The organism is Kribbella aluminosa (assembly GCF_017876295.1).
Lineage (GTDB): Bacteria > Actinomycetota > Actinomycetes > Propionibacteriales > Kribbellaceae > Kribbella > Kribbella aluminosa.
Map to the genome: position 1 here is coordinate 1 of NZ_JAGINT010000001.1, position 111,943 is coordinate 111,943.

At 67.9% G+C, this 111,943-nt stretch carries 123 protein-coding genes and 5 pseudogenes (1 of these 128 cut by a window edge); 75 read left to right on the forward strand and 53 right to left on the reverse strand.

Annotation, left to right across the window (positions count from 1 at the left end; all coding sequences use genetic code 11):
- Positions 1-1,429: 1,429 nt before the first annotated feature.
- The 4 genes from JOF29_RS00005 to JOF29_RS00020 are packed head-to-tail and all read left to right on the forward strand — an operon-like array spanning position 1,430 to position 6,017.
- Positions 1,430-2,389, forward strand: a complete 960-nt coding sequence (locus JOF29_RS00005; RefSeq protein WP_209692172.1) for a rhodanese-like domain-containing protein — start codon at positions 1,430-1,432, stop codon at positions 2,387-2,389.
- Positions 2,386-3,633: an MFS transporter gene (locus JOF29_RS00010; RefSeq protein WP_209692173.1), complete on the forward strand. Its 1,248-nt coding sequence runs from the start codon at positions 2,386-2,388 to the stop codon at positions 3,631-3,633. Before JOF29_RS00005 ends, JOF29_RS00010 begins: the two co-directional genes overlap by 4 nt.
- Positions 3,630-4,811, forward strand: coding sequence for a cysteine desulfurase family protein (locus JOF29_RS00015; RefSeq protein ID WP_209692174.1), 1,182 nt, complete (start codon positions 3,630-3,632; stop codon positions 4,809-4,811). Before JOF29_RS00010 ends, JOF29_RS00015 begins: the two co-directional genes overlap by 4 nt.
- Positions 4,812-4,832: 21 nt before the next feature.
- On the forward strand, positions 4,833-6,017 hold the full coding sequence (locus tag JOF29_RS00020) for a trans-sulfuration enzyme family protein (RefSeq protein ID WP_209692175.1): 1,185 nt from the start codon (positions 4,833-4,835) through the stop codon (positions 6,015-6,017).
- A gap of 89 nt (positions 6,018-6,106) precedes the next feature.
- Here JOF29_RS00020 and JOF29_RS00025 read toward each other — a convergent pair whose 3' ends face one another.
- The 3 genes from JOF29_RS00025 to JOF29_RS42535 form a co-directional block, all read right to left on the reverse strand.
- Positions 6,107-6,550: an SRPBCC family protein gene (locus JOF29_RS00025; RefSeq protein WP_209692176.1), complete on the reverse strand. Its 444-nt coding sequence runs from the start codon at positions 6,548-6,550 to the stop codon at positions 6,107-6,109.
- 427 nt (positions 6,551-6,977) lie between these two features.
- Positions 6,978-7,577, reverse strand: coding sequence for a TSUP family transporter (locus tag JOF29_RS00030; protein WP_307863534.1), 600 nt, complete (start codon positions 7,575-7,577; stop codon positions 6,978-6,980).
- On the reverse strand, positions 7,523-7,759 hold the full coding sequence (locus JOF29_RS42535) for a hypothetical protein (protein WP_245357377.1): 237 nt from the start codon (positions 7,757-7,759) through the stop codon (positions 7,523-7,525). Before JOF29_RS42535 ends, JOF29_RS00030 begins: the two co-directional genes overlap by 55 nt.
- A 245-nt stretch (positions 7,760-8,004) precedes the next feature.
- Between JOF29_RS42535 and JOF29_RS00035 the strand changes: the two genes are divergently transcribed.
- From JOF29_RS00035 to JOF29_RS00060, 6 genes are all read left to right on the forward strand, one after another.
- Positions 8,005-8,412, forward strand: a complete 408-nt coding sequence (locus tag JOF29_RS00035; RefSeq protein WP_209692177.1) for a MerR family transcriptional regulator — start codon at positions 8,005-8,007, stop codon at positions 8,410-8,412.
- Positions 8,409-9,362, forward strand: a complete 954-nt coding sequence (locus tag JOF29_RS00040; RefSeq protein ID WP_209692178.1) for an alkylmercury lyase family protein — start codon at positions 8,409-8,411, stop codon at positions 9,360-9,362. The genes JOF29_RS00035 and JOF29_RS00040 overlap by 4 nt, the downstream gene beginning before the upstream one ends.
- A gap of 209 nt (positions 9,363-9,571) precedes the next feature.
- Positions 9,572-9,919 carry an ArsR/SmtB family transcription factor gene (locus JOF29_RS00045; RefSeq protein WP_209692179.1) on the forward strand — a complete coding sequence of 116 codons (348 nt, stop codon included), beginning with the start codon at positions 9,572-9,574 and terminating at the stop codon, positions 9,917-9,919.
- 62 nt (positions 9,920-9,981) lie between these two features.
- Positions 9,982-10,338 (forward strand): rhodanese-like domain-containing protein, encoded by a 357-nt coding sequence (locus JOF29_RS00050; RefSeq protein WP_209692180.1) that lies wholly within the window; start codon positions 9,982-9,984, stop codon positions 10,336-10,338.
- A 38-nt stretch (positions 10,339-10,376) separates the two neighbouring features.
- Positions 10,377-10,685, forward strand: coding sequence for an ArsR/SmtB family transcription factor (locus JOF29_RS00055; RefSeq protein ID WP_245357378.1), 309 nt, complete (start codon positions 10,377-10,379; stop codon positions 10,683-10,685).
- A complete protein-coding gene (locus JOF29_RS00060; protein WP_307863074.1) occupies positions 10,682-11,707 on the forward strand; it encodes a permease in 1,026 nt (341 codons plus the stop codon). The genes JOF29_RS00055 and JOF29_RS00060 overlap by 4 nt, the downstream gene beginning before the upstream one ends.
- Positions 11,708-11,734: 27 nt before the next feature.
- Here JOF29_RS00060 and JOF29_RS00065 read toward each other — a convergent pair whose 3' ends face one another.
- The 3 genes and pseudogenes from JOF29_RS00065 to JOF29_RS00075 form a co-directional block, all read right to left on the reverse strand.
- Positions 11,735-12,136: an ABC transporter permease gene (locus JOF29_RS00065; protein WP_209692182.1), complete on the reverse strand. Its 402-nt coding sequence runs from the start codon at positions 12,134-12,136 to the stop codon at positions 11,735-11,737.
- Between the two features lie 22 nt (positions 12,137-12,158).
- A pseudogene (locus JOF29_RS45795) lies at positions 12,159-12,581 on the reverse strand (ABC transporter permease); the annotation flags it as partial.
- Positions 12,581-13,564, reverse strand: a complete 984-nt coding sequence (locus tag JOF29_RS00075; protein WP_209692183.1) for an ATP-binding cassette domain-containing protein — start codon at positions 13,562-13,564, stop codon at positions 12,581-12,583. The gene JOF29_RS00075 and the pseudogene JOF29_RS45795, both read right to left, overlap by 1 nt.
- 59 nt (positions 13,565-13,623) lie before the next feature.
- Between JOF29_RS00075 and JOF29_RS00080 the strand changes: the two genes are divergently transcribed.
- Together JOF29_RS00080 and JOF29_RS00085 are read left to right on the forward strand one after the other, a co-directional pair.
- Positions 13,624-13,968, forward strand: coding sequence for a PadR family transcriptional regulator (locus JOF29_RS00080; RefSeq protein ID WP_209692184.1), 345 nt, complete (start codon positions 13,624-13,626; stop codon positions 13,966-13,968).
- Positions 13,950-14,516, forward strand: coding sequence for a permease prefix domain 1-containing protein (locus JOF29_RS00085; RefSeq protein ID WP_209692185.1), 567 nt, complete (start codon positions 13,950-13,952; stop codon positions 14,514-14,516). Before JOF29_RS00080 ends, JOF29_RS00085 begins: the two co-directional genes overlap by 19 nt.
- Before the next feature lie 43 nt (positions 14,517-14,559).
- Here JOF29_RS00085 and JOF29_RS00090 read toward each other — a convergent pair whose 3' ends face one another.
- The gene (locus JOF29_RS00090; RefSeq protein ID WP_209692186.1) at positions 14,560-14,904 is read right to left on the reverse strand and encodes a hypothetical protein; all 345 of its coding nucleotides are present in this window, start codon (positions 14,902-14,904) and stop codon (positions 14,560-14,562) included.
- A 165-nt stretch (positions 14,905-15,069) separates the two neighbouring features.
- Here JOF29_RS00090 and JOF29_RS00095 point away from each other — a divergent pair, with 165 nt between their 5' ends.
- Positions 15,070-15,588: an NUDIX hydrolase gene (locus JOF29_RS00095; RefSeq protein ID WP_209692187.1), complete on the forward strand. Its 519-nt coding sequence runs from the start codon at positions 15,070-15,072 to the stop codon at positions 15,586-15,588.
- A gap of 313 nt (positions 15,589-15,901) precedes the next feature.
- Here the strand turns inward: JOF29_RS00095 and JOF29_RS42540 are convergent, their stop codons facing one another.
- Positions 15,902-16,396 carry an NUDIX hydrolase gene (locus JOF29_RS42540; protein ID WP_307863075.1) on the reverse strand — a complete coding sequence of 165 codons (495 nt, stop codon included), beginning with the start codon at positions 16,394-16,396 and terminating at the stop codon, positions 15,902-15,904.
- Positions 16,393-17,133 (reverse strand): DUF5919 domain-containing protein, encoded by a 741-nt coding sequence (locus JOF29_RS42545; RefSeq protein ID WP_245357379.1) that lies wholly within the window; start codon positions 17,131-17,133, stop codon positions 16,393-16,395. The genes JOF29_RS42540 and JOF29_RS42545 overlap by 4 nt, the downstream gene beginning before the upstream one ends.
- A gap of 254 nt (positions 17,134-17,387) precedes the next feature.
- On the opposite strand from JOF29_RS42545, the gene JOF29_RS00105 reads away from it, so the two are divergent.
- The 7 genes and pseudogenes from JOF29_RS00105 to JOF29_RS00135 all read left to right on the forward strand — a co-directional run.
- Positions 17,388-17,537 (forward strand): hypothetical protein, encoded by a 150-nt coding sequence (locus tag JOF29_RS00105; protein ID WP_209692188.1) that lies wholly within the window; start codon positions 17,388-17,390, stop codon positions 17,535-17,537.
- A gap of 1 nt (position 17,538) precedes the next feature.
- Positions 17,539-17,865 (forward strand): P-loop NTPase family protein, encoded by a 327-nt coding sequence (locus JOF29_RS00110; RefSeq protein WP_209692189.1) that lies wholly within the window; start codon positions 17,539-17,541, stop codon positions 17,863-17,865.
- 365 nt (positions 17,866-18,230) lie between these two features.
- A complete protein-coding gene (tgmA, locus tag JOF29_RS00115; RefSeq protein ID WP_209692190.1) occupies positions 18,231-18,503 on the forward strand; it encodes a putative ATP-grasp-modified RiPP in 273 nt (90 codons plus the stop codon).
- A gap of 2 nt (positions 18,504-18,505) precedes the next feature.
- Positions 18,506-19,483, forward strand: coding sequence for an ATP-grasp ribosomal peptide maturase (gene tgmB / locus JOF29_RS00120; RefSeq protein WP_209692191.1), 978 nt, complete (start codon positions 18,506-18,508; stop codon positions 19,481-19,483).
- A complete protein-coding gene (tgmC, locus tag JOF29_RS00125; protein ID WP_209692192.1) occupies positions 19,480-20,685 on the forward strand; it encodes an ATP-grasp peptide maturase system methyltransferase in 1,206 nt (401 codons plus the stop codon). The genes tgmB and tgmC overlap by 4 nt, the downstream gene beginning before the upstream one ends.
- Before the next feature lie 396 nt (positions 20,686-21,081).
- Positions 21,082-22,380 carry a tyrosine-type recombinase/integrase gene (locus tag JOF29_RS00130; protein ID WP_209692193.1) on the forward strand — a complete coding sequence of 433 codons (1,299 nt, stop codon included), beginning with the start codon at positions 21,082-21,084 and terminating at the stop codon, positions 22,378-22,380.
- A 2-nt stretch (positions 22,381-22,382) separates the two neighbouring features.
- Positions 22,383-23,122, forward strand: a pseudogene (locus JOF29_RS00135) (Tn3 family transposase); the annotation flags it as partial.
- Between the two features lie 250 nt (positions 23,123-23,372).
- Here the strand turns inward: JOF29_RS00135 and JOF29_RS00145 are convergent.
- From JOF29_RS00145 to JOF29_RS00175, 8 genes are all read right to left on the reverse strand, one after another.
- On the reverse strand, positions 23,373-24,743 hold the full coding sequence (locus JOF29_RS00145) for a dihydrolipoyl dehydrogenase family protein (RefSeq protein WP_209692196.1): 1,371 nt from the start codon (positions 24,741-24,743) through the stop codon (positions 23,373-23,375).
- Between the two features lie 53 nt (positions 24,744-24,796).
- A complete protein-coding gene (locus JOF29_RS44275) occupies positions 24,797-24,919 on the reverse strand; it encodes a hypothetical protein (protein WP_281067203.1) in 123 nt (40 codons plus the stop codon).
- Positions 24,916-25,320, reverse strand: a complete 405-nt coding sequence (locus JOF29_RS00150) for a MerR family transcriptional regulator (protein ID WP_209692197.1) — start codon at positions 25,318-25,320, stop codon at positions 24,916-24,918. Before JOF29_RS00150 ends, JOF29_RS44275 begins: the two co-directional genes overlap by 4 nt.
- A gap of 434 nt (positions 25,321-25,754) precedes the next feature.
- The gene (locus JOF29_RS00155) at positions 25,755-26,495 is read right to left on the reverse strand and encodes a hypothetical protein (RefSeq protein WP_209692198.1); all 741 of its coding nucleotides are present in this window, start codon (positions 26,493-26,495) and stop codon (positions 25,755-25,757) included.
- 95 nt (positions 26,496-26,590) lie between these two features.
- Positions 26,591-27,556 (reverse strand): cytochrome c biogenesis CcdA family protein, encoded by a 966-nt coding sequence (locus JOF29_RS00160; protein WP_209692199.1) that lies wholly within the window; start codon positions 27,554-27,556, stop codon positions 26,591-26,593.
- Complete coding sequence (locus JOF29_RS00165; RefSeq protein WP_209692200.1) at positions 27,553-28,098, reverse strand: TlpA family protein disulfide reductase; 546 nt, start codon at positions 28,096-28,098, stop codon at positions 27,553-27,555. The genes JOF29_RS00160 and JOF29_RS00165 overlap by 4 nt, the downstream gene beginning before the upstream one ends.
- Positions 28,095-28,421: a mercuric ion transporter MerT gene (gene merT / locus JOF29_RS00170; RefSeq protein ID WP_209692201.1), complete on the reverse strand. Its 327-nt coding sequence runs from the start codon at positions 28,419-28,421 to the stop codon at positions 28,095-28,097. The genes JOF29_RS00165 and merT overlap by 4 nt, the downstream gene beginning before the upstream one ends.
- A gap of 23 nt (positions 28,422-28,444) precedes the next feature.
- On the reverse strand, positions 28,445-28,819 hold the full coding sequence (locus JOF29_RS00175; protein WP_209692202.1) for an ArsR/SmtB family transcription factor: 375 nt from the start codon (positions 28,817-28,819) through the stop codon (positions 28,445-28,447).
- Positions 28,820-28,954: 135 nt separating this feature from the next.
- Between JOF29_RS00175 and merA the strand changes: the two genes are divergently transcribed.
- The 4 genes from merA to JOF29_RS00190 all read left to right on the forward strand — a co-directional run bounded on the left by merA (position 28,955) and on the right by JOF29_RS00190 (position 31,626).
- On the forward strand, positions 28,955-30,385 hold the full coding sequence (gene merA, locus JOF29_RS00180; protein ID WP_209695894.1) for a mercury(II) reductase: 1,431 nt from the start codon (positions 28,955-28,957) through the stop codon (positions 30,383-30,385).
- Positions 30,386-30,398: 13 nt separating this feature from the next.
- Positions 30,399-30,611, forward strand: a complete 213-nt coding sequence (locus JOF29_RS42550; protein ID WP_245357381.1) for a MerR family DNA-binding transcriptional regulator — start codon at positions 30,399-30,401, stop codon at positions 30,609-30,611.
- Positions 30,575-30,868 (forward strand): MerR family DNA-binding protein, encoded by a 294-nt coding sequence (locus JOF29_RS42555; protein ID WP_307863076.1) that lies wholly within the window; start codon positions 30,575-30,577, stop codon positions 30,866-30,868. The genes JOF29_RS42550 and JOF29_RS42555 overlap by 37 nt, the downstream gene beginning before the upstream one ends.
- Before the next feature lie 62 nt (positions 30,869-30,930).
- A complete protein-coding gene (locus JOF29_RS00190) occupies positions 30,931-31,626 on the forward strand; it encodes an alkylmercury lyase family protein (RefSeq protein WP_209692203.1) in 696 nt (231 codons plus the stop codon).
- Positions 31,627-32,492: 866 nt separating this feature from the next.
- On the opposite strand, the gene JOF29_RS00195 is transcribed toward JOF29_RS00190, so the two are convergent.
- Both JOF29_RS00195 and JOF29_RS00200 read right to left on the reverse strand, forming a co-directional pair.
- Positions 32,493-32,684: a hypothetical protein gene (locus JOF29_RS00195; protein ID WP_209692204.1), complete on the reverse strand. Its 192-nt coding sequence runs from the start codon at positions 32,682-32,684 to the stop codon at positions 32,493-32,495.
- Between the two features lie 571 nt (positions 32,685-33,255).
- Positions 33,256-33,567, reverse strand: a complete 312-nt coding sequence (locus JOF29_RS00200; RefSeq protein ID WP_209692205.1) for a hypothetical protein — start codon at positions 33,565-33,567, stop codon at positions 33,256-33,258.
- A gap of 90 nt (positions 33,568-33,657) precedes the next feature.
- On the opposite strand from JOF29_RS00200, the gene JOF29_RS00205 reads away from it, so the two are divergent.
- From JOF29_RS00205 to JOF29_RS45800, 9 genes are all read left to right on the forward strand, one after another.
- Positions 33,658-34,230 carry a hypothetical protein gene (locus JOF29_RS00205; protein WP_209692206.1) on the forward strand — a complete coding sequence of 191 codons (573 nt, stop codon included), beginning with the start codon at positions 33,658-33,660 and terminating at the stop codon, positions 34,228-34,230.
- Between the two features lie 394 nt (positions 34,231-34,624).
- Positions 34,625-34,930, forward strand: a complete 306-nt coding sequence (locus tag JOF29_RS00210) for a hypothetical protein (protein WP_209692207.1) — start codon at positions 34,625-34,627, stop codon at positions 34,928-34,930.
- Between the two features lie 138 nt (positions 34,931-35,068).
- Positions 35,069-35,641, forward strand: a complete 573-nt coding sequence (locus JOF29_RS42560) for a recombinase family protein (RefSeq protein WP_209692208.1) — start codon at positions 35,069-35,071, stop codon at positions 35,639-35,641.
- Between the two features lie 990 nt (positions 35,642-36,631).
- Positions 36,632-37,147: a tyrosine-type recombinase/integrase gene (locus tag JOF29_RS00220; RefSeq protein ID WP_372446218.1), complete on the forward strand. Its 516-nt coding sequence runs from the start codon at positions 36,632-36,634 to the stop codon at positions 37,145-37,147.
- Positions 37,144-37,482 carry a helix-turn-helix domain-containing protein gene (locus tag JOF29_RS00225; RefSeq protein ID WP_209692209.1) on the forward strand — a complete coding sequence of 113 codons (339 nt, stop codon included), beginning with the start codon at positions 37,144-37,146 and terminating at the stop codon, positions 37,480-37,482. The genes JOF29_RS00220 and JOF29_RS00225 overlap by 4 nt, the downstream gene beginning before the upstream one ends.
- 119 nt (positions 37,483-37,601) lie before the next feature.
- On the forward strand, positions 37,602-39,014 hold the full coding sequence (locus JOF29_RS00230; protein ID WP_209692210.1) for a site-specific integrase: 1,413 nt from the start codon (positions 37,602-37,604) through the stop codon (positions 39,012-39,014).
- Between the two features lie 309 nt (positions 39,015-39,323).
- On the forward strand, positions 39,324-39,776 hold the full coding sequence (locus JOF29_RS00235) for a heavy metal-responsive transcriptional regulator (protein ID WP_307863077.1): 453 nt from the start codon (positions 39,324-39,326) through the stop codon (positions 39,774-39,776).
- A 191-nt stretch (positions 39,777-39,967) separates the two neighbouring features.
- On the forward strand, positions 39,968-40,147 hold the full coding sequence (locus tag JOF29_RS42570) for a MerR family DNA-binding transcriptional regulator (protein WP_245357382.1): 180 nt from the start codon (positions 39,968-39,970) through the stop codon (positions 40,145-40,147).
- A gap of 14 nt (positions 40,148-40,161) precedes the next feature.
- Positions 40,162-40,383 (forward strand): MerR family DNA-binding protein, encoded by a 222-nt coding sequence (locus JOF29_RS45800; protein ID WP_372446323.1) that lies wholly within the window; start codon positions 40,162-40,164, stop codon positions 40,381-40,383.
- A 16-nt stretch (positions 40,384-40,399) separates the two neighbouring features.
- Here the strand turns inward: JOF29_RS45800 and JOF29_RS00245 are convergent.
- From JOF29_RS00245 to JOF29_RS00275, 7 genes and pseudogenes are all read right to left on the reverse strand, one after another.
- Positions 40,400-40,690, reverse strand: a pseudogene (locus tag JOF29_RS00245) (DUF2784 domain-containing protein); the annotation flags it as partial.
- 470 nt (positions 40,691-41,160) lie between these two features.
- On the reverse strand, positions 41,161-43,092 hold the full coding sequence (locus tag JOF29_RS00250; RefSeq protein ID WP_209692211.1) for a copper resistance protein CopC: 1,932 nt from the start codon (positions 43,090-43,092) through the stop codon (positions 41,161-41,163).
- A complete protein-coding gene (locus JOF29_RS00255; RefSeq protein ID WP_209692212.1) occupies positions 43,089-44,033 on the reverse strand; it encodes a M56 family metallopeptidase in 945 nt (314 codons plus the stop codon). The genes JOF29_RS00250 and JOF29_RS00255 overlap by 4 nt, the downstream gene beginning before the upstream one ends.
- Positions 44,030-44,407 carry a BlaI/MecI/CopY family transcriptional regulator gene (locus JOF29_RS00260; RefSeq protein WP_209692213.1) on the reverse strand — a complete coding sequence of 126 codons (378 nt, stop codon included), beginning with the start codon at positions 44,405-44,407 and terminating at the stop codon, positions 44,030-44,032. The genes JOF29_RS00255 and JOF29_RS00260 overlap by 4 nt, the downstream gene beginning before the upstream one ends.
- Before the next feature lie 286 nt (positions 44,408-44,693).
- Positions 44,694-44,915 (reverse strand): P-loop NTPase family protein, encoded by a 222-nt coding sequence (locus JOF29_RS00265; protein WP_209692214.1) that lies wholly within the window; start codon positions 44,913-44,915, stop codon positions 44,694-44,696.
- Positions 44,906-45,067, reverse strand: coding sequence for a hypothetical protein (locus JOF29_RS00270; RefSeq protein WP_209692215.1), 162 nt, complete (start codon positions 45,065-45,067; stop codon positions 44,906-44,908). Before JOF29_RS00270 ends, JOF29_RS00265 begins: the two co-directional genes overlap by 10 nt.
- Before the next feature lie 56 nt (positions 45,068-45,123).
- Positions 45,124-45,957, reverse strand: coding sequence for an ABC transporter permease (locus tag JOF29_RS00275; protein WP_245357383.1), 834 nt, complete (start codon positions 45,955-45,957; stop codon positions 45,124-45,126).
- Positions 45,958-46,304: 347 nt separating this feature from the next.
- Here JOF29_RS00275 and JOF29_RS00280 point away from each other — a divergent pair, with 347 nt between their 5' ends.
- From JOF29_RS00280 to JOF29_RS00350, 15 genes are all read left to right on the forward strand, one after another.
- Positions 46,305-46,904 (forward strand): TlpA family protein disulfide reductase, encoded by a 600-nt coding sequence (locus tag JOF29_RS00280; RefSeq protein ID WP_307863078.1) that lies wholly within the window; start codon positions 46,305-46,307, stop codon positions 46,902-46,904.
- On the forward strand, positions 46,901-47,755 hold the full coding sequence (locus JOF29_RS00285) for a cytochrome c biogenesis CcdA family protein (protein ID WP_209692217.1): 855 nt from the start codon (positions 46,901-46,903) through the stop codon (positions 47,753-47,755). Before JOF29_RS00280 ends, JOF29_RS00285 begins: the two co-directional genes overlap by 4 nt.
- 112 nt (positions 47,756-47,867) lie before the next feature.
- Positions 47,868-48,836, forward strand: a complete 969-nt coding sequence (locus JOF29_RS00290; protein ID WP_209692218.1) for a cytochrome c biogenesis CcdA family protein — start codon at positions 47,868-47,870, stop codon at positions 48,834-48,836.
- Positions 48,833-49,522: a peroxiredoxin family protein gene (locus JOF29_RS00295; RefSeq protein ID WP_209692219.1), complete on the forward strand. Its 690-nt coding sequence runs from the start codon at positions 48,833-48,835 to the stop codon at positions 49,520-49,522. The genes JOF29_RS00290 and JOF29_RS00295 overlap by 4 nt, the downstream gene beginning before the upstream one ends.
- Entirely contained in the window at positions 49,519-49,824 is a 306-nt protein-coding gene (locus JOF29_RS00300) for a glutaredoxin family protein (protein ID WP_209692220.1), read from the forward strand. Before JOF29_RS00295 ends, JOF29_RS00300 begins: the two co-directional genes overlap by 4 nt.
- Before the next feature lie 41 nt (positions 49,825-49,865).
- Positions 49,866-50,018 (forward strand): hypothetical protein, encoded by a 153-nt coding sequence (locus JOF29_RS00305; protein WP_209692221.1) that lies wholly within the window; start codon positions 49,866-49,868, stop codon positions 50,016-50,018.
- A gap of 110 nt (positions 50,019-50,128) precedes the next feature.
- Complete coding sequence (locus JOF29_RS00310) at positions 50,129-50,515, forward strand: DUF2752 domain-containing protein (protein WP_209692222.1); 387 nt, start codon at positions 50,129-50,131, stop codon at positions 50,513-50,515.
- A complete protein-coding gene (locus JOF29_RS00315) occupies positions 50,512-51,156 on the forward strand; it encodes a class I SAM-dependent methyltransferase (protein ID WP_307863079.1) in 645 nt (214 codons plus the stop codon). The genes JOF29_RS00310 and JOF29_RS00315 overlap by 4 nt, the downstream gene beginning before the upstream one ends.
- A gap of 104 nt (positions 51,157-51,260) precedes the next feature.
- A complete protein-coding gene (locus JOF29_RS00320; RefSeq protein WP_209692223.1) occupies positions 51,261-51,512 on the forward strand; it encodes a DUF2933 domain-containing protein in 252 nt (83 codons plus the stop codon).
- Entirely contained in the window at positions 51,512-51,748 is a 237-nt protein-coding gene (locus tag JOF29_RS00325; protein WP_209692224.1) for a hypothetical protein, read from the forward strand. Before JOF29_RS00320 ends, JOF29_RS00325 begins: the two co-directional genes overlap by 1 nt.
- A 125-nt stretch (positions 51,749-51,873) precedes the next feature.
- Positions 51,874-52,806 (forward strand): F510_1955 family glycosylhydrolase, encoded by a 933-nt coding sequence (locus tag JOF29_RS00330; protein WP_245357384.1) that lies wholly within the window; start codon positions 51,874-51,876, stop codon positions 52,804-52,806.
- A 61-nt stretch (positions 52,807-52,867) separates the two neighbouring features.
- Positions 52,868-53,599 carry a cytochrome c biogenesis CcdA family protein gene (locus JOF29_RS00335; RefSeq protein ID WP_209692225.1) on the forward strand — a complete coding sequence of 244 codons (732 nt, stop codon included), beginning with the start codon at positions 52,868-52,870 and terminating at the stop codon, positions 53,597-53,599.
- A 612-nt stretch (positions 53,600-54,211) separates the two neighbouring features.
- Complete coding sequence (locus JOF29_RS00340) at positions 54,212-54,586, forward strand: DUF2933 domain-containing protein (protein WP_209692226.1); 375 nt, start codon at positions 54,212-54,214, stop codon at positions 54,584-54,586.
- A gap of 336 nt (positions 54,587-54,922) precedes the next feature.
- Positions 54,923-55,213: a hypothetical protein gene (locus tag JOF29_RS00345; protein ID WP_209692227.1), complete on the forward strand. Its 291-nt coding sequence runs from the start codon at positions 54,923-54,925 to the stop codon at positions 55,211-55,213.
- Positions 55,214-55,390: 177 nt separating this feature from the next.
- On the forward strand, positions 55,391-55,801 hold the full coding sequence (locus tag JOF29_RS00350; RefSeq protein ID WP_209692228.1) for a recombinase family protein: 411 nt from the start codon (positions 55,391-55,393) through the stop codon (positions 55,799-55,801).
- 122 nt (positions 55,802-55,923) lie between these two features.
- On the opposite strand, the gene JOF29_RS00355 is transcribed toward JOF29_RS00350, so the two are convergent.
- The 10 genes from JOF29_RS00355 to JOF29_RS00395 all read right to left on the reverse strand — a co-directional run bounded on the left by JOF29_RS00355 (position 55,924) and on the right by JOF29_RS00395 (position 63,707).
- Positions 55,924-56,478: a TlpA family protein disulfide reductase gene (locus JOF29_RS00355; RefSeq protein ID WP_209692229.1), complete on the reverse strand. Its 555-nt coding sequence runs from the start codon at positions 56,476-56,478 to the stop codon at positions 55,924-55,926.
- Positions 56,479-56,567: 89 nt separating this feature from the next.
- Positions 56,568-57,419 (reverse strand): tetratricopeptide repeat protein, encoded by an 852-nt coding sequence (locus tag JOF29_RS45085; protein ID WP_209692230.1) that lies wholly within the window; start codon positions 57,417-57,419, stop codon positions 56,568-56,570.
- Entirely contained in the window at positions 57,416-57,898 is a 483-nt protein-coding gene (locus JOF29_RS00365; RefSeq protein ID WP_209692231.1) for a cytochrome c-type biogenesis protein, read from the reverse strand. Before JOF29_RS00365 ends, JOF29_RS45085 begins: the two co-directional genes overlap by 4 nt.
- Positions 57,891-59,876: a heme lyase CcmF/NrfE family subunit gene (locus tag JOF29_RS00370; RefSeq protein ID WP_209692232.1), complete on the reverse strand. Its 1,986-nt coding sequence runs from the start codon at positions 59,874-59,876 to the stop codon at positions 57,891-57,893. Before JOF29_RS00370 ends, JOF29_RS00365 begins: the two co-directional genes overlap by 8 nt.
- Positions 59,873-60,307 carry a cytochrome c maturation protein CcmE gene (locus JOF29_RS00375; RefSeq protein ID WP_209692233.1) on the reverse strand — a complete coding sequence of 145 codons (435 nt, stop codon included), beginning with the start codon at positions 60,305-60,307 and terminating at the stop codon, positions 59,873-59,875. Before JOF29_RS00375 ends, JOF29_RS00370 begins: the two co-directional genes overlap by 4 nt.
- Positions 60,304-60,426, reverse strand: a complete 123-nt coding sequence (locus JOF29_RS44280) for a hypothetical protein (RefSeq protein WP_281067204.1) — start codon at positions 60,424-60,426, stop codon at positions 60,304-60,306. The genes JOF29_RS00375 and JOF29_RS44280 overlap by 4 nt, the downstream gene beginning before the upstream one ends.
- A gap of 5 nt (positions 60,427-60,431) precedes the next feature.
- The gene (gene ccsA, locus JOF29_RS00380) at positions 60,432-61,151 is read right to left on the reverse strand and encodes a cytochrome c biogenesis protein CcsA (RefSeq protein WP_209692234.1); all 720 of its coding nucleotides are present in this window, start codon (positions 61,149-61,151) and stop codon (positions 60,432-60,434) included.
- A complete protein-coding gene (locus JOF29_RS00385; protein WP_209692235.1) occupies positions 61,148-61,816 on the reverse strand; it encodes a heme exporter protein CcmB in 669 nt (222 codons plus the stop codon). The genes ccsA and JOF29_RS00385 overlap by 4 nt, the downstream gene beginning before the upstream one ends.
- The gene (locus JOF29_RS00390) at positions 61,813-62,436 is read right to left on the reverse strand and encodes an ABC transporter ATP-binding protein (RefSeq protein ID WP_209692236.1); all 624 of its coding nucleotides are present in this window, start codon (positions 62,434-62,436) and stop codon (positions 61,813-61,815) included. The genes JOF29_RS00385 and JOF29_RS00390 overlap by 4 nt, the downstream gene beginning before the upstream one ends.
- Positions 62,437-63,470: 1,034 nt before the next feature.
- Positions 63,471-63,707, reverse strand: coding sequence for a DUF4158 domain-containing protein (locus JOF29_RS00395; RefSeq protein ID WP_209692237.1), 237 nt, complete (start codon positions 63,705-63,707; stop codon positions 63,471-63,473).
- Positions 63,708-64,071: 364 nt separating this feature from the next.
- Between JOF29_RS00395 and JOF29_RS00400 the strand changes: the two genes are divergently transcribed.
- The 5 genes and pseudogenes from JOF29_RS00400 to JOF29_RS00420 all read left to right on the forward strand — a co-directional run.
- The gene (locus tag JOF29_RS00400) at positions 64,072-64,362 is read left to right on the forward strand and encodes a hypothetical protein (protein ID WP_209692238.1); all 291 of its coding nucleotides are present in this window, start codon (positions 64,072-64,074) and stop codon (positions 64,360-64,362) included.
- On the forward strand, positions 64,359-64,937 hold the full coding sequence (locus JOF29_RS42580; protein ID WP_245357386.1) for a YgaP-like transmembrane domain: 579 nt from the start codon (positions 64,359-64,361) through the stop codon (positions 64,935-64,937). The genes JOF29_RS00400 and JOF29_RS42580 overlap by 4 nt, the downstream gene beginning before the upstream one ends.
- Positions 64,934-66,622 carry an AMP-binding protein gene (locus JOF29_RS00410; protein WP_209692239.1) on the forward strand — a complete coding sequence of 563 codons (1,689 nt, stop codon included), beginning with the start codon at positions 64,934-64,936 and terminating at the stop codon, positions 66,620-66,622. The genes JOF29_RS42580 and JOF29_RS00410 overlap by 4 nt, the downstream gene beginning before the upstream one ends.
- A 292-nt stretch (positions 66,623-66,914) precedes the next feature.
- Positions 66,915-67,709 carry an aa3-type cytochrome oxidase subunit II gene (gene ctaC / locus JOF29_RS00415; protein WP_307863080.1) on the forward strand — a complete coding sequence of 265 codons (795 nt, stop codon included), beginning with the start codon at positions 66,915-66,917 and terminating at the stop codon, positions 67,707-67,709.
- 37 nt (positions 67,710-67,746) lie between these two features.
- Positions 67,747-68,495, forward strand: a pseudogene (locus JOF29_RS00420) (cytochrome c oxidase subunit I); the annotation flags it as partial.
- A 271-nt stretch (positions 68,496-68,766) separates the two neighbouring features.
- On the opposite strand, the gene JOF29_RS00425 reads toward JOF29_RS00420, so the two are convergent.
- Positions 68,767-68,982: an SHOCT domain-containing protein gene (locus JOF29_RS00425; RefSeq protein WP_209692240.1), complete on the reverse strand. Its 216-nt coding sequence runs from the start codon at positions 68,980-68,982 to the stop codon at positions 68,767-68,769.
- Between the two features lie 380 nt (positions 68,983-69,362).
- Between JOF29_RS00425 and JOF29_RS00430 the strand changes: the two genes are divergently transcribed.
- From JOF29_RS00430 to JOF29_RS00460, 6 genes are all read left to right on the forward strand, one after another.
- Positions 69,363-69,548 carry a hypothetical protein gene (locus tag JOF29_RS00430; RefSeq protein ID WP_209692241.1) on the forward strand — a complete coding sequence of 62 codons (186 nt, stop codon included), beginning with the start codon at positions 69,363-69,365 and terminating at the stop codon, positions 69,546-69,548.
- A 135-nt stretch (positions 69,549-69,683) separates the two neighbouring features.
- Positions 69,684-71,042 carry an urease accessory protein UreH domain-containing protein gene (locus JOF29_RS00435; RefSeq protein ID WP_245357387.1) on the forward strand — a complete coding sequence of 453 codons (1,359 nt, stop codon included), beginning with the start codon at positions 69,684-69,686 and terminating at the stop codon, positions 71,040-71,042.
- A 283-nt stretch (positions 71,043-71,325) separates the two neighbouring features.
- Positions 71,326-71,661 (forward strand): metal-sensitive transcriptional regulator, encoded by a 336-nt coding sequence (locus JOF29_RS00445; RefSeq protein ID WP_209692243.1) that lies wholly within the window; start codon positions 71,326-71,328, stop codon positions 71,659-71,661.
- Positions 71,654-74,170: a heavy metal translocating P-type ATPase gene (locus JOF29_RS00450; protein WP_209692244.1), complete on the forward strand. Its 2,517-nt coding sequence runs from the start codon at positions 71,654-71,656 to the stop codon at positions 74,168-74,170. Before JOF29_RS00445 ends, JOF29_RS00450 begins: the two co-directional genes overlap by 8 nt.
- Position 74,171: 1 nt before the next feature.
- Positions 74,172-74,852 (forward strand): DivIVA domain-containing protein, encoded by a 681-nt coding sequence (locus tag JOF29_RS00455; RefSeq protein ID WP_209692245.1) that lies wholly within the window; start codon positions 74,172-74,174, stop codon positions 74,850-74,852.
- A 104-nt stretch (positions 74,853-74,956) separates the two neighbouring features.
- Positions 74,957-75,163: a heavy-metal-associated domain-containing protein gene (locus JOF29_RS00460; protein WP_209692246.1), complete on the forward strand. Its 207-nt coding sequence runs from the start codon at positions 74,957-74,959 to the stop codon at positions 75,161-75,163.
- A gap of 331 nt (positions 75,164-75,494) precedes the next feature.
- Here the strand turns inward: JOF29_RS00460 and JOF29_RS00465 are convergent, their stop codons facing one another.
- From JOF29_RS00465 to JOF29_RS00490, 5 genes are all read right to left on the reverse strand, one after another.
- On the reverse strand, positions 75,495-76,274 hold the full coding sequence (locus tag JOF29_RS00465) for a hypothetical protein (protein WP_245357388.1): 780 nt from the start codon (positions 76,272-76,274) through the stop codon (positions 75,495-75,497).
- 157 nt (positions 76,275-76,431) lie between these two features.
- A complete protein-coding gene (locus tag JOF29_RS00475) occupies positions 76,432-77,808 on the reverse strand; it encodes a sensor histidine kinase (RefSeq protein WP_245357720.1) in 1,377 nt (458 codons plus the stop codon).
- Positions 77,789-78,499, reverse strand: a complete 711-nt coding sequence (locus JOF29_RS00480) for a response regulator transcription factor (protein WP_209692248.1) — start codon at positions 78,497-78,499, stop codon at positions 77,789-77,791. The genes JOF29_RS00475 and JOF29_RS00480 overlap by 20 nt, the downstream gene beginning before the upstream one ends.
- A complete protein-coding gene (locus tag JOF29_RS00485) occupies positions 78,496-81,156 on the reverse strand; it encodes a heavy metal translocating P-type ATPase (protein ID WP_307863081.1) in 2,661 nt (886 codons plus the stop codon). The genes JOF29_RS00480 and JOF29_RS00485 overlap by 4 nt, the downstream gene beginning before the upstream one ends.
- A 112-nt stretch (positions 81,157-81,268) precedes the next feature.
- Positions 81,269-81,568 carry a metal-sensitive transcriptional regulator gene (locus tag JOF29_RS00490; RefSeq protein WP_209692249.1) on the reverse strand — a complete coding sequence of 100 codons (300 nt, stop codon included), beginning with the start codon at positions 81,566-81,568 and terminating at the stop codon, positions 81,269-81,271.
- Between the two features lie 180 nt (positions 81,569-81,748).
- On the opposite strand from JOF29_RS00490, the gene JOF29_RS00495 reads away from it, so the two are divergent.
- From JOF29_RS00495 to JOF29_RS00515, 5 genes are all read left to right on the forward strand, one after another.
- Positions 81,749-82,066, forward strand: coding sequence for a hypothetical protein (locus JOF29_RS00495; protein ID WP_209692250.1), 318 nt, complete (start codon positions 81,749-81,751; stop codon positions 82,064-82,066).
- Positions 82,067-82,070: 4 nt separating this feature from the next.
- Positions 82,071-83,021, forward strand: coding sequence for a prolipoprotein diacylglyceryl transferase (gene lgt / locus JOF29_RS00500; RefSeq protein WP_209692251.1), 951 nt, complete (start codon positions 82,071-82,073; stop codon positions 83,019-83,021).
- A 274-nt stretch (positions 83,022-83,295) separates the two neighbouring features.
- Positions 83,296-83,667 (forward strand): DUF2933 domain-containing protein, encoded by a 372-nt coding sequence (locus JOF29_RS00505; protein ID WP_209692252.1) that lies wholly within the window; start codon positions 83,296-83,298, stop codon positions 83,665-83,667.
- 44 nt (positions 83,668-83,711) lie between these two features.
- A complete protein-coding gene (locus JOF29_RS45805) occupies positions 83,712-83,969 on the forward strand; it encodes an anti-sigma factor family protein (RefSeq protein ID WP_209692253.1) in 258 nt (85 codons plus the stop codon).
- Complete coding sequence (locus JOF29_RS00515; RefSeq protein ID WP_209692254.1) at positions 83,969-84,196, forward strand: SHOCT domain-containing protein; 228 nt, start codon at positions 83,969-83,971, stop codon at positions 84,194-84,196. The genes JOF29_RS45805 and JOF29_RS00515 overlap by 1 nt, the downstream gene beginning before the upstream one ends.
- A 404-nt stretch (positions 84,197-84,600) precedes the next feature.
- Here JOF29_RS00515 and JOF29_RS00520 read toward each other — a convergent pair whose 3' ends face one another.
- On the reverse strand, positions 84,601-84,792 hold the full coding sequence (locus JOF29_RS00520; protein WP_209692255.1) for a hypothetical protein: 192 nt from the start codon (positions 84,790-84,792) through the stop codon (positions 84,601-84,603).
- 12 nt (positions 84,793-84,804) lie between these two features.
- On the opposite strand from JOF29_RS00520, the gene JOF29_RS45810 reads away from it, so the two are divergent.
- The 3 genes from JOF29_RS45810 to JOF29_RS00535 all read left to right on the forward strand — a co-directional run bounded on the left by JOF29_RS45810 (position 84,805) and on the right by JOF29_RS00535 (position 86,313).
- Positions 84,805-84,951: a sigma-70 family RNA polymerase sigma factor gene (locus JOF29_RS45810; RefSeq protein ID WP_209692256.1), complete on the forward strand. Its 147-nt coding sequence runs from the start codon at positions 84,805-84,807 to the stop codon at positions 84,949-84,951.
- Complete coding sequence (locus JOF29_RS00530) at positions 84,948-85,730, forward strand: anti-sigma factor family protein (RefSeq protein WP_209692257.1); 783 nt, start codon at positions 84,948-84,950, stop codon at positions 85,728-85,730. The genes JOF29_RS45810 and JOF29_RS00530 overlap by 4 nt, the downstream gene beginning before the upstream one ends.
- 337 nt (positions 85,731-86,067) lie before the next feature.
- Complete coding sequence (locus JOF29_RS00535) at positions 86,068-86,313, forward strand: hypothetical protein (protein WP_307863082.1); 246 nt, start codon at positions 86,068-86,070, stop codon at positions 86,311-86,313.
- Between the two features lie 836 nt (positions 86,314-87,149).
- On the opposite strand, the gene JOF29_RS00540 is transcribed toward JOF29_RS00535, so the two are convergent.
- The 4 genes from JOF29_RS00540 to JOF29_RS42585 all read right to left on the reverse strand — a co-directional run bounded on the left by JOF29_RS00540 (position 87,150) and on the right by JOF29_RS42585 (position 92,873).
- Entirely contained in the window at positions 87,150-87,572 is a 423-nt protein-coding gene (locus JOF29_RS00540; protein ID WP_209692258.1) for a hypothetical protein, read from the reverse strand.
- Entirely contained in the window at positions 87,572-89,689 is a 2,118-nt protein-coding gene (locus JOF29_RS00545; protein ID WP_245357389.1) for a site-specific integrase, read from the reverse strand. The genes JOF29_RS00540 and JOF29_RS00545 overlap by 1 nt, the downstream gene beginning before the upstream one ends.
- On the reverse strand, positions 89,686-91,362 hold the full coding sequence (locus JOF29_RS00550) for a hypothetical protein (RefSeq protein WP_209692259.1): 1,677 nt from the start codon (positions 91,360-91,362) through the stop codon (positions 89,686-89,688). Before JOF29_RS00550 ends, JOF29_RS00545 begins: the two co-directional genes overlap by 4 nt.
- A gap of 173 nt (positions 91,363-91,535) precedes the next feature.
- On the reverse strand, positions 91,536-92,873 hold the full coding sequence (locus tag JOF29_RS42585; protein WP_245357390.1) for a site-specific integrase: 1,338 nt from the start codon (positions 92,871-92,873) through the stop codon (positions 91,536-91,538).
- 316 nt (positions 92,874-93,189) lie between these two features.
- Between JOF29_RS42585 and JOF29_RS00560 the strand changes: the two are divergent.
- Positions 93,190-93,495 (forward strand): annotated as a pseudogene (locus JOF29_RS00560) (NUDIX domain-containing protein); the annotation flags it as partial.
- Positions 93,496-93,593: 98 nt separating this feature from the next.
- On the opposite strand, the gene fxlM reads toward JOF29_RS00560, so the two are convergent.
- Positions 93,594-94,853, reverse strand: a complete 1,260-nt coding sequence (fxlM, locus tag JOF29_RS00565; RefSeq protein WP_209692260.1) for a methyltransferase, FxLD system — start codon at positions 94,851-94,853, stop codon at positions 93,594-93,596.
- An 855-nt stretch (positions 94,854-95,708) separates the two neighbouring features.
- On the opposite strand from fxlM, the gene JOF29_RS00570 reads away from it, so the two are divergent.
- The 7 genes from JOF29_RS00570 to JOF29_RS00600 all read left to right on the forward strand — a co-directional run bounded on the left by JOF29_RS00570 (position 95,709) and on the right by JOF29_RS00600 (position 105,965).
- Complete coding sequence (locus JOF29_RS00570) at positions 95,709-96,968, forward strand: MFS transporter (protein ID WP_307863083.1); 1,260 nt, start codon at positions 95,709-95,711, stop codon at positions 96,966-96,968.
- 476 nt (positions 96,969-97,444) lie between these two features.
- Positions 97,445-98,692 (forward strand): GGDEF domain-containing protein, encoded by a 1,248-nt coding sequence (locus JOF29_RS00575; protein ID WP_209692261.1) that lies wholly within the window; start codon positions 97,445-97,447, stop codon positions 98,690-98,692.
- Positions 98,693-98,819: 127 nt separating this feature from the next.
- On the forward strand, positions 98,820-101,099 hold the full coding sequence (locus JOF29_RS00580; protein ID WP_209692262.1) for a sigma factor-like helix-turn-helix DNA-binding protein: 2,280 nt from the start codon (positions 98,820-98,822) through the stop codon (positions 101,097-101,099).
- Entirely contained in the window at positions 101,096-103,231 is a 2,136-nt protein-coding gene (locus JOF29_RS45090) for a DEAD/DEAH box helicase family protein (RefSeq protein WP_209692263.1), read from the forward strand. Before JOF29_RS00580 ends, JOF29_RS45090 begins: the two co-directional genes overlap by 4 nt.
- Positions 103,232-103,272: 41 nt before the next feature.
- On the forward strand, positions 103,273-103,434 hold the full coding sequence (locus JOF29_RS00590; RefSeq protein WP_209692264.1) for a hypothetical protein: 162 nt from the start codon (positions 103,273-103,275) through the stop codon (positions 103,432-103,434).
- The gene (locus JOF29_RS00595) at positions 103,431-104,861 is read left to right on the forward strand and encodes an AAA family ATPase (protein ID WP_209692265.1); all 1,431 of its coding nucleotides are present in this window, start codon (positions 103,431-103,433) and stop codon (positions 104,859-104,861) included. Before JOF29_RS00590 ends, JOF29_RS00595 begins: the two co-directional genes overlap by 4 nt.
- 630 nt (positions 104,862-105,491) lie before the next feature.
- Positions 105,492-105,965, forward strand: a complete 474-nt coding sequence (locus JOF29_RS00600; protein WP_307863084.1) for a DNA phosphorothioation-associated protein 4 — start codon at positions 105,492-105,494, stop codon at positions 105,963-105,965.
- 25 nt (positions 105,966-105,990) lie between these two features.
- Here JOF29_RS00600 and JOF29_RS00605 read toward each other — a convergent pair whose 3' ends face one another.
- The 5 genes in view from JOF29_RS00605 to dndB are tightly spaced (each overlapping or abutting the next) and all read right to left on the reverse strand, a layout consistent with a single transcriptional unit that may run on beyond the window.
- Positions 105,991-107,433 (reverse strand): DNA phosphorothioation-associated putative methyltransferase, encoded by a 1,443-nt coding sequence (locus JOF29_RS00605; RefSeq protein ID WP_307863085.1) that lies wholly within the window; start codon positions 107,431-107,433, stop codon positions 105,991-105,993.
- Positions 107,433-107,822: a DNA sulfur modification protein DndE gene (dndE, locus tag JOF29_RS00610; RefSeq protein ID WP_209692268.1), complete on the reverse strand. Its 390-nt coding sequence runs from the start codon at positions 107,820-107,822 to the stop codon at positions 107,433-107,435. Before dndE ends, JOF29_RS00605 begins: the two co-directional genes overlap by 1 nt.
- Entirely contained in the window at positions 107,822-109,801 is a 1,980-nt protein-coding gene (gene dndD, locus JOF29_RS00615; protein ID WP_209692269.1) for a DNA sulfur modification protein DndD, read from the reverse strand. The genes dndE and dndD overlap by 1 nt, the downstream gene beginning before the upstream one ends.
- Complete coding sequence (gene dndC / locus JOF29_RS00620; protein WP_209692270.1) at positions 109,798-111,336, reverse strand: DNA phosphorothioation system sulfurtransferase DndC; 1,539 nt, start codon at positions 111,334-111,336, stop codon at positions 109,798-109,800. The genes dndD and dndC overlap by 4 nt, the downstream gene beginning before the upstream one ends.
- Positions 111,333-111,943, reverse strand: partial view of a DNA sulfur modification protein DndB gene (gene dndB, locus JOF29_RS00625; RefSeq protein ID WP_209692271.1) — the 3' portion only. The gene runs 610 nt beyond the window's last position; only the last 611 of its 1,221 coding nucleotides appear in the window; its start codon lies beyond the right edge, outside the window — the gene reads right to left on this strand; the stop codon is at positions 111,333-111,335. The genes dndC and dndB overlap by 4 nt, the downstream gene beginning before the upstream one ends.

The window sequence follows — 111,943 nt, forward strand, 5'->3', positions numbered from 1 at the left end:
AGGCTGGAGGAGTACCCGCCTTCCACAGGACGATCAACGATATGCCCGTGTGCGCGCGGCTTCGGGGATCGCGCGTCCACTGCTCAGGGTCCTGCCGCCATTCGAGGTATTGCGCTCGATGCGATTCGCCCGGCGATTTAGCCGGCATTCTCGCGCTGGACTCCGGATTCGCGTGACGACGAGGTAAGTGTCTTCGTCCTTGCTGGCCGCGTAGACATCAGCGGGGTCTCAGCCGGGGGAGGCGTGAGCGACTGGGCTCAGGGTCTCATTCGATCCCCACGCTGCCTCCAGCAATGTCGGGGTGCGCTCAGCTGGCGCCGGGAGATCGGCCAGCCGCCATGCGAGAATCCCGTCGTGAGGCCGAACGCCTGCAGTCCTTCGGCGTTGAGGGTCCGCACGGCCTCGTGGGCCAATAAGCAGTACGAGCCGCGGCAGTACGCCACGATGGTCGTACCGGGGGCTGTCGGCCCAGCGGTCGGCGAGCTCCGTCGACCGGGATAGACAACCGCGCCCGGTTATGGCCCCACGCTGTTTCTACCAGGGCGGACATCGACGACCGTCACATCCACCGGCCTGTAACTGCGCAGCAACGCTCGTCAGGGGTGTCCTCGGGCGATGTCATCGTTCGACCAGGTTAGGGAGCGGCGCGGCCGATCCGACCTCAGGACCACATGCTCCGAGGCGACCGTCGCGCAACTGCGCCCTACAGCGCAGCCACATCGCTTATGTGAGCCGGTAGTAGGACTCGTGCCGTCTTGCGAGCAGTCACCAGCCCGGCGCGCGCAGCAGTTGCAGATTGGTTGCGAGGCAAGTGTCAACACCAGGTCGCGCGGCGGCGAGCACCTCGACGAACGCTCGCCCTGGGCCAGCAGGTCAGCAACTCCAGCCTCTTGGCGCTGCCTCAGACGCGTTTTGCCGACCTGGCGAACTGATCGAACAGCTGCTGCATGGCAACGGGTCACCCATTGACATTCCTCCAATGATTCATGAATAGTGTAGGTGTGAATGGATGAACTGGCAAGTGAATCAGACGCGGTGTGTCGACGAAGGGCTGGGCAACTCGTCCTACCTGGTCGAACCTGGGCGGTATGGACGCGCGCTGGCCGTCGGACCCGTCGCTGGAATTTCTACGGGCGCTCGCCTGTGCGGTATGAGCGCGGGCGGCGGTCGATCTGACGGCTGGCGTTCGCGGCCGATACCTCCAGTTGCATGCCGACCTTTCTGTCCGGTGCGGTCCATGCTCGCTGCGGTGGACGGAGCGCGGCTGTCTGGCATCCGCCGCGGTGCGGCCGTGCAGTTCCCGGCACGTAGGCCTGGCGATGGTGTGACGAGATCGACCTGGGTGGCCTGACCGTGCGGCACCCTCCGCGACGCCGGGGCCTAACACGGCGAGCAGCTGTCACTTCGAGCTCCGCGACGGGACGGCGCAGTGGGGGTGTTCACCGGCGGGTCAGTGATCGTCGGCGGCGCTCGCTCGCACCGATCTGGCCGTGCCACTGATCAGACCGAGCAGCTGACCCGGTTGCAGTACCGGTCGCTGCAACGGCTGGCCGCGTTGCCGGACGCAACAGCAGTCCTACCGACTCATGGTGCGGGATCGTTCTGCTCAGCTCCTCAAGGCGGTGAACGAGTCTCCACCATCGGCCAGGAGAAGCGAGCGAACCCGCTGCTGCAGGTGCGAGACGAGGACGAGTTCGTCGGGCGCTTGCTCGCTGGGCTGGGGACCTTCCCGCCCTACTTCCTGCAGTTGCCGGAAGCCAATCGCCGGGGTCCTGCCCTGATCGAGGAAGACCAGCAGGTGCCGGCGCTTCCCGCCGAAAGCTTCACAGCTGCGGTCTCGTCGGGCGCCGTGGTGATCGATGTGCGCCCGGTCCGCGACTTCGCCGCCGGCCACGTCGCCGGTGCGATCTCCATCCCGCTACGGGCACAGTTCGCTTCCTGGCTCGGGTGGTTGCTGCAGGCCACCACGCCCTACCTGGTGATCCGCAACCGCGACCAAGACCTCGGCGACCTGGCCTGGCAGGCGGCAAAGATCGGCTTCCGACTTCCCCTCGGCGAACTCGCCGGTGGAATGCCCGGATGGAACGGCGCGACCGCCACCACGCCCTTGCTGAAACCCGACCAGGTCGGCGACAGCCACGTCCTCGACGTCCGCCAGGACAGCGAGTTCCATGCCGGGCATCTCCCGGGAGCCGAGCACCTCGAACTCGGCGCGTTACGTGACCGCGCAGGGGATGTCGATGCCGGGCCGGTGGTGGTGATGTGCGGGCACGGCGAGCGAGCAATGACCGGCGCCAGCATCCTGCAACGCGCGGGCCACCGCGGCGTACAGGTGCTAGACGGCGGCCCGGACGATTGGTCCGTCGCCACCGGCCGGACCCTGAAATGACTACCGAAGCCAAAGCCCCGCGACTGGGGCTGCGCGCCAACCTTGCCCAGTTCGTGTTACTGGTCGCGGTCAACGCCCTGGTCGGCGGGATGCTCGGCCAGGAACGCATCGTGTTGCCGCTGCTGGCCGACCAGACGTTCGGACTCACCAAGTACACCGGGGCATTGACCTTCATCCTCGCCTTCGGTGCCGTGAAGGCCGCCACCAACTTCTTCGCCGGCACCTGGTCCGACCGCTACGGCCGCAAACCGGTTCTGGTCGCCGGGTGGCTGATCGGGCTACCCGTGCCGCTGTTGCTGATCTGGGCCCCGAACTGGGGTTGGGTGATCGCCGCCAACGTGCTCCTCGGGATCAACCAGGGACTGACCTGGTCGACGACCGTGATCATGAAGATCGACCTCGTCGGCCCAGCCCGGCGGGGCCTGGCGATGGGGCTCAACGAAGCCGCCGGCTACCTCGCCGTCGCGGCCACCGCGATGGCCACCGGCTACCTGGCCGACGCCTACGGTCTGCGACCCGCGCCGTTCCTTCTCGGCGCCGCGTTCGCCGCGCTCGGCCTCGGCCTGTCCACCCTGGCCGTGCGTGAGACCCGCGGCCACGCGCACCACGAAGCGGCACGCGGCACTCCGACCCCGGGTGGCGATCTGACGACCGCGCAGGTCTTCACGCTGACCAGCTTCAAGGAACCAGCGCTGTCCTCGGCGTCGCAGGCCGGGCTGGTGAACAACCTGAACGACGGCATGGCCTGGGGTCTGTTCCCGATCCTGTTCGCCGCCCATCACCTGTCACTGGCCCGGATCGGTCTGCTCGGTGCGCTCTACCCGGCCGTTTGGGGGTTCGGGCAACTTGCGACCGGCGCACTGTCCGACCGGTGGGGGCGCAAAGGGCTGATCACGGCCGGGATGCTGCTGCAGGCGGGCGCGCTGGCCCTCGTCGCAGCAGGCGACACCTTCGGGCAATGGCTCGTCGCGGTCACATTCCTTGGTCTTGGTACGGCGATGGTCTATCCCACGCTGCTGGCCACGATCGGCGACGTCGCGCACCCCGCCTGGCGGGCACGTGCCGTCGGTGTGTACCGGTTGTGGCGCGACGGAGGCTTCGCCGTCGGTGCGCTGCTCGCCGGCATCATCGCCGACCTGTGGGGCATCCCCGCGGCCGTGTGGACCGTGGCCGCCCTGACCGCACTGTCCGGCCTCGTCGTGGCAGCGCGCATGTACGAAACCCACCCGAGGAGAAACCGGTGACTCATCCGGCTCTAGCCGACGGTCCGATCTACCTGGACTACAACGCCACCACCCCCGTCGACCCGCGGGTGACCGAGGCGATGACGCCGTACCTGACCACCTTCTTCGGCAACCCCTCCAGTAGCCACGCGTACGGTGCTGATCCCCAGGCCGCACTGGCCGCCGCCCGCGCGCAAGTCGCCGCCCTGATCGGCGCCCGACCCAGCGAGGTCGTGTTCACCGGCTCAGGGTCCGAAGCGAACCTCCTGGCGCTGCGCGGAGTCGTTCTCGCCTCCGGGCGGCCGCGGCCTCATGTGATCACCCAGGCCACCGAACACCCAGCGATCCTCGAGACCTGCCGAGCACTCCAGCGGCTGCACGGCGTACGGGTAACCGTGCTGCCGGTCGACGCCGACGGCCTGGTCGACCCCGCCGCACTGGTCGACGCTCTGGACGACGACACCGTCCTGGTCTCGATCATGGCCGCGAACAACGAAACCGGCGCGCTGCAGCCGATCGCCGAACTCACCGAACTCGCTCACCGGCACGGTGCCTTGTTTCACAGCGATGCCGCCCAAGCCGCCGGCAAGGTCCCGGTCGCCGTCGATCAACTCGGGGTGGATCTGCTCACTGTCGTCGGCCACAAGATGTACGCACCGAAAAGCACCGCGGCCCTGTACGTGCGTGGCGGCGTTCAACTGGAACCGGTCGTCTACGGCGGCGGCCAAGAACGCGGCCTCCGGGCCGGCACCGAGAACGTCGCCCTCGCCGTGGCCCTCGGCACCGCCGCCGAACTGGCCGTGGACGAACTCGCCGGCGGCCGCGCCGATGAACTGGCACAGCTACGCGACCTCCTGCGCGAGCGCCTCTCCGACGCCCTGCCCGGACGGGTGCACCTCAACGGCCCCGAAAGCGCAAGGTTGCCCAACACCCTCAACGTCAGCATCGATCGGACCCGGGGGCATGAGCTCCTCGCTGCCGCGACCGGCGTCGCCGCCTCCAACGGCTCGGCCTGCCACAGCGGCACCCACACCCCATCGCCCGTACTGAGCGCCATGGGCCTCGACCACGAACGTGCTCTCGCCGCCGTCCGGCTCTCGCTGGGCCGGTGGAGCAGACGCGAGGAAATCGAGACAGCGGCAGCTGCAATCACCAAAGCGGCCACCGCGCTGCAGCGGCCGCACAACGCCCAACCGTGATCGACGAAAACCAGGAGAGGCATGACCGACACCAACGAGCAGGGACTGTCCACCCGAAGCGTGCACGCCGGCGAAACCCGCGATCCGCAAGGAGCCATCCACACCCCGCTCTACACGCATTCCACGTTCGCGTTCGACTCCACCGCCGACCTCCTCGACGTCGTCGAAGGCCGCAAACCGGGCAACCTCTACACCCGCTACGGCCTCAACCCCACCATCCGCTCAGTCGAAGCCAAACTCGCCGACCTCGAAGGCGGCGAACAAGCTCTAGGCTTCTCCTCCGGTATGGCCGCCGAAGCCGCGACATTCCTCGCCCACACCCGCACCGGCGAACACATCGTGTGCATCGGAGACGTCTACGGAGGCACCTTCGAACTCCTCGGGGACAACCTGCCCCAGCTCGGCATCACCACCACGTTCCTGCGCGCCGACGAAGTCGACCGACTGCCCGACGTACTGACCGCCAGCACCCGGATCGTGTTCTTCGAGACACCGTCCAACCCCACCCTGGACCTCTTCGACATCGCCGCGATCACCACCCACGCCCATGCAGCCGGTGCGCTGACCGTTGTCGACAACACCTTCGCCACTCCCGTCAACCAGAACCCGCTCCACCACGGCGCAGACCTCGTCATCCACTCCGCCACCAAGTACCTCGGCGGCCACTCAGACCTGACCGCCGGCGCACTCATCGGACCAGCGGAACTGCTGGCGCCGGTCGCCATGTGGCGCAAGAACCTCGGCCAAATGATCGCGGCCGAAACCGCCTCCCTCCTCGCCCGCTCCGTCCGCTCGCTGCCTGTTCGGGTCCGCGCACAAAACGACACCGCCGCAGCCGTCGCCGCGTTCCTCGCGACCCACCCGCGCGTGAGCCGAGTCAACTACCCAGGACTGGCCACGGGCGACGCCAAACAGATCTACGACACGCAGATGCGCGGCGGCGGTGGAATGCTCAGCGCCGTCCTCGACGCCACGGCCGATGAAACCGCCGCCGTCGTAGACCGGCTCCGGCTGTTCGCCATCGCCCCAAGCCTTGGCGGGGTAGAAAGCCTCATCACTCAACCGATCACCACCACCCACCACGGCCTGGCCCCGGACGAACGCGCCAAACGCGGCATCGCCGACAGCATGATCCGCCTATCCGTCGGCCTCGAAGACGCCGACGACCTCATCCAAGACCTGACCCACGCACTCGCTGACAACTAACCCACTACCGCCTGGTCGTGCACCAGTCCGGTGAACGGCCAGGCTCACGGCCCAGATGGCCACGATCGGCCCGAGTAGGTGCCGGCCGGTCAGGTGCTCGGCTCGAGGCGCGCCTTCAGCCGGGCCATGTTGCGCACCATCTCTTTGCGGGACTGCGGCCGCACAAGCAGCGGTACAAGAATCTTCCCGATGCCGTGTCCCTCGAAGTCCAGATCGATCGTGACCCGCGAGGCGTTCCGGCCGGCCAGTGGCTCGACAGTGACGTGCACCCTCGAACGGATCGGACCGTCGACACCGTGCACCGCCCACGCGCCAGGCGGATCGAGCACGGTGACCTCGGACGTCACCTTCCGCTCACCGCCACCGATCTTGCGGGTGGTGACACATATCGATCCGACGGATGTCGGGCCGCCGTCCATGTACCCGTCGACCAAGTTCTCCTGCCACTCGGCGAACCGAGCCGGGTCGGTGACATAGGCGAACACCTCCTCCGGCGCACCGGCGACCTCCACTTGCGACACGATCGATCCCATTTTCATCCTCACTTCTGTTCGGGTCGGCTGCGGGCGGAAGGGCCATTGCTTGTATGACGAACGGCGGGCCTTCGATATCGACACCGTGCCCCCAACCGCTGCCGCTGGTCTACAAGCGCTGTCATGCCTGGTCGGTCGCCCCAGCCCTCATCGCGGTACGGCCGCATCGACCAGACCCCCTCGACCACCGGCTCCTGACCGCCAGCCACAGCTTGACGAGTTCAGCGAAGAAACCCGTCCCCACTTCAACTCGTATCTAGCTCCGCCGCGCCTGCCGTGCTGGCCGGGCAGCTGTTCGACAGCCCGGGACAGCTCCAACCCGACCGGCCGGAGCAGCTCGGGCGCCACCTTGCCCACTCCGCCAGTGTTGCCCTAGGCAACGCTGTACGCCAGCCCAGTCAGGCCGCAAGTACGTTGCTGGATCGCCTCAACTGAACAGCTGAACGGCATACAGGCCGCCGAGCACCATCGCGAGACCACCCGGCAACAGACGCAGAATCGTTTCGGGCAGGCGGGGCCGGAAGTGGGCGCCGAGGTAGCCGCCGATCAGGCCACCGAGTCCGCACGCCAGACCGAGAGTCCAGATCGGCGCAATGTTCCCGCTGGTGGTGAGCGCCAGCAGCGAGTAGGTGACCGCGCCCACGGCCGAGGTCAGGAACGTCGAGGCGAGAGCGGCTGGTGCGACTTTCGCGATCGGTACGCCGCGGCCGACCAGGAGCGGACCGAGCAGTGATCCGCCACCGATGCCGTAGATGCCACCGACCACTCCGACAGCTAGGGCGAGGAGGGTGACCGAGCGCGGTGACGGCTCGGCACCTGACCGCTCGGGCGAAGGGCGCACAGCGCGGATACAAAGCCAACTGCCCAGCGGCAAGAGCAAGGCGGCGACCAAGAGCCGGAACGCCCCGGGGCCGGGGATGGCGAAGACCCTGATGATCGCGCCGACCACCACGCCTGGCAGTGTTCCGAGGATCAGCCGCCGCGTGAGCGTTCCGCCGAGCTCCCCGCGTCGGCGGTATCGCAGCAGGGCGCCCGGGCCGGCACAACGTTGAACAACAGATTGGTCGGTGTCACCGCCGGGCTGGGTACCCCCAGGACGCTGAGCTGCACCGGCAGCAGGAAGACCGCACCCGACACTCCAACCGGGGCGGTGACGACCGCGATCAGCAGACCCATCGCGAAGCCGAGCAGGCCCGTGGACCAGGTCACTACCCGTTCCCCAGCGTCATCGGGCCAGTATCGAGCTCGCGGCGGCCAAGCCGCGGACCGTCCGCCAATTGGCACAGACCGACGAGAGGACTTGCATCTGGTACGTAGGTACGGATTTACCGTCGAAGCATGAGCACCGAACCTCGAGTAGGGCAGCGGCCAGCTGGGAGCGACCGGCACGCTCGACGGCTCTCGCAGCTGGGAACCTTGACTCTGTAGCTGGGTCCAGGGTTGAGGATGAAGATATGCGAACCAGCGAGCTGGCCGGCCGGGCTGGAGTGAATACGGAGACGTTGCGCTACTACGAGCGCCGCGGGCTGCTCACCGAGCCGCCGAGGACTCCCGGCGGCTACCGCGACTACCCACCAAGCACGGTCGAACTGCTGCGGTTCATCAAACGCGCCCAAGAACTCGGCTTCACTTTGGACGCGGTCGAGGAACTACTCCACCTCGACAACGGCGGCCCGGAGGCCTGCGACGGGGCCCGCGCCCTGGCCGAACACCGACGCGCGGATCTGGCGGTGCGGATCCGCGACCTGCAACGGATGCACGACTCGCTCGCCCGGCTGGTCGCGACCTGTGACCTGCCCCGCGCCGACCGCAGTTGCGCGCTGCTGGAAGCGATCGACCACCGCCCGGAGGCGACCAGATGAAACTCGAAGTGCTGCACGTCCGCGACTGCCCCAACCTGCCGCTGATGCTGCAACGGCTCGCCGAGGTCACCGACCTGCCGGTCACGACCAGGCTGATCGAGTCCGACGACGACGCCGCCCGATTCGGCATGGCCGGCTCGCCGACCCTGCTGATCGACGGCACCGACCCCTTCACCACAGCCGACGACTGCGCATGCGGAGTGTCGTGCCGCCTCTACCGCGACGAGCACGGCCGGATCGTTCCCGCCCTGTCGATCGACCAGCTACGTGCGGCGATCACGGCAGCCGGCCGCATAGACGACTCAGCGCCCAGGGAGGTACTGAGCGCCTGGCGCACCCGCGCGCTCCCGCTGGATCCAGTCGAGAAGGCGGTACACCAGACGATCCTGCGCGCCTTCGCTACCAACGGCGCCCCACCCACGGCCGCAGACCTGGCCCTGGTCGCGGCCGACGGCGCCAAGACCACGGCCGAAGTGCTGACCGCGCTGCACGAGGCCGACGCCATCCGGCTCGCTCCCGACGGCCAGGTCGCAGTCGCCTACCCGTTCTCCGCCACGCCGACCCGGCACCGCGTCCGCATCGTCGACCCCGGCGGCGGCGGGGTCGACGTCTACGCGATGTGCGCGATCGATGCCCTCGGCATGGCACCCATGCTTGGCCGAGACACCCGGATCGAGTCCGTCGACGTAATCACCGGCCAGCCGATCACGGTCACCACCACCGACGGGCGCACCACCTGGCAGCCCGCGGCGGCGGTCGTGTTCATCGGCGCCGATGCCGGCGGCGGCCCGTCAGCTGACTGCTGCTGCGACTACCTCAACTTCTTCGCAGACCACAGCGCAGCACAGGCCTGGACCAGCAGCCACCCCGGCATCCCCGGACAGATCCTCAACCAGCCCGACGCCGAAGAACTCGCAGTCCGCCTTTTCCAGCCGCTCCTCGCGACCTGACACGGCCCCGGCTAGGGCAGGTGACGGTCGATGCGCCGCAGCAGCACCAACACACCGGCGCCGACGGCTGAAACGTCTCCTCCGCAACGGTCATACCGCCATCATCAGTCCAACCACGCCCAGCAACACTGGAACATGGCCGGAGTCCTCGCCGGTGCGACTCCTCGCAAGCACTTCACCATTACACTGATTCGTGTAATAGTGGTGTCATGAGTGATCAAGTGGCGGCGGCCGTGCGGCGGCCGGTGTTGGCTGAGCGTGCGTTGATCGACCCGGTGGATGCGTCGCGGTTGGAGGGTCTGTTCAAGGTGTTGGCCAATGACACTCGTCTGCGCTTGCTGCATGCGCTGGTCCGCGATGGGGAGTTGTCGGTGAGTCAGCTGGCCGAGGCTGTGGAGTTGAAGCCGCAAGCGGTGTCCAACCAGCTGCAGCGTCTGGTCGACAAGGGAATTTTGGCGTCGCGCCGCGACGGTAACCGGATCTGGTACCGCATCGATGACCGGTGCGTGGTGGGCCTGATCGATCTCGCTTGGTGCCTCACCGACTCGACCGCTTGACCCCGCGCGGCACCCGGGGTCACCGCATTTCAACCACACCAGCGACATCGAAGGGTTCCGTCATGCCTGTTTCAGAAATTCACCAAGCCGAGGTCGCCGAACTGATCGCTGCCGGCGACGCCGTCCTGGTCGAGGCGCTACCTGAAGATGTCTACGCGCAGGGTCATCTGCCGGGAGCGGTGAACATCCGGCCCCGGCGTGTTGTCGAGCTGGCCAAGACACTGCTGCCCGACCTGGACCGACGCGTCGTTGTCTACTGCGGCAGCGCCGACTGCGACGCGTCGCTGCGGGTCGCCCAGCGGCTGGCGGAGCTCGGTTACCGCGACGTGCACCGCTACACCGGCGGAAAACAGGACTGGATCGACGCCGGCCTGCCGATCGAGAAGCCCGCCCGGCGATCGCTCGACCAATGCTGCTGACTACTTCCGCACCCGGGCGGCCTCTCATCGCTGAGCCGATGGGCGAGATCGAGGCGGCCGGGGCGGCGGCCTCGTTCAGGGCACTTGGCGACCCGGTACGGCTGCGGCTGCTGTCGGTGATCGCCTCGTGTGAGACCGACCCGCTGTGCGTGTGCGAGCTGGCCAGCGGGTTCACCGTCACCGGCCCCACCATCAGTCACCACCTGAAGGTCCTTCGCCAAGGCGGACTGATCCACAGCGACCGTCACGGCAACCGGATCAACTACCGTGCCGATCTGATCGCGCTGAACCGCCTCGGCGCCCTCCTCACGACCTGCGACGAACAGCACGAGGGTGAGGCATCGTGATCGAGTCCGCGCTGGACCTACTGGGCCGTGTCATCGGCGACGTGTGGACAACCTTCACCAACGTGTGGCCGTTCCTGGCCGCGAGCATCATCGTTGCCTCGGTCCTGGTCGTGTATGTCGGCACCGACCGGCTGGCGACCTGGCTGCGCAAAAGCACCCCAATCGCCGTTGTCGGCGCGGTGGCGCTGGCGACACTGACACCGTTTTGTTCGTGCGGAACCACCGCAGTCGTGCTCGGCGCGATGGCCTCCCACGTTCCATGGGCACCGGTGGTCGCGTTCATGGTGTCCTCGCCGCTGACCAGCCCCGAAGAACTCGTTCTGTCGACCGGCCTGTTCGGGGCGCCGTTCGCGCTGACGTTCTTCGTCGCCGCCATCGCTCTCGGCCTCGTCGCCGGCGTCGTCACCTTCCTCATCGAGCGCACCGGCTGGCTTGCCGGCCAGGCCCGGATGAGCAGCGGGCAGAGCGACACAGCCTGCAACAGCAGGTGCGAAGCCCCGTCGCAGGAAGCCGGCCCGGAGCCGTCATGCTGTGCAGTCGAGGCACCAGCGGGTGAGGCTGGACCGGTGCAGACGCTGGCGACTCCAGTCCGGCGTGCCCCGGCACTTGCCCGGTACAAGATCGACGTGCTGGTACGGGAAATTCTCATCACGGGCCGGCGTCTCGCCTTGTTCTTCTTCGGTTTCGCGACCTTGGGCTACCTCCTGATCGAAGCCATCCCAACCCGGTGGCTCACCGACTACCTGGGCGGAGACTCCGTCCTGGCCGTTCCGCTGGCTGCGCTGATCGGCATCCCGGTCTACCTGAACACCGACGGATCCCTCCCGCTGGTGGCGACCCTGATGGACGGCGGCATGGGCGCCGGCCCAGCGCTGGCGTTCCTGATCACCGGTGCCGGCACCAGCATCGGCGCGATCAGCGGCATGCTCCTCATCGCCCGCCGCCGCGTCGTCGCCCTGGTCGTCGGACTCCTCTACCTCGGCGCCGTCACGCTGGGCTGGCTGGCGCCCCTGTGGCTCTGAACCAGCCGCCCGCGTTAACGAAGCCGGTCAACCGGCGTTGGTACGACGGTAGCGGAGCACCGCGGCCGGAACGGTGACCACCAGCAGCACGGCGATCCAGGCCAGCGCCCGCCACACATGCTCAGCCGTCGGGCCACCAAGCACCAGGGCGCGCAACGCGTCGACCGTGACGGTGATCGGGTTGACGTCGGCGAAGGCCTGCAGCCAGCCCGGCATCGTGGCGACCGGGACGAACGTGGAACTGGTGAACACCAACACGATGACCGGCATCAGCCCAGCCAGCCCCGCCGTCTCCGCGTCGTGAACCAGCAAACCCACCAGCGCGTTGATCCACGAGAAGGCGACACCGATCAGCAGCGCCAGGCCGATCGCGCCCGCCGCGGGCCGCGGCTCCGGCGTGGAAGCGGAACCCGATCGCGTATCCCACACCGGTCATCAGCAGCAGCACGAACAGGTTGCGCACTGCGTCGGCCACCGTCCGCCCGGCCAGCACCGCCGACCGGGTCATCGGCAGCGCACGGAACCGGTCGATCATTCCGGTGGCCAGATCGTCCGCGATCGCGACCCCGGTCTGGGAGGCACCGAACGCGATTGCTAGCACGAAGATCCCCGGCAGCAGGAAGTCGACGTAGTTCTCGACACCGGGCGGGTGGATCGCGCCGCCGAACACGTAGGTGAACAGCAACACGAACAGCACCGGCTGCACGGTGGCGAACGCGATCAACGTCGGCACCCGCATCAGCCGCCGCAGGTTCCGGCCCGTGATCACCGACACGTCGCCCAGAAACCACCGCAGCCCCCGTGCTCTCGCGGCGTCTGTGGCAGTTGCGGGATCAACTGATTGCGGGACAGGCGTCGCCGCGTCGGTCGTCATCACAGGCTCCGGGTCTCGGCAAGATCCGTGGCTGGTCCAGCTGTGGCTGACTGGCCGGTCAAGGCCAGGAAGACATCATCGAGTGACGGCCGGCGCAACGCCACGTCGGTTACCCGCAACTCGGCCGCCGCCAGCCGGGCCACCGCGTCGCCGAGCACACCTGGGCCGTCGGCAACCGGAAGCACCACCGTGCCTTCGCCGCAGTCGACGGCCGGTGGGCCGGAACCGAGGTCCGCGACGGTCGCCGCCAAGGCGGCCGGCTCGACGCCCGGTGCCGCCCGCAGCTCGAGCCGGTCGCCACCCACCTGCGCTTTCAGTTCGTTCGAAGTTCCGGTGGCGATCACCCGGCCGGTGTCAATGACCGCGATGGTGTCAGCGAGGTGGTCGGCCTCCTCCATGTACTGGGTGGTGAGCAGGACCGTCGTGCCCTGTGCGGTCAGTGCGGCGATCGTGTGCCACAACCCGATCCGGCCACGCGGATCCAGGCCGGTTGTCGGCTCGTCCAGGAACAACACCGACGGCCTGGCCACCAGGCTGGCCGCGACATCCAGCCGCCGGCGCATCCCGCCGGAATAGCTACGAAGGACCCGATCCGCCGCCGCGCCAAGGTCGAACGTGTCGAGCAGTTCGTCGGCCCGTCTGCGGGCACTGGCGCGGGTAAGGCCTGACAGCCGGCCGATCATCTGCAGGTTCTCCCGGCCGGTCAGATACGGATCGACCGCCGCGTACTGACCCGCCAACCCGATCCGCCGCCGCACCGCAGCGGCCTGCCTGACCACGTCCAATCCCGCGACCCGCGCGCGACCGGCATCGGGGCGCAGCAGCGTCGCGAGAACCCGGACTGCGGTGGTCTTTCCTGCCCCGTTCGGTCCGAGCAGCCCCAGGATCGACCCGGTCGGCACCTGCAGATCGACACCCGAAAGCGCCTCGACGGCCCCGAACTGTTTCACCAAGCCTTCGGCCACGATCGCCAGCTCGCCCATCACGCCCACCACCCATAGCTAGGATTACTACCTATCCGCTTGTTGTAGGATAACTACTCATGAGGGCGGATGCGCAAGCCTTGAAAGGTCACCTCGATGTCCTCCTGCTCGCCACCTTGAGCGACGGGCCTCAGCACGGCTACGCGATCAAGGAGGCGCTGCGAGACGGCAGCGGCGGCCGGTTCGACCTGCCCACCGGCACCGTCTACCCGGCACTGCACCGGCTCGAACGAGCCGGGCTGATCGCCGGATCCTGGTCCGTGGTCGACGGGCGTCGACGGCGCAGCTACCAGCTGACCGACGACGGCCATAAGAAGCTGGCGGGCGACCGCGCCAACTGGCGCGAGTTCGCCACCGCGGTCACGACACTGCTGGAGCCAGGCCCATGGCCGACCGCGACCTGATCCACAACTACCTGAACGAACTCGCTCAACGCCTCCCGGCCGGGACCGTCGAGGAACTCGCCGACGGCCTCGAAGAGACCTTCCAACACCACCTGCGAAGCGGCCTGTCCCCAGCCGACGCCGCGCACGCGGCTATCGCCGAGTTCGGCCCGCCAGCACAGGTCACAACCGCGTTCGCCCTCCAATCCCCAGGCCGACGCACCGCGATCGCCCTCCTAGCCACCGCCCCTGTGTTCGCGGCTCTGTGGGGAACGACGCTGATCACTACACAGGCCTGGCACTGGCCGGTTCCTCCTGCTGCGGCAGCCGTGTTCGGCACGACTCTGCTCATCGTCGCTGTCACGCTCCTGTCCGTTGCCAGAAGCAAAGACCCAAGGACAGCCCGGCTCGCCGGCCCTGCCAGCGTCGCCTTGATCCTGCTCGACCTCGGCATGCTCGCGATCGCAACCGCTACCCCAGCCGTCACATGGCCCATGGCCCTCGCCATCGCAGCCAGCCTGGCCCGGACCGCGCTGGCCGCGCGCAATCTCCCACGCGTTTTCGCATAGCCGCCTGCCCACCGCATCAGGTGTGCCGCCGTGGGCAGGTTGGCTAGTTCAGTGAAGTCGGCCTCAGCTGTACGGGACGCAATTCATTGATCGCGGTGAGGGTCTCGAAGTGCAGCCGATCGAGGATCATGAAGGTCTTGCAGCACGGCGGGCGGCAATGGAGATGGAGCCGTTCGAGGAGAACGAGGCAAGGATGCACGCGATGTGGAAGCACGAGGGCGAGGCAGGTCCGGCTGAGCCGCCTGCGGGTGGCTGAATCATGCATTCGGACCGATTTCGGACCATCGTCGATGTTCATTTGCTTCTGATCCGTGACGGCCAGATCCTTCTCGCTCAGCGGAAGAACACGGGATACGCCGATGGGCTTTGGCACATGCCGTCCGTTCATTTGGCAAGTCGGTTGTCGGAATAGGATTTGTCGGTTTCGTTGGTCATGTGTCCACTCTGGCGCAAGCCGGGTGGGCGGCACCCGAGCGCTGCTACATGTATGTCGTCGTGCACGTGATCGCCCGCTGACCCAAAGGTCGTCAACCAGCCAGCCAGGGAGAACTTCGTGAACCAGCGGTACCGCAGCATCGTCGACGTCTACGTGCTTATGCGCCGCCCCGACGGGCAGGTCCTGCTGCTGGAGCGCGCCAACACCGGCTATGCCGACCACCAGCTCTGTCCGCCCAGCGGTCACCTTGAAGAATTTGAGTCGGTCGTCGACGGCGCTATCCGGGAGGCCAACGAGGAAGTCGGCGTCATCATCGACCCGAGCGATCTCCAGTTCGTCCACGTTGTCCACCATCGCGCGCCGGGCTGCGAAGGTCGGGTCGGTTTGTTCTTCCTGACCGAGAAGTGGGCAGGTCAGCCCTGGAATCGGGAGCCGCATATGTGTGCCGGTCTGTTCTGGATCGACCCAACGCAACCGCCCTCGACAACCGTGGCCTATACCGCTGCCGCCCTTCAGCAAATCACTCTTGGGCGGCCCTTCTCCCTCGACGGCTGGACACCAGCCCATCTGGACAATGTGTCGTATGGCGCTCACAGACATGCCGTGACTGGCCACGACAGTCATGACCCGCGATAACCCAAGAGGAAGACCAGCGTTCGGCCACCGCTGACCGGCCGGCAGGGCCGGTGCCCTGCGTCCGTTGCTGGACCCGGACGCGGTCGGGCTCGACGACGACGAGGACGGCGCGGAGGGCTGACGGCACTCGACGGCGAGCAGGGCGCCGATCAGTTTTGCGGGCCGCCTCTTTGGTCAGCAGGACTCACGATGACCACCACTGAAACGGGCGCGCGGCCGACCAGTCCGTGCCCACGAGACACACAGCTGAGGCTGGCCTGTCGACGACCCGGCCGCTTTGTCTGGATCGGTCACATCAGGCTCTCGAGCGTGTTCACCCGATCCATGGCTGGTCGGATTGCAGGGCGTGGTCGATGCGTTGCTGGAGGGCGGGGTGGATCGGGTAGTCGCCGAGCTCATCGAGGGGTACCCAGCGGACTTGCTGTGCTTCGTCGGGTGCCGGGGTGATCTGGCCGCCGGTGACGGCGGCGTGCAGGCAGATGTTGATCGGCTGGCGGACTTCGTCGATCTTGTTGCCGTGGTAGTAGACGATCACGTGCCGCGGGTCGGAGAAGACACCGACGAGGCCGGTGATCTCGACGTCGAGTCCTGTTTCTTCGCGGCATTCACGCACGGCTGCCTGCGCGACGGTCTCGCCTTTTTTGACGCCGCCGGTCGGGATGGTCCACAGATTGTTGTCGACTCGCTGCAGGAGCAGTAGCCGTCCGGCGTCGCGTACGACGACGCTGGCCGATGCCTTGCGGCTCGTGGGTTTCGGGGCGTCGGGGTCGTCCCAGTGGTCGACGCGGCGGGTGCGGCCCGGGGTCACGGCTGTGGCACCTGCCGGAACTCGCGAGCCGACCCCCAGACGCGTTCGAAGCTTTCCAGGTAGGTGTTGACGTAGGCGCCGTCGATCCGCCGCAGGTGCGTGGTCGGGGTGAAGGCCGCGAGGATGCCGTAGACGTGGTGGTTGATGATCAGGTCGTCGTCGAAGCGGTAGATGCTGTTGTAGAGCGGGGTGTCGTGGAGTCGGATCTCTACCGATCCGGGGAGCTGCTCGGTGTAGTGCCCGAGCACGGAAATGACCCGGCCGGCGACGCCGCCGTTGATCTTGTACTCGAGGTCTCTGGCCGCGAGCTGGCTGCCTTGTGGGTCACCCAGCAGTAGACGCACCCTGACCCCGGCCTCGGCTTTGGCAGCGAGGGTCGGCAGCCAGTCGCTGTGTTCTTCGGCCAGGAACAGGCCGGCGAACGCCAGTACGTCGACGTTGCGCTGCGATGCGCGCAGAAGCTCGGTCCACAGATGCCTCGGCACGTCGTTGCGGCGGGGGTAGGTCGCGACCAGTTCGGCCCCGGCCAGTGATGCTCCGTTGACCGCTTCGGGCCACAGATAGCCCTCGTCCTCACCGAGGACCGCCGCGACCCGGTAGCGAGTACGTGGGTAGGGGATCGAGTCGCCGGCGATCCAGCGTTCGACGCTCTTGGTCGATACCTCGGCCGCGGCCGCGAGGCTGCTCAGGTCGTGACCGCTGCGATGCATGGCCCGGCGGAACCGTTCGTTCACCATCACCCCAGTGTGGCCATCTCCAGACAACTTGTCGACGCGACGAAGACCAGAGATGTCGATAGATGTCGCGCCGTGGTGATGCGCTGTCCGTAGCTACTCAGGGACGCTGGGTGTTACCAGCAGTAGGACGCTGTTCTTCTTCGGGCAGGAAATCGTCAACGGGGAGTTGGCATGATGAACGTGGGATTCGAGGTGCTGTACGGCATCGCCGGTGCACTTTGGCTGTACCTCGGCGCGACCCAGAAGGCCGACCGGTGAACGCTACCGCCACGGTGGAATCGGCCGAATTGTGCCGCGTCCAGGTGAAACTGGGCAGCCACGAGGCTGCTGCGCGGCGACGGTACGCCGAGTGGTTCAAGACGCTCAACGACCGTTTCCGGCGCTGGACAGACGAGGACCGCTGACGTGACCGGCAGCCAGCTCGCAGCGGTGGGGTATCTGCGGCAGTACCGGTCCATGACCCGCTACCAGCTGTCCGCGGCGCAGGAACAGCTCGCGGCATACGCCGGACAGGAAGGGTTCCTGCTGCGCAAGGTGTTCGTGGAGCAATTGGACTCCGACCCGGCCGCCTTCGACGCGCTGATCAAGTCGGTGAAGCGGCGCAAGATCACCGTCGTGATCGTGCCGACTACAGCCCACCTGAGTGCCGTCGGCGACGGTGAGACGAAGTTGCAGCGCCTGCAGCGCGAGACCGGTGCTCGGGCCCTGGCCGCGACCGGACCGCCTCCCTGATCCGGCGGGCCTGCGCCGCTTGTCCTGTCCGGATGGAACTCCTCACCGCCCGGACGGCTTTTCTGGTGGATTCGTCACCCGCCCGGCGCAGGGCCCCGCCCCGTACTGGAGTCCTCAGCTCAGCTGCGCCGCAGGCGCGGCGAAGCGCTTCCCCGGGGAGCTGAGGACTCCACTCCCTGCCCGGTGGGCGGGCGTAACGATCCCTGCATCTGCGCCCGCCCACCGCTCCACATCCACCCCACCTCCCGTCTGCAGGCGGGGCCGACATCCCGGCTCGACACCCAACAGACGGCCGCACACGACGTCACCACAGGCCAGACTGACAGTGAGCATCAACTCACCAGCCGTAGCCGAAGGAGAACTTGATGAGTGATCCGAATCGCCAGGTCCAGCCATGGGGTATCGGCCGGATGGGCCTGTACCAGGCTGCTGACCCGCTGCCGTATGTGCGGGTCGAGCTGGACCCGGTGACCCAGACGGCCACGCGGTACGCCGTCGATGGCACCGTGATCGAGATGAAGCACGGCACCAGCAGGCCGGTGAGACAGCCCACCCAGACTCCCGGCCCTGATGGTGGCGACCCGAGGAAGCCGCCGGACCCGGACACCGACCAGATCACCGCCTACGAGCCCGACTGAGCATGCCCGGCGTTTCCCTTGCGGCGCGGCCGGTGCTGGTCGTCACGCATCTGGATGACGTGACCGCCGACCTGGTCGTTGCCCAGTTGCACGATCGAGCTGTACCGGTTGTCCGGCTCGACCCGGCCGACTGCCCCGACGAGATGGGCATGGATGCCTACCTGGATGGCTCCGGCCTGACGGGAACTGTCACAACGTCGAGCCGGGAACTGCGCCTGGACCAGGTGCGGGCGGTGTACTGGCGGCGCCCATCACCGTGGCGGGCCGCGGCAGGCCTCGAGGGCGAGTCGGCGGAGTGGGCCTTGGAGCAGACCCGGTGGGGACTGGGCGGGGTCCTGGCGTCGCTGCCCGGCGCGCTGTACGTGAACCATCCCTGGCGGATCCGCGACGCCGAAGCCAAGGTCGCCCAGCTCGCGACCGCCGGGGCATGCGGGTTCAACGTGCCGGCCACCGTGATCACCACCGATCCGGCCGTGGCGGCCAAGTTCATCGCCCGCCACGGCCCGATCGTCTACAAGCCACTGTGGAACACACCCTGGACCGGACCGGACGGCCGGGCCCGCACAGTGTGGGTCCGGCACGTCGAACCAGGCGAGCTGGACGACACCATCGGCACCTGCCCTCACCTGCTTCAGGCAGCCGTCGACAAGGTCGCCGACCTCCGCATCACCGCCGTCGGCCGGCAGCTGATCGCGGTCCGGATCGACGGCGCGGCAGGGCTGGACTGGCGCGAAAACTACGACCAGTTGCGCTACACCCAGATCGACACCCCACCCCAGATCGCCGCCGCGATCAGCGCATACCTCGAGCGTTTCGGGCTGACCTACGCTGCGTTCGACCTCGGCCTGGACCGGCACGGGGCAGTCTGGTGGTACGAGGCGAACGCCAACGGGCAATGGGCGTTCTACGACGACCCGATCAACGACCAGATCGCACAAGCTCTGGCCGCCGTACTGGAGAAGGGGACAATCAGCCGGTGAGCACCACCCCGCACCTCGACGCGACAGGCAGCCAGTTGCGCCGCGAGCTCGCCGACGACCTGGAAGCCCGCGGCGCACTACACAGCCCAGCCTGGCGGGCCGCGGTCGAGACCGTGCCGCGGGAAGCGTTCCTCGGCGAACGGGTCTACCAGCGCATCGACGGACCCGGCCCGACCCAGTGGCGGCCCCGCACCCCAGACACCATGCGCCCGGACCAGTGGCTGACGCTGGCCTACCGCGACGAAACCCTCGTCACCCAGCTCGACCACACCGACACCCCGAACGCCCCCGCCACCGGCATAGACGGCGTACCGGTTCCCGGGGAACCGACCTCGTCGTCCACGCTCCCGAGTGTTGTCGTGCGGATGCTGGAGGACCTGCAGATCGACGACGGCGCCCGGGTGCTGGAGATCGGCACCGGCACCGGCTACTCCACCGCGCTGATGTGCGAGCGGCTCGGCTCGGGGAACGTCACCTCGATCGAGGTCGATCCCGGCATCGCAGGCCGTGCCCGCCAATCCCTGGCCACCGCCGGGTACACCCCGACGTTGATCTGCGGCGACGGCCTGGCCGGCGACCCCACCGGCGCCCTGTACGACGCGGTGATCGCGACATGTTCTGTCCGGTCGTTCCCGGCCCCGTGGATGGACCAGGTCCGGATCGGCGGGACCGTGCTGGCCACCTTGTCAGGATGGCTGCTCGGATCCGCGCTGGCCCGGATCCACATCACCGGACCCAACACCGGCCAAGGCCGTATCCTGCCCGGCTTCACCCAGTTCATGCCCGCCCGGCCACACGCCGCCCCACCGCTGCACCACCTGCCCAGCCCCGACGGGTACACCGAACGCGATACGCCATTGGGGCCCGACCGGCTGACCGATCCGACCGGGCGATTCCTCGCACAACTTGCCGCACCTGCCGCGCAGTACCTGCCGCCCTACACTGATGCCGAGATCGCGATGCACCTGCTATACGACCGAGCCGCCAATGCATGGGCCCGGCTCTACCAAACCCCCACCGGTACATGGAAAGTACGCCAGGCTGGCCCCGTCAACCTGTGGGACGACATCGAATCCAGTTGGACCGCCTGGATCCAAGCAGGCCGTCCCGCCCATCACGAACTGACCATCGACATCACCCCTGCCAGCCAGACAGTCACCCTGCCCACACCACACGGCCAACGGACCTGGCGACTGCCCTGACAGGGTCCCCTCATGCCTGAGAGGCGCGATGAAGGGCGCGTTGCAGCGGGTCGAGGACGGTCAGCCGGATCGCCCTTCACGCCGGCCTTTCGCGGGCCGATCACATCGCTGAGGAGCACATCATCGGAGCCCTCGAAGCTGTCCGGCTGTTCAGCGAGCGCGAGGACCTGCACCGCTTCTACCCATCGGTGCAGAACTACCGGGACAACGCCTCCAAGCAGTGGGTGACCCACCTGCACCCGTTGCAGGTGGTCCTGTTCCACCGGGGCCAAGTGGGCCACCCAGCCACGGAAGTTGATGCCATCGTGGAAGCCGCCGATGGTACTGCCGCCGCGGATGCTGGCTGTCGCCCAGAAGTGGCTGGCGGCCCGCAAACTGACCGACGCCCCGTCGACAGTGGACAAGCTGGAACTCGCGGTGCGCGTGTTCGGCAACTGGCTCGGCGAGAACCACCCCGAGATCACCACCTTCGCCGACGTCACACGGGATCACTGCCTCGGCTGGATCGCCCACATCGCCGAAGCGCCGACCGAGAGGACCGGCAAACCGCTCGGCGTGATGTCGCGGATCCAGCGGATCTCCGGCCTCTCCCAGTTCTTCCGGGACACCGCGATCTGGCAGTACGCCGATATGCCCGGCTACACCCTCATCGGCGCGGGCGACGCACCCAAGTTCCCCCAGAAGGTGCCCCGGTTCATCCCCGACCACGAGCTCGACAAGTTGATGCCGGCTATCGAGGCCATCGCCTGCCCGTTTCAACGTGCCGCACTGCTGGTGGCTCGCTGGTCCGGGGCCCGCCGCTCCGAGATCCAGCGCCTCCCCATCGACTGCCTGGACCGCTACCCCGACGGGACTTCACGGCTGCGATTGTCCGGTCGCAAGACCTACAAAGAGCGGGTCGTCCCACTGCACGAGGACGCCGCACAGGCCCTGCAGAAGGTCATTGACTTGCGCAAGAACGCTCCCGAGAGACCCTTTACCGACGAGCGCACCGGTGAGGAGATCCGCTACCTGTTCATGAGCCACGGCAAGCTGCTGTCGACCTACTACCTGTTCGAGACCTCGATCCAGGACGCGTGCAAGGCCGTCGGTCTGGTCCGCCCGGGCGGCCGAGACGGCACTGGCCGCGGCACCGTCTCGGCCCACCGATTCCGCCACACCGTCGGCACCCAGCTCGCCGAACGCGGCGCGAAGCTGCACACCATCATGAAGGTGCTCGGGCACACTTCCGTGAGCATGGCACTCGTCTACGCGCAGGTCAGCGACCAGGAAGTACTGCGCGACTACCGCGCCGTCCTCGGGCCCGGAGCAACGATCGCCGGCCCGGCCGCCGACGAACTACGCAACGGCGCGCTGCCGGACGCATCGGTCGATTGGCTCAAGATGAACTTCTTCAAGACCGAACTCGAACTCGGCCGATGCCTGCGACTGCCCGCCGAGGGGCCGTGCGAGTGCGACCTCTACCTGACCTGTGCCAAGTTCGTCACCACACCTGAGTACGCGCCACGGCTACGGGCACGTCGTCAGGTCGAGCAGACGCTCGCCCTGGACGCTGCCGATCGCGGCTGGGACCGCGAGGTCGAACGACACCGCTGCACCAGCCAGCGCATCGAAAAGCTGCTGGCCGACCTCAACGAGCCCTTCGACGACCCGAACGACACACCGGAGGATGATCAACTTGAACTGTCCACATAAATTCCGACATGGTCTTCGGCATCTTCAAGATGCTCGGCTACCGCTTCTCCCCGCGCTTCAAGGACCTCGAAGACCAGCGGTTCTGGAAGGCCCAGATGCCCGGCGCCGAGGCGCAGGGCGGGTACGGGCCGCTGGAGGCGCTGGCCCGCAACAGGGTCAACGTGAAGAAGGTCCTCACGGCCTGGCCGGACATGCTGCACCTGGCCGGCTCCCTGGTCACCAACCAGGCGCGCGCCTACGACCTGCTGCGGATGTTCGGCCGCGAGGGCCGCCCCACCCCGCTGGGTCAGGCGTTCGCCGAGTACGGGCGGATCGCCAAAACGCTGCACCTGCTCGCCGTCGTCGACCCGGTCGACGACACCTACCGGCGCCAGCTGCACAAGCAGCTCACCGTTCAGGAGTCGCGCCACAAGCTCGCCCGCGACATCTGCCATGGCAAGAAGGGCACCATCCACCAGGCGTATCGGGACGGGATGGAAGACCAGCTCGGCTCGGCCTGGTCCTGAACGCCGTGGTGCTCTGGACGACCCGGTACATCGACGCCGCCGTCGCCCAGCTCCGCGCGGAGGGCCACGAGATCCGCGACGAGGACGTGGCCCGGCTTTCCCCGCTCAAGCACAAAAACCTCAACGTCCTGGGCCGCTACAGCTTCACCGCCACCCAGCCGGCGGGCGGCACCCTGCGCCCGCTGCGGGACCCGGACGCGGCCGAGCTCGACGACGAGGACGGCGCGGAGGATTGACGGCGTCAGGAGGCCACCAGGGCGCCGATCAGCTTGTGGGCCGCCGCCTTGATCAGCCGTTTCGCGGCCGTCGTCGTCCCAGTCGACGCCGGGGTGCCGGGCCAGTTCGGCACGGCTGGTCGACAGACCAGCCGCCCGCGGCGGCGGCCTCCTCGACGGTGACGGGGCGCCCGGCGGCAAGCCGAGGTGCAGGATCAGGTCGGGCAGTCCGAACTGGGGCTCGTACGAGCGTCACGAGTCGTTGGGCTGGTTAGGTGCCGACCTCGCGGTGGACGCCGCCGGCGGCGGTGTTGACGCCTTCGGCGAGGGTGGGGTGGATGTGGATGGCGTCGGCGATGTCGGTGTAGCGGGCGCCGGTGTGCATGGCGATGACGGCTTCGTGGACGAGTTCGGCGGCGTGGGGTCCGGCGATGTGGCAGCCGAGGATCTTGTCGGTGGCGGCGTCGACGACGAACTTGACCAGGCCGCGGGTGTTGCCGATGGCGCGGGCGCGGACGACGCCGGTGAAGTCTTGCCGGCCGATGATCACGTTGTGGCCGGCGGCGCGGGCCTGGGGTTCGGTGAGGCCGACGGCGCCGACTTCGGGGTCGAGGAACACGCCGTGCGGGACGACCCGGCCGGTGGTGCTGCGGGCCTGGCCGCGGTACACGGTGCGGTAGGCGACGTCGGCGTCGTGGCGGGCGGTGTGGGTGAACATCGGGCCGCCGCGAATGTCGCCGATCGCCCACACGTCCTCGGCTCCGGTGTGGAGGGTGTCGTCGACGGTGAGGAAGCCGTGTTGGCCGGGTTCGAGGCCGAGGTGTTCCAGGCCGAGGTTGTCGGTGTTGGGGGTGCGGCCGGTGGCGATCAGCAGGTGGCTGCCGGTGAGTTTCGTGCCGTCGTCGCAGTGGACGCGGACGTCGCCGGCCGTGCCTTCGACCGCGACGCAGGCGGTGCCGGTCAGGACATCGATCCCGTCGCCGGCGAAGCCGTCCGCGACGGCCGCGGAGATGTCGGGGTCCTCGGCGGGCAGCAGCCGCTGCGCGCGCTGCACAACGGTGACGCGGGACCCGAAGCGGCGGAACATCTGGGCGAACTCGCAGCCGATGTACCCGCCGCCGATGACGATGAGGTGGTCGGGCAGGTCGCGCTGGTCCAGCAGTGTGCGCGAGGTCAGGTAGGGGACGGTGTCGAGGCCGTCGATCGCGGGGATGGCGGTCCGTAGCCCGGTGGCGAGGAAGATCCGGTCGGCCTCGAGGTCGGTGCCGTCGATCCGGAGCCGATGGGATCCGGTGAAGCGACCTTCCGCTGGGTAGAGGTCGACAGTCGCAGCGCGGTCGACCGTTCGGTAGGAGCCTGTGCGGATCGTGTTGACGATCTTGTCCTTGCGGTCGACGACCGCGGCCAGGTCGACCTCGGGGTCACCGACCCGGACACCGAACTCGCCGGCCTGGCGGATCCGGCTGGCGAGTTCTGCGGACGCGATCATAGTCTTGGTGGGGATGCAGCCCCGGTTCAGGCAGGTGCCGCCGAGTTTCTCTTTCTCGACGAACGCGACCCGGCCGTGCCGTCCGGCGCGTAGCGCGAGCGGCAGCCCGGACATGCCGCCACCGAGTACCAACGTGTCGTATCGCTCCACCATTGTTCGTTCGACCTTCCTGGATGTGCTGGGTTCCTGGTTGTGGCGGGCGGCTGTCAGGCGGCGGGGAGGTGTTGCGCGAGCAGCCGGTGCGGATGGGGAGGTGCGGGTGTGTTGGTCCAGGCCTGCGCGGCGGCCAGGTTCGGGCGGTCCGGGACGTGCAGGGGTTCGAGCTTCATCGGGTCGTCTCCGGGTGGTCGGTCGCTGTGAGCAGGGTGTGGCTGCGGTCGGTGTGGGGCAGGCGGTCGGTTGCGGCCAGGTCGGTGAGCCAGTCGTGTATGAGTTGCAGGTCGCGGATCCGGTGTTCCAGGTCGGCGCGGCGGTGTTCGGCCAGCGCGCGGGCCTGGTCGCTGTTGTCCGGGCCACCGCTGTTGAGGTGCAGCAGCTCTTCCACCTCGGCCAGGGTGAAGCCGAGCTCCCGGGCGCGTTTGATGAACCGCAACAGCTCCACCGCGCCGGCCGGGTAGTCGCGGTAACCGCCCGGTGTCCGCGGCGGTCTGGTCAACAGCCCGCGGCGCTCGTAGTAGCGCAATGTCTCGGTGTTCACCCCGGTCTTGCCGGCCAGCTCGCTGGTTCGCATGCCCTCATCGTCAACCCTGGCCCTGGCTCCAGAGTCAAGTCCAGGCTCGGATCGACCCTGCTCCACCATCAACTGGCTCCTCATCGTGCTCTTCGGTTTCCCGAATCCACCTGCTGCCGCCAGTGCGTGCCGCGTCCGCCGCCGGGCGTGGGCTGTCGGGGCCGTTCAGGTGATGCCGGACAGCGTCGGGCGGTGCGCTGGTAGAGGAGCCACGCGGTGGTGAACAGCACCGCCGTCGCGGTGAAGAACGGCCACACCGCTGGGCCGTCGACGGCGGCTCCGTCGGTGGCGGCGGTCAGTGCCGGGGCGGCGCAGCACATGCCGATCATGGTCAGCCCGGTGCCGAGCAGGGCCGGCCAGGCCGCCGAGCCCGGCGAGGACGGCCGCCAGCAGCCGGCCGAGGATGCGCCGGGCGCGGGGCATCGGGGCGGGTGTCATGGGGCTGGCTGGGTGGTCGGGCGGCGGGTGAGCAGCGCGGGCAGCAGGCCGCGGTGGCGGGCCATACAGCCGATGTCGGCCGCGAGGGCTAGGCCCATCGCGAGGTGGGCGAGCAGGGTGATCAGGTAGTAGCCGTTGAAGATGGTGCCGTACTTGTCCAGGCCGAAGGGGCCGAACTGCGGTTCCATCGGGGGCAGGGTCATCATGGCGGTCTCGACGAACAGCACCGCGTACAGCACCGGCCCCCACCAGCGGGTGCGGCCGAAGAGGATGGAGTAGACCAGGGCGAAGGAGATGCCGTTGAACAGGTGGTAGACCGCGCCGAGGGTGTAGCTGGCCGGGGTGGGACCGGCCATGGGCTGGGCGCCGGTGATCAGGTTGCCGAACATGGTGATGGAGTCCGGCAGGTAGCCCAGGTGCACGCCGGCGCCCCGGACCAGGTCCAGGGCGAGGGTGAGGGTGATGCCGCCGGTGACGCCGACTGCGATGCGGTTCTGCAACCGTTCCAGGCCGGCGGCGCGGGCATACAGGTAGACGGCGGCCACGATGGCCATGCCGGGCAGACCGAGGGCCCAGAACAGCACCTGCAGGGAGAACGAACTGTTGGCGGTGGCGGCCACGACCAGCAGCGGGGAGATCCCGCCCGTGGCCAGGACCAGCAGGGTCAGCGTGGTCTCGGTCCCGGTCGCGATTGGAGCGGACGGCTGGACCGTGACGGTTGCAGAGGCAGTTGGCATGGCAGATCCTCCGGACATGTAGGGGAGTCGGGTGCCGCGCGAGCAGGGTTGCGCGGCTGGGTGCCGCCCGCGGGAGGGGTTCCGCGGGCGGCGGCTCAGCAGCAGTGACTGCCAGGGCGGTCCTGGTCGAGCGCGGCGGGGACCGGCTGGGGCGCTGTCTCGGGGGCGCGGCAGTCCGGATCGCGCCCCGGGGTGTCGCCGTCGCCGGCCGCGGCGGCACGTCTGCCGCTGTTGCGGAGGTGGTAGTGGAGGGCCAGTGTGGCGACGAGGAGGACGGCGGCGGCCGCGAGCCAGGCGATGAGGGTGGTGTGGGCCTGGACCCAGGTGGAGATGGTGGCGGAGAAGCGGGCCAGGCCGCCCGAGCGGCTGGCAGTGGTGGCGCCGTTGGTGGCGGCGGGGTACCAGTACCAGGCCAGGTAGATGCCGGTGGCGACCAGGATGGTGGCGGTGACGCGGGGGCCGTAGCGGGCCAGGGCCGTGATGCGCCGGGTCAGGGCGGTCCCGGCCGCCGCGGTGGTGACCGCGACGAGCAGCAGGACGGCGGCGGATCCGGCGGCGTACGCGGCGAACACGGCGAGCAGCCCGGCGTAGCTGGCGGTGGCCTGGGCCTGGGCGATGACGGCGAGCAGGACACCGAAGGTGCACGACAGGGACGCGGCCGCGTAGCCGATGCCGAAGACCAGCATGCGGCGGGCGGTCGGTGGACCTTCGGCTGCCCGGCTGGGGACACCGGGCAGCCGAAGGGTCAGGGTGCGGCCGGCGAGCATCGCCAGGCCGAGCAGCAGCAGCACGATCCCGGTGGCCAGCCCGAGCCACGGGGCGGCGGAGATGAGGGTGCGGGCGCCGGCGCTGACGACCAGCCCGGCGGCCGCGAGGGTGCCGGCGAAGCCGATCGTCAGCGCGGCACCGGAGCGCAGGGCGCGGCCGAGGCGGACCGGCAGGGGCGAGGTGTCGGTGTCGCCGAGCGCGTAGCTGATCCAGGCCGGCAGCAGCGCGAACCCGCAGGGGTTGACCGGGGCGATCATCCCGGCGGCGAAGGCGAGGGCGAGCAGGCCGGTCACCGGGCGCCCGCCGTCTCCAGGGCCGTCCGGATCTTGTCCGGGCCGGGGTCGGTGGCCCGGTAGGTGACCTGGCCGGCCGGGTCGACGACGATCAGCGTGGACAGCGCCGCGACCTTGTACCGCTGGGACAGCACGGCCCCGGTGTCGATGGCCGCGGGCAGATCGGGAGCCTTGATGTAGTCCAGGAACCCCCGGATGGTCTCGGGCGATTCACTCGGGTCCATGTCCACCACGAGGACATTGGCCTTACCGCTCAGTCCCCGGCCGGCCTCGGCCAGCGACTTGGCCCCGCCCACACATGCGCCGCAGCCGACGGAGAAGAAGAACAGCGCGGTCGGCTTGTCGCCCGGCACCTTCATCTTCTCGCCGCCGATCGTGGTCACCTCGGTGCTCTGCTGCGCCCCGGAGCCGGCGGCCGCCCCGGCGGGGCTGCTCTGCGAGGTCGCGGGGTCCTGGGTGCCGCAGGCGGCGGCGCCCGCCACGACCAGGGCGGTCACGGCGAGGGCGAGAACAGCGCGGCGGCGGGACAGGAGTGTCGTCATCGGAAGCGGGGGCCTTCCTGGTCGGTCGAGTTGTGCCGGCGTTCCCGGCCGGTGCGGTTCTTGTCCGCCTCGGTGGGCGGACAGCACTCGTCGCGTCCTGCGCGGCGGCGCCGGACGACGGCGGTGACGGCGGCCACCACGAGGAAACCCGCGGCGGCGATCACCCACGGGTTGCCCAGGAGGCCGCCGACCCCGGCGAGCGCGCCCGCGGCGATCAGGACGGGCCCGGCGCAGCAGACGATCATCAGCACGGCGGCGCCGATCCCGGCAGCCGCCGAGCCGGAGGACTCCTGGTCACCGCGCGGCGGCCTGTGAGTGGTCATGACGGAACGCTCCTTCTCGTGGGTCAGATGCCGGGGATGCGGGTGCAGCAGGTCAGCGCGCTGGCGTTGTCCGCGGCCAGCGACCGGGCCAGCACCACCAGGTCCACCACCCGCGGGTCTCCGACGGAGTAGCGCAGCTTGCGGCCGTCGCGCCGGGCGGTGACGTAGCCGCAGTCCACAAGACAGGACAAGTGAACCGACACGCGCGGCTGGGAGATTCCCGCGTGCTCGACACACTCGGCCGACGTGCGGTCGCCACGCAGGATGAACTCCAGCAGCTTCAGCCGGGTCGGGTCGGACAGGGCACGGAAGAACTTCGCCACCGTGTCCAGATGGGTGCACGGCACCTCATCCGCGGTCGGCGCGGTCGGGGCAGGGGCGGTCAGGGACTGGGACATACGGGTGGCCTCCTCCATACAACTGAAACAACAATTCGCCTAGCCGCATAGTATGGTGGCGGTGAGCAATTCGGCAACCCGCATAGCAACGAGCCCGGAGTCCCGGGCTGCGAACGAGGAGGCAGCATCGTGACCATGACGGATTCCGGCTTCGACCTGGCGGTCATCGGCTCCGGCTCGGCGGCGTTCGCCGCCGCCATCGCCGCCACCAACCAGGGCGGCCGGGTGCTGATGGTCGAGCGCGGCACGACCGGCGGCACCTGTGTGAACGTCGGCTGTGTGCCGTCCAAGGCGCTGCTCGCGGCCGCCGAGGCCCGCCACGGCGCCCACGCGGCCGGGCGCTTCCCCGGCCTGATCCCGGCCGAGGTGCCGGTCGGGTTCGCGGCGCTGATCGGCGGCAAGGATGCCCTGGTCGAGCAGCTGCGCACGGAGAAGTACACCGACCTCGCCGGCGATTACGGCTGGGAGATCCTGCACGGCACCGCCGGCTTCGCCGGGACCACCGAGGCACCGGTCCTGGAGGTGGCACTGAACGAGGGCGGCACCCGCCGGATCGAGGCGGCCCACTACCTGATCGCGACCGGCTCAGCCCCCTGGGCTCCGCCGGTACCGGGCCTGGAGGAGGCCGGCTACCTGACGTCCACCACCGCGATGGAGCTCGACGCTCTGCCGGGGTCGATGGTGGTGGTCGGCGGGAATGCGGTCGGCCTGGAGCAGGCCCAGATCTTCGCCCGGCTCGGCACCCAGGTCACCGTCGTCGAGGCGCTGGACCGGCTCGCCCCGTTCGAGGAACCCGAAGTCTCTCAGGTGATCGAGGAGGTCTTCGCCGACGAGGGCATCACCGTGCATACGGGCGTCACGCTCGCCGCCGTCCAGCGTGACGCGCACGGCTACACCCTGACCGCCGGCGAAGGCAGTGCAGCCGTCGAGCTACGGGCCGAGCAGCTGCTGATCGCGACCGGCCGCCGCCCGGTCACCGCCGGGCTGAACCTCGACGCGGTGGGCGTGAAGACCGGTTCGCGTGGCGAAGTGGTCGTCGACGAGTTCCAGCGCACCACCAACGATCGGATCTGGGCCGCGGGCGACGTCGCCGGAGGACCCCAGTTCGTGTACGTCGCGGCCGCCCAGGGCACCCTGGCCGCCGACAACGCCCTCGGTGCCGCCGAGCGGACCCTGGACTACGCCACCGTGCCCCGGGTCACCTTCACCAGCCCGGCCATCGCCGCCGTCGGCATGACCGACGCCCAGGTCGTCGACGCCGGAATCCGCTGCGACTGCCGCACCCTGCCACTGCAGTATGTGCCCCGGGCACTGGCCAACCGCGACACCCGCGGCCTGGTCAAGATCGTCGCCGAGGCCGGCACCGGCCGCCTGCTCGGCGTCCACGTCATCGCCGACGGCGCGGGCGACATCATCACCGCCGCCACCTACGCCCTCAAGGCCCAGATGACCGTCGACCAGCTCGCCCACACCTGGGCCCCCTACCTCACCATGGCCGAAGCCCTCAAGCTCGCCGCCCAGACCTACACCGCCGACGTCGCCAAGCTCTCCTGCTGCGCCGGCTGACCAAGAGATCGCCATGACCACGGGCCAAAGCTCGCCGCCGGCCCGGCCGATGACGGTCGGGGAGCTGTCCCGCCGCACCGCCGTACCCGTCAAAACGCTGCGCGAATACACCGACCTCGGGCTGATCTACACCATCGGCCGCAGCCCCGCCAACTACCGCCTCTTCGACGCTGACGCCCTGTGTGGTGCGTGCACTTCATCGGCCAGATGCGTGGCCTCGGCATGACGATCGCCGAGATCCGCGAACTGACCACCGGATGGCCCGACCGCACCGACCGGTCCAGCGGGACTCGCCTGGCCGAACTGCTGCGCCGCTCCCGCCGGCGCCTCGAGCAGCGCATCGCCGCCCAGCAGCAGATCCTGCGCCGCATCGACGCATTCGAAGCCGAACACCGCACCGACCTGGCCAGGGGCGACGTCTGCTGGGCCGGTGATCCGCGCTGCGCGGCGGGGCTTGACCCTCACCCCGGGGTGAGCTCCTAACGTCGCAGCTGAAGCGAAATCGGCAGGTCGCGAACCGGGCCTGCCGACCACGAGGAACCGCGATGGAGGTAGCGATCGTGACCAGCACCGCTGACAGCGGCAGCGCTGTCAACGCCATCAAAAGCCTCGCCGACCAGCTCGGCGTCGTTCTCATGAGCGAGGCGCAGGCCACGCTCCCACCCCCGCTGCGGGAGCTGCACCGGGCCATCCTGGCCGCATTCGTCGACAGCGGCGCGGCGCCCACAGTTGCCTGGGTCACCGACCGGGCCAGCCTCCTCGGCATCGACCCCGGCCAGGCCCTGCACGACCTCGACCACGCCGACCTGGTCCACACCGCAGAGGCTGTCGTCACCGTGGCCTACCCGTTCTCCGGCACCCCGACGCGGCACCGCGTCCAGCTCGAGGACGGCCCCGCAGTCTGGGCGATGTGCGCCGCTGACGCCCTCGGCATCCCCGCAATGACGGGCCGCAACGCAACAATCACCAGCACCGACCCGCACAGCGGCGAGGCGATCGGCGTCGAATTCCACGACGGCACCTGGACCTGGGAACCCGCCACCACGGTCGTGCTCGTCGCCGGCGCCGCCGGATGCGGCACGGCCGCCGAGGCCGCCTGCCGGTACGTCGACTTCTTCGCCCGCGCCGAACACGCCCAGGCACACCTGCAAGCCGACCCGACGCTCACCGGCCAGATCTACGACCAGGCCAGCGCGATCGAACTAGGCCGGACCATCTTCGGGCCCCTCCTCGGCCGATGACACGACTGGGCGGTAGCAGTGAAACCCACTCCCCAGAACGTGTCACTGCACCAATCGACTCTTGACCTGGCAACGGAGTCAAACCCGCCGCCGTGCTGAACTCGTCAGGTCGACTGGGAGGTGCTGGTGTGGGGCTCCTGCGGTCTGGGTTGATCGAGCAGCATGGGGTGGGCGAGGACCCTATGTGGTAGGTGCCGGGTTCCTGCTGGCCTCGGGTGCGCCGGCAATGTCCACATCAGCCTGGCCGCCGACGAGGCGCGCGCCGGGCTCGCGCCCGGCGCTCCTCGGCGATGGTCACCGCGCTCATCGATCGTGTCGCTGTGTCGCCGCCAGCAGCAGAGCCCGATGGCGACCGTGTACAAGATGGCGAACCCCGTACTCATCGGCATCAACTCCCCGGCACCGTCGTCAGGCGGGCGGCTCCCGCGATCCCTTGTCCAGCAGGCCGCCGGTGGGGGCCGGGTATCTCACTGCGGTTGACCCAAGGTCTCGCCGTCGCAGCCGAACCAGCCAAGTGCGCTCATCGACGCCCGTGGGCTCTGGGCGCCGGGACGTCCCACCTCGAGTCAGGCCCTCTGATGGGCCCCCAGTGAGAATCGCTGGTCAGCCAAATCCGCCCGATTTTCGGCGGTTACTACGGCGACCCCTGAAGGACAAGCACGTGAACTGCCTGGGCCGGTACGCGATCATCTCCTCCCAGCCCGCACGGGGCTTGCGGCCGGCACGGACGAGGCCGACACCGCCTGACCGGTTGCGGTGGATGGGTCCCCGTACCCGACGCACGTGTAGGGCCCCTGATCGGTCGCGCGACGGGATGCGGCGGGCCCTGTCCAGTCGCCAACGCCGGGCGACTGGACAGGGCCGGGCTAGTGGCGTCGGCGGTGTGAGCCGGCGGTGGCGGCCCAGTCGAGGAGTCTGTCGTCGGCGAGCACGGCGTCGCCGTCGACCGCGGCGGGAACGGCGGCGGTGATGACCGCCCAGAGGGCACGCAGCCGGAGGGCGACGTGATCGACGACGTCGCCCTCGGGCCGGCGCGTGGTGTAGCGGCAGTGCCTCATGTTGCTCCCCAGTTCCTCCCCCTGCTGGTCATATCGGCTTCACTGGGGCAAATGTTTCGTCCAGCTCACCTCGCCAGCTGGTGAGCTGTCTCACTCGTCGCTGGCTGGTGTCAGACCCGCACCCGGCGCTACTCGACGATGGCCACCCCGCTCATCGATCGCGCCCCTGTGTCGCCGCGAGGTAGCAGCAGAGCCCGATGGCGACCGTGTACAAGATGGCGAACCCCGTACTCATCGGCACCAGCTTCCCGTGCATCGTCAGGGCGGTCGGCTCCCGCGATCCCTTGTCCAGCAGGCCGCCGGTGGGGCGGGATCTCGCTCCAGTGGACCCAGGACTCGCCTTCGCCGTCGCCGAACCAGCCAAGTGCGCTCATCGGCGCCGTGGGGGCTGGGCACCGGGACGGTCCCACCTCGAAGTCAGCGGGTGGTGGGAACGCCCCGGGCCTTGAGCCGACGACCAGGTACCGCGTGGGAGGGGGGAGGTCTACGCGATCGGCCGGCCGACCTGTCCCGACCGTAGCGACGGCGACCCCACCCGGATAGAGCTTGACCACATATTGAGCACTCTCCGTTATCGAATCTGGCGAAAATGACGAAGATTCATCTCGAATCCACACGCAGAGTGACCATGGCCGGTCGTCTCGCTGACCTCCACCACGTCGACGACGTCGCCGACGGCGTAGTCCTGCCGGAAGAACGGCGCCAGCAGCGCCCGCGCCGCCTCGAGGTGGCCGATCGCGGCGGCCGCCGCGGTGTCCAGGTCAGCGCCGGGCTCGTCGACCACGATCATGGCGCGCAGACCCGGGTCGCTCAGCATCAGCTCCAGCTGCTGCTCGGCGGCGATCAGCTGGGCTTCGAGCAGCCGGACTCCGGCACGATCCACGAGCCCATCATCCATCCGCAGCCGGGGACCTCGCCCGGAGGTCGCTGACGCGCGGGGGCTGCAGATCGTGGCCGGTACAGTCCTGGGGAAATGATGGTCACCGACCTGCACCACTATCTCGACCTGCCGGTCGACGCGCCGGGTCCCGCCCGCCGGTTGGCCGAATACCTGAACAACCTGGTTCGAGCGGCAACGGCAGGCGACGCAGGCATCGCCTGGGAAAGCGCGCTGCCGTGCCGCCGCCGGTCGGGCAACCGGCGCTGCCCGGGCCGGACGATCGTGGTCCGGGCCGACCCGCCAGCGCCGATCCGGTGGCACTGCGGTGACGAGGGCGTCATCAGCAACTGGGCCGGCTCACCCTTCGGCCTTCGCCCGCGACGACTCACCCTCGCCGAGCCCGTGAACGAGATCGTCATCTCGGCGGAGGTGGCCGCAGCACTGCGCGAGCTGCGGTTGCTCGATCCCGGCTGCGAGCGGCTGGTGTTCCGGATCCGCGCCCACACCGACGGCGCCGCCTTGCCGGCCACCGGCGACGACCTGGACGAGCTGCTCGGGTTCGTGGCCGCCGAAGCCAATCACGAGCCGGACCGGCGCCGCCGGCGGCGACTCGACGCCGCGTTCGACGCGCTCCACATCGCGGCTCAGGCCGCTGACGGCCGATGATCGAAGTGGCATAGCCGGCAGCCGGCCGGGTCATTGCTGCAGGCACGGGCGTCATGGAATACCCGCGGACCCCGTCTCACGAGGCGAAGGCACCAAGGGATTCCCGGTCAACGGGGGCACGGAACGGGACGGCGTGCCGGTTCGCGTGGGCGGCGGCGGGTCAGGCACACGTGTACCGCCAGCCGGCCGGTCACGAGCCGCCGCACCGGTGCAGCTACTGCGGACAGAGCCACCGCGGCGCGACAGGCGACCGGACCGGGAACGCATAACCGGAAGATGGGCCGGACCGTGGTCTCGGCGGTAGGTTGCCTGCCGTGGCCAAACCCGCTGGGTTCGGTACGACGTTCCGCTGCTTGTCCGGGTCGATCTGGACGACGAGTTCGTCGACGAACAGGTGACCCAGGTCGTGCTGGCCATCCCGATCCCGGATCCGGGGTTCCAGCCGCCGCTGGAGGGCATCACCTGGCCCGCGATTTCCGCGGCCACTTCCTCGTCTACGACGGGGGATCCCGGCGCCGAGATGGTCCGGGTCGAAGACGACCTTGCCGATCAGGCCATCAGGGTTGCGGGGGACCGCTCGGACTGGCCGGAGCGTGACGTGTGGGAAGAGGGCACCGATCCGCGCCGGATGCCCGGCCTGTACGACGACTACCCCGAAGACGACGCCGAGGGCGAGGACCCGGCGGTGCAGGGGCACTGACTGACCTGAGGATGTATCGGTAACGATCGTTCGCGAGACACTCCAGTCGCCTGGCCTGGCTGAGCCTGGGAGCGGTGTAACGGAACCCGTGAACGCAGCAATGTCACACCCTCGGGGGTTCGCGATACAGTTCATGGTGTGCGAATCGGCTACGGACGGGTCTCCACCCGTGACCAGCACCCCGAAGCCCAACACGACGCGCTCGCCGCGGCCGGCTGCGACGAGATGTTCATCGACAAGGCCTCCGGAAAGCTCGCCCGCAGGCCCGAACTCGACCGCGCCTTGCTGTCGGCCAACCGGGCCGGCGACCAACTGGTCATCACCAAACTGGACCGGCTCGGCCGGTCGCTGGAACACCTCATCGACCTATCCAAGACCCTGCAGGCGCGCGGAGTCGACCTGATCGTGCTCGACCAGGGCATCGACACCTCCACCGCCGTCGGTCGCATGTTCTTCCAGATCCTCGGCTCAATCGCCGAGTTCGAACACGCACTCATGTCCGAACGCACGCTCGACGGCCTGGCCGCGGCGCGAGCCCGCGGACGCACCGGCGGCCAGAAACCGAAGCTCGGCGCCCGCCAAGTCACCCTGGCCCGGCAGATGTACGAAGAACTCGGCGACGACGGCAAACGCCGCTACACCGTCGCCCAGATCTCAGCCGAATTTGGCGTCACCCGCCCCACGATCTACCGCCATCTGTCCAAGCCGTAGACCGCATCGGCTTCTCAGAAGCCACCTGCATCGGAACGCTGAATGGCGGCAACTTCACTCTCGTCGGACCCGCTGACGCCACAGACCGTTCGGTAGTTGCTCAAGTCCCGATCATGTGCTTAGCGCCAACGGCTGTACCGCTAGTCCAACTGCCGCCAATTGCATCAGATGCGAATTCGCGACGGTCTGCGAATCGGCCTGCGTGGGGGCCGTCGGCTGCGCTGCGATCCGGCGGAATTGAGCGCCAGCGTTACCGGTGACGGTAGCGGTCGGCAGCGTCTTGTTGCCACTCGCCTAGGGGGCTGACCTGCGGGTTCTCTGGCGGTCCGCATAGGATGCGGTTTTCTCGCATCTGATGCGAGTCACGGAGAGTGGTGGATCGGTGGGATTCAACGGTTCGATACCAGGGGCGGCGAGACTGCTCCTGGTGGACGGGGTCGCGCTGCTGCGGCCGGAGGAACAGGTCTTTACGGCGGTGTTGGCCGGGTTCGCCAATCAGCAGCTCGCGCGGAATCTGGCCCGCACGACCGTGGAAGCCCGGGAGAACACGGTCAAGGCGTTCACCGCGTACGTGAACACCTACCCGTGGAACTGGACGCCGGCGATGGTCGACGAGTGGCTCGGAGACCTGCGCTCACTGCGCGATCTGAAGCGCTCGACGATCCGTTCGTACTCCGAGGCGGTCCGGTCATTTTGCCACTTCGTGACGGACCCCCTCTATGAATGGACCGCGACCTGCGAGGAACGCTTCGGGACTCACCCAGTCCAGGTAGTGCACGAGTGGAACACCGCGGTGCACGTTCAGGACAACGAGTCTGACCCGAAGAAGCGCGCGTTCACCAAGGCCGAACTGCACGCTTCTTCGCCCACTGCGACGACGAGGTCGCCCGGATCCGGGCCTTCGGCCGCAAGGGCTGGCTGCCCGCGTTCCGCGACGCGACCCTGTTCAAGACCGCGTACGCCTACGGGCTGCGGCGCAACGAGACGCGGATGCTTGACGCCGCCGACTTCGGCCGCAACCCGCACGGCGGCGAGTTCGGCGAGTACGGCCGGTGCCAGGTCCGGTTCGGCAAGGCCAAGAAGGGCTCGCCACCCAAACGCCGTGGGGTGCTGACCGTGTCCGGCTGGACCCCTGATGTCCTGGACGAGTGGTTCACCGAGGTCCGCCCGCTGTTCGGCGCCGACAACAACCCAGCGGCCTGGCCCTCCGAACGGGGCCTGCGGATCGGCTGCCAGCGGATCAACTCCCGCTTCATCGCCTACCGCAAAGCCCTGGGCCTGCACGACGGACTCGACTTCCACTCCTTCCGACGGTCCTACGTCACCCACCTGATCGAGGACGGCTGGGACCCACGCTTCGTCCAGGAACAGGTCGGCCACGAGCACGCCAGCACCACCTCCATCTACACCTGCGTGTCCTCGGACTTCCGCACCCGCACTCTGCGGCGGCACCTGGACTCCACCATCGCCGCGGCCCTCCAGACCCAGACCGGGAGGCAGGCATGAAACGCAAGGTCGGCTACACCTGGCGGCTGCGCGAGGTCATGGCCCAGCACCAGATCTTCACGGCTACCGAACTGGTGCCGCTGCTGCGCGAGCGGGGCATCGACTTGTCCGCCTCCCAGGTCCACCGTCTCGTCTCCGGCACCCCGGAACGGCTGTCGTTGCAGGTCATGGCCGCGATCTGCGACATCCTGTCCTGCACCCCGGCCGACCTGGTGGCCACCACCGCCGAGAACGCCGGCATCCGCAAGACCGCTACCGGTGACCTTTCCACCCCTCCCGCGAACGTCGCGAAGCTGCGACCTCGCGCCGCCCGCATCCTGCCCGACGTCACTTGACCCGCACCTACGCCACCGACGAGCAGTACGAACGCTGGTTCCTGGCCGAGTGCTGCCGCTGCGGACGCCGCAAGCACAAGGCCGGCACCTGGCCGGACGGCTACGTCTGCCGGACGTGCTTGGACCGCGCGGTGCGCACCCGGGGCACCTGCCCGGGATGCGGCCAGGACCGGGCCCTCCCCGGGCTCCGCCCTGTCGACGGCACCGCGATCTGCACGACCTGCGCGGGCTTCTCCCAGACCTTCAACTGCTCACGCTGCGGCTTCGAGGGAAAGCTCCTGGGCGGGCGGCTCTGCGAACGCTGCACGCTCGCCGACCGGCTGACCGCTCTCCTGGACGACGGCACTAGCCGTGTCCGTCCCGAACTGACGCCGCTGTTCGACCTGCTGTTGGCGATGGACAAGCCCAGCAGCGGGCTGGCCTGGCTGGCCCTGCGCCGCGATCAGCCGGGAAACGCCTCTGAGCGACTGCGGCAGCTCGGCCTCGGGCAGATCCCGCTGACCCACGACGCGTTCCACGAGCTCCAGCCCTGGCGGTCAGCCGCTCACCTGGAAGAACTTCTGATGGCAAGCGGGGTTCTGCCCGCCGTCGACAAGTACATCTGCTCCTTCCAGCGCTGGCTGCCCGGTTATCTGGCCGATATCGCCGACCTCGAACACGCGAAATCGATCAGACTCTTCGCGACCTGGCGCGTCCTTCCCCGACTACGGGGACGAGCCGACCGAAGCCACATCACACCCAGCGTCCGCCGCTTCGCCGCCGAGCAGGTCAAGTGCGCCACCGCCTTCCTCAACTGGCTCGGCGAACGGAGCACCACCCTCGCCTCCTGCTCCCAGATCGACGTCGACGCTTGGTGGGCCGAGAACAGCGAGCACGGCCGCAACTGTTTGAGGGCTTTCCTCAACTGGGCCATGCAGAGCCGCCATTGCCGACGCTCACTGTCCATACCCGCGATGAAGGCCACCCGACGAGCCGCGCTGAGCGAAGACGAACGTCTGGATGCCCTCGGTCGGCTGCTGACCGACCAGGACACACCGCAGAACCTTCGCGTCGCCGGCGTCATCGTGCTGCTCTACGCCCAGCCCCTCACCCGGATCGTCCGACTCTGCGTCGACGACGTCGTGCACGACGGACAAGCGGTGCTTCTGCGGCTCGGAGAACCGGCCTCACCCGTCCCCGAGCCGGCCGCTTCCTTGCTGCTGGATTACATCGCCGACCGCGACAACATGAACACCGCCACCAACCCGGCATCCCCCTGGCTGTTCCCCGGCCGCCGGGCGGGCCAGCCCTTCCGCCCCGACCAGCTGTCCGCACTCCTCAACAAGATCGGTATCCCAGTAGCAGCCGCCCGCGGCGCCGCCATCCGACAACAACTCCTTGAGATGCCCGCTCCCGTCGTCGCAGCCGTTCTCGGCTACCACGACAAGACCACCACCCGCCTGCTCAACGAGACCGGCGGGACCTGGAGCCGATACGCCGCTGGAGATCACACACGGTCACCAGCAGGTTGGGCTCCACGAGGGAACCGGTGACAGTTGAATACGCGAGCCCACCAGTATCGGCCCCACGACGCCACCGCGCGGACTGGATTGCGGGCGGAGGTCTGTTGCCCGCGGCCCCCACCAGACGCCGGGATCGGGGCCGAGAACCTGTTCACCTCCGAAGACCCCATGCGGGGTGCTCCGGAGGTGAACAGATGGCCGGTGGAGCGGTGTTTTTGTCGAGATTCGCTCAATCTCAGATTTGTGTTGCTCAATCTGAGATTGGTTCTGAGGCTGGTGTGGCTGAAGGGGCATCTTGGGCAGGGATGGGTGGTCTCGGGGGTGTGGTGATTGGTCGTTGTGAACGCCGAAGTGAACGTCGATGAGACCCTCCCGGCCTTGACGGTGGGACAGGCCGCGTATGCCTCCGGGCTCACCCCGAAGGCGGTCCGGCTCTACCAGGCCAAGGGCCTGCTTCCGCCCGCGGAACGCAGCGCCGCCGGCTACCGTCTCTACACCAACGACGACGTCGCCACCCTGCGCTTCATCCACCAGGCCCGCACCCTCGGGCTGCGGCTGGACGAGATCGGTGACATCCTCGACATCCGCCGCGATGGCAGCGCGCCCTGCCACCACGTCTTACGGCTGATCGACCAGCACATCACCGAGATCGACCGCACCATCACCGAGCTCCGCCAGCTCCGCGGCACCCTGAGCCACACCCGCAAGGCCGCCGCTCAAGCCGCCGCTGCAGGTTCAACCGGACCTCGCCGTACGGGGATGTGGGGCCAGAACAGGCGGTGGCGTACTTGATACCTATTGACCGGACTACTGGCGGATTTCTCGGCGTGTTCCGGGTGGCGGGGTGACGTTCCCGGTGCGGAGGACGGCTTGCTTGAGCATGTCGATCAGCGGCATGGTTGCTTGCCGGTCCTTCCCATCGGTGGTGGGCTGATACCTCACAGTTGAACCTTCCAGTAGCATGGAAGGTCACGGGAGGCGTCATGAAGATCGGCGAACTGGCCGCCGCCAGCGGCACCACATCCAAGACGATCCGCTTCTATGAGCAGTCCGGTGTATTGCCCGAGCCCACGCGGATGCCGAGCGGTTACCGCGACTGCGGCCCGGAGTTCATCGAGCGGCTCACCTTCGTCCGCGCGCACAGGCGGCCAGACTGTCGCTGAGGGAGATCCGGCAGATTCTCGCCGTCCACGACCGCGGTGAGGCGCCCTGTGGCCACGTCCGCGGTGTCCTGGCGGACCGGCTCGACCAGGTTCGGGCCCAGATCGCCGAACTGGTCGCCCTCGAGGAGTACCTGGATTCACTGCTCGCCTATGCGCGGCAGAGGCCACCGACTGATCACGACGGCAGCGCTGTCTGCTGGATCCTGGAAACCGACCCCGACGAGCAGGGCAGTTGATGTCCCAGTGACTCCTTCAGGGGCTGGTCGTGGCTCGCTTGCGGGCACGCCTCAGCACGACCAGACCGACGTACGAGATCAGCAGCAGAGCGAAGCCGACCTTCTCCGCCACCGGGGTGGCGCCCTCCGGCCAGATCGTGCCTTTCAGGTAGTGCTGGATGTAACCGCCCGCATACACCTGCTCACCACCTCGTCGGCGGAAGTACTTCTCTAGCACCGTGAGTGGGCAGCCGAAGTCGAGGCTCACGATGGTGAGGTTCCACACCGCGATGAACAGGTGCGCCCAGACCACCCGAAACCAGCGCCAGGCGGGGAAGCCCGCCGAACACGAAGAAGCGCAGCAGCAAGTCGTGGATCACCATCATCACTCGCCGAGGAAGCGGTACAGCATGGCCCATACCGGTGCTGTTCGCGGATCAGGGCGTCCGGCACCGCGGCCCGGAGCGGGTAGTGAGGGCTCGGGGCGGATCGCGCCCATCAGGTGCTCCACTGCCGCCTCCTTTCGCTTCGCCAGGTGACGGCCGAGCGGAGGTCCAGCCGGAGCCGGGGCTTGCGGGGATGGTCGCGGATCACGCCGAATCTGACCGCCTGCAGGAAGTCAGTTCGGCCAGACATACCGCAGCCTGCGTCGTTCCCGGGCATGTACCGTACTGGCGCAGAGCTCTTATCCTGGCTTGTCGTTCTCGATCTCACAAAATCATCGCCTCCAGTGTTCGTGAAGGCAGGCCAGCCCGGAAGATGCCGGGCGATGGGCCGGTGTCTGTACTCACGAGCGCTTCAGTTACGCGGGTAGGTGAATGTGCGTTGGATGAGATGCTTCGGCGCGGTGAGGGTCTCACGGGTGATTCGGTTCGAGGTGTCGATCTCGAGTTGTACGTGGATCCCTTCCGCGGGGAGCCCGAAGGCGAGCGTGGTGCGGCCGTTGGTAGCCGGCAGCACCGTGGTGTCGAGCGCCGGGCTGTTGCCGTAGGGCTCGCTTTCGAGGAACTCGGCTCCGTCGGTGGTGACCGGGCGGGTCCGTGGTGCAGGCAGTGAGGTATCGCTGGTGACTGTCTCGGCGATACGAATTGACCGCTGGGTTCGCATCGCAGCCACGATCCGCGGTAATAGCACCCGGCTGGGTCGAGGTGGCCAACTGATCGGGACGGTGGCGGCGCCGCCGTGCCAGTCGGGCGTGTCGACGCGCAGATCAACGTACTGGGTCGCGTTGCCCCATTGCGCCGGGCCGACGAAGCAACCAGGACCGCAGGGGCGCAGGGCCACCGTTGCGGGTGCTGTGCCGGGATAGCTGAGTCGGGCGGTGAGGTGGAAGTCCGGTGGTGCCGCGTCGCCGGTCTGGACCCGGTCGTCGGGTGTCCGTAGCCGGATCTCGAGCTGGTTTTGGCTGGCGGCGATACCGACCGAGATCTGGCCGGCGAGTGCGCCGAGCCGGATCGCGGGCCCGGCGACCGGTGGCGGGAAGCCGAGGTCCTGGGTGGCGGGCGCCGGGGTCGGCACGGAGACGAGCACGGCGGTGACAGCGAGCACGGTGACCAGGGTCGTGGCTTCGATCCGCGCCGTCCGCGCGACCGGTGCTGGTGTGGTGGGTGCGGACGCCGGCTGCGCGGTGGGCCTGGTCAGGCGGCGTCGTGCGGTCCAGGCGAGAGCGGCGACGATCGTGACGAGTGCGAGTTTCGCGATGAGTAGCTGCCCATACCAGGTGGTGGTCAGGTCTTTGAGGGTCGGGACCAGGAGGACGGCGCTGATGGTTCCGGTTGTTGCGACGGTGAGGAACAGGCCGAGGGCCAGCCGGGAGTAGGCGGCGAACATGGGGCGGATCCGCACCGCCCGAGCCCGGTTGGTGTAGGCGACTCGCACCAAGTGGACGAGGGCGCCGATCCAGGTAGCGACCGCCATCAGGTGGACAGCGACGATCAGGGCGCCGACGACACCGTGTCGGCTGCCGAGATGGTTGCGCAGGCCCTCGGCGCCGACGATGGCCAATGCCGGTGTCAGTGCCAGCCACCAGCGGCCCCGCCCAGCGATGGCAGCCACGGCAGCGAAGCCGATGGCCTCCACGACGAGCAGAGCCGCGGCACGGCCGGGTCCGGCGGTCACCAGAAGATGGGCGAGCAGCCCGGCCGCGCCGAGTAGACCCAGCAGTGCGGCTGGCCGCACGAACGAGCGTGGTCTGACGGCCGCGGGACCGGCCAGACGGGCGAGTTGTCCGCCGACGAGGCCACCGATGACGCCGGCCAGGGCGAGGAACAGCAGCCAGCGCAGGGCGACGGTCACGGGAAGGGCCCCGGTTCCGGTCTGGTCTTGTCCCTGGAGGCCGGCGGAGCTGGTCCCCACGGCGAAGTCGAAGCCGGAGTCGACCACGTCACCGTCTTGGGCGGTGACCTGCCAGCGCACGATGTAGCGGCCGGGGCCGAGGTCATCGAGTACCCGAATGGTGACCCGGCGGCCGCCCTGTTCGCGGGTCACGTCGGAGGTACGGATCGAGTGTTGAGCGTCGTCGACCAGCCGGACCGCGCGGGAATCGACGGTCACCGGCTCATCGAACACCAAGGTGATCAGGTCGGGCGCCGCCGCGACGGAGTAGCCGGCCTGTGGTGTCGTGCTGAGCAGCGTCGGGTGCGCGGCGGCGGGTGCCGCGGTGCCGAACAGCAGGCCAAACACCGCGGCGGCCACGAGGCTGAGCCGCGGGAGGAGTGCCCGCGGGGTCATCCGAAGATCAGTGGGCAAGCCGCCAGGCCTGCCGCCAGTACGGCGGGAATCCCGACCAGCAGCGCCGGCAGCGCGATCACCGACACAGCGGCTCCGGCCCCTCCGACCCGGCCGGCCATCGACAGAGGCGGTGGCGGGTCGAGCAGTCGCTGCACCCGGGCCAGTACCCGGCCGCCGGTCACCGCCAGACCCAGCTCGAGACCGCCGGTGGCGATTCTGTCGGTCGATCTGGCCACGGCCAGGGCGCCGAGCGCGTCGGCGAGGCCGTTGCGGTGGGCGCTTCGGGCGGCGGCGTCGTCGGCGAGCAGTTCGACCAGTTCGGCTGTCATCGTCCGGAGTTCCCGGAAGAGCGGGGGCTGCGGGAACGCGGTGGCCAAAATGGTGGCCCAGCCGACGAGCAGGTGATGCCGCCCGGCCAGGTGGGCTCGTTCGTGTGCCAGCACCGCGTCCAGGTGAGCCGGCGACAACACTCGCAGAGTGCCGCTGGTGATGACGATCCGGCCGGTGCCCGGCACGCAATACGCGGTCGGTTCCTCCGCCTCGATCACGGTGGCGCCCAGCTCGGGGTCGTGCCGGCCTAGCAGGCTGAGGATCTCGCCGTGCCGGCCCCGGTCGATTCGGTGACGTCGCGTCTGCCGCGCGGCGACGTAGGCGAGCCGGGCGAGCAGCAGGAAGGGGACCGCCATCCCCGCGATCACAGCTGGGGGCATGACGGCGGTGGGGTGACCGGTCAGCGCGGCGAGACAGGCCTGGATCCGCCCGGGTGTGGCCACGCAGGTGATTCCGGCCAGCAACACGGAGGTGAGCACCGACAATCCGGCGGCGTGGAGCGCCGCGAGGCCGAGCCGCGGCGACCGGTACATCCAGGTCCCGGTCAGCAGCCGGGGTGCCAGCACAGCAACCGCGGCTGCGTAGCCGAGCAACCCGAGCGTGACCGTCATCTGCGGCTCGATCCGGCGGATGTGCCGCGGCCCTTGAGGGCACGCTCGACCGCTTCCGCCTCGGCCGCGGTCATCTCTTTGACGAATCTCAGCAGGGTGGTGGTGTTGTCGCCGCTGCCGTCAAGCGCCTGGCGCATGAGTTCCGCGCTGTACTCCTGCTTGGTCGACACCGGCCGGTAGCGGTAGGCGCGGCCGTCGAGCTGCCTGGTCAGCCATCCCTTGCGGTGCAGATTGTCCAGCACCGTCATCACCGTGGTGTAGGCGAACTCGCGGTCGCCGCGCAGGTCGTCAAGGACCTCCCGCACGGTGGCCGGTTCCTGCCGTGCCCACAATCGATTCATGATCGCGGCCTCAAGCTCGCCGAATCCGCGCACGTCAACCTCCTCACCTCATACCTGTGGCCCGCCGCCGCCTGCCTGCGTCGAGGATAACCGCCGCCGGGGAGCCGTCAGCAACCAACTAATGTTGATAGTAGACGACGCCCGCCCATGGGCGTCAGGTCAGGTCGCCACCGCTGCCGGAGGCAGGACATGCCCCAGACCGCTCGCGCCACGGTCACGTGATTCCCCTCGTGCAACCAGACAGTCGTTGCACAGCTCGCCGACGCTGCTCACGCGCGGCTGACCAGGAACATGGTCCGGCTGTTCGTGACCAGTTCCTTCATTTTCGCGGCGGCCTCGGTCTTGAACGACGCGTCACCGGCGACAGCGCCTCGTCGATCAGCAGGATGTCCGGGTCCATGTGCACGGTGACCGAGAACACCAGCCGGCTGAACATGCCGGACGAGTAGGTCCGCATCGGCATGTCGATGAAGTCGCCGAGTTCGGCGAAGGCGGCGATCTCCTCGTACCGGGCCTGGATCTCCTTGCGGCTCAGCCCCACGGCCAGGCCACCAGGATGACGATCTCGCGCTCGGACAGGGCCGCGGTGAAGCCGACGCCCAGCGACAGCAGGGTGCTGACCCGGCCGTGGACCTCGATCCACCCCGAAGTCGGCGGGTGATGGATACGTCCTGCACCGTGACCGCGGGGCACACCCGCCTGCGATTTCTGCGTCGGCTTCTAGCCTGCCTCAGAGACGGACAACGAACTCACGCTCCCTCGACATGAAGAACAACGAGCCGACGACAGCCGCGGCGATCGCCCAGAACACCGCACCCAGCCACATCCACAGGTCCGGGACGGAGGTCGGTCCAGCCGCCGATCAGCGGGTAGAGCGGGTTGTACTGGATGAAGCCCTTGAACTTGGCCGGCGCCTGCTCGGCGAACCACAGCACCGGCGACAGGTAGAGCCAGATCCGGACGAAGTACGGCAGGAAGCTGGTGGTGTCGCGGAAGTACACCTGCAGGGCCGCGAAGATCATCCCCATCCCGGCCGCGAAGATCGTCAGCATGATCAGGAACGCCGGGGCCAGCAGCATCTGCCAGTGCAGCGGCTGCCGCATCAGCAGGTGGATGGCGAGGTACACGACCATCGTCGGCAGGAACCGGAAGAACGCCGTCCGCAACGCGGACAGCGGCAGCAGCATCCGCGGGAACGACATGTTCATCAGCAGCTTGCCGCCGCCGACCACGCTGGCCGCGCCGGCGGTCATCGCACCGGAGAAGTAGTAGAACGCGAACAGGCCGCCAGTCATGTGCGCGAAGCGGGCCGCGCCGTCGGTCCTGGCGCCGCCGCCCGCGATGATGTCGACCAGGAGGTAGTAGACGGCTGCCAGCAGCAGCGGGTTGAGGACCAGCCACACCTGTCCGAAGAAGGTGTTGGTGTTGGCCGCCCGAATCCCGGTACGGGACATCTCGGCCGCGAACTCCCGCCGCTGCCACAGCGCCTTGAAGTAAGGACGCAGCGGCGGCAGGCCGACCTTGTGCGGTTCGTACACGTGCACCGACGGGTTGAACTCCTCGTCGACGCTGGTCGCGTTCATTCAGGCGACGCCTCTCTGCCCGGTTGTGGTGTCCACACTCTGCCGGTAGCCGTTTCACTTGGCTGAACCCCCGGCTGTTCGCGCCTCGCCGAACACGTCGACCACCGCTCGATCAACTGGGGTTCGGCGGCTGCCGCCCGGTAGGACGGCGGGCCCCGCGGATCAGGAACCATCAGCAGCCAACTAACGTACATAGTAGACGATGCCCGCCGATGGGCGTCAGACCTGGTCGCCCGATGCCGGAGGTAGGACATGCCCCAGACCGCTCGCGCCACGGTCGCGTGATGATACGACCCGTCGCCCGGCTGATCAGCCGGGTAGGTGCCCGGCGCGCCACCCTGTCTGTCGTGGTCGCCGCCGTGGCGGTCGCGGGCATGGTGACGTGGCGCAGCGACTTCTGGGCTGACGGTGGGGTCGTCCGCACGGCGCAGCAGCCCTCCGGTGAAGCGGTCACTACCGGATTGACCCTCTATGCGGCCGGCAGCCGTCCGCAGGTGCCCGAGTTGCGCGGGCAGACCCTGGATGGCGAACAGTTGGCGCTAGCCGACCTGCGCGGCCACGTCCTGGTGATCAACGTGTGGGGTTCGTGGTGCCAGCCGTGCCGGAAGGAGGCGCCGGATCTGGCCCGTGTGGCCCGCGAGACCGCCGGCCGGGGGGTGCGGTTCGTCGGGATCGATACCCGGGACAACCCGGCCGCGGCGCGCGCGTTCGTGCGCGCGTTCAAGGTGCCCTATCCGAGCATTATCGACGACGGTCACATGATGCTGGCCTTCCACGGGGTGATCCCGGTGAGCGCGATCCCGAGCACCGTCGTGGTGGACCCGGCGGGAAAGATCGCCGCACGGGTCGTCGGCAAAACCGACTACTCCACATTGCGCGGCCTCGTCGACGATGTCCTCGACGAGACGCCCGCCACCACCTCCGGTTCGGCGAAGGGTGGGTCATGATCGCCGCCGTAGGCGTGGCCGTCGCGGCCGGCCCGGGTGGCCTGGTGACGTACGGCCCGCTTCTCGTCGCGATCCCGATAGCGGCGGCCGCCGGGCTGGTGTCTTTTCTGAGCCCGTGCTGCCTGCCGTTGGTGCCCGGCTATCTCGCCTATGTCACCGGTAGCGCCGGCGCCGACGCGCATCATGCTGGTTCGACGGCGACCCCAACCGCGGCCGTTACGACGACGAGTGCCGCGCCTTCGACTGTGGGCCGTTCCCGCCGGGTGCCGAGCCGGACGGTGGTGGGCACCTGCCTGTTCGTGCTGGGGTTCGCCGCGGTTTTCACCAGTTACGGTGTGGCGTTCGGTGCCGCCGGGACGGCCCTGCTGGAGCACCAGGTCTTGGTCACCCGTGTCCTCGGGGTCTTCACGATCGGCCTCGGCCTGATGTTCGCCGGGCTTCTCAACCGGATCCCATTCGCTAGCAGGGCCTGGCGGGCGACCTACCGGCCGAAGGTCGGGGTCGCGGGTGCACCGCTGCTCGGGGTGATGTTCGGGGTCGGCTGGACACCCTGCATCGGACCGACCCTGGCCGCCGTGCTCGCCTTGTCCACCAGCACCGGCGGTACCGCCCGGGGCGCGGCGTTGTCGTTCGCGTACAGCGTCGGCCTCGGTGTTCCGTTCCTGCTGGCCGCGCTCGGCGTGGAACGCGCCTTCAAGGTGTTCGAACTCGCTCGCCGCCACGCTCACACCGTCATGCGGGTCGGCGGCCTGCTGCTCGTGCTGGTGGGTGTGCTGCAGGTGACCGGGGTCTGGTCGCTGTTGATCTACCGCCTGCAAGGCGTCGTGGCGAACTGGCAATCGCCGCTCTGAAGACACCACTCGTCGCTGTAGCCATGTACCGGGAACGCATTGCTACCCTCAAGCGTATGTACTATCACCATTAGTACTAATCGCGATCGGATCAATAGAGGGTGGTGCCGCGGTGCGGGAGTTGTTGTTGTCGACGACGATCTTGGCGTCGTTCCTGGGTGGGGTGGTGGCGTTACTCGCGCCGTGCTGCGTGTCGGTGATGCTGCCGGCGTACTTCGCCTCGACGTTTCAGCGGCGGACCCGGATCGTCGGTATGACGCTGGTCTTCGCGACCGGCGTGGGCACGGTGATCATTCCGATCGCGCTCGGCGCGAGCCTGTTGAGCCGGCTCATCTCCGGGCAGCACGCGCTGGTCTTCTCCCTCGGCGGTGTCGCGATGGTCGCCTTCGGCGCCGCGATGCTGGTCGGCTGGAAGTTTTCGCTGCCGATGATCGGCATGCGGGGCGGGTCCGGCGGCGGGGTGGTGTCGGTGTACTCACTCGGCCTGTTCTCCGGGCTCGCCAGCTCGTGCTGCGCCCCGGTACTGGCCGGGGTGGTGGCGGTGTCCGGCGCGGCATCGTCGTTCGGGGCCGCGCTGGCCATCGGGGTGGCCTACGTGTTCGGCATGGTCGCACCGCTGAGCGTCCTGGCGCTGGTCTGGGATCGCCGTGACTGGGGGACCGGCCGGTTGACCACCCGCACCGTGCGAATCGGGATCGGCCGCTGGCACCGCGCGGTGCCGCTGGGCTCCGTGCTGTCGGGTGCGGTTCTGGTCGCGATGGGGCTGCTCACCATCGCGCTGGCGATCCGCGGGCCCTCGATGGGCTCGGGCTGGCAGCTGCGATTGACGGCCTGGCTGGATCACCTCAGCCACGCCCTGCAGAACGGCCTCGCCTGGCTGCCCGGCTGGTTCAGCGCCCTGCTCGTCTTCGGCGCGCTGGCCGGCGTGGCCTGGTTCGCGGTCCGCCAGCGAAAAGCATCCAGACAGGCCGAGGCTGTGCAGCCGGTGGCCGAGGGCAGCCCGAGTGACCCGGGGGACTGCTGTGCGCCGGCGGCGACCACACCGAGCACCGTCCCGACCAACCAGGAGGCACCCCGATGAGTCAGCGCCCGCAGACCAAGTCGGCGAAGAAGCGGCCGCCGACCAAGCCGCCGAAGAACAGCCTGGTCGCGGAGCGCCGGGATCGCTGGCCGTTCATCCTCGCCGCGCTGATCGTGGTCCTGATCGGCGGTCTGTACCTGCTGTACCGGGCCACGAACCAGGCCGACGGATCGGCGGGCACGACGGCGAAATCGGACTACCAGGTCGGCTCACCCGGCCGCGGCAAGCAGGCACCGGCGTTCACCCTGCCGGCCACCAAGGGCGGCACGGTGAGCCTGGATCAGTACCGCGGCAAGACCGTGCTGCTGTACTTCCACGAAGGGCTGGGCTGCCAGCCCTGCTGGGACCAGATCCGCGACCTCGACAAGGCCAAGACCGACCTGAAGACCGCGGGAATCGACGATGTCGTCGCGATCACCACCGGCCCGGTCGATCTGATCAAGCAGAAGGTGACCGACGAGCACCTGACCTCGGTCAACCTCGCCGACGCCGACCTGGCCGTGTCCCGCAGCTACGAGGCGAACAAGTACGGGATGATGGGCAACGACCGCGACGGGCACACCTTCATCCTGGTCGGTCCGGACGGCAAGATCGGCTGGCGTGCCGACTACGGCGGCGCCCCGAAGTACACCATGTTCGTTCCGGTCCAGCGGCTGCTGGCCGACCTCAAGGCCGGCCAGCAATGAGCCACGTCGCCCGCGTAACCCTGCTCACCCAGGACGACTGCGCATTCTGTGACCACGCGAAGACGGTCCTTGCCCGCGTCAGCGGCGAGCACCCGCTGGAGATTCAGGAGATCCGGCTCGACTCCGCTGAGGGACGCGCGCTCGCGATCCAGCACGCCGTTCTGTTCGCCCCCGGCGTGCTGCTCAACGGCGCGCTGTTCTCCCACGGCCGCCTGTCTGAGAAGAAGCTGCGCCGAACCCTGGAGCGCCTCCCATCGCCCAGCGGCAGCGACCAGTACCGGCCAACCGGGCAGGCGAAATGAGGGGGCGCCCCGGGTCGAGTCCGCGGGACCGCCTCATCTTGATGATCGCGACACCGCTGGGCCTCGCACTATTCGTCACGACCCTGCTCGCCAACTACACCGGATTCACGCTGTTTCCGTTCGACCAGCACCACATCGTCGGACAGGTCGTCGGCCTGGGCCTGGTGCTGTGGGGCCTGATGCACTGGAAATAGCGCCCGCCGTTTACGTGACGATTGGAGGCAAAGATCAGGTGGATTGGCACATGGCCCCCGCGCGGCATCTCCCAAGACCGGCAGCCCGCCCCGGGCAGGATCAACGTGCCTTGACGATCACCCGGGTCGCCGTGCTGGGACTTGCCGCCGCCATCACACTGCGGGTCGTCGGTGTACCGCGCGTCGACCTGCATGGGCCGCTGCATTACCTCGGCATCATGGACCCGCTGTGCGGAGGGACCAGAGCCATGTTCCTGCTCACCTCCGGCCACCCCGCCGCGGCCGCGCACTACAACCCGATCGTGTTTCCCTTCGCGGCCGTAGTGCTGGCCCAGCTCGCGCGGGCCGCGATCGAACGGGCCACCGGCCGCCGGTTCCGTCTGTCGCCGTCCCCGGCGGTGCGCCGGGTCCTGATCACGATCGGCGTCGCGGCACTGGTCGCACTCGAGATTCGCCAGCAACTGCACGCCGACCTGCTCACCAGGAGCTGGCCGTGACTCACCCTGATCAGTCCTCCGATCAGCGTGCCCGGTGGCGCCGCTACTGGGACAAGCACGCCCAGGGCTACGACAAGGAGATGGCGTTCTGGGATCGTGTCGCGTTCGGCGACTCCCGGGAATGGGTCTGCTCGCAGGCCACCGGCCAGGTGCTAGAGGTGGCCATCGGCACCGGCCTGAACCTCGGCTTCTACCCAGACACGGTGACGCTGACCGGTATCGACTTCAGCCCGGCCATGCTCGACATCGCCGCCGCCCGCGCCGCTCAACTCGGCCGGACCGTCACCCTGCGGCAGGCCGATGCTCAAGACCTTCCGTACGGCGACGCCTGGTTCGACACGGTGGTGTGCACCTTCGGGCTGTGCGCGATCCCTGACCCGGTACGGGCGATCGACGAGATGCGCCGAGTGCTGCGGCCAGGTGGCCGGCTGCTGCTGGCCGACCACGTCGCCAGCACCTCATTGGCAGTCAGGGCCCTGCAACGGGCGGGGGAGGTCGTCTCCGTCCCGTACGGCGGCGAACACTTCCTGCGCCGGCCGCTCGATCACGTGCGCGCCGCCGGCTTCGAGGTCGAGAACTCGCAGCGGTTCAAGCTCGGCATCGTGGAACGCCTGTGCGCCCGCAAGCCCGGTAAGGCCTGAACCGCCATGGAGTCCGGAACCCTCCAGAACACCTACCCGTCATCAACTATGATGGTTAGTAGTCACCTTGCCGAAGAATCCCCGGAATGCCCAAGGAGCCCGCTGTGAAGGAACTGTTGTATTCGTTGCCGCTGCTCGCCTGCCCGCTCGGTATGGGCCTGATGATGTGGTTCATGATGCGCGGCAAGAAGGAAGGCCAGGCCCAGAACGGCGCGCCGAGGTCGGCGGCCGACGTGGCGGCCGATGCCCAGATCGCGAGCCTGCGCGCCGAGCTCGACCAGTTGCAGGCCGGGCAGCGGGACCGCGAGCGGCCGGCCGACCGCACGACCGGCCCGGCGAGCACGAGGCCGCTGTAATGCCGGGCTGGTTTCCGCTGGCCGCGGCCGTGGCCGGGATCGGGCTGATGTACTTCGTCTGCATCCGGCCGATGCGCCGCGGCACCTGCGGCCCCGCCGGGTGTGCTGCGAAGGACACCACGACCGCCGCTGCGCAGGGCGGCGACGCCGCCAGGGACGCAGAGCTTGACCGGCTGCGCGCGGAGATCGCACAGGTACGCGACGAACTCGAAGTCCCGAGGCAGTCAAAAACCTGAGACGGCCGGGTCTGGTTGACCACCACCGGCAGCTCGCGCGGCCTTGAGTCCCCCGCCCAGCTCAGCCCTAGACCGACAGCCGGCGCGCCCGTCTCCGCGCCTCCAGCACACAAGCGAGGAACCTGATGGTCCGACACACGTCGACGACGAACACGTCGTCGGCCACGAGCGACCAGCAACCCCAGGCAGAGGGTCGGGCCAACCGGAACTGGCCGATCCTGATCCTTGTCCTCGTCTTCGCGATCGCCCTGGCCCTGGTCCTTGCCCGGACTATCGGCACCGGCAAGGACAAGCCGACCGGCAGCGGCCCAGGCGGCGACCCTGGCATGGTCCTCGTGAACAGCCTCGCGGTGGACCCCGCCGACGGAACGCTGTATGCGGCGACCCACACCGGAGTATTCCGGGTCCCGGCATCGAAACAGGCGGCCCGGATCGCCGGCCGCTACCAAGACACCTCGGGTTTCGTCATCCCCGGGCCAAGGCACTTCCTCGCCAGCGGCCACCCCGACCCACGTGAGAACAAGCCAGGCAGGCTCGGCCTGATCGAAAGCACCGACGCCGCCCAGACCTGGCACAGCGTCTCCCTCGACGGCCGGGCGGACTTCCATACATTGAGGGCTGCTCATGGCCACGTCTACGGCTTCGACGCCGCCACTGCCCGGTTCATGGTGACTCAGGACCTGCGCACGTGGGACAGCCGAAGCGTCACCCCGATGCTCGACTTCGACGTCAGCCCGGACGTCCCGGACACGATTCTGGCGGCGACGAGCGAATACGGCCTGGCCCGCAGCAGTGACGGCGGCCGGTCCTTCGCCACCGTCAAGAACAGCCCACCTCTGGCCGTGCTCAGCTGGCCCGCGGCGAATCTGCTCTACGGCGCCACCCCGGCCGGAGCGGTGATGGCCAGCACCGACGGCGGCAACACCTGGGAACAGCGCGGCTCACTCGACGGCCAACCCACCGCGATCGTCGCCCAAGGCAAGCAAACCCTGCATGCCGCTACCGCGTCCGGCATTTACACCTCGTCTGATGGCGGGCGTAGCTTCCGCCGCGACTGACGCCGCGGCATCCATGGCGGGCTAGAAGGATTATCAGCCGAGAGTAGGCGCGAGGGTCACGGTGGAACTGTTCGCTCTTTCTTCGCTGGCGTTGGTCGCCGGTTTGGTGTCGTTCACTGCTCCGTGCACGCTGCCGCTGCTGCCGGGGTATGTGTCTTTCGTGTCCGGCATGAGGGCGCAGTCAGGGGGTGGGCGGTCCGGGACGGTCGGGCGGACGGTCGCTGGTGCTTCGTTGTTCGTGCTGGGGTTCTCCACGGTCTTTGTTGCTCTCGGGTTGACCGCGTCGGGGCTGGGGCTGCTGTTGGCGCGGCAGGCCCGTCTGCTCGAGATCGTGGGCGGTGCGTTCATTGTCGTCATGGGGCTGGTGACTGCCGGGGTGCTTCGGGTGCCGATCCTGCAGCGTCAGTTGCGGTATGACCTGTCCAGGATCGGCAACGGGCCGCGAGCGGCGTTTCCGTTGGGCGCGGCGTTCGCATTCGGCTGGACCCCGTGTGTCGGGCCGGTGCTCGCCGCCGTGCTGGCCACGGCGGCGAGCACGGCCACCCTTACCCAGGGGGCGGTCTTGCTGGCGGCGTACTCGTTGGGGCTGGGGCTGCCGTTCCTGGGTCTGGCGGTGGCTGTGGCTCGCGGCGGCGGCCGGCTGGAGTGGCTTCGGCGGCACAGCCGCAAGATCGAGGTGGCCGGCGGGCTGCTGCTGGCGGTGATGGGCGTGGCGGTCATGACCGGCCAGTGGACGGTCTTGATGAGTCGGATGTTGAGCCTGTATGCCCGGATCGGCTGGCCGCCGATCTGAAACCGCATCGTCGGACTTCCCGGAACTCCGAAGCCGGCCCGAGCCGCAAGGTAGAGGGGGATGCCGGTGCGGCGGCGCCGGTCCGGGGAGGGTTGAAGCCGAGTAGCGGTCTGCGGCTGGGTGTCAGTGGTGACTGGTGGGCGAGGGTTCAGCAGCAGGAGTTCGGGTCGACGGCACCCGACGTCGACGCCGACCGCATCTCCCTGGTCGTCGGGACCCGCACCGCGATCCCACCCGATCGACGGCCTGGCCACGGTCAAGGTGCCGTGCTCGACGTGATCATGGTCGCCGTACCGTTCGGCATCGTCGGCGGCCGCTTCTACCACGTGATCCACCGCCCGCCCCTGCGAGGAGTACGTGAGGACGGATGCCCGCCGGGTCGCGGCGGAACCGCACGAGACGGGTCCTCCCTCCCAAGCTGGTCACCGGGGGCTGTTCCTGTTCGCTGTCCGATTCGTCAGCACTAGCGAGATCGCCACTGCGTAGCGACCACGTCGGGAGCCTGTCATACGGATCGCTCATCGCGTGCTCACCGTCTCTTCACAGGCCGCGCCTAGCTTTCGCCGCATAGCCGGTATCCGGTGACCCCGGATCAACACCCAGGAGGGACCCATGTCCTTGTCCATGTGCCTCAACAAGAAAGTCCTCATCGGCCTCGGCGCCGTCGCCGTCGGCTTGTTCCTCTTCCGGCCCGGGTGGGCGGTGGCGGCGCTGCCGGTGCTGATCCTCGCCGTCTGCCCGCTCAGCATGATCTTCATGATGCGCGGCATGAAGGGCCAGGGCGCCAACGGCGCCTCGCCCGGCAGCGGCGCGAAGCCCCAGGCCGCCGGCACCGCCTCGGCGTCGGAGATCGACCGCAGCCAGCAGATCGCTGACCTCCAAAGCGAGCTGCGCCGCCTCAAGGCAATCAACGCCCGGCAGGACTCCGATCCGTATCCGCCTGCCGCCGATAGGGCCGACAAGAACGTGGCCGATCCCCGTCCCTGATCACCTGCAGGAGCCGATGGCTCCGGGCGGAGAGGACCGCAGCACCGCCGGACGCGTCGTGCCCCACGCGGTGTTCGTCGACCCCGAGGTCGCGATCGGCCGTCCGCGCTTCGCTGGGGCGGTCAAGGCGCGCGCCATCGGCGCCACCCCGCGGGCTGGTCAAGTTCGCCGCCGCCACCGACCGCATCCTCGGCTGCCACATCGCCCGGCCCGGACGCCTGCAACCTCATCCACGAGGCCGTCATCGCCATGGTCGCCGGTGCTACCCGCAGCGACCTGGCCCGCGCCATCCAGATCGACCCAACCCGAACGTGACCAGCGGAACGGACTGCGGTTGTGAGTAAGAAGCCACACAAGAAGAAGGTCGGTAACCGGGCGGCGAGTAAACCGGCGACGAGAACGCCGCGTTCTCCCGGTGAGCCCCGCGGGCAGCAGCAGAATGTGGCGGGCGTGCCGGCGGCGTTTGCTCGCCGGTCACCGCAACCTGCGCACACCGCCGAGGTGGCCATGCTGACCAGGCTGCCGACGAAAGCCACCACTGCCGACGTCACCCGGCAGGCCACGGGCGCCGACCGGTCTCGTGACACGTTGACCGTGTCCGGAATCAGCGTCGCGCGACGTACCTGATTGCGTCACAGTCCAGCCACGGCATCGATCGGATACGGCAGGGTCAGCACGCGCGACCAGAACCCCGATGCGCAGCGCGACCAGCTCACCGCGGCCGGGGTCGACGAACTGTTCATCAGGCCTCCGGCAAGCTTGCCTCGCGACCGGAGCTCGCCGCCCTGCGGCACCTACGTGTTGGTGACCACCCGACTGGACCGGCTCGGCCGCTCCACCAAACACCTCGCCCAACTCGCCGTCGAACTGCAAGGCCGCGAGATCGGGCTACGGATGCTGCACCAGGGCATCGACACCACCACCGCGGTGGGCAGGCTGTTCTTCCACCTCCTCGCTGCGATCGCCGAGTTCGAGCACGAGCTGATCAAGGAACGCACCGTCGACGGCCTCGAGGGAGCCTGGTCGCGCGGCCGCGACGGCGGCCGCAAACCCACCCTCACCCCGGCCGCAGTCCGACAAGCCCAGGCGATGTACGACTCCGGCGAGCACACCGTCGAACAGATCGCCGCCGCATTCAAGACCACCCGACCCACCATCTGCCGCGCCCTCGACCCCGCGACCATCGGCAAGAAGCCCAGCGAACCGCAGCCGTGACGATCCGGAGTAGGCCGACCGGGTTGACACCCGACTCCGATCCAGGCTCCTCACGGGCCGATCCAAAGATCCGCTATGGCGGGTCCTGACACGTTCTTACCAACTCGTTTGCCTCGTCCGGGTCACTTGCCCGGTGCTGGTTGTACGGGGCCGGCCTTGGTGGCTGGTTCTGGTGGATTGCCGGCGATCAGGTCGTCGAGCACGCCTGATACCAGTTGAAGGTTGGATGCTCCGGTGATCTTGGCGGCGATCCGGCCGTTGCGATCGAGGAAGAACGTCTCGGGGACGCCGAAGACGCCGAAGTCGATGGCCATCCGTGATCCTGGGTCGGTGAGGTACAGGTAGTCCTGGCCGCGGCCGAGTTCGTCGAGGAACGCTGTGGCGCCGGCCGCCCGATCTTGGTACACGATTCCGACGAACTTCACTCCGGCGCCACGGTAGGCGGAGGCGGCGGCCATCAAGTCGGGATGCTCCTTGCGGCAGGCGACACACCACGATGCCCAGAAGTTGACCACCACGATGGAACCGCGCAACGTGTCCAGCGACAGGGTGCCGGCCCGTTCGAGATAGGGCAGCTCACGACTGGGCGCCTGCGTGCCGATCAGGGGGGTCGTCACCAAGGTCGGATCGCGCTTCAGCCGCGCCCCGAACACCGCGCCGATGGCGATGGCGATCACAGTGACGAGGATCGCGCTCCAGCGCAGGTAGCGAAGCCCGGTGCGCCGTCGCGGGTCTGAGCGTTGAGGCTGCTGTGTTTGGTCGGTGGTCATCGCTGACCCGCCAGGCGCTGGTCGGCGACCTTGCGGAGGTCCTGGACCTGGCGCCGTACGTCGGGGGTGAGGTCGCGGCGTGCGGCCATCCGGTCGAGGACCTCGACCGCGCCCTTGGCGTCGCCGAGCCCGTACAGTCTGACGTTCGCCTGGAACCACTGTGCGTCCACCAGGTTCGGGTCGGCGGCGACCGCGCGGTCGATGAGCTGGGCGGCCTGCCGGGGGCTGCCGACCTGGAGCAGCAGCCAGCCGAGGTGGGCCTGGGCCTCCGCGTTGCCGGGCTCCAGCTTCAAAGCCTTGGTGTAGTGCACGACGGCGAGGTCGTAGCGTTTCTCGGCGACGTAGCGGTCGGCCAGGCCCAGCCTCATCGCGACGATGCCGGGGTTGGCCGCGACGACGGCTTCGAGTTCTTTGTCGGTGACCTTGGACAGGTCACGGGAAGGCGCGGGCCGGGGGACAGGGGTGGTCGCGGGCCCGGGCGTCTGGAGGATGTCATTGCCTGTCACGTACCCGCCCGGTGGCCGACTGACGACGAATCCGGACAACAGGAAGGCGGCCACCACCGCTCCGGCAAGGCCAAGCGCGTAAAGAACGTGACGGAATGTGGGGCGCCGTGAGGGCCGCACAGTGTCGGCGGTGATGGAAGCATCAGAGCGCTGCTCGGCGGCTTCAGGGGTAGGCTCGCCCATTGCTGACAGGGCGGCGGAGACCGCGGCCTCGTAGCGACGCCGCAATCGCGCCGCCTCCTGCGTGGTGATCTCGCCTGCGTCGACCTGGTGCTCCAGTTCGGTGATGTCGCGCACCGCGTCGTTGAGGCTCTGCTCGAGCCCGGAACGGTCGTCGCTCACGGTTCGTCCTCCTCGTCCATCCGCGACCGGTACTCGCGAACGGCCTCCGCGACCCGGTGACGCTCGGCCGCGGACAGCTCCTCGGTAGGGGCATGTGCGTGGCGGGCGCGGGTCAGCGTCACCGCCAGGCCGATCACCGCCGCGATCACCGGCAGCAGCCACAACAGCAGCGTGCCGCCGCGCGGGGGCGGGTCGAGCAGCACCCAGACGCCGTAGCGGTCCTCGAAGTAGGTGATGATCTGCTCGTCGCTGCGTCCGGCAGCGATCTGGTCGGCGACGATCCGGCGCATGCTGGCCGCCGTCTCCGACGGCGACTCGGCGATCGAGACCTGCTTGCAGACCGGGCACCGCAGCCGCGACTCAAGGGTGTAGGCCCGGTCCACACCGCCACGCTGGCCGGTCGCGAGGCCGACCACGACGACGGCCAGTAACGCCGCGATGAGCGCGACGGCCGACCAGCGCCGGACCCCCTCAGACATGCGAACCGGCCTCGGTCGACTGGGCGTCGTCCCCAGCCTGCTGCGAGGTGGCACCGCGCCGGCGTGGCCGGGCCGCCAGGGCCCACAGGCCGCCGGCCATGACCAGCGAGCCGCCCGCCCAGAGCAGCCACCGGTAGGGGTAGCGGTAGATGTTCAAACCCACTTTGCCCTGCTCGAGACTCGACAAGGCGACGTACAGGTCCTGGGTCGGTGTCGTCCACACCGACGGGGTGCCGACCGCCTGGACCTGGTTGGTGTACTTGGTGAGCGTCGGTTCGGCCACCCGCACGATCCGCCCGTCCTCCCGGATCACCACCCGGGCCACCCGGGCCGACCGGTTGGGGAGCTCACGGGATTGAACTCCCTCGAAGGTCACCGAGTAGCCGGCGACGTCTGCCGACTGACCGGTCTCGAGCTCGAGGCTGGCCCGGTCCGCCAGTTGCCCCGAGACCACGACACCCAGGGCGATGATTGCGAGGCCGAGGTGGGAGACCTGGCCACCCCAGTAGCCGCGGTGTCTCCGCAGGAGCCGCAGCAGGGGCCTCGGTCGCAGCGCGGGGGCCGTCGTGACCAGTTCCCGGACCGTACTGGCCGCCATCGCCACCACCAAGAAGGTGACCGCGACCACCGAAACTGAGCGAAGGCCGCCGGTGACCAGGGCCGCGGCAACGAGGCTGGCTACCAGCACCGGCGCCCGTAGCCGACGCCACATCAGGGCGCCGCCCGCGTGCCGGTACGGAGTGAAGGGCCCCACCCCCATCGCGGCGAGCAGCGTGAACGACAACGGCACCGCCATCCGGTCGAAGAAGGGACGTCCGACCGACAGTTGCGCGCCGGTGAAGGCCTCCACGAACACGGGATAGAGGGTGCCGAGGAGGACAACGAACGCGAACAGGGTCAGCAGGACGTTGTTGACCACGAACGCGCCTTCTCGGCTGGCCAGGGACTCCGGGCGCCGTCCCGAGGCCAACTGTTCGCCGCGGAACGCGAACAGCAAGAACCCGCCGGCCAGGACGACGATGAGGAACCCGAGGAGTGCGGGACCGATCGCGGACTGGCTGAAGCTGTGCACCGAGGAGACCACCGACGAGCGGGTCAGCAAGGTGCCCAGGATCGTCATCGAGAAGGTCGCGAGCACCAGAACGAAGTTCCACGCCTGCAGCATGCCGCGCCTGATCTGGACCACAGCGGAGTGGATGAACGCGGTCGCGAGAAGCCACGGGATCAGCGCTACGTTCTCGACCGGGTCCCAGGCCCAGTACCCGCCCCATCCCAGCACCTCATACGACCACCAGGCGCCGTACACGAGACCACCGGACAAGAAGCTCCAGGCCACCAGGTTGGCGCGGCGGGTCCGGCGCAGCCACTCCACCCCGCCTTCTCGCAGCAGCAGCGCCGACACCGCGAACGCGAACGGGACGGTGAAGCCGACGAAGCCCAGGTACAGCATCGGGGGATGGATCACGACCATCAGGTGGTTCTGCAGGATCGGGTTGGGGCCGGGACCGTCCACCGGCGGATCGGCGAGGATCCCGAACGGGTTCGCCGCGGTGATGATCAGGCCGAAGAAGAAGGCCGCGACGGCCCCCATCACCGCGAGCGCGCCGGTGCCGAGCCGGTCGTCGGTGGTGCGGACCTGCCGGAGTACGGCGGTGGTGTAGCCAGCCAGGACCAGCACCCACAGGACGATGCTTCCGGACAGCGCGGACCATGCGGTGGAGATCTTGAACAGCAGCGGTGTGGCCCGGGCGGAGGTCTCGGCGACGTAGGACACCGAGAAGTCGTCGGTCAGCAGCGCGAACTCCAGCGCCGCCATGGCCACGACGGCCCCGGCCACCATCCCCAGGACCGCCAGTCTCAGCTGGTTGCGCTGCACGCGGCCCGCCGGGTCGCGCTGCGCCCGCCAGCCCTGCACCGCCAGGAATACCGAGCTGACCAGCCCCAGGAGAGCGCCGGTCCAGCCGACAGCCGACGTCATGGGTTTCCCTTGCCAGGGTCAACTGACTCGTTGCCGGAGCCGGGTGGGCGGTAGTTCTCGTCATGCTTGACGATCATCGTGTTCGAGTAGAACGTGTCGCCGCGCCAGGCGCCCTCGACGATGACGCCGATTCCGGCGGCGAACAACTGCGACGGGGCGCCGGAGAACACGACCGGGACCGTGACGCTGTCGCCGGTCAGGTCATCGGCCAGCTGGAACCGCACCTCGTTCCCGGTCCGTTCCACGCTGCCGTTCTCGACCAGTCCGCCCAGCCGGAACCGTTTGCCGTCGTGGAAGTCGGCCTTCTTCGAGACGGCCTCGGCCGGAGTCAGGTAGTAGGTCAGGTTGTCGTTGAGGTTGCCGAAGACGAGGAAGCCGACGACGACCAGCAGGACTCCGGCCACCGGGATCACGACCGCCCGGTACCTCATCGCGGCCTCGCGATCTGGCGGTACGCCTTGCCGAGGCGCCGGCGCAACACGATGAGGTATCCGGTGATCGCGGCGTAGGCGATCCCGAAGCCGAGACCCACCCAGGCCCAGTCAGTCATTCGCGTCAGATCTCCTTCAGTCGCGGTGGCTCGACGGAACTTCCGGCGAGTTCCCGATCTCCGGCGATGGTCGCTTCGTCGAGGTGCTCCAGCGCCAGCCCGAGCCGGACCCTGTCCCTGAGCAGCCAGGCGCCCAGCAGGGTGAACGCGACCAGGTTGAGCGCCAGCGCGGCGAGCATCCGGTGGTCGATGGTCGGGTCACCGGGCCGCAGCACCGTGGGGGGCTGGTGCAGGGTTCGCCACCACAGGACCGAGAAGTGGACGATCGGCACCTGCACGAAGGCGACGATGCCGAAGATCGCCGCCCGCCGGGCCCGCAGCGTCGCATCGAGCGTGGCGCGCCGCAGGGCCAGGTAGCCCAGGTAGATGAAGAACAGCAACGCTGTGGTGACGAGCCGCGGGTCCCAGGTCCACCACACTCCCCAGACGGGCTTGCCCCACACGGCGCCGAGCACGATCGCCAGGCCCGTGAAGAAGACACCGGTCTCCGCGGCTGCCGCGGCGAGCCGGTCGTACACGGCCTTGCGTCGCCACAGCCAGCCGATGCTGCCGACCAGCGTCAGCCCGAAGGTCGCAAACGCGAGCCAGGCAGACGGCACGTGCACGTACATCAGCCGTTGCAAGTTGCCCTGGAGCCGGTCAGGCGGAGCCACCAGGGCTGCAAACAGTCCGACCGCAGCAACAGTGACGGCCGCTGCCGGCAGCAGCCGGGATCGATACCTCATGAGACGTCCTCCAACATTCGGCCGGTGAACAGAACCGCCAGCAGCAAGACCAGGTCGACGGCCAGGATGAGCAGGAGCCAGGACACCGGGGCGGCGCCGGCGTTGGCCGCCTCACGCGCCTGGGTGGCCCCCAGCAGCAACGGAAGGGCCAGCGGAATGATCAGCAGCGGCCCGAGCGTGGTCCGCATGCCCAGCGACTCCAGCAGCCCTTCGGCGATGGATCCGAGCAGCGCCAGACCGGCCGCGACACCAGGCAGGACGGCCAGCAGCCACGGCCACCCGGCCAGCGGCGGGTCGTACAGCATCACCACGACCGGAGCGAGCACAACCTCCAGCCCCAGCAGGAGCACACCGCTCGCGAGCGCGTTCCCCAGCAGCCGCACCACCGGCGGAACACCGGCGAGGGTGAGCATGTCGGCCTGGGCAGGGCCCTCGGCGCCCGTCTGCCGCAGCGCGATGAGGGCACCGAACAGCAGGACGACGACCCAGTACATGCCAGGCCCGACCTCGCGCAGCAACGGCAGGTCCGTGCCGACAGCGATCGGCGTGAGGAACAATGCCGCGGCCCCGAAGGGTGCGATGACCAGGAACGACTCCCCGAACCTGACCTCCAGGCGAAGGTTCTTTCCGGCCACAACCGTGCACAACCGCAGCGATCCGGTCACGACGACACCTGCCTGACCAGCCTGCCGTCGCGGACCTCGACCACGTTGTCGACGAGGCCCCCGAGCCGCTCGCGGTCATGCGAAACCACGACCGCCGCGCCGCCGCGGCCCCGGACCGACGCGACGAGATGGTCGACAAGCTCCCGTGCAGCCGGATCGAGCCCGCTGTCAGCCTCGTCGAGCAGCAGCAGCCGGGGCTCACCGATCAGCACCCGGGCCAGGTCCGCGCGCCGCCGCATCCCCTGCGAGCAGCGGTCGGCCCGACGATCCGCCGCGCGCAGCAGCCCGACAGTCTCGAGCGCCGACTCGACCACCGCGTCGCCCCGGCCGAGCAGCGCCGCCACGAATCGAAGATTCTCCCGCAGCGACAACTGCGGGTAGAGCGCCGGCTGGTGCCCCACCAGGCAGATCTGGCGGCGTACCTGCGCAGCGACCGAGCGGCTCAGGTCGGCGCCGAGCACCTCACCGCTGCCGGTCCGCGGCCGGCGCAACGTGGCGAGAACCTGCAAGACGGTGGTCTTGCCGGAGCCGTTGGCCCCGACGAGGCCCATGGCCTGCCCGCTACGGAGCTCAAGATCGACCCGCTCCAAGACATGCGTCGTTTCAATGACGACCGACACCGCATGGAGACTGGCAACCGCCCGACCGGGGGACCGGTCAGGCTGCCTGGTGGACTGCGCCGCAGTACCGGGGACGGTGTGCGTCACCTTCCGGGGATACTCGATCCGGCCGCTTCAGCGACTGCACCGGCCATGATCAGCCTGGCGGGCGCCGAGAAGCGCCGCGGTGAACCTCGATGGACGAATCTGGCCCTCATTTGTTCCCTCATCTATGTCTCGCCCTCGCCCGCCGCGCGAGATCGCAGCATCATGCAGATCGATGCGCGGGCCCTCATCTCAACTACTATGCCGCATCGTAGATGATCGTCTGGCGCCCTCGCATCGGGGCCCCTGTCGCGCGACGGAGATCCGGCGGGACGCCCCACCAGCCTGGCCAAGCCGGCGGGCCGGCCCCGCGGTAGTCCGCGGAGCCGGATCGTCTGAAGTCACGACCGGCCAGGACCCCCACCGGGGGAGTAGCCGGCGTAGCTGGGTTCTGCAGGCCGTTGGTCTGCCGCATCTCGGCCCGACTCCAGCGGATGCCGGCGCCCAGTTCAGCCGGATCGTGGTCGACCGCGACACGACGTGTACGCCGGCGCGCTCGACCCCAATCCCTCGCGGGCGGCGGGATGCGCAGCGCTTCCGGAAGCAGGAGTGCCGTTCTGCCGGGCGGTGTGCAGGGCCACCTGTGGGATGCGGCGCGGTGCCGAGGAGCGGCGGTGATCGAATCGATCCGGCCGGGCCTCGCCGGCGGCGTTCTCCGGCCGCGACGACGCGCACCTCAAGCTAGTCCGCGCCAGGGGAGTGTGGGCGATCATCGAGGCCTCGGCCGTGCCGTACCTGCCCGGCGGCAGCCGCCGCAACCTCGACTGGGCCGGAACGGCGTCGCGGCCGCCCGTAGCCGGTCGGTGTTCATGGTATGGATCTCGGCCCGCGCGGTTGGCCGTGCGTCTGCCGCGGCAGACGTAACCGACGGCTTCAGGGGACGCGTACTGGCGGGTCATCCGGGCCGCGGCATGCAGCGGCCCGGAGGAAGCGGCGTCCAGGTACGAACGCTAGGGGCGATGCGACGCGAACACCGAGAAGTCGACCTTCACCTGGTCAGCGACGTGCGACACGGTCGCCGTCGGCACCTCAGCCGACCGTGGAAACCGAGCCGCTATCTCGAAGAACTTCACAACACCGCGGACCCCCAGGCGCGTCGCACCGGACCTATTGGCCACCAGAGCCCGGTCCTCCTCGACCAGCGTCCACGAGCTCACACGATCCTCGGACGACCACTCTCGGCGCATGCGCCGAACCGTAGGAGAGTCTGCGGTTCGGACCAGCTTCGGGAGTCCAGAGCCAGGAAGGAGAGCTGCTCACCGTGGCCGACGCCGCCAACCAACCCTGCACCGCTGGCTGAACGGCGGATTCATCGCCGGCGAACAGGCCCCTGGTCTGCATCGATCGCCTATGGCGTCTTCATCACCCCTTCACAGCGACCGGCCACCATCGTTGGTTCCGGGCGTCGCAGACAGGGCCGGCACCGGGGCGCGGAACGACAGCCAGCATGCGGCGGCTGCGCTTCTGGCCGCCTCGCCCACGCCGTCGGACTGCTCGACCTTCGAGCGGAGACGGTGCCGGGCCCAACTCCACGAAAGGGAACAGGAAAACATGACGAACCTCGTCGCGGAGGTAAGCGGCGGTCTGGCGGGCGGCAGCCTCGTGCTCGTACTGTGCATGGCGGCGTGCCCGCTGATCATGGGTGGCCTGATGTGGGTAGCGCGCCGCCGGGACAGCACTTCGCAGCAGACGCCGACGGGCAAGGCCGGCAGGCCGGGGGTTGTGCCGGCCAAAAGGACGATGTCGGCCAAACAGGCGGAGCTGGTTCGCACGCGAGCTGAGATCGATCGGCTCCGGGCCGCCGAGAACGCCGCCCGCAAGGCACAGAAGCGGTCCCGATGACGCTGCTCATGTCGATCGCCCTCACCGCTCTAGTGGTGACGACGGTCTACCTGTTCTGCCTGCGCCCGATGCGCCGAGGCAGGCACCCGGTCCCCGCGCGAGAAGGCCGGGGCTCGCCTGCCGCGGCGCGCGCAGCCACGGACGTGGACATTGAGCTGCGGCGCGCCCGGGCCGAACTCGTCCGGCTGCGGAGGCGACACGGACAGCCGGACGCACCGATCCCAACGGACGAGGCCCTGCGTGCGTCGGTCGTGGTCGCGGTTCCGCGATGGCGACGCTACCTGCCGGTGAACATGTCCCGGGTGGAACAGGTGGTACGAGTCGCCGCGGGGGTGGCCGTCGCGGTGATCGCCGCCCTGGTGCTGCCCGGCGCGGTCGGCAGCGGCTGGCGGGTGGGTCTGGCGGTGCTGAGTGGGCTCGTGGTTGTCGATCTTGTGGTGAGCGGGTTGATCGGCCACTGCCCGCTCCACCGGTTCCTGCGAATGCCCTGGGAACCCCGGAGGCGGAGCGCAGGGACACCGCAGCGCCGGACGTCGCCGACCCCAGGCGCGCCCGCCGACAAGGTCTCGCCGTGACCAGGGTTGGGCGGTGGCTGGCGAGTCCGTCCGGCCGCCGGCGCACCTGGGGCGCGGGCGCCGCTGCATGGGGGCTCCTCGCCGAAGCCGCCGCTGAGGCACACGGTCGCATCCCGCTGTGGCTGGATCGTCCGTTCAGCATCGCACCCGGACTTGGCCTCGACACCGACTATGCGTCCGTGGCCGGCCTTGTCGTGGAAACCTCTGGGCTGCTGCACGAGGCGGGACTGGCCCGGGGAGACGTTCTGGCGATCGTCAAGGCGCACAACGTCGACGTGATAGCGCTGGCCCAGGCGGCTGCGCGGCTGGGCGCCGTGCCCGCGTTGATCGCGCCCGAATTCGACCCCGACACGATCCGTGCCCTGTTGGACCGGCTGGGTGGCCCGTTGACCGTCGCCGACGACGCGGCGATCATCAGGCACGGCCTGGCCTCCCCCGGGCTGACCCGTCGCCTGATATCCGTCGACGGCTCCGCCGCCGGCGGAACAGAACTGGATCAGTACCGCGGGCATCGCGTCCCGCCGGCGGCACCGCGAGCCGATCACGAGCTCGTGGCCCTCACCCACACGTCCGGCACCACCGGAGTGCCGAAATTGATCTCCCACACCGGCGCGAGTCTGGCCGGGCAGTCCCTCGTGCAGGTTCTCGGCGGTCGCCTCCTGCTCGGCCGCCGCGATGTCATCGCCACCTGCCTGACAACGGCGCACGCCCGGACCCTGTCGGGGCTGGCGACCGTCGCGGCGCTCGGCCTGCCGCACCTGGCGATGGTCGATCCCGATCCGGTCTCCGCAGGCCCGCTGATGGCTCGGCACCGGCCAACGCTCATCGAGACCTTCCCCAACGTCTTCACCCGCTGGGAGGCATTCGCCGAGGGCCCGGCCGCCCCGCTCGCGAACGTCCGGATCTTCTTGTCGACCTTCGACGCGGCCCACCCGCGGACCATCCACAAGATGCTGGCCTCCTCACGTCGGCGCCTACCGGTCTACGCCCAGGCCTACGCGCAGAGTGAGACCGGAGCGATCGCACTGAGCTTCCGGTTCTCCCGGCGACACGTCGGCGACGCGCGCCACGTCGGCTGGCCGATTCTGGCGTTCAACCGAGTCCGCCTGGTCGATCCGAGCACCGGCGCAGCGCTCCGCCGGCCGGGCCGCACCGGCACGATCGAGGTACGTGGCCCGGGCCTGTTCGGCGGCTACCGGGCCGAACCAGGACGGACGGCGGAGGGCTGGCACGACGGCTGGTGGCGCACCGGTGACCTCGGGTCACGCCGGATCGACGGAGCGATACGCCTGCAGGGCCGTGCCGTCGACGCGGTCGCCGCCATCCCGGACTACCTGGCCTGGGAGGACATCGTGCTCGAACGCCTCGAGGAACTGGACGAACTCGTGATCCTGGACGACCCCGCCGGCCACCCGGCAGTGGTTGCGACCACCCGGGACAACCGGCCGCTGGATCCTGACCGGTGGGCCGAAGCCACCGCCGACATCCCCGGCTTGGGGCATCCGAGGATACTGCGCTGGGATCAACTACCAACCACCGCCACGTGGAAGGTGCGCCGGCCCGCCCTGCGCGACCAGCTCTTCCCGACACCGCGCACCGCGCCCGCTACCCCACCTGCACCGCTCGGCGATGACAGGCTGACCCAGCCGGGCCCACAGCCGACGCGCTTGCCGCGCCGGCTCTAGGGCGGTGGGGGAGAAGGTGGCCCAGCAAGCCGAAGCCGATGGCGCAGGTCGCGCCGGCATCGATCGCGGCGCGGGCCGCGTGGCGGTTGAGCGTGGTCATCGCCTCGACCGCCTGCGGGATCCCCGGACGTCTCGAAGTCGCCGGGCAGGTCGTCCTCGGGTTGCGCCACCCGTTGCCGCCGGCGACATCGATCTCGCGGCGACGCAGCGCGTCGCGCAGCGCGACCAGGACAGGCGACCCGCGGGCTCGAACGGCCCGTGTGTCTCGCGCCTGCTGGTCGGAGCGGCAGCCGTGGCTGGCACCCTGTTCGTGACCGGCTGTTCGTCGGCGACCACTGAGCAGTGGAAACGACTCGGTCTCCCCGAGGGCGCCTCGGACCGGACCGAGGCCGTCCGAAGTCTCTGGATCGGTGCCTGGATCGCCGCCCTGATCGTCGGCGTGATGGTCTGGGCCCTGATCCTGTACGCCGTCGTGCGGTACCGCAGGCGCACCGAGGAGGCACCCCGGCAGACCCGGTACAACCTGCCGCTGGAGGTCCTCTACACGCTCGCGCCGTTCGCCATCATCGGCGTGCTGTTCTTCTACACCATCGAGCACGGCAACAAGATCACCGCGATGTCCGACAGCCCGAACCACACCATCAACGTGGTCGGCCAGCAGTGGCAGTGGACCTTCAACTATCACGAGACGGTGAACGGTCAGGAGGGTGTCTGGGAGACCGGCACCCTGGAACGGCCCGCCGAGTTGTGGCTGCCGGTGAACGAGTCGGTGCGTTTCGAGCTGACCTCGCCGGACGTGATCCACTCGTTCTGGGTGCCGGCGTTCTATTTCAAGCTGGATGCCATCCCCGGCCGGACCAACAAGTTCGAGCTGACCCCGACCAAGATCGGGGTCTTCGCCGGCAAGTGCGCGGAGCTATGTGGCCTCTACCACAGCCGGATGCTGATGACTGTCCACGTGGTCACGGCAGACCAGTACCAGGCGCACCTCCGGGAGCTGGCCGCGAAGGGACAGACCGGCGCCGCGACCGGCGGCCAGGACGCAACCACCATTCCCGGTTACGGGCAGCAGGAGGGCGGGAACTGACCAACATCGCCGAGCGCACCAGCGCGACCGGAGCGTGGTCAGCCTGCCGTTCTTCTCGTTCTGCCGTTCCTGATCGCAGTGCCGACGGGGGTGAAGTTCTTCAACTGGATCGGCACGATGTGGGGCGGGTCGGTGTCCTTCGACACGCCGATGCTGTGGAGTGTCGGGTTCCTGGTGACGTTCCTGTTCGGCGGGCTGACCAGCGTCATCCTGGCCTCGCCGACGCTGGACTACCAGCTGTCCGACACCTACTTCGTGGTCGCGCACTTCCACTACGTGCTGTTCGGCACCGTGGCATTCGCGATGTTCGCCGGGTTCTACTACTGGTGGCCGAAGTTCACCGGCCGAATGGTCGACGAGAAGCTCGGCAAGGTGCACTTCCGGCTGCTGTTCCTGGGCTTCGACACCACGTTCCTGGTGCAGCATTGGCTCGGCGTCGAGGGCATGCCGCGGCGCTACGCGTCGTACGGCGCGAACGAGGGCTTCACCACGCTGAACGAGGTCTCCAGCGTCGGTGCCTTCCTGCTCGGCCTATCGATGCTGCCGTTCTTCTACAACGTGTACACGTCGCGGAAGTCGCCGCTGGTCGGTGTGGATGACCCGTGGGGCTGGGGCCGTTCGCTGGAGTGGGCGACCAGCTCCCCGCCGCCGCGGCACAACTTCGTCTCGCTGCCGCGGATCCGCTCGGAGAGCCCGGCGTTCGACCTGCACCACCCGGAGATCGCGAAGGCGACGCAACCGGACAGCCGCGAGAACCTGTTGCACGCGAGCGACGCCGCTCGCTGACCCGCGCCCGTCTGTACGTCAGGGGGTCCGAGCCGTTCGCCACGTCCGGAACAGCGCGATGCTCGCCTCCCTGGCGGACCTCGACTCAGGGCTGGCATATCCAGCTCCACCGGCCCCCCGGCGGGTCGCCTTTCCCGCCCTTCCCGCCGATTATCGGTCAGTTCTGCCTGGCGCTGCGCCACGCTCCGCAGGCCGGCCTGTCTCGCCGTTTATCGCTCAGTAATGACGGCGACCAGAAGGATCGGCTGCCGTGAATCTGTGGTTGCCCGCGCTACCTGAGACCGGCTTGACGCTTCAGGTACTCGTCCTCGTCGATCTCACCCTCGGCATAGCGCCGCCGGAGCACTTCCTCGGGACTCTCGGTGCGCGGTTCCCGCTCAGCGGTGGTCGGGCGGCGCACCAGCCAGATGGTCGTTGCCGCAGCGAGCACAAGGATTGCGACCGCGACCAGTGCCCACAGCAGCACCGAGGCGCCGCACGTCATCATCAATCCGCTCCCGTCGTCGATCGCCGGCCTGGCGAGCTTCGACCGGCCTTGTACTAAGTTCCATCGTAGTGGGCACGGCGGTCCGGTGGCCGACGCGGCCCTACGGTGCTGCAGTGCGCGGCTATCCGTCAGTCGCGCCATCTGTGTGATTCCGGTCGTGCCGTTGCTGGCGGGTGCTCACCCCAGCAACGACACACCGGGCCGCTGTCCGTCGAGCGCGTCTGGCGCTACGTGGCGGGGGTCCAGCAGCCCACTGACACGCCCTGGCCGCGGGAGCCCTGGTGGCGTCCCCGGTAACCAATGACCTCTACTATCGTTCTTCGTACTAGTTCGGGTTTGAGTGGATCCGGCCGCTCTGTGGAAAGTCTTTGAGGAGTGAGATGGCTGCACGATCGGCCGCTGGGTCGAAGTCCGACGTCCTGTACGGGATCAGCGCGACCGGCTCGGTCGACGGTCGCCCCGAGGCGACGGTCGTCAGTGAACGATCGGTGCACGCGGCAACCGAATCCGGCATCTACACCTCGGCCGGCGGGGCCTGGCCATTCACCCTCCGCTACCACTGCTGACCCCCCGGCGATCAGGCGAGTGGCTCCCCGCTCGGTCCGGGCCGCTGCCTCGAGAGGGTGCCGTACGCAGCCCCGGCGCACCGTGCGGGCACTGAGCCCGCGATGGTCCTTCCCACTCAATGCAGGAGGCTTTTGATGAACCTTGCCGCTGTCTTTGTCACCGGGCTGTTCGCCGGTGGCGTTTCTTGTGCCGCCGTGCAGGGTGGCCTGCTCAGCGGGTTGATCACCCGGCAACGCGCCACACCCGAACCCGCCGCCCCTGTGCGCCGTCCGAAGGGGGGTACTCGGCACGCCGCCGATCCGACGCCCGGCGCAAAGCCGACAGTCTCGGTGCGGACCGCGCCACGTGCCACTACGCGCGCCCGGCTCGGCGATGACCTCACCCCGGTCGGCGGGTTCCTGGCGGGCAAGCTGATCTCACACGCAGTGCTCGGTGCCCTGCTGGGCGGGCTCGGTGGTGCGGTACAGCTCACGGTGGGTCTGCGCACCTGGCTGCAGATCGGCGCCGGCGTACTCATCATCGTGTTCGGCCTGGCCCAGCTGGGCGTACCCGGCTTTCGCGGGATTGTGGTCGAGCCACCGAACTCCTGGCTGAGGATCGTCCGCAACCAGGCCCGCTCACAGGCTGCACTGGCGCCGGCTGTGCTCGGCCTGGCGACGGTCCTGATCCCGTGCGGGATCACCTTGTCGGTGGAGGCACTGGCGCTGACGTCGGGATCGGCCTGGGTCGGCGCGGCGACGATGGCGGTGTTCGTGCTCGGGACCGGGCCGTTGTTCGCTGTTCTCGGGTACGCCGCGCGCATGGCCGCCACCGCGTGGCGGGGCCGGCTGGCCGCGGTCACCGGGCTGGTGGTGCTCGGGATGGGCTTCTACACCCTCAACGGCGGCCTCGAACTCGCCGGTTCGCCGGTGGCGGCGAGCCGGATCGGCCAGACACTCGGTTTCGCACCCTCGCCGCCCGACACCTCCGCGACGTCCGTCGTGAATGGGCAGCAGACCGTCGTGATCACGGCGCGCTCCGGCTCCTATCGCCCGGGCAACGTTCAGGTCCGGTCCGGCCTGCCGACCACGCTGGTCGTGAAGTCGGAAGGCGCCACAGGGTGCATCCGGTCGTTCACCATTCCGAGCCGCAACATGCAGGAGGTCCTGCCAGCCACGGGCGAGACCCGCATCGACCTGAGCGTGCTCCAGCCGGGGCCGGCTCGACTACGCCTGCGGCATGGGCATGTACACCGGCGTCATCACCATCGTCTGAGAACAGGAGCACCAACCATGTCCACCACCACCCACACCTTCCGCGTCGAAGGCATGCACTGCGGCAGCTGCGCCCTGCACATCGATGACGCCCTGGAAGACCTGCCCGGAGTACACAGCACGACGACCACGAAGAAACAGGGACGCAGCACCGTCGAACTCGATCTCAGCAAGAGCAACCCCGCAGACGTCATCACCCTGATCGAAGAACTCGGCTACCGCGCCTCCGCCTTGCCATGACCTGGCACGTCCACCGATCACCCGACCGGGAGAGAGGCCGGTTTCGGTCGAACCCCGTGACATCGGCATAGCAAGATACCCCCGCTGGCCGGGCGCCACATCGACGGCGGCGACTGAATCCCCCCGGCGGTGTGATCATCCGCCGCCACCTTCCGCACACGCGCCTTCGGCGCCCGCGGGTGGACGGAGACGGCCGTGACCCAATGGTCGAAGGACCGCGCGTGGACCACCACCAGTCATCCAGATCTACCCCACCCCACCGGGGGTGGGGTATGGTTGCCGTATGGACACTCTGCAGCGATCGGTGGTCAACCGGTTGAAGACGGCCCGGGGCCATATGAACGCGATCGTCGAGATCGTCGAGGACGACGGCTACTGCCCGGACGTGATGAAGCAACTGTCCGCGGTGCAGGGCCTACTGGAGGGGGCGAGCCGGCTGATGCTGCGCCGGCACCTGCAGACCTGTGTGGCCAAGGCGATGCAGGAGGGCCGGACCGCGGAGATCGTGGACGAGTTGATGGAGACGCTGAAGTTCGACAAGCACGTGTTCCGGCCGCCACCCGGCTCCGACCAAGAACGCGCCGAGGGTGACGCGCTGGAAGAGGCGGCTCATGCCTGAGGTCGGGGTGACCACAAAGGCCGCGACGGCGACGCTTGATTTCGCGGTGCGGGGGATGACCTGTGGGTCGTGTGCCAATCGGGTGCAGCGCGCGCTGGGTAAGCAGCCGGGGGTGGCCTCGGCGGAGGTCAACTTCGCGACCTCCTCGGCGCGTGTGGTGCTGGCCGACGAGCCCACTGATCTGGGTGCCCTGCGGGCCGCGGTGGCCAAGGCCGGCTACGAACTGGACCTGCCGGGCGGGCGGCCCGGTGGCGCGACTGGGAAGGCTCCGGCCGGGGGGCAGGCAGAGGAGCAGGAGACGGACGAGGAGACCGCTGCGCAGCGGTCGTGGCTGTGGCGCACTCTCGTGGCGTGGCCGCTGGGGTTGGCCACGATGGTGCTGGCGTTCTGGCCGCTGGCAACCGAGCAGCCGTGGTCTCCGTGGGCGCAACTGGCGCTGGCGGCGCCGGTGCAGTTCGTGGCGGGATGGCCGTTCCTGCTCGGGGCGGCGCGACGGGCACGGCGGCTGTCGGCGAACATGGATACCCTGATCGCGGTCGGCACCCTGGCGGCGTTCCTGTTCTCGCTGACGGAGCTGCTGCGTGGCCGCCGCGAGCTGTACTTCGAGACCGCGGCGCTGCTGATCGCGTTCCTGACGCTGGGCCGCTACTTCGAGATCCGGGCCCGGCGCCGGGCGGGCAAGGCGATCCGGGCGCTGCTGGAGCTGGGCGCGAAAGAGGCCCGGGTCATCCGCGACGGCACCGAGGTGATGGTTCCTGTCGAGCAGGTACAGGTCGGGGACCTGCTGCGGATCCGGCCCGGAGAGAAGATCCCGGCCGACGGCGAGGTCGTAGACGGCGCCTCGGCAGTGGACGAGTCGATGCTGACCGGCGAATCGATCCCGGTGGACAAGACCATCGGCGCCACGGTCGCCGGGGCCACGGTGAACACCAGCGGGGTCCTCACCGTGCAGGCCACCGCCGTCGGCGCCGACACCGCGCTCGCCCAGATCGTGGCGCTGGTCTCGGCGGCCCAGGCCGGCAAAGGCAAGGCCCAGCGCATCGCCGACCGGATCTCGTCGGTCTTCGTACCGACCGTGATCGCGATCGCGGTCGCGACCTTCATGGCCTGGTGGCTGCTGGCCGGTGACCCGCAGGCAGGGTTGATCGCCGCGGTCGCGGTGCTGATCATCGCGTGCCCCTGCGCGCTCGGGCTGGCCACCCCGGTCGCGATCCTGGTCGGCACCGGCCGGGGCGCGAGCATGGGCATCCTGATCAAGGGTGTCGAGGTGCTGGAACGCACCCGCAAGATCAGCACCGTCGTGTTCGACAAGACTGGCACGCTGACCAAAGGCGAGATGGCGCTGACCGACCTCGAGGCCGGCGACGGCACCGACCCGGCTGTGCTGCTGCGCCGCGCCGGGGCCGTGGAGGCCGACAGCGAGCACCCGATCGGGCAGGCCATCGCGGCCGCCGCCCGGGACAGGTCCGGCGCGCTGCCGGGAGTGACCGGGTTCGAGTCGGTCGCCGGGCACGGGGTCCGCGCCGAGGTCGAGGGCGAGACGGTGTGGGTGGGCCGGCGGAAGATGGCCGCCGAGGCCGGACTCGCCCTGCCCGACGGGCTGGCCCGGGTCGCCGAACGGCTCGAGGAGCACGGGAAAACGGCGGTGTTCGCCGGCTGGGCCGGTCAGGTCCGGGGGGTGCTGGCGGTCGCTGACACCCTCAAGGACGGAGCCGCCGACACCGTGGCCGAGTTGCACCGGATGGGCCTGAAGGTCGCCATGATCACCGGCGACAACGCGCGCACCGCGGCCGCGATCGCCGACCGGGTCGGGATCGACACGGTGCTGGCTGAGGTGCTACCCGCGGACAAGCAGTCCGAGGTGGCGCGGCTGCAGGCCGCCGGCGAGGTCGTGGCGATGGTCGGAGACGGGGTGAACGACGCCCCGGCGCTGGTGGCCGCCGATCTGGGCATCGCGATCGGCACCGGCACCGATGTTGCGATCGAGTCGTCGGACCTGACCTTGATGCGCGGTGACCTGGCCGGGGTGCCGACCGCGATCCGGCTGTCGCGGCGCACCTACCGCACGATCTGGCAGAACTTCGGCTGGGCGTTCGGCTACAACCTGGCGCTGATCCCGCTGGCCGCGTTCGGGCTGCTCAACCCGATCGTCGCCGGCGCCGCGATGGGGTTCTCCTCGGTCAGCGTGGTGAGCAACTCGCTGCGGCTGCGCCGGTTCCGCGACCACCGCCCAGCCCCCGCCCCGTCCGACCCCGCCCTCCCCACACGGGCGAGGCCGGCGGTCGGCGGGTCGGATTACGTTCGGGTGCACCTGCGCGAGGGCGGCTGGGTCGAGGGCCACCGCCGCACCTCCGCCCGGATCGATGCCCGGGTGCTGCTGCTCGACCCGGTCGAGGTGCGCGACTCCAACGGCGCCACCCGGGCGCCGCGACCGGCCGATTCGTTCATCCCGGCCTGCGACACCGCGCGCATCGACGCGCTCGCCGCACCGAGCCAGCGTGGAGCCTGACATGCCCGTACTTCCCGAAGAGATCACCGCCACCACACTGCGGCGGCAGTGGCGCGGCTACCGGCGCGGACAGGTCGAGACCCTGCTCGGGCGCGTCGGCGCCGACTACGCCGGCGCCCTGGACCGGCTCGCGCTCGTGGCCGAGGACGGTGACCGCGCACGGAAAGGCCAGGAACGGCTTCAACGCAGCCTCGACGCTCTCACCGACACCACCCACGAGGACGACACCCGAGCCCGCGCAACGGCCGACGCCGACGCGATCCAGGCCCGCGCGGACCGGGCCGCCGAGCTGATCATCACCCAGGCCGAGGCAGCGGCAGCGGCATGCGATCGGCAGGCCCAGGCCCTGCGCGAGAGCGCACAGGCAGATGCCGACGCCGCCCGACAGCGCCTCGAGGAAGCCGACCGACGCGCCCGGCAACTCGAGGACGCCGCCCGGGATCGCTGCGACGCAGTACGCACCGAGACCGAGACCCGGCTCGAACAATTACAGACCGCCGAACGGCACTTCGCCGACCGGATCCGGCAGGTCGAGAACACGCTGGGCGCGCTGCGATCCCAGGTCGGCCTGCTCGACCACGTCCAGCACGCCGAACAGGCCCTCGCCGCCCTACGCACCGACACCCACACCATCCCTTGGTCCACCGGTGCCGGAGCCCCCACCAACGGCCATCACACATAATGCACCGCCCCTGGCGGCCTTTACAGAACCGCCCCGCGGGACCTGCCACGTCCCCGATGGACCAGCACAGAAGCGACCAGCACAGACACGAAAGGAACACGCTAATGCGAACCGCCTACACCGTGACGGGCATGACCTGCGAACACTGCGTCAGCGCCGTCACCGAGGAAGTCACCGGAATCGACGGCGTCTCCGACATCGCCGTGGACCTGCCCACCGGCGCCGTCACCGTGACCAGCGAACTGCCGATCGACGAAGCACAGATCCGCGCAGCCGTCGAGGAAGCCGGCTACCACCTCGCGCCCCACTGAGCGGAGGGCCGCCACACCCCTTTGCGGACGAGGACGAACGGTGACGCGAAAAGGTCCTGCGGACGCGGTCCCGCCCGCCGCGTCGGGTAGGTCGCGACACGTGCCGTGGGGTCGGCGCCGGGGTCCGGCCAGTCGTTGCGACCGGGGGAGGGGTCCGTGGGTGGCGGGGTCAGGTCGCCGTCGATCTTGCGGCCGTCCTGCCTAGGCGAGATCCGCCAGGTGTTGCCCGAACAGGTCGAGCGCGGTCAGTCGCAGGTAGGTTCCGTCGGAGGGTCCGCCTGTGTAGGTCAGGGCGGTCACGTTGTCGCCGCGCTTCAGGTTCTTGCCCGTATCACGTCGGTCGCCGAGATGGACGCCTCCGTCCCGCCGCCGGCGTCGCCACCGGGGAGACCACTGTCGATGACCCCTTCCAGCAGGGCCGGGAGTAAGGCGGGCAAGAGACAGCCAGGGCGACGACGCTGAGAGCACGATGTAGCCGAGCGCCGGCGGGATGAACAGCAAGGCCGGCAGTCCGCCGTGCACGGTCGCCCGGCACTGTGTACATGGTCAGCAACAGCAGACCGGCCCAGGCCGCCTGCCAGAGCTGTACTGCGACCAGGTGGATCAGCAGTCCGGTGGCCGCGATCACAGAAGCCGCGAACAACGTCAGGTGCGGGTCGGGCGGCAGCGGAACGCTGAAACGGTTGATCGAGTCCATCGCGTTCACCATCTGGTCGTTGAACTCGAGAGTGGTCTCGCGCCACGGCAGCAGCCCGAAGTTCAGGGTGTCGCGGAGGAAGAAGGATGAGATCAGCTCGACCAGTACAGATTCTGCAGCAGGATCCCGGTGCCGGTGACCGCGCCACACAGGAAGGCGCTGATGAAGAGGAAGGGCCCGGAGAAGACCGGTGTGAGCACCGTTGCAGGCGCCGACGATCGCGACCACCAGGCTCGGCTCCTGGATGTGCCGGTCCACCGTCAGCAGCGGGCCGACCTCCGCGTACTTGTGTTCCTCGACGGTCGCACACTCGGTCAGCAACTGCTGGTTCGTGAGCGGCTGGTGGACCGCGGTCGAGCTCCGGTGGCTGATCGCCGAGAGGGTGGTCGGCCGGCCCCAGCAAGGTGGTGACATAGCCGCGCCGGATCCGGTCGGGGGCCGACCGAAGCTGCGGCGCTGACGGCCCACTCGAGGCTCGACGACGGTCCATGCCCATGGTGCGAAATGGTGGCGGGCGTCCAGGAAGATCGCACCTCGGCTCTTGCGGGGAAGTCAGGGTGGTTGGCGCGCTTCATCTGGTGGGCAGGCGGGTGGTGAACGTGGCGCCTCGGCCGGGGGTGCTGTCGGCGGTGAGGGTCCCGCCGTGGGCAGCGGTGAGTTCGGCGGCGACGGCCAGGCCGATGCCGGAGCCGTCGGCGCGGGCGGCGCGGCTGCGGAAGAACCGGTCGAAGACATGTGGGAGGTCTTCGGTGGGGATGCCGGGGCCGGTGTCGGCAACGCGCAGTTCGGCCCAGCCGTCGTGGGTGCGCAGGGTGATGGTGACTGTGCCGCCGTCGGGGACGAACTTGAGGGCGTTGGTGAGCTGGTTGATGATGATCTGGCGCAGCCGGACCGCGTCGCCGTCGACGTGCGCCTCGTGCAGATCCGTGCGCAGGGTGAGCCCGGCGTCGGTGAAGGCACCGGCTAGATCGGTGATGGTGTCGCGCACCAGCGTGGTCAGGGACAGTGGTGCGCGTTCGAGGGTGAAGGCGGCGGCGTCGGCGAGGGCTAGGGTCTCCAGGTCGGCGACGAGGCGGCCCAGGCGCAGGGTCTCTTCGTGCAGGGAGGCGATGACGTTCTCGGTCGGTTTGCTGATGCCGTCCTGGATGGCTTCGAGCTGACTGCGCTGGATGGCCAGCGGGGTGCGCAGTTCGTGGGCGACGTCGGCGGCGAAGGAGCGGCGCAGTTCGTCTTCTTTCTCGACCCGGTCGGCCATCGTGTTGAAGGCGGTGGCAAGGCGGCCGATCTCGTTGTCGGGGATGCTCGCTACGCGGCGGTCACGCTGGCCTGCGGCGAGGTCGTCGGCGGCCTGGGTGAGTTCGGCGATGGGTGCTGTGGCGCGGCGAGCGGTGAACAGGCCGATGGCCAGGGCGACCAGCGCCGCAGCGAAGGCCCCGGCGGCGAGGAGGCGGTTGACGGAGGCCTGGAAGTCCTTGTCGACGGCCGGGATCACGCCTTGGGGGACGCGGACTTGAAGGGTACCGACCTGCTGTCCGTCGACAGTGACCGGGAGGCTGCGGGGCGGGCCGAGGGCACCGGTGCCCATCATGTCGCGGTGCATGGCCAGGGTGGCGGCGTCGACGTTGGCGTCGGCCAGTGACCACACCGGCCGGCCCGCGGCATCAAGCAGCACGGCCTCGGAGCCGGTCATGGCGACCGTCGGCGCGAGCTGGTCCAGTGACTGGGTGTTCCAGGTGTCGTCGCGGCTGTGGGCGGCGGCGAACAGCGACACCAGTTGTTGCTGGCGGGAGCTCTGCTGCTCGGCGAGGTAGTCCTGGAAGCGGGCGGTGAAGGCGGTGTTGACCAGCACGGCTGTCAGCGCCGCCGTGCCGACGCCCAGTGCGGCGAAGGCCAGGGCGAGACGGCGGGCGAAGCGGCCGCGGAGCAGCTCACGCATTCCGTTCCACATCACGATCGACTCCGAGTTTGTAGCCGACACCGGGCACGGTGACGACCAGCTGGGGGGGAGGGGTGTCGCCGAGCTTGCGGCGCAGGTTCTTCACATGTACGTCGATGGTCCGCTCGTACGCCTCGAAGGCGTGTCCCTGGAGGCGGCCCACCAGCTCCATCCGGGCCCAGGCACGCCCGGGACGGGAGGCGAGCGCGGCCAGCAGGTCGAACTCCATCCGGGTCAGGTCGACCTGCCCTTCGCCAGCGTGGACTTCGCGGCGCTCGGTGTCGATCCGCAGCTGGCCCGCGCCGTACGAGACAGGCTCCTCTGTATCGGCCCGTGGGCCGCGGGCTCGGCGCAGCACCGCCTCGACCCGGGCGACCAGCTCGCGGGGACTGAACGGCTTGACGATGTAGTCGTCGGCGCCCAGCCGCAGCCCCATCACCCGGTCGTTCTCGGCGGCCTTGGCGGTGAGCATCACGATCGGTACGTCGCCGGCCTTGCGTAACAGCCGGGCCACCTCCTCCCCGGGCAGCCCGGGCAGGCCGAGGTCGAGGACGATCAGGTCGGGGTGGGCTGCGGCTGCCAGATCGAGGGCGTGGCGCCCGTCACCCGTCTCGAGCACGGTGTAGCCGTCGCGCTCCAGGTAGTCGCGCACCAGGGCGCGCAGTTTCACCTCGTCGTCGACGACCAGAACAGTCGCGGTCACGTCCGGACCTCCATCGGCTGGGGGGCAGCGTGCGGCGGGCGGGGCCGTACCGCAAGCGTAGGTGGGGTGAACCGGCGCAGCCTGTTGGCGTTGCTCACCACCGACAGCGACGACAGCGCCATCGCCGCTGCCGCGATGATCGGGCTCAGCAACCAGCCCGTGACCGGATACAGGACCCCCGCGGCCAGCGGGATACCGGCGGTGTTGTAAACGAAGGCCAGGAACAGGTTCTGGCGGATGTTGCGCATCGTCGACCGGCTCAGCGTCACCGCGGTGACCACGCCGCCCAGCGCGCCGGAGATCAAGGTGATGTCGGCTGCCTCGATGGCGACGTCGGTGCCGGTGCCGATGGCGAAGCCGACATCGGCCTGGGCGAGAGCCGGTGCGTCGTTGATGCCGTCACCGACCATCCCGACCCGCCTGCCGCCGTCTTGCAGGTGGCGGATCTCGTTCGCCTTGTGTTCGGGCAAGACCTCCGCCAGGACCCGGTCGATGCCGACCTGGGCCGCGATGGCGTCGGCGGTGCGCTGGTTGTCGCCGGTGATCATGACGATCTGCAGGCCCAGCCGCTTGAGTTCGGCGATGGCGGCGGCGGAGTCCTCCTTGACGGTGTCCGCGACCGCGACGATGCCGAGCAGCCGCCTGTCCACTGCCGCGAAGATCGGCGTCTTCCCCTCACCGGCCAGCCGGTCCGCGTCGGGCCGCAGCGGGCTCGGGTCGATGCCCTCTTCCTCGAGCAGCGCTGCCTTGCCCACTAGGAGTTGGCCTCCGTCGACGGTGGCCGTGATGCCGCGTCCGGTGAGCGAGTCGAAATCGGCGACCTCGGCCAGTGCGATCCCTCGCTCGGCCGCGCCGCGCACGACCGCCTGGCCGAGCGGATGTTCGGAGGAGTGCTCGGCCGAGGCGACCAATCGCAGGACCTCCACGGGCCTGAAGCCCTCGGCGGGGATGACGTCGGTGAGGGCGGGCAGTCCCTGGGTGATGGTGCCGGTCTTGTCCAGTACGATCACGTTCAGCCGGTGCGCGGTTTCCAGCGCCTCGGCGGAGCGGATCAGGATGCCCGCCTGGGCGCCTTTGCCGGTGCCGACCATGATCGACAGCGGTGTCGCGAGTCCCAGCGCGCAGGGGCACGCGATGATCAGCACCGCCACCGCGGCGACGAGCCCCAGGGCCAGGGCCGGCTCGGGGCCGGCGATGAACCACACCGTGAACGAGGCGATGGCGATGGCGACCACCGCCGGGACGAAGTAGCTCGCGACGAGGTCGGCGATCCGCTGGATGGGGGCCCGGGACGCCTGGGCCTGCTGGACCAGTTTGATGATCTGGGCGAGCACGCTGTCCGCGCCGACCTTGGTGGCCTGCAGCCGGAAGGCGCCGGTCTGGTTGACGGTCGCGCCGACGACTTCGTCGCCCACGGTCTTGGTGACTGGGAGGGATTCGCCGGTCACCAGGGATTCGTCCAGGGTGGAGCGGCCGTCGACGATCACACCGTCGACCGGGACCTTCTCGCCGGGGCGGACCATGACGATGTCGCCGGTGACGACCTGCTCGACCGGCACCTCGACCTCCGTGCCGTCGCGTACCACCCGGGCCGTTTTGGGTTGCAGGCCGAGCAGTTCGCGGATTGCCTGACCGGTGCCCGCCTTGGCTTTCGCCTCGAACAGGCGGCCCAGCAGGATCAGGGTGAGGATGACGCCGACCGCCTCGTAGTACACCTCGCGCACCCCGGCCGGCAGCAGACCGGGGGCCACCGTGACCAGCAGGCTGTAGCCGTACGCCGCAGACGTGCCAAGCGTGATCAGCGCGTTCATCTCCGCGGCGCGGTGCCGCAGGGAGAGCCACCCGGTCCGGTGGATCGGCCAGCCGGTGTAGAACATTACTGCAGTGATCAGCGCGAATTGGAACCAGTGGTTCAGCAGCACACCGGGGACGTCGACACCGAAAACCTCGTGCAGCATCACGGCCGCCACCACAGGCAGCGACAGAACCGCGCCGAACGCCACCCGCCGCGACAGATCCGCGATCTCCGCGCGCCGTGCGGCCTCTTCGGCGTCGTCGCGCTCCGCGCTGCTCTGAGGGGCGCCGGAGGTCCGTGCAGCATCCGCTTTCGCGTCGACGTTCGCGGCAGACTCGCCGGCTTCGCCGCCGGGCTCGACCAGCAGGGTGCCGTGCACCATGTTCATCCCACAGGCGAAGCCGAACCGGCCCGCCGCTTCGGGCACGAACTCGACCGCTGTCTTGCCGAACGCCGGGAGCGACGCGGCCAGCGCGAAGTCGGGAAACACGACCCGGGAGGTGCAGTCCCCGCCCTCCTTCCGGTCGAACACCAGCCGGACCGGAACCCCCGGCCGGACCCGGATCAAATCCGGGGAGTACCCGCCCTTGACCGTGATCTCGATCTCCTGCACGCCGCCCCGCAGCTCGGCCTGCCGCGACTTCTTCGGCCCCAGGAAGTACCAGGCCAGGAACGCGATCAGCGCGACCGCCCCGGCTAGGACCCCGATGTCTGCTGTACTCATGACGCACTCCCTACGGCTGGCTGCCTGTGCTGATATCCGGTGTTTCGTCCAGCCGTCTCGCTTACTGCCGGGGCGACTGGAGCGTCGTGGCCGGGGACGGTCCGTGCGCGGGTGTTCACTTCCACGGCCGCCACCCACGCAGGGGCGACCGTGGCCTCGATCGCCGGATCGTGGTTGCCGCAGGCGGTACCGGTGATCGACCGCTCGATGGCAGTCGGCATGGTGTGACCTCCTTGGTTTCGCAAAAGGTTCAGCGGTGCCGGAACAGCACCTTCATCAGTTCGTCGTAGATGAGCGGGTCGTCGCTCTTGACGGCGTCGGTGACGCATTGCTCCAGGTAGTTGCGCATCACCGTCCGGGACACGCCGTCCAGGGCCTTCTGCACCGATGCGATCTGGTTGAGAACATCGACGCAGTACCGGTCGTCCCGGATCATCCGGGACACGCCCTGCACCTGTCCGCTGATCTTGGCCAGGCGCACGAGCGCATCGTCTGCGGCCTCCGGGGCGAGGAACTGCCGCGTCTGTTCGGTCTTGGGTTCAGCCATCATGTGCCTCCTCTACCCGGAACCTACTCCTACCCCCTAGGGGTAACAATCCGGCGCGGGCAAGCGACAGCGCCCGCACATGGCGGCTTCATCGATCCTTCACAGCGCCCGCCTAACTTCGGCGTCGAACCACAACGCGACAGAAGGGAAACCCCTGACGTGATCAGGCGCAGGATCATCGCAATGGCCGTGGCCACCACCCTCCTCGGCGGCCTCGGCACCTACGGCGCCGCCGCCTTCGCCGCGCCGCCGGCGGATCCGCGGCCGGCCCCCTCGGCCACCGTCTCCACTGCCCCCGGCGTCGACGCCATGATCCGGCACTGCACGGATCAGTTGCCCGCCGGCGAGCGCGGCGCGGCGGAGAAGGAGATGCGCGAGATGATGACCCATCACGGAGCCGGGAACTCCATGATGGGCGGCAGCGCCGGGAACTCCATGATGGGCTCGGGCGAGTCGATGACCGGCATGATGGTCGGCGCCACCGACGGTGCAGGGTCGTGATCGGATGATCCCGGCCTACCTGCCGAGCCCGCCCAGTCCGCATCTGCCGGGCCCGTTGATGATCCGCTGGTACGCGATCATGGTGATACTCGGCATCGTCGCCGCGGTGGTGATCGGCCAGCGCCGCTGGAGCGCCCGCGGCGGCGCGCAGGGCGCCGTGCTCGACGTGATCATGGTCGCCGTACCGTTCGGCATCGTCGGCGGCCGCCTCTATCACGTGATCACCAGCTGGCAGCTGTATTTCGCGCCCGGCAAGAACCCCGTCGAGGCCCTGTATGTGTGGCAGGGCGGGCTCGCGCTGTGGGGGGCCATCGCGGGTGGGGCGCTGGGTGCCTGGATCGCGGCGCGCCGCCGCGGCATCGACTTCGCGGCCTTCGCCGACGCTCTGGCTCCGGGCATTCTGGTCGGGCAGGCGATCGGGCGGATCGGCTGCTGGTTCAACCAGGAGCTGTACGGGCGGCCCACCACGCTGCCGTGGGGACTGGAGATCGACCCGGCCAACCGGCCCGCGGCCACCCCGGACGCCGCGACCTACCACCCGACCTTCGCCTACGAGGCGCTGTGGGACCTGGGCGCGGCCGGCGTCGTGATCTGGGCTCAGCGGCGCTTCGGTCTCGACCGGGGCCGGGTCTTCGCCCTGTACGTCGCCGCCTACACCGCCGGGCGCGGCTGGATCGAGACCCTGCGCGTCGATCCCGCCAACCACATCCTCGACGTCCGGTTGAACGTATGGACCAGTCTGCTGCTGTTCCTCGCCGCCGTCGCCTTCCTCGTCCTGCGCCGCCCAAGTCGCGTGACGGCGTCCCCCGAGCCTGCCCTGCCATCGGCGACAACCCCCGGTGCCGATGGCAGGGCAGCAACGCCTGAAGAGGACCGCGCCTCTACCCAGCCAGCCCCAACGGCGGAGAGCGCCGATCCCGCCGAAGCGCCGGCCGCCAGCGCGAGGAGTACGTGATGGCCGATGCGGGGTGGGCTCCCGCCGTGGATCGCACAGGCAGGTCCTCATCTCCACGCCTGGGTTCTGGAACGGCTATCCCTGTTTCGCTGTCCGGTCGTCAGCGCCATCACCGACGGCATCGGCTCCACAGTTTGGACCACCTCGGTGACTTGTTCGGGGACGCACACTGGCCGCCCATCGCGTGCTCATCGCCTCTTCACAGGCCACGCCTAGTTTTCGACGTAGAAGCCAGTATCCGGCGATACCCGGATCAACACTCTGGAGGGATCCCATGTCCTTGTCGATGTGCCTGAACAAGAAAGTCCTCATCGGCCTCGCCGCCGTAGCGATCGGCCTGTTCGCCTTCCGGCCGGGGTGGGCGGTGGCGGCGCTTCCGGTACTGATTCTGGCCGTCTGCCCACTCAGCATGATCTTCATGATGCGCGGCATGAAAGGCCACGACGCCAACGCAGCAGCTCCCGGCAACGGCGCGAGTCCCCAGTCCGCCGGCACTCCCACCGCGTCGGAGATCGACCGCAGCCAGCAGATCGCGGACCTCCAAAGTGAGCTGCGGCGCCTCAAGGCCATCGACGCCAGGCAGGGTTCTGATCCTTACCGGCCGGCCGGCGACCTGTCCGAGGACGCCGCCGACCCGCGTTCCTGACCACTCGTGGGAGCCGACGGTTCCAGGCGGAGAGGACCCGATCCATGTCCGTAGCCACCCCGTCGCCAAGCTGCGACTCGTTTCGCGAACTGCTCGCGGTATACGTCATCGGTGCCCTCGAACCTGAACAAGCAAGTGAGGTCCGCACCCATCTTGGAACCTGCTCCGCGTGTGAGGCCGAGCAGGTCGAGCTCGCGCAGATAGTGGCCTTTCTCGACGCCATCCGCAGAGCCTGGCCCGATCCGCCGTGGATCGCAGAACGACCGGCGTCACCGATGCCGCCTTCGAAAGGAATGGCTTGATGAACGAGATGATGGGCAGCGGTACGAACGACCGACTGCTGTGGGCACTGATCGCGATCACGATCCTTGCGCTCGCCGTACTGACGACCTACCGGTTGGCGCGTCGCCCGATCACCGCTGAGCCGACACCGCGCATCCAGCCTCCCGAGGAAGTGCTCCGCCGGCGCTATGCCGAGGGTGAGATCGACGAGGATGAGTACCTGAAGCGTCAAGCCGGTCTCCGTTAACCGGCGCGCCCGATCCACGGCGGCTGGGCGATGAATCCGCGGGTCCTCAGGCGTCGGCTGCTCGGTCACGGGACTCGCGCACCAGTTGCGGTCGAACCCACCCGGCGCCCGACCCGCGATCCGCAGAAAGGAATTGAAGATGTCTCAGTCACCCGCGGCCGCGGCACCGAGCAGGTACGCGCTTGCCCACAGATCGGTTCTGCCGCGGCGTCGACCGGTCCATCGGCAAACGACCCGGCTAGAGCCTGGCTGTGGAGGACTCGCCGGAGCACGAGATGGTCATCCGTGCGCTGGACGACAGATACAGACGACCGCAGTTCGGTCACGTCCCGCGTGCTGTGGGCGGCGACTACCAGTACGCCTAAGACATCGTCCAGGACACCATGATGCCGGCCCGGCAAAGCTCAAGCGCGCTTGAACCAAATCGGGCGGGCAGGGCGGCTCTTCATGGTCGCGCGGAACCTGGCCAACTCGGGACGGCGGCGGCGCGGAGCGAGGCGCCTCTCGCCGGGCACGACTTCGAGGCGGCTGGCGATGACCTCGACCGTGTCCTGCACGCGTGGCAGGTCGCCGAGGTTCTCCAGGAACTGAGCCACGACCACCGCCAGGTGATCATCGAGCTGTTGTATCGACGGCAGACAGTCTCGGAGTCAGCCGCAGCTCTCCGGATTCCACCGGGAACTGTGAAATCCCGCAGTTTCTCTGCGCTGCACGCCCTGCGCGCCGCTTTGGAAGAAGGAATGACGGGCCCATGACGTGTCGGGAGACCATCGCGATCGGCGCCTACGTGCTCGGAGCGCTCGACGCCGCCGAACGCCTCCAGACCGAGCGCCACCTCCGCGACTGCGCAAGCTGCCGCGAGGCCCTCCTGCAGTTCGCCCACCTGCCCGGACTGCTGCACACCCTGACACTCGAAGACGTCACGTCCACGGCAGCCGACCCCGACCCCGATCTCGTGGTCGACTCCCGCCTCGAGGATGGCATTGGCCCTAGTCGTGAGCTCGGCCCCGACCTTGGCTGGCTGACCGCAGCCATGCAGCGCGATCGTCCGGATCCGTTGCCCGCTTCGCCTGCGCCGGCTGAGGTCTCGGTCAGCTCGGCTGCCACATCGCGGCGGGCTGTCTTTCGCAGGCGGGTGCGGCTCGCAGCGGCCACGGCTACCGTCATAGTCCTCGCGGGCGGCTTCGTCGCCCGTCAGGTCCTGACCGACCAAGCGCCACGGGCAACCAACAGCATCGCCTGGTCAGCCACGGACGGCGCCTACGGGATCGACACGACGGCACAGCTGACCAGCCGGCCCTGGGGCACGGACATCCGGCTGCGCCTGAAGGATCTCCGCGGCGGGCTGAGGTGCAAACTGGTGGTGTACACCCGCAACGGTGCATCAGAGACGACCGGCTGGTGGGCAACCAGCGGCGTCCAACAAGCAGAAGTGCCGGCCAGTACGTCGTTTCCGCTGGCCGACATCGACCGGATCGAGGTCGTCACGGCCGACAACACGGTACTTACCACCCTCACCGAGTCGACGCGATGACGACGCCGGCTGTGGTTACCCTCGCGGTCCGGTGGGTTGGCCACCTCAGGCCCGCACCGGCGTGCCCATTACCGGCAGTACAGCGGGTTCCTCGCGATCATGACCGGGTTCCTGCTGATGTGGCCCTGCCGCCGCTGGAAGTCGCCGCCTGGTTCGTGCCGCCTCTTGGTCGCCGGTGGATGGTCGGTGCCGATGCTCGGCGCACTACCGGCAGCGAAGCCGGACGGGACCCCCGCGGGTCTGCAGGCGTCAGCCGTTCAGCCACGGGACTCGCGCGCCGGCGGCCGAGCCCTCCCGGCGCCCTGAGTCGGATACGCGACCAGCGGAAAGGAGCCAGGTGGAGACGTCTCAGTACATTCTCGTCGCCCTTGTGTTGCTCGCCTGCCCGGTCGGTATGGGGCTGATGCTCTGGTACATGCAACGATACGAGCGCCGGAGCCGGGCCGGGCTACAGATCTCCACCACCAGCGGCCCCAGCGCCACGCCGGATGAAGTGGCCCGGCTTCACGCCGAGGTCCACCGGCTCAAAGCCGCGCTCCGGGCCTCGCAGCAGCCCAGCGGCCCGCCCCCGCGGATCCCGTGAGCCGTAGCGGCTCAGCATCGGGGAAGTCTTCGATCGGTGCACGGCGCCGATCCGTACATCGGCACGACCCCCGCTGTTCACCACCGCTCTGCGCTCCAGGGCACGCCTCTGCCGCCTTGCCGCAACCTTGCTCATCAGCCTCCTGGCGCCGGCGCGGGGCGCTCAGGGATGGCGTTTCGCGGTGACGAGCCGCCTGATCCGTCGATCCAGGCACAGCACGGCCAACAGATCCACCAACACCGACCCCCGGGGCCAGCAGCACCTCGGCTAACTAACTAGCGGACACCCTGCCATCACAACCCGCCGGCACTCGGCAGATCTCACTAATCGCTGGTTTTGCGCTGGAAGCTACGGGAGGAAGTAGCGCAAGGCCCCGGCAGCTCGGGGAACCCGCCGGGGCCTTCACACACTAGCTGCATCGGTTGCATCCGGCTCCGCGTTACAACCGACCAGTGACGCGGCGGTGTTGGTGGCCACGGCCACCAACTTTGGCGGGCTCGGACAGCTACCCAAGCGCCGGGCCTACCAGTCCCACGACGACGGTGGCCGGCCGCTGAGCGGGCTCCTGGCCACCGACGGATCCTGGGCCGAGGTCTACCACGACACCGACGCTGCCGGGAAACATCAGGTCGAACAAGGCGGCCCCCGCAGACTCTTCGATGAGTCGAAGACCTCTACCAGTTCTGGGACGGCCACGGCCGCCCAGACTGGACCCAGTTCGGGGCTCACCGCCACCCAGACCCACCGACACCTGTGGTACCAGACCCCGACCAGTGAACACATCTGGCCACTCTCGACCACACCGGCCTGACTTCGGGGGAATGGGCGTTGCGGCGTCACTTGCGGCGAGGCCGGGTATCCAGTCTGGTCACCGCAGCCGCTGCGGCCAGTTGCTCCTTCGCCTGGTCCAACTCGAGTGCTAGTTCGGCGGTGACTCTGCGCAGCGCCGCTGTGTTGTCGCGTTCGGTGCCGAGTTCCTTGGTGAGGCGGTCGTTCTTTTCCCGCAGCGCCGTGTTTTCCTCGGCGAGTTCCAGCATGGCTAACGGGGTCGTGTTCTGGGCTTTGACGCGGGCTTTGAAGGAGTCGATAACGACGGGATGCTCGTAGGCGACGTCCCGTCGTAGCCCGGACTCGGTGATGAGGTCGGTGATGGTGAGTTTGCCTGATGCCGATCGCAGTGGGGTGCCGGCCAGGAGCCTGTCGGCGGCTGCGGTGAGGGAGGCGGCGTCGGCGTTCCGGTCGCGTGGCTTTCGTCCCATCAGGCCCCTTCCGTAGGTGTGGTTGGTCCAACGGTGTTGTGGCGGTGAATGATTGCGCGTGTCCGCTCGGCCAGCGCGGCGGCCCGATCCCGCAGCGGTGTAGGAGCCAACGGGTCGTTGGCAGCGGCTTCCCATTGCTGTGCGTGTTGTTCTTGCTGCTGGATGTCGCGGTCGGTGAAGGCGAGGTTTGCGCAGTGGGACCGGCAGTCGGTCTCGTCGGGCTGGTCGCCGGCGGGGAGTCCGACATCGAGTTTGGCCTGTCGGCAGGCCGCGGTCTCGGGCCGCCAGACGCAGGTCATGCCGTCGCCGTGATGGATGTTCGGGTCCAGTTGGGCCAGAATCCGTTCGGCGTTTCGGACACCGGTGATGACCCTGCCCGCGAAGCGTGTCCCGTGGTGGACGCGGTCGCGGTAGTGGTCTGCGGATGGCCCGGAGATGTGTTCCCCGGCAGCGAGGCGGAAGGTGTCGTCGTCGATCTGTTCCAGCACCATTTCCAGCCGTGCGACAGCTAAGTCGTTGGTCCATGAGGTGTCGGACCGCCCGGCGTAGTTGGTGGTGATTTTGGTGCTGACGTGCCCGTATTGCAGTGCGGCGGCGATGAGTCCGCGGGGGCGGCGAACGATGAGGTAGGCGAGGGTGCGTCGGAAACGCGTGGCGTGCAGGTGTTTGGTCGGGTCGGGTGGGATCGGTGGGGCGCTGTCGCCGTGGTGGAATGTCGCGTTGACCCAGGCCACGAAGTCCTCGATGTCGCGGGCGATCATCGCGGTGGATCTGGCGTTGTGCTCGTTCGGTCGGGCGGCGTGGGCGCTGTGCGCGCTGGCAGGGAACAGATACCGCTGCGTGTCCAGACTTTCGAGGATGCCGATGGCCGCATGGACGGGCTCGACGACAACCCAGGGACGGCTGTCGGGCTTGTCGTCGGGCGCGAGGGGATTGCGGTCGAAGCCTTTGCCGCGGCGGCCAATGATCAGCAGTTCACCGGTATCGGGATCGCGGTCGCGGCAACCGCGGGTCAGATTTAGAGCTTCACCCGGACGAAGCCCGGACAGGTAGCACACGACGGTGAAACACGCGGCGTAGAGCAGCCGGACCAGCGTGGGCAGCTCCGCGACGGTGATCGGTCGGCTTCTCCAGGGCCGACCGTCGATAGTGCCGGTGACACAGCCGAGGTAGGTGTCGTCGGCGACTGGAATGCCGGATTGCTCGAGCATCCGTTTCTGGCTCGGGGTGATTCCCCCGCGCTTGTCCTCGGGGATGGCGACCATGCGGAGCACGGCACCGAAGTTGATTCCGCCACCGGGTTTGCCTGGCAGGCACGCGCCGTCGGCGCGCAGCCGGTCGAGCAGGATCGGCAGTCGCCGGCCGAGGGTTCCGGTGTAGTCGGCTTGCGAGGGGTGATCGCCGTTGTCGAGGCTGCGTTGTTCGAGGCGTGCGGCGAGGATGTCGGGGCCGAGGACTTCGGCCATGCGCAGCGCCCAGGCCAGCAGCGTCTCCATGGTGTCGGCGGCGATGCGCGGGGTCTTGTTCTCGAACCCGGTCGATGTCCCTGGGACGAGGTCCTTGGTGGCGGTGCCGTTCCAGGGATAGCCGGTGCGTAGCTGGGCGTCGGCGGGCAGGTGTTCACCGAACAGCCAGAACGTGCGCACGACCTGGAGCAGATCGGCTTTGCGGCCGGCCTGGCGCGCCAACGCGTGGACGTGGGCGCGGTAGAGATCCAGGTCGCGGTCGGTGGCCTCGCAGATCTGCGAGATGCCGTGGTCGATCATCCAGGTCGCGAAGACCCGCAGGTCATAGAACCAGTAGGGCAGTGTTCCGACGCTGACGCGCTCGCCGGGCCGTTGGGATCCTGGACCTGGAGGGTAGGGATGGTTCAGCGCAGCGAGGAAGAACGCTTTGAATGCCGCCACCATCGGGGTGGGATACCGTTCCCAATGCAGCGGTGGAACCCTGAGGTGGGCGTCGGGGTGCGCTGGTTTGAGGTGCCAGATCTTGTCATCGAACAGCGACAGCGTCGCAGGGTCGGTCCCGGACCGGATGGTTCTGGCGCCCAGCACGACAGTGTCCTCGACGGGCCGCTCGTGATCGAGTGCGGGTGCGTGGTTGTGGGCGACGGTCATCGCAGGTCGAGCCTTCCGTCGATGAGGTTGTCGACAAGGTGCTGGTGGGCCGGTGTGATGCTGTGACGCGCTTGCTGACACTCGGCCGGGGTGTAGTGGCGCAGGATGTCTTCCAGTCCGTCGATCGCATCTCGGTAGCGGTGGGTCCACGTCGCCGGGTCCAGATGCGCTCGCAGGGAGTCGATCCGGTCCCGGACGGCGATCTGGATCGGCAGTTGGTGCGGCAACGCGCGAGCGTTCTCGCAGTTCAGGCAGTTGAGAAGCGAAGCGGGGCAGGGGTTCCCGGGCTCGGTGTGCGGTCCGTGGTGGTGGTCGACGCAGGCCGCCACGGCGGTGTCGTGCTCGCCTGCAAGGAGGTCACGTAACGTCTGCTCGTGCATCCCCGCTTCGCGGGCTGCAGCGGCGGTGTCGCGTTCGGCGCTGGCGACGAATTCGGTGGTGAACACCGTGGCGTTCTGGCGTAGGCGGGCTTTGTCGACCTGATCGCGCAGTGCCGCGCCGACAACCGTGCGGCTCTCGGCCTGAACTGTGCGGCTGGGCCGCAGGTAGGTGTCGTTCATGGTCTGACGAGTGTGCGCGACCGGGCGTCGTCGTCGCTCGATGGCGGTCATCCGGATCCGGACGACATTGATCGCCGGTTTTCCGTTCCGCCCATCGTGTTTGGCTGTGGGAAAGCCGTGGTCGTGCGCCCAGCGGACGACGTCCTTGGAGGTGGAGCCCTGCGGCCACCCGGATCCCCACCGGCCCTGCCGAGGCGTGTAGGCGGTGATCGCCGCAGTGTGCCCGCCGTGGCGGCGCGTCAGTTCGGTCAGCTCGAGAAGCAGCCGATAGACGCGCAGCGGCGACCGGAACAGCCAACGCTCCTCGGCGTCGCCGTCGAGCACCTCAGCCAGGCCGGCCGGGACATCCTCCAGTGCAGTGATCATGTGCTCACGATCCGGGCCGCGGCGCGGCTTGCTGGTTTCCAGCAAAGCGACCCCCAGCTCGGAGTGGGTGCCGTCCGCACGGTGATGGACGGCCGGCCAAGTGGCCACGGTGCCGAAATTCTGCCCGGTCAGCGTGGTCAGCAGCACCGCGAACGAGGTCGCCTCGCGTTGGGACAAGCACAGGCTGAACACCACTGCGGCGACTCCGCCGCAGCGGGTGACTTCTCGCACGTGGTCACCGGAGGCGATCCGCGGAAGCTCACCGGTGCGGTCGAATACATCCAGCAACCGCCCCAGCTCGGCGTCAGCGTCGACCGCGTCGCCCGAACGGTAGCGGGCCAGCAGCGCGCGCCCGGCCCCGATTCGGGTGCGTGCCACCCGGATGTCGCGCTGTGCGGTGACCACAATGAGTCGCCACTCGCTGTCGCTGTAGGGCATCCTGGGACGGCCCGATTCGGGACTGGGGACGACCCTCGCGGCCAGCAGCGCGGTGCGGGCGGCGGGCGGCAGCTCCGGATCGTCGCGGAACGTGGTGCGCAGCCGTTTCAGGAAGTCGCGTTGCGACGCGTGCCCGCGATAGGAGTCGACGACCGCGTGAACGTGCGCCGCTGTCACCTCGCTGGGACCAGCCGGCGCGGGCCGAACCTCCGCGAGCGCCAGCGCGAACCGCTTCAGCGCCGTGTAGTGCGTATCCGCGGTGCTGAGCCGCTTCACTGCCGAACGCGCACTGACGTTGCGGGCGAGCACCCGCGCCAGCCATTGCCGGACGTCAAGTTCGACGGGTAACTCCGAGAAGTCGAATCGCCTTGTGCGGCTGCCTGATTCCTCAACGAACCGCACAACCGTCGCATCACGCTCGTCCAGCAGCCGCTGCGGTGGCCGCCAGTTCGGGTCCGGTAGTGCCGCTCGACGGCCCCGCGTCATCGGCCATCGCCGGGTAGCGCCGGCACCTCGGTCAGCACCTGGCCGGTGTCCTGGGCAACCGCTCGAACCAGCGCGTCGATACCGGTCTTCTCGTCTTCGTCGAGCAGCGACATCAGATAGTCGACCTGTAGCCCGGTGAACGGTTCCAGGTAGTAGTCGCGTGTGGTGGACGCGGTGGCGTGACCCATCAACGTCGCCAGCTGATACCAGATGTCGCCGAACTGTTCCCGCAGGTCCTTCAATTCCTCGGAGGTGAATCCGTTCACCCGCAGCTCCCAGACCAGAGATAACACGCAGAACCATTTCAGGCAGAACGAATGTCGCAGCATGTGCGGCCGTGCCCACAACGGACACGGCATGTGCTCGCTGTCGGCGTCCACGGTGTCACCGCGCCAAGCCCGCTCCACCCGAGCGTTGGCATCGCCGAATGTGTCCTCCCAGCCGTGCGCCTTCTTCGGCATGCCGTTGGGCGCCAACCACACCGCCAGGGGCTCCAGACCCTCCGATGTCGCCCGGAACAATCTGCGTCGCTCATCGGGACCGATCACGTCCAGCGGCAGCAACTCCGAGCAGGCATCGCCCTGGACGCGCAGTGTTTTGCTGCGCGCGTTGTAGGCGGTGACCACGCGAATCCCTGCGAGGTCGGCGTAGCGTCCCGCGCGCCGTGCCCGCCGAATCACCTCGGCCCGCGATCCCTCAAGTGGATCCAGGTAGGCATGCACCGCGGTCAACGCTGGCCGCGGAATCCGGTAGACCCGGCCCTCACCGCCGCCCTTGATGCAGGCGGCCGACAGCCAGAGTCGAGCACTGCGCGGGCCGACCGCCGATGGAACTTCGACGTCAAGGATGCTGGCCCACTCCTGAAGGCGCAGTCCTGTGCCGTACAGGCCGTCGACGAACGCGGTGTCGCGGTCCTCGTTGTACCCGCGCCATTCGGAACGGCGCAGACCGTCGAATCCGTAGCCACGCAGGCCGATGTCACGCCACTGCTCGAACGCGGGCCGCAGCATCCACTTCACCTGACGCCGGGTCGCGCCGGCAGGCCGCAGCGGATCGCGCCCGCCCAGGCCAGACCCGTCAGCCAAGCCGCCGCGACGATTCGGACGGCGACCCGTGCGAATCGTCGCCACCGGATTGACCACCTTGCATCGAGTTGCCGCCCACCCGTAGAAGCAGTTCAGCGCGGCGCGGTCGGTGTCGAAGCTCGTAGGACGGATCCTGCCGCCGTTCAAGACATCGGTCAGCCGCCAATCCTTGAACGCTTCCACGTCGCCTACCGACGCCTTGTCCCAGCACCGGTCGAACACCGACAGGAAGTCCAGCCATACAGCCAATGAATAGGCGTACCGCCGCCACGTTGCCGGCGAGGCCCCCCGCCATCGACCCGGTCCTGAAGAACAGGTTGATCCTCGGATCGGGCCTCACCCCAGCTGGCGGTGACAGGATCGGGGTGCCGTGTCGTGCCCCATTGCGCACCGCGCGCTCACCTACGCCACCGAACCACTCCAGGCCCGAAACCTCAATCAGGGCAACCGGAGCCATCAAGTCGTAGAAGTCCACCGACCACCGCGCAGAACCCGACACCCGTACCCCGCTCCGTAGTTAAACCGACAGACCGGGGAAGCCTAGAGAACGTCTGGCCATCTCGAGGAGGGGGAAAGTGCAGCCGCAGGAGCCGCACGTGAGGGTCTCGAGGAGACGGGGGCCAAGGTGGATCCAGGAACGCTGACGCTCGTGCATACGCTGCACCGTGGTCATGCTACGGAAGCCTCGCGTCTGGGTTTGTTCTTCCTCGCTGTCGATTGGGTCGGCGAGCCGGCTATCACCGAGCCCAGCAAATGCTCAGCAATGATGTGGTTTCCGTTGGAGCAGTTGCCAGCCGACATGGTGCCGTATCCGCGGGCCGGCCTTGAAGGCCACCTGCGCGGTGCTCCGTACGCCGAGCTTGGCTGGTAGGCAGGCCAGCCTGGCGTGTCGCCGCGGTGGCCAGGGTGTGATGCCGTCAAAGGCTGGCGCAGTGACGACCTGGTCACGGCCGACTCCCTGGTCTACGGTCAGGTTGCCGTCGCGCTAGACCTCGAGGATGTGTTCGTCGAGATCGCGGTCACGGCGAACACATGGTCGACCTTGTCGACGACCAACAGTGCCCTGTCCTCGCCGGGAAGCGGCGTGGCGGACAGTGGCCGTGCCTCGATCGTCAGCTCCACCCCCGCCGCCTGCTCCTGCCATAGCCGAACCCGCGCGGCGAGCAGCTGCGCTAGGCCGGCACCGTCAGGGCCGAATCCGCACGCACCGACCTGCAGCATCGGCATCTGATCCGTCCCGCCGACCTGCCGTGAGCACAAATAGGCCAGCGATGCACTCGAGTAGACGCCCCACGCACCCCACGGATCCTTCGCTGGAGGAACCCGCAACTTCGCAACGGCCTCTGCGTTGACAAACACGCGGCAGAAGCCAGGCAACGTAGCCAGCCAGAAGTCCTGCTCAGGCGTCCACGCCCACGGCGCCACGACATCCGTCCACTCCAATGCCGGATCGCTGTCCAGGACCTGTAGAAGCGCCGGCTCCACAGGCTGCGCATCATCGATCCGCAGCGTCAGATCTGGGCCAACACCGAGCCGGACATTCTTCTCCGGCATCGCGCCGATGCCTTTCATCGGGATGAACCCGTCCTCGATCACGGACACGCTCCGCAGCCCCGCCCCGTCCCGCTCGAACGCGACCACCCGCGTCAGGCCACGGAGACGCAACGGCAGAACCACACGTCCGTCGGGCGCGAGTTGCTCGACCCAGGCCGGCGCCACATCCCACGCCCCGGCCGTCACCAGGATCCGGTCGAACGGACCGTCCTCGGCCGCACCCAGCGTGCCGTCACCAGTCACAACCCGGACCCGGTCCACTCCGTAGGCAGCCAGGTGCCTCTGCGCAGCATCCGCGACATCGGCGTCGTACTCGATAGTGGTGACCGAGCCCGATAGTCCGACGAGATGGGCCAACAACGCGGCGTTGTAGCCGGTCCCAGCACCGACCTCCAGCACCCGCTGCCCCGGTAGCACCTGCGCCTGTTCCAGCATCCCTGCAACAGTGCCCGGTGCGGAGGCCGAACTGGTCGGCACACCCTGCCCGTCCCAGTGCGTCACCACCACGCCCAACCCGTATGCCTCCGACAACGGCGCCTCCGGCACGAACACATGCCGCGGCACCACCATCATCGCGTCGGCCACATTGCCGGCCAGTGGAGCGCCCCGCATTGCCGCCAGCCGCTCCAGCATCGCAGACCGCAAGGTTGCTTCATCCTCGTGTATCTCATTCACGCACTGAGGTTATGTGCCAGGTCTGTCAATGCCCCGGCTCCGCACCGCCTCGTAGTGCAGAGTGCTACGAAGATGCGACACCCGACGCCAGCCAGGTCATCCCTTTGGCCGGGCCGTCTGGCGCCTACGCTCGTACTTGTGACACCGACCTGGCCGCCACTGCTCAGCAGTAACACCACATCTCGCCGGTTCGGTTTCCCTAGGCAGCCCGGAGCAAGTACGCGGGCCGGATCGTGACCATCCTCCGTGTGCCAGCATGGACATTGGCCACAGTCGAAACCTCAATCGGGATCCTTGGTGTGGTCGTCTTGGAGGCGGGTAGCCCCGATTCCTACAACGCGATCCGCGCCCAGCTAACACTCACCGATTGCATCAGGCGAATCAGTCCTGCCCAGTGGCAACAAGGCAACTGGCCCAACTCCGGTCGGCTGCAGCTCCACCACACCGGCTGCCTGGTAACCAGCCTCAGCACACCAGGCCGAACGCTTTACATCCCTGGCGGAGTCGACGCCAGCCAGGAATGGCTCAAGGCAGCCAATAGCCTCGGCCACACACTCTTCGTCGTCGTACCGCCCAGTTCGACGGCAAATCACGCTGCGGCTGCGACTGATTCACCCCGGTCGAACACCAGCGATGACATGGCGATCAGGCTGGTTGACCTCGCCCACGCCGGTCAGCTGACCGCAGGCCTAGCCGCACATTCCAACAACCTCCGCGCCGGATAGATAAGACAGCAGCCGCCGATGGGCGAGGTGATCCGAACAAACCAGCCAGCGCCAGAACGGATCCTTGTCTCGATGCAGCTGGTATCAGCCTGCGATCGCGAAGGCTGTGGTTTGTGGGTAGCGTGATGTAGTGACCAGCAGGCCCGCCCCACAGCCCGGCCCGGATTCAGCAGAGCCGAAGGCGACTTACCGTGACGTGTTCGCGGTCGCGGAGTTCCGTGCGTTGTGGTTCGCGCAGCTGGCTTCCGTGGCCGGTGATCAGCTTGCCCGGGTGGCGTTGGCGGTGCTGGTGTTCGACCGAACCGGTTCGGCCGGGCTGTCGGCGTTGACCTACGCTTTGACGTTCTTGCCCGACCTCGTGGCGGGACCGCTGCTGTCAGGGCTGGCCGATCGGTTCTCGCGCCGCCGCGTGATGATCGTGTGCGACCTGGTTCGGATGGTATTGGTCGCGATGATGGCAATCCCTGGTACACCGTTGTGGCTGCTGTGCGTGCTGCTGGTCGTGGTCCAGTTGTTCGCCTCGCCGTTCCAGGCAGCCCGGGCCGCGCTGCTGCCGGCGATCTTGACCGGTGAGCAGTACGTGCGTTCCAGTGCGATCTCGAACATCACCTCGCAGTTCGCGCAGGTGGCCGGTTTCGTTGCCGGTGGCGCCCTTGTGGCCGCGCTCGGCACGCCACAGACGCTGCTGGTCGACGCGGCCACCTTCGCTGTATCGGCTGCGCTGGTGGGCTTCGGGATCCGCGATTACCCCTTGGACGGTGACCCGGCGCATCGGCCGGCCTGGCTGGCCCAGATCACTGCGGGTGCACGACTGGTCTGGCAGGACCGGCGCCTGCGGTATCTGGTGATGCTGGCGTCGTTGATGGGGTTTTACATCACCGTCGAAGGACTCGCTGCCCCGTACGCTGCGGCACTGCCCGAGGGCCCTGTCACGGGCGCGGTCGCGGTGGGAGTGCTGCTGGCGGCGAACCCTGCCGGTGCGGTGACGGGCATGCTGCTGCTGACTCGGCAGGATCCGGCGCTCCGGATCCGGCTGATTCGTCCGCTGGCGTTCGGGTCGTGCGCGCCGTTGATTGGCTGTGTCTTCCAGCCGGGCCTGGTGGTGACGGTGCTGCTGTGGTTCCTATCCGGGCTGTGCTCGGCCTACCAGCTGCAGGCGAACGTGATGTTCGTGCAGAGCGTCCCGGACGCACAGCGAGGCCAGGCGTTCGGCCTGGCCCGCACCGTGATGATCGTGGCGCAGGGGGTCGGGATCCTGCTGGCCGGGGTGGCGGCGGACCGGTGGCGGCCCGCCTATGTGGTTGCTGCGGCCGGCGTGCTCGGGGTGATCGCCGCGGCTGGTGCGGCCACGGGTTTCACCCGGGCACAGCGTGCGTACACGCCGGCCTGAGCTCAGCGAACTTCTCCGGAGCGGAGAAGGAAAAGGGGGGATCGTCAGTGCCATTCGCCGTTACGCATGAGCAGGCACCTCCTCCCAAGGGGGGCTCTCCGCATCGCCAGCGGCGGTGACATTCGGTGATGGGTCGCTTACCCTGGCGATGGGGACCTACGTGAGGCGGGGGTTGTTCCATGATCAGTATCCGGCATCGGCGGCCCGGCCGTCGCCGCCCGGACCGGTCGCGCGCGCTGCGAAACTGGGAGCTGTGGTCGATCCCGCCCGTCCTGCTCGGCTACGTCCTGTCCATCGATGTCCTCGCCCTAGCAGCCCCGGCAATCGCGGCCGGAGTCGACCCGATCGGGCCGACGGATCTGGTCCGTTTCGCGATCCTCGCGGTGGGCTCTGCGGTTCACATCGAGGCGGCCCGAGGGACCGAGCGGCTGCGTGAGCTCGCCGCCGAAGGCCTGCCGTACGTGAACTTGAAGGGCATGTGGACCTTCGCCGCGGTGCTGTTGTTGCCGCCTCCACTGGCGTTCGCGCTAATCGTGTCGACCTACCTGCACTCATGGCTGCGGCTGAACCGGGTCCGGGCCTACCGACTCGTGTTCACCACCGCCACCGTCGTCCTCGGCTCGGCGGCCGCGGCGCTGGTACTGCAGGCGCTGTCGCCCGATGGCTACCCTGGCTTTCCCTCAGGCCCGCTCGGGCTGATCGTGCTCGTGCTGGCCGGGCTGGCGTACTGGTTCGTCAACTACGGCCTGGTCATCGGCGCGGTCCTGCTGTCCAGCCCAGAAACCACCGCCCGCCAGATGGTCGGCCGGCTCAACGACCACTTCGTCGGCCTCGGCTCGCTCGGCCTCGGCGCGGCAACCACGGTCGTGCTGCTGCATCAACCTTGGGCGATCCCCATCCTGCTCGCCCCTCTGCTCGGCCTGCACCAAGGGCTGCTGGCCGGCCAGTTCCAGACCGCCGCCCGCACCGACGCCAAGACCGGGCTGGTTAACGCGGTGTTCTGGCACGAAATGGCCGGAAAAGAACTCGAGCGGGCCACCAGCACCAACTCAGCGCTCAGCGTGCTCTACGTCGACCTGGACCACTTCAAACCGATCAACGACACCCACGGCCACGACGCCGGCGACCAGGTCCTGCAAGAAGTCGCCGCCGAGCTGCAGCGGGCCACCCGTGCCGACGACATCGTCGGGCGCCTCGGCGGCGAAGAGTTCGCCGTCCTGCTACCCAGCACGAACCCGTCCGATGCCGCCGAAATCGCCGAGCGCGTCCGCCGCCGCATCGCGAGCCTGTGTATCACTGTCCCTGGCAAGAATGGTCAGAGTGCGGTGATCGACAATCTGACCTGCTCGGTCGGTGTTGCGACGTTCCCCGACGCCGCGGATACCTTGCAGCTGCTGGTGAAGGCGGCCGACAAGGCGCAGTACGCCGCAAAGGATGCCGGCCGAAACCAGGTCGTCGTCGCCCCCATCGCCGCGCCACCGCATCCCGCCGCTTCCCCGGGAGGACCAGGCACTGTTGGTCGTCGACAAGGTCGACCAGGTGTTCATTGTGACTGCGGCGTCGACGAACACCACTGCCATGGTGTAGCGCGGCGTGGAAACACAGGACCTGAAGAAGGCCAGCCCAATCGTGCCGAGAGCCTCTCGTCTTCAGCGGACAGTCTCCGTGCCGAGGCGGACGTCCGTGCGGATATCGGCAACTTGTCATCACCCGACCCTGGGTAGAGACTCCACCTACAGCCCGTATTCGAACGAGTCGATCACCGTCTGCTTGCGCAACTATCCGGGGTGTGTGAGCGCTATAACGAGCAGAGCACCGATTTTGTCGGAGCAGGGGTGTAGACACATCACCGTGAAGAAGGGGGAAACGGTGACCGATGATTCAGCCGAGGGCGCAGCCATCAGCTGGCTAGAGGCGTTCCCGTGGGTGCAGGCCGCCGCTGGGAGCGATGTGTCGCTCGAGGACGATGGCCACCCTTGGTGGGAGGCTGCCATCGCCGAGTCGGAGCCAGCGGACCAGACGAGACTCGGCCAGATTTCTAGCCTGGCGCTGGAACGTTTAACCCGGTGGACGATCGGTCAGATCTTTCCGGGTCTGCCATCCGACGAGGAACTGCCTAGGATTTTGACTAGTACAAGGGCTCGCAACGCGGCGAGTCGACAGGGATACAAGACGAGCGGCGACTTGCTCCCGCTCGAGCTCGGTGACATCCTGCGGTGGCCACAGATCGGTGTCGGGACCGTCGACTCTATGTTGCAGTCGCTTGCAAGCATCGCGGTGCACCACCGGTCCGTGTCCACCCCTCATGCGAAGGACGCGGGCGAGAAGTCGGGTCCAACCCCCGTGGCGAGTCACCCGTTGCAGACTGATCTCTTTGCCGACCTTGTCGACCAAGGACAGCGAAGTGAGCACCTGAGGGACCCGGTTACCGACGACCTCCGAATGATCGCCAGCTGGTACGTATCGATGGGGATTCAAGATGCCCGGCTTGTCGCGGATGAGCTGCCAGCATGGGCACCCGCAGACGTTATCAAGGCCAAAGAGCGCATCTGTCTGCTTGGAAGCGAGGCCGTTCTTGATGCGGCTGAACTTGATCTGACAGCGGCGATGCTGCTCCAGGACCAGATTGCTACGTTGGGCGAGCGTACTCAATTCGTCCTGGCTCACCGGTTCTTCGCCGATCAGCCCAAGACTCTCGACGAACTCGGTCAGTTGTTAGGAGTCACCCGAGAACGAGTGCGCCAGATCGAGGCGAAGGCGCGTGCCGTCATGGTCGGCTTCCTCGATTCGGCGCCGCTCGCAGATATCGCCGCGACTGTTCGAGAAGTTGTCAGCACCGTCCTGCCTCTCGACGAGCTCATCCGTGTGATCCCGGCGCTCGGGCAACAAGTTGATGCGGTTGCGCAGCCGGCCTGGCGTGTTCTGGATCGCCTCGACGACCAGTACGAGATCGAAGACGGCTGGTGCGCTGTGCCCACTATCGGTAGTGCCGTCGCCCCGACGGTCACAGCGTTGGAAGAGGTAGCCAACCTGCACGGCGTCGCGAGCCTCGACGACATCCCAGTTCTCAACCCGAACCTGCCGGATGACGTCAGCCAGGATGGTCTGCGTGCTTGGTTGGTCTACTGCGGTTGCGCTGTTGTCGGGGACTACGTCCTCGTCCGTCTCCAGAAGCTGGCGGACCGTGCCGCGGCGATCTTGTCGATTGCTGCCTCGCCCATGTCGTCCGAAGAGATGCATAACCGCCTGGGAGGCGACCGCAGTCTGAACTCCTTGAAGAATGCCCTCGCTTCCGATGACCGGTTCAAACGGGTAGACCGTGACAGCTGGGCACTCTCTGAATGGGAAATGGATACATACGAAGGTGTACGGGCATTGATTCGGCAAGAGGTTGCTCGCTCCGGCGGACGACTAACGCTGGAAGTACTGATCGAGCGCATCACCGGGCAGTACACGGTGACAGCGAGCAGTGTTACTTCGTACGCAAGCGCGCTTCCGTTCGAGGTCAAGAACGGCATCGTGCAACTTGCAGTGAGCGGCCGACAGGTGAAGAAGTCGCCTGAGCGAACACGACGGCTCTACCGTCGTCCCACCGAATGGCTCTACCGAGTCCACATCACGCAGGAGCATGCACGTGGCAGCGGATCGGTGGCCCCGATCGCGATCGCGACGATCCTCGACCTTGAGCACGGATCGACTAACTATCTCCCGTCTCAGCCCGGTCAGCAGACCGTCAGCTGGGTCGGGGCCCAGCCCACGTTCGGTTCGATCCGACGCCTGCTTGTGGCACAGGACATAGAGATCGACACCGACGTATTCATGGTTCTCGGTAACGACGGGACCTTCCGAATCGAGCAGATCGACGTGACGGCCGATGACTCGCTGCTGAAGGCATTGGCGTTGACAGGGTGCTCTATGGGCACCGCTGATGATCCACGGGTGGCGCTAGCGCGAGCGATTGGACTACCAGACGAGTCACCAGCAGCCAGCGTGATCGGGGGTTACCGCGAGCGCGGTGACACAGACATCGCCGATCTGCTCATTCAGGTCCGCAGCCGCCTGGACGCCGGCGACTTACCCGAGCGACCAACTCACGACGCCGCAGTCGACGAGATTCTGGATCTGTTGTGACGACGAATCAACCTGGTCTTCGTTCACTATCGCTCGCTGATCGCTACCGCAGCGACAAAGAGGACGTCGTAGCGACGTTCTACCGGCCATCGTTCACCGTCGCGACTCGCTACAGCCGCGCAGTCGGCTACTTCACCTCGACGAGTCTGGCGTTGTTTGCCCGTGGCATCGAGGCGTTCAGCGCACGAGGTGGGGTGATGCGATTGGTGGCATCGCCTCACTTCAACGAGGACGACTTGATCGACATCGAGCGTGGGTATGACGTCCGTGCCGTCGTCGAGCGGGCAACCTTACGAGAGCTGGACAGCGAACAGCGGGAGACCGTACTGGACGGCTTGGGATTGGTGGGACGCCTGGTTGCCGAAGGCGCTCTAGATATCAAGCTGGCCTTCGTCCAGCAGGACGACTGGATTGGGATCTATCACGAGAAGATCGGCATCTTTCGAGATGACGACGGCGATCTTGTCGCCTTCACAGGTAGCAGCAACGAGACCTTCGGCGGCCTCGTGGCCAACTTCGAGTCAATCGAGGTCTACCGCGGATGGGAGGCTGTCGACGGTAGACGAGCACTCCGGCTCGAAGAGGATTTTGAGGCCCTCTGGTCGGATAAGACGACGCGCCTCAGCGTCGTGCCGTTCCCAGAGGTAGCCCGCGACCGGCTGATCAGCCTGGGTAATGAACGTGGGGAACGAACCCTACCGCCACGCGACGACGCCCTACGCCCACCTGTCGTTGTGACCGATGGCCCTGCACGGCTAGCCGTCCCTAGCAACATAACGGTGCGGGGCTATCAGCGCGACGCCGTGGAGGCGTGGCTTCGGCAGCAAGGGCGCGGCATGCTCAAGATGGCCACAGGTACAGGCAAGACCAAAACTGCACTGATCGCCGCGACACAGCTTGCGAATGTACTCCGGCAGCGGGAGCAGCCACTCGTTCTACTGGTTCTCGCGCCCCTACAGCACCTGGTCGATCAGTGGATCACCGAGGTCGAGGAATTTGGCGTCCGGCCGGTAGCCGTCTACGAGTCGAGTCAGAAGTGGCTGCCGGTCGTCGAAGACCAGCTCAACGAAGCACGCCTAGGCCAACGTCCCGTCGTCGTCATCGTCGCCACCAACGCCTCCTACATCGGCGACAAGTTCCAGTCGGTCCTCTCACGAATCACTCAACCTCTACTTGTTGTCGCTGACGAGGCCCATAACCTTGGCTCATCGACCTACCGTGCGGCTTTGCCACAGAATGCGACCTACAGACTGGCGCTCTCAGCGACACCGGAGCGTTGGTTCGACGAAGATGGTACGGACGCTCTCATCGACTACTTCGGTCCGATCGCCTTCGAGCTAGGCCTTGGCAAAGCCATAGAGATGGGCGCCCTGACGCGATACCTGTACATGCCGCGCCTCGTCGAACTGAATGCAATCGAGACAAGCCTGTATTCAGATCTGACCACTGAGATCGCGAAGCGCATCACTGCGGGCGACGACCTCAAGGCCGCCGACCCATCGTCGCCTCTCGGATTCCTGCTCCGGCAGCGGGCAGGCGTTCTCGGGCATGCCGAGGGAAAGTTGGCAGCGCTGAGAGCCGATCTGGCACGCCGCTCCGATGCCTGGTTCCAACTTGTTTATTGCGCTGAAGGCCGGCGACCAACTGAGGCTGGCCAGCCACCTGGGCCGAACCAACTTCGGGACGCGATGCACCTGGTCGGCAACGAGCTGCACCTGGCGGCTCACTCGTACATCTCAGAGACAGCGCGCGCCGAGCGCAAGGTTCTGCTTCGACGTTTTGGTTCCGGTACCGATCTTCAAGTATTGGTCGCCATGCGGTGCCTCGACGAGGGAGTGGACATTCCGGACGCCCGCACGGGATATCTACTTGCCAGCAGCTCCAATCCTCGTCAGTTCATCCAGCGCCGAGGCCGGCTGCTACGCCGAGCTGAAGGTAAAGACCGTGCCGAGATCTTCGACTACCTCGCTGTTCCACCTGCAGGGGCTCCGCTCAACTTTGAGGTCGAGCGAAACCTCCTCATTCGGGAACTCGAACGGGCCAACGAGTTCGCCAAGCTGTCTGAGAACTATGAGACCACGCTAGAAGTGCTGCGACCGCTCAAGGAGCGCTACCAACTCATGGATATGTAGGAGCGGTCTGTGCAAACCATCACGTCAACGGAGGACGGCAAGTGACCGAAGGTCGCACCGAGAAGCAGGTGCTCGAAGAGTTGGGTGCCGAGGAACGCGCGCTTCTCAAACGCGTGCTCGAGATCGAACGGGCAAAGCTGCATCTGATCAACCACGAGCCAATAGACGAGTTGCTCGCTGCCGTGAAGGAGATTCTTCCATGAGACTGCAGTCGATCACGCTCACCAACTTCCGTCAGTTCGCAGGCGAGCAGACCTTCAACCTGGCATCGGACTCCTCCAGGCCGGTTTCCCTGCTATTTGGGGCCAACGGCGCCGGTAAGACCACCTTCCTCAACGCGTTTACCTGGGCACTCTACGAAACGATGTCGGACGACGTTGAGCAGCAGGACCGCATGATCACCGATGGCGTCTGGCGAGCGCTCCCGCTCGGCGACTCCTGCGAGGTCGCGGTCGAGTTGCGGTTCGACCACGAAGGACAGGACTATCGCGTGCTCCGAAGCGCGAGCCTTCGTAAGGACTCGGATCAGCAAGGCCCGATCTCCCCCGCCGTTCAGCTGTGGACTACGAAGCCAGATGGTTCCTCGGAGATCGTGGGAGCACCGCAGGAGACGATCCATGTCATCCTTCCTCGCGGCGTAAGTCGATCGTTCTTCTTCAACGGCGAGCGCATAGAGAATCTTGTCAAGAAGGGCGCCTACGCTGAGGTTAAGCAGGACATCAAGGTGCTCCTGGCTCTGGAGCAGGTCGAACGGGCCATCGATCACCTACCAAGTGTTGACACAAAGCTGACCGCGGTCCTCCGCAAGCATGGTGGTGATAAGGCCAGCGGGATCCAGGAGGCGATCGACGCCCTACGAGAGCGAGAGACTGCCGGCCAAGAGGAACTGAAGGTCCTCGAGGGTGACCTAGCCATCCTGATAGAAAACCGTGAGAGTGTCACCGATCTGCTCCGCCAGCACGCCGAGTCAGCTCCCATCCAGGCAGAGCGTGATGCCGTAGGTGGCGAACTGCAAGACGCCCTCGCGGCACGAGATGCCGCGATGGCTGAACGTGCGTACCTTGTGGCTACCCGTGGATTTCAGGCGTTCACCGACACACTGACCGAGTCCACAGCTGCGATTGCTGAGGGCCTTTATCAGAAGGGCGCCCTCCCAGCCCCGCTCAAGCGTGAGTTTGTTGATCAGCTCCTTGAGGAAGGCTCCTGCATCTGTGGCACTCCACTGAAGGAGCACACGGCCGCCTGGGATCATGTCAAGGATTGGCGTCAACGCGCCGGACTACAAGCGGTGGAAACTGCATGGCAGCAGTTGAGCGGTCAGCTTGCCCCGCTATCGGCTGCACGCAATGAGTTGGGGGATTCGCTCGTCGCGCTGATGAAGCGGATCGGCACTGAACGCGATCGGGTAACACGGCTCGAAGAGCGCAAGTCTGAGTTGGACGGCAAGCTGCACCTGCTGGGCAGCCGCATGGAGGATGTGAAAGGCCCTGGAGACCCAACGCATGGATCTCAACAATCGGGTCGGGATCAAGCAACAGCGCATCGGCGCAGTGAGAGCGGACCTCCAGACACTCGCGAAAGATGTCGAGCAGAAGAACAAGGAACGCTCGCAGGCGGAAGTAACAGATGAGCTCGCCGCGAAGGCCCGTTCCCGCTCAGACCTCGTGCAGTCAGTCAAGCGGGCGCTGCAAGAGATCCTTGCGATCCGTGAGGAGGACATACGGCGGCGGCTCGATGCAGAACTTAAGGCGGTGTTCAAAAGCATCACGCACCAGAACCAGGTTCCGACGCTCAGCGAGGACTTTGAGCTGACCCTTCACAAGGATGTGAACGGAGTTCAGTTACCAGTACCGAAGTCGACGGGGGAGAACCAGATTCTCAGCCTGAGTTTCGTTGCCGCAGTGTCTAAGCTCGCTCGCGAGATTCGCCAGGAGCGTCGTGCGGAAGGCGACTCGGCAGAGGATGCTGGCACGTATCCGATCGTGATGGATGCCGCCTTCGGATCTCTCGACCAGGACTATCAGGAAGCGGTGTCCCGAGCCCTGGCCAACATGGCACCACAGCTGGTCGTGCTGGTCAGCAAGAGCCAAGGGCTTGGCAAGGTTGTGACCCAGCTGATGCCCTTCGTCAGCAATCTCGGCGTCATCGAGACGCATACCACCAACACTGGCAGCGTTTCCGACGACATCGTGTTGAAGGGGACGTCCTACCCATACATCTGCGCCGCCGAATCCGACTATTCTCAGTTGAAGGTGATCCTGTGACGACGGCACCCTCCGACGTACGTGTACGGCGGCCGCATCAGCACGAAAGACTGATGCAAGAGCTTCAGGAGGACGGGGGCTTTCCAACCTTCCGGGACGTCTTGCTCTTTGCTGCCGCGGTTGGCTATCGCCAGGAACGCCGCGTGCCATTCACTACTGCGGCTGGTGACCCGATCCGCTACGACACCCTCACCCACCCTGCCTTCGGTGAGGCGCTGGTCGGCATGATCGCGGCAAATGTCGTGGCAGAGGATCCTGAGATCATGGACGCCGTGCGGCTGGAGGAACGAATCAAGATCTTCGAGGAGTATGCGAACGGCGGCCTCGAGTTTCTCCAGGAGCAGGTGAACGTGCGGCACAAGCCAGCCAGCGCAATCGTGATCGATCTCGTTGCTGAGGCATTTACAGAGAGCGGTGGCGCTCGGCCAGTGTCGGTCGACGAGCTCTTGAAGGGCGTTACTTGGGGCTAGCCGCCCGCCCCCGTGAAGGTCGGGCCTAGATTCGCTTGAGGCGATGACCTTGGACCGTGACGCCGGCATTCGCCAGCGTGCGCTGCCAGCCCGCAAGGGTCCCAATGGAGCTGGGCTGTTCGTACAGCCCAGCTCGCACCTCAGCTCGCGTCAACCGTTCATACAGAGTCCTTCGGGTGTCGTCTGGACCGATAAACTCCTCTTTCCGATGGAGCAACGGCGGGTTCTCGGACCTGCTGTAGTCCCGCCAGCCGACCGTCAGCTTCTTTAGATTCACCGTCACGGCCGTCTCCAGCGTTGGATGGGCGTCGCGATCGAAGCGCGGATAGGTCAAGTAGGACACCTGAGAATCAGTCACCGAGAGCTTGATCAAGTTCGCTTGCTCGATAGTGCCGCACAGCACTCTGGCGCAGCCTTCGTAGACCTGTAGAAGCGGTGGCAACTGCGCCAAAGCCGAGCGGTGCACGTACAGGGATGTAGGTGTCTGTTTGCCTACGGATGATCCGCGGGCTGAGAGGTAGATCATCGTCTGGTCGCCGGCGCCGTACAGCAGCCGATCTGCTTGAAGGCATGCTTCGCGATAGGTGCTGAAATGTGCCTTGATGTCCCGAGCCAGCGTGGGACCGAGTTGAGTGAATCGGGGGCGGCGTCCGAAGCGGGACAGCGCGACATAGATGAGCAGCTCGGCGCGTCTCTGGCGACGTACCTGCTCCCAGTAGTCGGCGTCGGTGACCTGCCTGATGAGTTGGGTCGCTCGCCCGATCGTGCCGAGAGCCTCGATCACCAGTCTCTCGTCATCCGGGGACAGTTCTCCCTGGCGGGGCGGTCGCCCGTGCCCTGACAAGAAGGTCATGAGCGGCGTCAGCATGTTGGAGTACTTCTCGTACATCTGGTGCGGATCGACTCGCATACGCGGGCGGTAGCTGTACACGCGCTGCGCCAGGAACTGCTGTTCGTCCGCCGCGTCTCGAAAGACGTAGAAGATGCCAGGAGCTGCTGCCACCGGCTCGACCTCTAGGACCTGACGGATCCAGTCAGCCAGTTCGGACTGCTGAAAGAACTTCTGGAACGTGCCGGTCCTCGTGACGAGCCCATCCCCCATCGGGATGCCGACCAGGTCCCGTGATTCCCACACAAGACGTGCGGATACGACTAGTAGTCGCCTCGCCAGATCCCATGCAGATCTGAGGGTATTGGCACGTTCGATGGGATCCTCGATCACGTTGACGACGTATCCGAGGTTGACCACGTCAGCTGGTCGCCGCTCGACGTTCGGCCGGTGAGCGGGGTCCCATCCGTCGGCGTGAAAGCCGAGGGCACTCAGGCTACGGACGTCACCACCACGGCCGCAGCCGTAGTCGAAGACTGTCATCGACTCTGCTACGAGTTGGTCCGCGAGCGCCGTCGCGATGGGGCGGGAGATGGCACTCCGAGACATCGCCGTCCGGTGCCGCGGAACCACGTGCACTATGCCACCGATTCGTCCAGGGCAAGGCGCGTAAGCCCGACTATGTCAGTCACCCGAGGATCTCCAACAAGGTAACCAACGCCGCGGTGTAGGTGTAGGCGGAACTGCTGGGCGAGCGTCTCCTCGTCGAGTTCCAGACCGTCTGCGTGGCAGCGGTATCGCAGAAGTGCCCAGAGCTCGTCGCCATGGTTTCCCGCGAACACCCGCCATGTCATCTCAACGTTGCTGTCGAGGACGAGCTTCACTGTCGGCGGTTTGGCCGGCTCCACCAAAGACCGGCAGAGCGCCCACCGACAAAGAACGTTCCAATGGGCGATTCCCGTGCGCCGCTTCAGCGTGATGAGCTGATCACGCGCCGACTGAGTCAGCCGGATGTGTTCGAGTGGCATCAGTTGTCACCCTCCCAGAAGTAGCCAGGCACAACCGTGGTGCCGTTGGTCGAGCTATCGAACACCAGCCGGTACGAGCGTCCGATGTGGGGATGTAGCTGCTTGTACGACTCCGCGTCGATCTCGGTGTCAGTCGACAGTAGGAGAACCTGATGGCTGGCGTGGGGAAAGTACCGGCTGAGGAGATGCTCGCGGTGTGTCCGATCAAGCCGGCCAAGCGGGGTATCGACAACAACCGGGAGTGGCTGCCCCGCGGCGCGAGCAAGGCCCCACAGCAGCGCGACTGCAAGCAGTTGCCGCTCGCCCGCCGACAACTGTTCGGCGTGAATCTGACTGCCGTCAGGACGCGCCAGCTCGACTGAGTATGTTTCGGGGTCGATCGACACGGCGCTGATCAAGGCATCCTTGCGCATGAGCCGCTTGAGCGCTTCCAGGATCAGCTCGCTGATACGCGTCAAATGCCGGCGAGTTGCCGCTGTCCGCAGCTTCTCCAGAGTCTCCCGAACTCGGTCAGCGTGATCAACGATCCGTCGACCATCATCCGCCTCGAGGTTTGCATGCGCTGCCTTATTCAGTGCTGAGTCGTGAGCTGCGTCTGCCCGCCCGCGCTCATTGCGGATAGACGCGTGCAGTTCGTCAGCATGAGCCACTGCGGCCTGAGCCCGGATCAGATCATCCGATGCCTCATCGCGCTGCTTGACAAGCGGCGCCAACCTTTCGGGATCAGGCATTGCGACAAGCAGCCGGTCTGCCTGGTCGAGCTCGATCCGTAACGCGTCCCGTCGCAGTACGAGAGCTCGGAGGCGTCGCTCGACTGTCGGCAGCGCTGTTGTGAGCGCCTCGAACGGCGCGGCGTCGCCGACGCCAGTGATTGCTACCTCGTCCGCGGACTGCTGCCGAACCTGCCGGTCTTCGAGCAGGAAGCTTTCCAGGGATGCGATGAGAGCCGCACGAGTTTTCCCCTCACGCAGCTTCGCAAGGATGGTGTCATCCCGCTCAGACATCACGTCGATCGCGACTCTGTTACGCGCAGCCGCCGCCTCGCGGCGCGCTTGATCAGCCAGTGCTGCCAGCTGTGATGACACCTGCAGCAGTGGTGCCAGGTCGCCGGCTTCATCCCGGAGCTCTTCTTCAAGCCGATCGAGCTCATTCCGGAGCGCCTTCACAGATGCTTCGGCACCATCGCGCTTTTGCAGGAGGTCTCCACCAGCTGACCGATACGCTTCGGTTGCTTCAAACAGCCTCTTCTCCGCGCGCTCAATATCGAGTCGCTTCGCGGCGAGAGCTGCAAAGGCGCTCTCCTCCGACTGTCGAAGGGCAGTCGCAACCCGCTGCTTCTCCTCGAGCTCGTGCCGCAGCTCGTCGGGCACCTGTTGCGATCGGTGACGACGGCGCAGCACAGCTAGGTCTGTCGTCAGCCGCTGGACCAGGTCGAGGCCGAGCAACGCGTCTAGGGCGGTGTGGACGACCTGGCGCGAGCGTTCGAGGTCAGCGAGCGCTTCGATCTGCTCGCCGTCGAAGAAGAACAGGCCAGCGATGCCTCGAGGCAGGAACGTCTCGACGTGCTCACTCCAAGTCGTGGTGAGAGCGGCGTCGTGTCGACCATCGACCAGCACATCGAGAATCTCGCGCATCGAAGCGCCACTGGCCATCCAGCTCCGACGAATCCTGTACTCCCGTGCCGAGCCTTGCTGGTACGCAGTGAATGCGAGCTCGACTCCAGCGCCCTCGGCGTGTGGCACACCATGATGAATCAATGCGCGGAGATAGTTGTCGTAGCTACCTGACCTACGCCCGGACACCGGGGCGAGCGAGCCGTAGAGCGCAAGAAGGATCGCTTCGAGGATCGTGGTCTTACCCGCGCCGTTCAAGCCACCGATGACAATCACGGGCTTCTTCGCAGATGCAGGCGTCAGGTTGAGCGTCTGCTTGCCGGCGAACGTGCCGAAGTTACGCAGGGTTAGTTCATCCAGGATCACGGTGCAACCTCTTGTACGGGCCTGACGTACCCGTCCGCGAGGTCGAGCGGATTAGGGTCAAGCGGATCAGGATCGTCGTCCTGCGACCGGTCGAGTGCCGCCTTGCGATGGTGGGCGCGATCAGTCGCATCGGCTTCGTCATCGTAGAAGCCACGGCGGAGTGCCTTCTCAAGGGACTCAAACAAGCCAGCCCGACGGGCCTGGGAGCGGTGTCGCTGCTCGATATCGAGCAGTTCGCGGACGAGCTCAAAGTGGAGACGGTCGCCACCCGTGATGTCACGCAGTACTTCGACCGTGTCAGGTCCAAGCGGGAGGTGTTCGTCCAAAGGACGTCCCGGGTACTTGCTGCCGATGGCGGCCTCGTAGATCTCGGGCAGACGATCCTCAAACTCGTGCTTGTCGACCACCCACATACGACGGATCTCTTCAAGCTCTTCCAGGGTGACCAGCTCAAGGGAACGAACGTAGTCCGGACCGTTCTCACGGATCCAGGCCTGCGCTGTCAGCAACTCACGGAGCCAGTGCTCGCGCGACTCCTGCGTGTACGGTCCATGGATCGGCCGGTCCTTGAAAAGTTGCACCGATCCGTTCATACGACGAAAGTCCCGCAGGTGCTTGTCGTCAGCCACATCAAGCTGGTTGCGCAGCTCCAGGAGCGGCAGCATCCACTCCTTCTCCTCGTCATTCTGGATCATGGCCGACATCGACTTGTCCTTGTCGACCAAGGTGCAGGTCCAGCATCCGAACCGGCTATCGCCACAGCTCGGTGTCGACGAATCGACCACCAGCGGGCACTCGCCATCGGCCGAGGCGCCCTGATACATCGTCAGCAGCTCCTTGTTGGAATAGCCCCAAGGGTTCTGACTCTGCATCAGGAAGGTCCAGACGTCATCGTTGGACCAGTTCTCGACGGGCGAGTAGACCAAGCAGTTCGGAAGCGCCTCGTTCGGGCTGAGGAGATCCCGGACTCGGCGAGACTCAAGAGCCGTCATGCGGGCCGACCGACCCGAGCTCTCAGCCTTGCGCGTACCGAGGACCAGAATCGCCTCGCCATGAGAGCGGACCATCTCGCGGATGAAGGTGTTGGAAGGCTTGATCTTGAGCCGCTCAGTGCACCAACGGAACTTGGGCCGCGGTGCCGGGTAGCCGCGACCGATGAGGTTTACCCAGAAGGTGTCAGCGACCGCCGGCGTTAGACGGTGCGGCGTGATGGGAAGCCCTTGCTTCTGCGCCGCCTCGCCAAGCACATCTAGCGAGTGGGTCACCCACGAGGCCACAACCGGGTTCTCAACCAGCGTGTCTGTGCTGATCACGTGAACCGGCTTCGTACGCTGGTCTGCCGGCAGCCCAGCCAAGGCGAGCCAAACGAGCTGCAAGACCGCCGTTGAGTCTTTGCCACCGGAATAGCCAACAACCCAAGGCACTCCATCGGCCAAGTACAGCTGCTGGGTTTGACTGACGAGGGCCTCGACCGTCCCAGCGAATCCGGCGTCATCGAAGGCTGACCGGACACGGATCGGTAGGTTGCGAGTCATTTTTCTCCTCGTCGGAATGCTTCATCAGCATGTTGTTCGTCGGATGGCAGCGGCATGCCGAGTGATGTCCGGATCGCTGCGGTTGTGAGCGTCAGGTTGGCGGCGGTCTTTGAGACCTTCCCGCCGAGGGTTGCTCGTCCCTCCCACAACTCTGTGTTTGCCCGGCGCCAGTCCAGGCCGGAGAGCTTTTTGAGCTTTCGGTTCCAGGTCGCAGGATCTTGCTTGCCCTGCAGCAGGCTGTTCCCGACTCTGCCGAGAGAATGCAGCACGATGCCGTGCGTGTGAATGAAGTCTCGGCGTACTTCGCCTGCGCTGACTTCGCCCGCGTGCACCTGGTGCCATTCAGGAAACTGCTCAGCGACCACGGACCAGTAGTTGCTGGCAACGTCCACCTTCTGTTCGAAGCTCAGCTTGTCCAGGCCATCGAGCAGGGCCTTCGTGGCTCCGTATAGAGCCGATAGAGTGAACAGCTTTCGAGACCGGGCTGCCAGGTTGTTGCTCTCAGTCTCGGTGAGGTCGGAGAACAGCGGCGATCGATGAACGACCAATCGGGCAATGGCGGACATCTCGTCACGGTGGTCATACAGGACGCTCAGAGACCGCGATG

Excerpts from the sequence above, each read along its gene's own strand:
- JOF29_RS00010 (WP_209692173.1), top strand. The coding sequence starts at position 2,386 with ATGACTACCGAAGCCAAAGCCCCGCGACTGGGGCTGCGCGCCAACCTT.
- JOF29_RS00020 (WP_209692175.1), top strand. The coding sequence starts at position 4,833 with ATGACCGACACCAACGAGCAGGGACTGTCCACCCGAAGCGTGCACGCC.
- JOF29_RS00025 (WP_209692176.1), bottom strand. The coding sequence starts at position 6,550 with ATGGGATCGATCGTGTCGCAAGTGGAGGTCGCCGGTGCGCCGGAGGAG.
- JOF29_RS00035 (WP_209692177.1), top strand. The coding sequence starts at position 8,005 with ATGCGAACCAGCGAGCTGGCCGGCCGGGCTGGAGTGAATACGGAGACG.
- JOF29_RS00040 (WP_209692178.1), top strand. The coding sequence starts at position 8,409 with ATGAAACTCGAAGTGCTGCACGTCCGCGACTGCCCCAACCTGCCGCTG.
- JOF29_RS00045 (WP_209692179.1), top strand. The coding sequence starts at position 9,572 with ATGAGTGATCAAGTGGCGGCGGCCGTGCGGCGGCCGGTGTTGGCTGAG.
- JOF29_RS00050 (WP_209692180.1), top strand. The coding sequence starts at position 9,982 with ATGCCTGTTTCAGAAATTCACCAAGCCGAGGTCGCCGAACTGATCGCT.
- JOF29_RS00055 (WP_245357378.1), top strand. The coding sequence starts at position 10,377 with ATGGGCGAGATCGAGGCGGCCGGGGCGGCGGCCTCGTTCAGGGCACTT.
- JOF29_RS00075 (WP_209692183.1), bottom strand. The coding sequence starts at position 13,564 with ATGGGCGAGCTGGCGATCGTGGCCGAAGGCTTGGTGAAACAGTTCGGG.
- JOF29_RS00080 (WP_209692184.1), top strand. The coding sequence starts at position 13,624 with ATGAGGGCGGATGCGCAAGCCTTGAAAGGTCACCTCGATGTCCTCCTG.
- JOF29_RS00085 (WP_209692185.1), top strand. The coding sequence starts at position 13,950 with ATGGCCGACCGCGACCTGATCCACAACTACCTGAACGAACTCGCTCAA.
- JOF29_RS00090 (WP_209692186.1), bottom strand. The coding sequence starts at position 14,904 with ATGAACGGACGGCATGTGCCAAAGCCCATCGGCGTATCCCGTGTTCTT.
- JOF29_RS42545 (WP_245357379.1), bottom strand. The coding sequence starts at position 17,133 with ATGGTGAACGAACGGTTCCGCCGGGCCATGCATCGCAGCGGTCACGAC.
- tgmA (WP_209692190.1), top strand. The coding sequence starts at position 18,231 with ATGAGTGATCCGAATCGCCAGGTCCAGCCATGGGGTATCGGCCGGATG.
- tgmB (WP_209692191.1), top strand. The coding sequence starts at position 18,506 with ATGCCCGGCGTTTCCCTTGCGGCGCGGCCGGTGCTGGTCGTCACGCAT.
- JOF29_RS00145 (WP_209692196.1), bottom strand. The coding sequence starts at position 24,743 with ATGGTGGAGCGATACGACACGTTGGTACTCGGTGGCGGCATGTCCGGG.
- JOF29_RS44275 (WP_281067203.1), bottom strand. The coding sequence starts at position 24,919 with ATGAAGCTCGAACCCCTGCACGTCCCGGACCGCCCGAACCTGGCCGCC.
- JOF29_RS00150 (WP_209692197.1), bottom strand. The coding sequence starts at position 25,320 with ATGCGAACCAGCGAGCTGGCCGGCAAGACCGGGGTGAACACCGAGACA.
- JOF29_RS00155 (WP_209692198.1), bottom strand. The coding sequence starts at position 26,495 with ATGCCAACTGCCTCTGCAACCGTCACGGTCCAGCCGTCCGCTCCAATC.
- JOF29_RS00165 (WP_209692200.1), bottom strand. The coding sequence starts at position 28,098 with ATGACGACACTCCTGTCCCGCCGCCGCGCTGTTCTCGCCCTCGCCGTG.
- merT (WP_209692201.1), bottom strand. The coding sequence starts at position 28,421 with ATGACCACTCACAGGCCGCCGCGCGGTGACCAGGAGTCCTCCGGCTCG.
- JOF29_RS00175 (WP_209692202.1), bottom strand. The coding sequence starts at position 28,819 with ATGTCCCAGTCCCTGACCGCCCCTGCCCCGACCGCGCCGACCGCGGAT.
- merA (WP_209695894.1), top strand. The coding sequence starts at position 28,955 with ATGACGGATTCCGGCTTCGACCTGGCGGTCATCGGCTCCGGCTCGGCG.
- JOF29_RS42550 (WP_245357381.1), top strand. The coding sequence starts at position 30,399 with ATGACCACGGGCCAAAGCTCGCCGCCGGCCCGGCCGATGACGGTCGGG.
- JOF29_RS00190 (WP_209692203.1), top strand. The coding sequence starts at position 30,931 with ATGGAGGTAGCGATCGTGACCAGCACCGCTGACAGCGGCAGCGCTGTC.
- JOF29_RS00195 (WP_209692204.1), bottom strand. The coding sequence starts at position 32,684 with ATGAGGCACTGCCGCTACACCACGCGCCGGCCCGAGGGCGACGTCGTC.
- JOF29_RS00205 (WP_209692206.1), top strand. The coding sequence starts at position 33,658 with ATGATGGTCACCGACCTGCACCACTATCTCGACCTGCCGGTCGACGCG.
- JOF29_RS00220 (WP_372446218.1), top strand. The coding sequence starts at position 36,632 with ATGCTTGACGCCGCCGACTTCGGCCGCAACCCGCACGGCGGCGAGTTC.
- JOF29_RS00225 (WP_209692209.1), top strand. The coding sequence starts at position 37,144 with ATGAAACGCAAGGTCGGCTACACCTGGCGGCTGCGCGAGGTCATGGCC.
- JOF29_RS42570 (WP_245357382.1), top strand. The coding sequence starts at position 39,968 with ATGAAGATCGGCGAACTGGCCGCCGCCAGCGGCACCACATCCAAGACG.
- JOF29_RS00250 (WP_209692211.1), bottom strand. The coding sequence starts at position 43,092 with ATGACCCCGCGGGCACTCCTCCCGCGGCTCAGCCTCGTGGCCGCCGCG.
- JOF29_RS00255 (WP_209692212.1), bottom strand. The coding sequence starts at position 44,033 with ATGACGGTCACGCTCGGGTTGCTCGGCTACGCAGCCGCGGTTGCTGTG.
- JOF29_RS00275 (WP_245357383.1), bottom strand. The coding sequence starts at position 45,957 with ATGAACGCGACCAGCGTCGACGAGGAGTTCAACCCGTCGGTGCACGTG.
- JOF29_RS00285 (WP_209692217.1), top strand. The coding sequence starts at position 46,901 with ATGATCGCCGCCGTAGGCGTGGCCGTCGCGGCCGGCCCGGGTGGCCTG.
- JOF29_RS00295 (WP_209692219.1), top strand. The coding sequence starts at position 48,833 with ATGAGTCAGCGCCCGCAGACCAAGTCGGCGAAGAAGCGGCCGCCGACC.
- JOF29_RS00300 (WP_209692220.1), top strand. The coding sequence starts at position 49,519 with ATGAGCCACGTCGCCCGCGTAACCCTGCTCACCCAGGACGACTGCGCA.
- JOF29_RS00305 (WP_209692221.1), top strand. The coding sequence starts at position 49,866 with ATGATCGCGACACCGCTGGGCCTCGCACTATTCGTCACGACCCTGCTC.
- JOF29_RS00325 (WP_209692224.1), top strand. The coding sequence starts at position 51,512 with ATGCCGGGCTGGTTTCCGCTGGCCGCGGCCGTGGCCGGGATCGGGCTG.
- JOF29_RS00330 (WP_245357384.1), top strand. The coding sequence starts at position 51,874 with ATGGTCCGACACACGTCGACGACGAACACGTCGTCGGCCACGAGCGAC.
- JOF29_RS00340 (WP_209692226.1), top strand. The coding sequence starts at position 54,212 with ATGTCCTTGTCCATGTGCCTCAACAAGAAAGTCCTCATCGGCCTCGGC.
- JOF29_RS00365 (WP_209692231.1), bottom strand. The coding sequence starts at position 57,898 with ATGTCTGAGGGGGTCCGGCGCTGGTCGGCCGTCGCGCTCATCGCGGCG.
- JOF29_RS00370 (WP_209692232.1), bottom strand. The coding sequence starts at position 59,876 with ATGACGTCGGCTGTCGGCTGGACCGGCGCTCTCCTGGGGCTGGTCAGC.
- JOF29_RS00375 (WP_209692233.1), bottom strand. The coding sequence starts at position 60,307 with ATGAGGTACCGGGCGGTCGTGATCCCGGTGGCCGGAGTCCTGCTGGTC.
- JOF29_RS44280 (WP_281067204.1), bottom strand. The coding sequence starts at position 60,426 with ATGACTGACTGGGCCTGGGTGGGTCTCGGCTTCGGGATCGCCTACGCC.
- ccsA (WP_209692234.1), bottom strand. The coding sequence starts at position 61,151 with ATGAGGTATCGATCCCGGCTGCTGCCGGCAGCGGCCGTCACTGTTGCT.
- JOF29_RS00395 (WP_209692237.1), bottom strand. The coding sequence starts at position 63,707 with ATGCGCCGAGAGTGGTCGTCCGAGGATCGTGTGAGCTCGTGGACGCTG.
- JOF29_RS00400 (WP_209692238.1), top strand. The coding sequence starts at position 64,072 with ATGACGAACCTCGTCGCGGAGGTAAGCGGCGGTCTGGCGGGCGGCAGC.
- JOF29_RS42580 (WP_245357386.1), top strand. The coding sequence starts at position 64,359 with ATGACGCTGCTCATGTCGATCGCCCTCACCGCTCTAGTGGTGACGACG.
- JOF29_RS00425 (WP_209692240.1), bottom strand. The coding sequence starts at position 68,982 with ATGATGACGTGCGGCGCCTCGGTGCTGCTGTGGGCACTGGTCGCGGTC.
- JOF29_RS00430 (WP_209692241.1), top strand. The coding sequence starts at position 69,363 with ATGGCTGCACGATCGGCCGCTGGGTCGAAGTCCGACGTCCTGTACGGG.
- JOF29_RS00435 (WP_245357387.1), top strand. The coding sequence starts at position 69,684 with ATGAACCTTGCCGCTGTCTTTGTCACCGGGCTGTTCGCCGGTGGCGTT.
- JOF29_RS00445 (WP_209692243.1), top strand. The coding sequence starts at position 71,326 with ATGGACACTCTGCAGCGATCGGTGGTCAACCGGTTGAAGACGGCCCGG.
- JOF29_RS00450 (WP_209692244.1), top strand. The coding sequence starts at position 71,654 with ATGCCTGAGGTCGGGGTGACCACAAAGGCCGCGACGGCGACGCTTGAT.
- JOF29_RS00455 (WP_209692245.1), top strand. The coding sequence starts at position 74,172 with ATGCCCGTACTTCCCGAAGAGATCACCGCCACCACACTGCGGCGGCAG.
- JOF29_RS00460 (WP_209692246.1), top strand. The coding sequence starts at position 74,957 with ATGCGAACCGCCTACACCGTGACGGGCATGACCTGCGAACACTGCGTC.
- JOF29_RS00465 (WP_245357388.1), bottom strand. The coding sequence starts at position 76,274 with ATGTCACCACCTTGCTGGGGCCGGCCGACCACCCTCTCGGCGATCAGC.
- JOF29_RS00475 (WP_245357720.1), bottom strand. The coding sequence starts at position 77,808 with ATGTGGAACGGAATGCGTGAGCTGCTCCGCGGCCGCTTCGCCCGCCGT.
- JOF29_RS00490 (WP_209692249.1), bottom strand. The coding sequence starts at position 81,568 with ATGATGGCTGAACCCAAGACCGAACAGACGCGGCAGTTCCTCGCCCCG.
- JOF29_RS00495 (WP_209692250.1), top strand. The coding sequence starts at position 81,749 with ATGGCCGTGGCCACCACCCTCCTCGGCGGCCTCGGCACCTACGGCGCC.
- lgt (WP_209692251.1), top strand. The coding sequence starts at position 82,071 with ATGATCCCGGCCTACCTGCCGAGCCCGCCCAGTCCGCATCTGCCGGGC.
- JOF29_RS00505 (WP_209692252.1), top strand. The coding sequence starts at position 83,296 with ATGTCCTTGTCGATGTGCCTGAACAAGAAAGTCCTCATCGGCCTCGCC.
- JOF29_RS45805 (WP_209692253.1), top strand. The coding sequence starts at position 83,712 with ATGTCCGTAGCCACCCCGTCGCCAAGCTGCGACTCGTTTCGCGAACTG.
- JOF29_RS00515 (WP_209692254.1), top strand. The coding sequence starts at position 83,969 with ATGAACGAGATGATGGGCAGCGGTACGAACGACCGACTGCTGTGGGCA.
- JOF29_RS00530 (WP_209692257.1), top strand. The coding sequence starts at position 84,948 with ATGACGTGTCGGGAGACCATCGCGATCGGCGCCTACGTGCTCGGAGCG.
- JOF29_RS00540 (WP_209692258.1), bottom strand. The coding sequence starts at position 87,572 with ATGGGACGAAAGCCACGCGACCGGAACGCCGACGCCGCCTCCCTCACC.
- JOF29_RS00545 (WP_245357389.1), bottom strand. The coding sequence starts at position 89,689 with ATGACCGTCGCCCACAACCACGCACCCGCACTCGATCACGAGCGGCCC.
- JOF29_RS00575 (WP_209692261.1), top strand. The coding sequence starts at position 97,445 with ATGTGGACCTTCGCCGCGGTGCTGTTGTTGCCGCCTCCACTGGCGTTC.
- JOF29_RS00595 (WP_209692265.1), top strand. The coding sequence starts at position 103,431 with ATGAGACTGCAGTCGATCACGCTCACCAACTTCCGTCAGTTCGCAGGC.
- dndE (WP_209692268.1), bottom strand. The coding sequence starts at position 107,822 with ATGCCACTCGAACACATCCGGCTGACTCAGTCGGCGCGTGATCAGCTC.
- dndC (WP_209692270.1), bottom strand. The coding sequence starts at position 111,336 with ATGACTCGCAACCTACCGATCCGTGTCCGGTCAGCCTTCGATGACGCC.